The 110894-nt window shown below is 72.4% G+C and carries 111 protein-coding genes, 1 pseudogene and 1 riboswitch (2 of these 113 only partly in view); of the genes and pseudogenes, 54 read left to right on the top strand and 58 right to left on the bottom strand.

From position 1 onward, the window contains the following. The 10 genes from purB to bioB form a co-directional block, all read right to left on the bottom strand. A protein-coding gene (gene purB, locus ACZ56V_RS18140) for an adenylosuccinate lyase (protein ID WP_467381467.1) crosses the window boundary here: on the bottom strand, positions 1-177 show its beginning. The gene continues 1266 nt to the left of window position 1, outside the view; 177 of the gene's 1443 nt are visible here — the first part of the coding sequence; it begins with the start codon at positions 175-177; the stop codon falls past the left edge of the window. 85 nt (positions 178-262) lie between these two features. Beyond that, positions 263-1045: an SGNH/GDSL hydrolase family protein gene (locus tag ACZ56V_RS18135; RefSeq protein ID WP_398912039.1), complete on the bottom strand. Its 783-nt coding sequence runs from the start codon at positions 1043-1045 to the stop codon at positions 263-265. Between the two features lie 85 nt (positions 1046-1130). Then, positions 1131-2144, bottom strand: a complete 1014-nt coding sequence (locus tag ACZ56V_RS18130) for a hemolysin family protein (RefSeq protein WP_398912038.1) — start codon at positions 2142-2144, stop codon at positions 1131-1133. Next, on the bottom strand, positions 2141-3511 hold the full coding sequence (locus tag ACZ56V_RS18125; RefSeq protein ID WP_467381465.1) for a hemolysin family protein: 1371 nt from the start codon (positions 3509-3511) through the stop codon (positions 2141-2143). The genes ACZ56V_RS18130 and ACZ56V_RS18125 overlap by 4 nt, the downstream gene beginning before the upstream one ends. A gap of 82 nt (positions 3512-3593) precedes the next feature. Further along, on the bottom strand, positions 3594-4061 hold the full coding sequence (locus ACZ56V_RS18120) for a GNAT family N-acetyltransferase (RefSeq protein WP_468943510.1): 468 nt from the start codon (positions 4059-4061) through the stop codon (positions 3594-3596). Positions 4062-4095: 34 nt separating this feature from the next. After that, the gene (locus ACZ56V_RS18115; RefSeq protein WP_468943332.1) at positions 4096-4986 is read right to left on the bottom strand and encodes an LLM class F420-dependent oxidoreductase; all 891 of its coding nucleotides are present in this window, start codon (positions 4984-4986) and stop codon (positions 4096-4098) included. 150 nt (positions 4987-5136) lie between these two features. Next, positions 5137-5814, bottom strand: coding sequence for a class I SAM-dependent methyltransferase (locus tag ACZ56V_RS18110; RefSeq protein WP_467381461.1), 678 nt, complete (start codon positions 5812-5814; stop codon positions 5137-5139). A 171-nt stretch (positions 5815-5985) separates the two neighbouring features. After that, positions 5986-6702, bottom strand: a complete 717-nt coding sequence (bioD, locus tag ACZ56V_RS18105) for a dethiobiotin synthase (RefSeq protein WP_468943329.1) — start codon at positions 6700-6702, stop codon at positions 5986-5988. A 1-nt stretch (position 6703) separates the two neighbouring features. Then, positions 6704-7990: an adenosylmethionine--8-amino-7-oxononanoate transaminase gene (locus ACZ56V_RS18100; RefSeq protein WP_468943327.1), complete on the bottom strand. Its 1287-nt coding sequence runs from the start codon at positions 7988-7990 to the stop codon at positions 6704-6706. Next, positions 7983-9185, bottom strand: coding sequence for a biotin synthase BioB (gene bioB / locus ACZ56V_RS18095; RefSeq protein WP_398912032.1), 1203 nt, complete (start codon positions 9183-9185; stop codon positions 7983-7985). The genes ACZ56V_RS18100 and bioB overlap by 8 nt, the downstream gene beginning before the upstream one ends. 150 nt (positions 9186-9335) lie before the next feature. Between bioB and ACZ56V_RS18090 the strand changes: the two genes are divergently transcribed. Next, positions 9336-10463, top strand: a complete 1128-nt coding sequence (locus ACZ56V_RS18090) for an 8-amino-7-oxononanoate synthase (protein WP_468943323.1) — start codon at positions 9336-9338, stop codon at positions 10461-10463. Between the two features lie 42 nt (positions 10464-10505). Here ACZ56V_RS18090 and ACZ56V_RS18085 read toward each other — a convergent pair whose 3' ends face one another. Next, on the bottom strand, positions 10506-10736 hold the full coding sequence (locus ACZ56V_RS18085) for a DUF397 domain-containing protein (protein ID WP_468943507.1): 231 nt from the start codon (positions 10734-10736) through the stop codon (positions 10506-10508). A 21-nt stretch (positions 10737-10757) separates the two neighbouring features. Beyond that, positions 10758-11618, bottom strand: a complete 861-nt coding sequence (locus tag ACZ56V_RS18080) for a helix-turn-helix domain-containing protein (protein ID WP_104634459.1) — start codon at positions 11616-11618, stop codon at positions 10758-10760. 216 nt (positions 11619-11834) lie between these two features. On the opposite strand from ACZ56V_RS18080, the gene ACZ56V_RS18075 reads away from it, so the two are divergent. Further along, positions 11835-12347: an ATP-binding protein gene (locus ACZ56V_RS18075; protein WP_398912029.1), complete on the top strand. Its 513-nt coding sequence runs from the start codon at positions 11835-11837 to the stop codon at positions 12345-12347. Here ACZ56V_RS18075 and ACZ56V_RS18070 read toward each other — a convergent pair. The 3 genes from ACZ56V_RS18070 to ACZ56V_RS18060 form a co-directional block, all read right to left on the bottom strand. Continuing rightward, positions 12318-12791 (bottom strand): C40 family peptidase, encoded by a 474-nt coding sequence (locus ACZ56V_RS18070; RefSeq protein ID WP_398912027.1) that lies wholly within the window; start codon positions 12789-12791, stop codon positions 12318-12320. The two genes, ACZ56V_RS18075 and ACZ56V_RS18070, sit on opposite strands and share 30 nt — an antisense overlap. 3 nt (positions 12792-12794) lie before the next feature. Further along, a riboswitch (cyclic di-AMP (ydaO/yuaA leader) is annotated at positions 12795-12937 on the bottom strand. Positions 12938-13347: 410 nt separating this feature from the next. Then, a complete protein-coding gene (locus ACZ56V_RS18065; RefSeq protein WP_468943319.1) occupies positions 13348-13656 on the bottom strand; it encodes a hypothetical protein in 309 nt (102 codons plus the stop codon). Between the two features lie 7 nt (positions 13657-13663). Next, a complete protein-coding gene (locus ACZ56V_RS18060) occupies positions 13664-14299 on the bottom strand; it encodes an ATP-dependent Clp protease proteolytic subunit (protein ID WP_468943317.1) in 636 nt (211 codons plus the stop codon). 111 nt (positions 14300-14410) lie between these two features. Here ACZ56V_RS18060 and ACZ56V_RS18055 point away from each other — a divergent pair, with 111 nt between their 5' ends. From ACZ56V_RS18055 to ACZ56V_RS18020, 8 genes are all read left to right on the top strand, one after another. Next, entirely contained in the window at positions 14411-14692 is a 282-nt protein-coding gene (locus tag ACZ56V_RS18055; RefSeq protein WP_467381447.1) for a type II toxin-antitoxin system Phd/YefM family antitoxin, read from the top strand. A gap of 242 nt (positions 14693-14934) precedes the next feature. Continuing rightward, on the top strand, positions 14935-15237 hold the full coding sequence (locus ACZ56V_RS18050) for an urease subunit gamma (RefSeq protein WP_467381445.1): 303 nt from the start codon (positions 14935-14937) through the stop codon (positions 15235-15237). Positions 15238-15248: 11 nt separating this feature from the next. Further along, positions 15249-15560: an urease subunit beta gene (locus ACZ56V_RS18045; protein ID WP_052839031.1), complete on the top strand. Its 312-nt coding sequence runs from the start codon at positions 15249-15251 to the stop codon at positions 15558-15560. Next, the gene (locus tag ACZ56V_RS18040; protein WP_468943313.1) at positions 15553-17274 is read left to right on the top strand and encodes an urease subunit alpha; all 1722 of its coding nucleotides are present in this window, start codon (positions 15553-15555) and stop codon (positions 17272-17274) included. Before ACZ56V_RS18045 ends, ACZ56V_RS18040 begins: the two co-directional genes overlap by 8 nt. Before the next feature lie 8 nt (positions 17275-17282). Then, on the top strand, positions 17283-17957 hold the full coding sequence (locus tag ACZ56V_RS18035; RefSeq protein WP_468943310.1) for an urease accessory protein UreF: 675 nt from the start codon (positions 17283-17285) through the stop codon (positions 17955-17957). A 171-nt stretch (positions 17958-18128) separates the two neighbouring features. Then, positions 18129-18806, top strand: coding sequence for an urease accessory protein UreG (ureG, locus tag ACZ56V_RS18030; protein WP_398912020.1), 678 nt, complete (start codon positions 18129-18131; stop codon positions 18804-18806). Beyond that, complete coding sequence (locus ACZ56V_RS18025; protein WP_467381440.1) at positions 18803-19567, top strand: urease accessory protein UreD; 765 nt, start codon at positions 18803-18805, stop codon at positions 19565-19567. Before ureG ends, ACZ56V_RS18025 begins: the two co-directional genes overlap by 4 nt. Before the next feature lie 163 nt (positions 19568-19730). Then, the gene (locus ACZ56V_RS18020; protein ID WP_398912018.1) at positions 19731-21344 is read left to right on the top strand and encodes an alpha/beta hydrolase; all 1614 of its coding nucleotides are present in this window, start codon (positions 19731-19733) and stop codon (positions 21342-21344) included. 65 nt (positions 21345-21409) lie between these two features. Here the strand turns inward: ACZ56V_RS18020 and ACZ56V_RS18015 are convergent, their stop codons facing one another. Further along, positions 21410-22435, bottom strand: coding sequence for an NAD-dependent epimerase/dehydratase family protein (locus ACZ56V_RS18015; protein ID WP_398912017.1), 1026 nt, complete (start codon positions 22433-22435; stop codon positions 21410-21412). A 73-nt stretch (positions 22436-22508) separates the two neighbouring features. Next, positions 22509-23231, bottom strand: coding sequence for a lysophospholipid acyltransferase family protein (locus tag ACZ56V_RS18010; protein WP_356365279.1), 723 nt, complete (start codon positions 23229-23231; stop codon positions 22509-22511). 217 nt (positions 23232-23448) lie between these two features. On the opposite strand from ACZ56V_RS18010, the gene ACZ56V_RS18005 reads away from it, so the two are divergent. Together ACZ56V_RS18005 and ACZ56V_RS18000 are read left to right on the top strand one after the other, a co-directional pair. Continuing rightward, positions 23449-24891, top strand: a complete 1443-nt coding sequence (locus tag ACZ56V_RS18005; RefSeq protein WP_468943305.1) for a helix-turn-helix domain-containing protein — start codon at positions 23449-23451, stop codon at positions 24889-24891. A 254-nt stretch (positions 24892-25145) separates the two neighbouring features. After that, positions 25146-28346 (top strand): M28 family peptidase, encoded by a 3201-nt coding sequence (locus ACZ56V_RS18000; protein ID WP_468943303.1) that lies wholly within the window; start codon positions 25146-25148, stop codon positions 28344-28346. Between the two features lie 73 nt (positions 28347-28419). Here the strand turns inward: ACZ56V_RS18000 and ACZ56V_RS17995 are convergent, their stop codons facing one another. Continuing rightward, entirely contained in the window at positions 28420-29934 is a 1515-nt protein-coding gene (locus ACZ56V_RS17995) for an MFS transporter (protein ID WP_467381433.1), read from the bottom strand. A gap of 141 nt (positions 29935-30075) precedes the next feature. Here ACZ56V_RS17995 and ACZ56V_RS17990 point away from each other — a divergent pair, with 141 nt between their 5' ends. Continuing rightward, positions 30076-30531 (top strand): RpiB/LacA/LacB family sugar-phosphate isomerase, encoded by a 456-nt coding sequence (locus tag ACZ56V_RS17990; RefSeq protein WP_467381432.1) that lies wholly within the window; start codon positions 30076-30078, stop codon positions 30529-30531. A gap of 15 nt (positions 30532-30546) precedes the next feature. Here the strand turns inward: ACZ56V_RS17990 and rocD are convergent, their stop codons facing one another. The 3 genes from rocD to ACZ56V_RS17975 form a co-directional block, all read right to left on the bottom strand. Then, complete coding sequence (gene rocD / locus ACZ56V_RS17985; RefSeq protein WP_468943300.1) at positions 30547-31770, bottom strand: ornithine--oxo-acid transaminase; 1224 nt, start codon at positions 31768-31770, stop codon at positions 30547-30549. After that, on the bottom strand, positions 31767-32642 hold the full coding sequence (gene ddaH, locus ACZ56V_RS17980; RefSeq protein ID WP_468943297.1) for a dimethylargininase: 876 nt from the start codon (positions 32640-32642) through the stop codon (positions 31767-31769). The genes rocD and ddaH overlap by 4 nt, the downstream gene beginning before the upstream one ends. A 125-nt stretch (positions 32643-32767) precedes the next feature. Continuing rightward, positions 32768-33271 carry an Lrp/AsnC family transcriptional regulator gene (locus ACZ56V_RS17975; protein ID WP_104632582.1) on the bottom strand — a complete coding sequence of 168 codons (504 nt, stop codon included), beginning with the start codon at positions 33269-33271 and terminating at the stop codon, positions 32768-32770. A gap of 77 nt (positions 33272-33348) precedes the next feature. Here ACZ56V_RS17975 and ACZ56V_RS17970 point away from each other — a divergent pair, with 77 nt between their 5' ends. The 4 genes from ACZ56V_RS17970 to ACZ56V_RS17955 are packed head-to-tail and all read left to right on the top strand — an operon-like array spanning position 33349 to position 37515. Then, positions 33349-34110 (top strand): LytR/AlgR family response regulator transcription factor, encoded by a 762-nt coding sequence (locus tag ACZ56V_RS17970; protein ID WP_104632583.1) that lies wholly within the window; start codon positions 33349-33351, stop codon positions 34108-34110. A gap of 3 nt (positions 34111-34113) precedes the next feature. After that, positions 34114-34473: a hypothetical protein gene (locus tag ACZ56V_RS17965; RefSeq protein WP_104632584.1), complete on the top strand. Its 360-nt coding sequence runs from the start codon at positions 34114-34116 to the stop codon at positions 34471-34473. Between the two features lie 28 nt (positions 34474-34501). Then, positions 34502-36280, top strand: coding sequence for a sodium/solute symporter (locus ACZ56V_RS17960; RefSeq protein ID WP_468943293.1), 1779 nt, complete (start codon positions 34502-34504; stop codon positions 36278-36280). An 8-nt stretch (positions 36281-36288) separates the two neighbouring features. Next, a complete protein-coding gene (locus ACZ56V_RS17955; RefSeq protein WP_398912143.1) occupies positions 36289-37515 on the top strand; it encodes a sensor histidine kinase in 1227 nt (408 codons plus the stop codon). Here the strand turns inward: ACZ56V_RS17955 and ACZ56V_RS17950 are convergent. The 5 genes from ACZ56V_RS17950 to ACZ56V_RS17930 form a co-directional block, all read right to left on the bottom strand. Beyond that, a complete protein-coding gene (locus tag ACZ56V_RS17950; RefSeq protein ID WP_016325678.1) occupies positions 37481-37651 on the bottom strand; it encodes a hypothetical protein in 171 nt (56 codons plus the stop codon). The genes ACZ56V_RS17955 and ACZ56V_RS17950 overlap by 35 nt on opposite strands. A gap of 92 nt (positions 37652-37743) precedes the next feature. Further along, positions 37744-38694: a cytochrome c oxidase assembly protein gene (locus tag ACZ56V_RS17945; RefSeq protein WP_398912007.1), complete on the bottom strand. Its 951-nt coding sequence runs from the start codon at positions 38692-38694 to the stop codon at positions 37744-37746. A gap of 198 nt (positions 38695-38892) precedes the next feature. Next, on the bottom strand, positions 38893-39918 hold the full coding sequence (locus tag ACZ56V_RS17940; RefSeq protein WP_104632589.1) for a 6-phosphofructokinase: 1026 nt from the start codon (positions 39916-39918) through the stop codon (positions 38893-38895). A gap of 218 nt (positions 39919-40136) precedes the next feature. Next, positions 40137-40865, bottom strand: a complete 729-nt coding sequence (locus tag ACZ56V_RS17935) for a type 1 glutamine amidotransferase (RefSeq protein ID WP_109030302.1) — start codon at positions 40863-40865, stop codon at positions 40137-40139. Positions 40866-40888: 23 nt separating this feature from the next. Beyond that, positions 40889-42127: a MurT ligase domain-containing protein gene (locus ACZ56V_RS17930; RefSeq protein ID WP_398912005.1), complete on the bottom strand. Its 1239-nt coding sequence runs from the start codon at positions 42125-42127 to the stop codon at positions 40889-40891. Between the two features lie 179 nt (positions 42128-42306). Here ACZ56V_RS17930 and def point away from each other — a divergent pair, with 179 nt between their 5' ends. Further along, the gene (def, locus tag ACZ56V_RS17925; RefSeq protein ID WP_468943288.1) at positions 42307-42846 is read left to right on the top strand and encodes a peptide deformylase; all 540 of its coding nucleotides are present in this window, start codon (positions 42307-42309) and stop codon (positions 42844-42846) included. 44 nt (positions 42847-42890) lie between these two features. Here the strand turns inward: def and ACZ56V_RS17920 are convergent, their stop codons facing one another. Then, complete coding sequence (locus ACZ56V_RS17920; protein WP_076973255.1) at positions 42891-43547, bottom strand: TetR/AcrR family transcriptional regulator; 657 nt, start codon at positions 43545-43547, stop codon at positions 42891-42893. 170 nt (positions 43548-43717) lie between these two features. Here ACZ56V_RS17920 and ACZ56V_RS17915 point away from each other — a divergent pair, with 170 nt between their 5' ends. Next, on the top strand, positions 43718-44944 hold the full coding sequence (locus ACZ56V_RS17915) for an acyl-CoA dehydrogenase family protein (protein ID WP_362018782.1): 1227 nt from the start codon (positions 43718-43720) through the stop codon (positions 44942-44944). Here ACZ56V_RS17915 and ACZ56V_RS17910 read toward each other — a convergent pair. The 8 genes and pseudogenes from ACZ56V_RS17910 to ACZ56V_RS17875 all read right to left on the bottom strand — a co-directional run bounded on the left by ACZ56V_RS17910 (position 44941) and on the right by ACZ56V_RS17875 (position 52456). Further along, complete coding sequence (locus tag ACZ56V_RS17910; RefSeq protein ID WP_468943283.1) at positions 44941-45474, bottom strand: cupin domain-containing protein; 534 nt, start codon at positions 45472-45474, stop codon at positions 44941-44943. The genes ACZ56V_RS17915 and ACZ56V_RS17910 overlap by 4 nt on opposite strands. Next, positions 45471-46685 (bottom strand): cytochrome P450, encoded by a 1215-nt coding sequence (locus ACZ56V_RS17905; RefSeq protein WP_468943280.1) that lies wholly within the window; start codon positions 46683-46685, stop codon positions 45471-45473. Before ACZ56V_RS17905 ends, ACZ56V_RS17910 begins: the two co-directional genes overlap by 4 nt. Beyond that, positions 46682-47610, bottom strand: a pseudogene (locus ACZ56V_RS17900) (type III polyketide synthase). The gene ACZ56V_RS17905 and the pseudogene ACZ56V_RS17900 overlap by 4 nt, the downstream one beginning before the upstream one ends. A gap of 33 nt (positions 47611-47643) precedes the next feature. Next, positions 47644-47880 carry a DUF6213 family protein gene (locus ACZ56V_RS17895; protein WP_398912000.1) on the bottom strand — a complete coding sequence of 79 codons (237 nt, stop codon included), beginning with the start codon at positions 47878-47880 and terminating at the stop codon, positions 47644-47646. Between the two features lie 25 nt (positions 47881-47905). Next, positions 47906-49291: an NADP-dependent succinic semialdehyde dehydrogenase gene (locus tag ACZ56V_RS17890; protein WP_398911999.1), complete on the bottom strand. Its 1386-nt coding sequence runs from the start codon at positions 49289-49291 to the stop codon at positions 47906-47908. Positions 49292-49386: 95 nt separating this feature from the next. Next, a complete protein-coding gene (locus tag ACZ56V_RS17885) occupies positions 49387-49848 on the bottom strand; it encodes an NUDIX hydrolase (RefSeq protein WP_398911998.1) in 462 nt (153 codons plus the stop codon). Continuing rightward, a complete protein-coding gene (locus ACZ56V_RS17880; protein WP_468943275.1) occupies positions 49845-51383 on the bottom strand; it encodes an ATP-dependent DNA ligase in 1539 nt (512 codons plus the stop codon). The genes ACZ56V_RS17885 and ACZ56V_RS17880 overlap by 4 nt, the downstream gene beginning before the upstream one ends. 107 nt (positions 51384-51490) lie before the next feature. Next, positions 51491-52456 (bottom strand): NAD(P)/FAD-dependent oxidoreductase, encoded by a 966-nt coding sequence (locus ACZ56V_RS17875; protein WP_398911996.1) that lies wholly within the window; start codon positions 52454-52456, stop codon positions 51491-51493. Between the two features lie 77 nt (positions 52457-52533). On the opposite strand from ACZ56V_RS17875, the gene ACZ56V_RS17870 reads away from it, so the two are divergent. From ACZ56V_RS17870 to ACZ56V_RS17845, 6 genes are all read left to right on the top strand, one after another. Further along, positions 52534-53109, top strand: a complete 576-nt coding sequence (locus ACZ56V_RS17870) for a helix-turn-helix domain-containing protein (RefSeq protein WP_398911995.1) — start codon at positions 52534-52536, stop codon at positions 53107-53109. Positions 53110-53193: 84 nt separating this feature from the next. Then, on the top strand, positions 53194-54174 hold the full coding sequence (locus tag ACZ56V_RS17865) for an NADPH:quinone oxidoreductase family protein (protein ID WP_468943272.1): 981 nt from the start codon (positions 53194-53196) through the stop codon (positions 54172-54174). Then, complete coding sequence (locus ACZ56V_RS17860) at positions 54171-55352, top strand: acyl-CoA dehydrogenase (protein WP_468943269.1); 1182 nt, start codon at positions 54171-54173, stop codon at positions 55350-55352. Before ACZ56V_RS17865 ends, ACZ56V_RS17860 begins: the two co-directional genes overlap by 4 nt. After that, a complete protein-coding gene (locus ACZ56V_RS17855; protein WP_468943267.1) occupies positions 55349-56437 on the top strand; it encodes an acyl-CoA dehydrogenase family protein in 1089 nt (362 codons plus the stop codon). The genes ACZ56V_RS17860 and ACZ56V_RS17855 overlap by 4 nt, the downstream gene beginning before the upstream one ends. 162 nt (positions 56438-56599) lie before the next feature. Further along, entirely contained in the window at positions 56600-57463 is an 864-nt protein-coding gene (locus ACZ56V_RS17850) for a phosphatidylinositol-specific phospholipase C/glycerophosphodiester phosphodiesterase family protein (RefSeq protein WP_468943264.1), read from the top strand. Between the two features lie 115 nt (positions 57464-57578). Next, entirely contained in the window at positions 57579-57773 is a 195-nt protein-coding gene (locus tag ACZ56V_RS17845; RefSeq protein WP_030181846.1) for a hypothetical protein, read from the top strand. Between the two features lie 46 nt (positions 57774-57819). Here the strand turns inward: ACZ56V_RS17845 and ACZ56V_RS17840 are convergent, their stop codons facing one another. Next, entirely contained in the window at positions 57820-58017 is a 198-nt protein-coding gene (locus ACZ56V_RS17840; RefSeq protein ID WP_398911990.1) for a hypothetical protein, read from the bottom strand. Between ACZ56V_RS17840 and ACZ56V_RS17835 the strand changes: the two genes are divergently transcribed. Continuing rightward, positions 57994-58479, top strand: coding sequence for a TetR-like C-terminal domain-containing protein (locus ACZ56V_RS17835; RefSeq protein ID WP_398911989.1), 486 nt, complete (start codon positions 57994-57996; stop codon positions 58477-58479). The two genes, ACZ56V_RS17840 and ACZ56V_RS17835, sit on opposite strands and share 24 nt — an antisense overlap. A gap of 20 nt (positions 58480-58499) precedes the next feature. Here ACZ56V_RS17835 and ACZ56V_RS17830 read toward each other — a convergent pair whose 3' ends face one another. Then, positions 58500-58868: a DUF779 domain-containing protein gene (locus tag ACZ56V_RS17830; protein WP_398911988.1), complete on the bottom strand. Its 369-nt coding sequence runs from the start codon at positions 58866-58868 to the stop codon at positions 58500-58502. A gap of 125 nt (positions 58869-58993) precedes the next feature. Between ACZ56V_RS17830 and ACZ56V_RS17825 the strand changes: the two genes are divergently transcribed. Next, entirely contained in the window at positions 58994-59467 is a 474-nt protein-coding gene (locus ACZ56V_RS17825) for a MarR family winged helix-turn-helix transcriptional regulator (protein ID WP_467381408.1), read from the top strand. 73 nt (positions 59468-59540) lie between these two features. Next, entirely contained in the window at positions 59541-61142 is a 1602-nt protein-coding gene (locus tag ACZ56V_RS17820; protein ID WP_398911986.1) for an MFS transporter, read from the top strand. On the opposite strand, the gene ACZ56V_RS17815 is transcribed toward ACZ56V_RS17820, so the two are convergent. The 5 genes from ACZ56V_RS17815 to ACZ56V_RS17795 all read right to left on the bottom strand — a co-directional run bounded on the left by ACZ56V_RS17815 (position 61105) and on the right by ACZ56V_RS17795 (position 66905). Beyond that, on the bottom strand, positions 61105-61530 hold the full coding sequence (locus ACZ56V_RS17815; RefSeq protein ID WP_467381404.1) for a luciferase domain-containing protein: 426 nt from the start codon (positions 61528-61530) through the stop codon (positions 61105-61107). The two genes, ACZ56V_RS17820 and ACZ56V_RS17815, sit on opposite strands and share 38 nt — an antisense overlap. Positions 61531-61656: 126 nt before the next feature. Further along, entirely contained in the window at positions 61657-62748 is a 1092-nt protein-coding gene (locus tag ACZ56V_RS17810; protein ID WP_468943257.1) for a lytic polysaccharide monooxygenase, read from the bottom strand. A 141-nt stretch (positions 62749-62889) separates the two neighbouring features. Beyond that, the gene (locus ACZ56V_RS17805; RefSeq protein WP_468943255.1) at positions 62890-64044 is read right to left on the bottom strand and encodes a glycoside hydrolase family 12 protein; all 1155 of its coding nucleotides are present in this window, start codon (positions 64042-64044) and stop codon (positions 62890-62892) included. 213 nt (positions 64045-64257) lie between these two features. Next, entirely contained in the window at positions 64258-65283 is a 1026-nt protein-coding gene (locus ACZ56V_RS17800; RefSeq protein ID WP_398911982.1) for a LacI family DNA-binding transcriptional regulator, read from the bottom strand. A 521-nt stretch (positions 65284-65804) separates the two neighbouring features. Further along, positions 65805-66905, bottom strand: a complete 1101-nt coding sequence (locus tag ACZ56V_RS17795; RefSeq protein ID WP_467381399.1) for a DNA polymerase III subunit beta family protein — start codon at positions 66903-66905, stop codon at positions 65805-65807. A gap of 123 nt (positions 66906-67028) precedes the next feature. Between ACZ56V_RS17795 and ACZ56V_RS17790 the strand changes: the two genes are divergently transcribed. Further along, positions 67029-67790, top strand: coding sequence for a YqjF family protein (locus tag ACZ56V_RS17790; protein ID WP_467381397.1), 762 nt, complete (start codon positions 67029-67031; stop codon positions 67788-67790). Positions 67791-68007: 217 nt separating this feature from the next. Here ACZ56V_RS17790 and ACZ56V_RS17785 read toward each other — a convergent pair whose 3' ends face one another. Next, positions 68008-68448: a VOC family protein gene (locus ACZ56V_RS17785; RefSeq protein WP_398911979.1), complete on the bottom strand. Its 441-nt coding sequence runs from the start codon at positions 68446-68448 to the stop codon at positions 68008-68010. A 381-nt stretch (positions 68449-68829) separates the two neighbouring features. Between ACZ56V_RS17785 and ACZ56V_RS17780 the strand changes: the two genes are divergently transcribed. From ACZ56V_RS17780 to ACZ56V_RS17730, 11 genes are all read left to right on the top strand, one after another. Beyond that, positions 68830-69549 carry an IclR family transcriptional regulator gene (locus ACZ56V_RS17780; protein WP_468943250.1) on the top strand — a complete coding sequence of 240 codons (720 nt, stop codon included), beginning with the start codon at positions 68830-68832 and terminating at the stop codon, positions 69547-69549. 380 nt (positions 69550-69929) lie between these two features. After that, entirely contained in the window at positions 69930-71687 is a 1758-nt protein-coding gene (locus ACZ56V_RS17775) for a hypothetical protein (RefSeq protein WP_467381394.1), read from the top strand. Then, positions 71684-72538, top strand: coding sequence for a hypothetical protein (locus ACZ56V_RS17770; protein ID WP_468943247.1), 855 nt, complete (start codon positions 71684-71686; stop codon positions 72536-72538). The genes ACZ56V_RS17775 and ACZ56V_RS17770 overlap by 4 nt, the downstream gene beginning before the upstream one ends. Beyond that, the gene (locus ACZ56V_RS17765) at positions 72535-73539 is read left to right on the top strand and encodes a membrane dipeptidase (protein WP_468943245.1); all 1005 of its coding nucleotides are present in this window, start codon (positions 72535-72537) and stop codon (positions 73537-73539) included. Before ACZ56V_RS17770 ends, ACZ56V_RS17765 begins: the two co-directional genes overlap by 4 nt. Before the next feature lie 166 nt (positions 73540-73705). Beyond that, positions 73706-75334, top strand: coding sequence for an ABC transporter substrate-binding protein (locus ACZ56V_RS17760; RefSeq protein ID WP_468943242.1), 1629 nt, complete (start codon positions 73706-73708; stop codon positions 75332-75334). Between the two features lie 3 nt (positions 75335-75337). After that, positions 75338-76450, top strand: coding sequence for an ABC transporter permease (locus tag ACZ56V_RS17755; protein WP_468943239.1), 1113 nt, complete (start codon positions 75338-75340; stop codon positions 76448-76450). Continuing rightward, on the top strand, positions 76447-77334 hold the full coding sequence (locus ACZ56V_RS17750; protein ID WP_468943237.1) for an ABC transporter permease: 888 nt from the start codon (positions 76447-76449) through the stop codon (positions 77332-77334). Before ACZ56V_RS17755 ends, ACZ56V_RS17750 begins: the two co-directional genes overlap by 4 nt. Beyond that, positions 77334-78491 (top strand): ABC transporter ATP-binding protein, encoded by a 1158-nt coding sequence (locus ACZ56V_RS17745; RefSeq protein WP_468943234.1) that lies wholly within the window; start codon positions 77334-77336, stop codon positions 78489-78491. Before ACZ56V_RS17750 ends, ACZ56V_RS17745 begins: the two co-directional genes overlap by 1 nt. Next, entirely contained in the window at positions 78488-79507 is a 1020-nt protein-coding gene (locus ACZ56V_RS17740) for an ABC transporter ATP-binding protein (RefSeq protein WP_468943232.1), read from the top strand. The genes ACZ56V_RS17745 and ACZ56V_RS17740 overlap by 4 nt, the downstream gene beginning before the upstream one ends. Before the next feature lie 984 nt (positions 79508-80491). Beyond that, positions 80492-80704 (top strand): hypothetical protein, encoded by a 213-nt coding sequence (locus ACZ56V_RS17735; RefSeq protein WP_468943230.1) that lies wholly within the window; start codon positions 80492-80494, stop codon positions 80702-80704. Then, positions 80704-81378: a restriction endonuclease gene (locus tag ACZ56V_RS17730; protein ID WP_467381379.1), complete on the top strand. Its 675-nt coding sequence runs from the start codon at positions 80704-80706 to the stop codon at positions 81376-81378. Before ACZ56V_RS17735 ends, ACZ56V_RS17730 begins: the two co-directional genes overlap by 1 nt. A 326-nt stretch (positions 81379-81704) precedes the next feature. On the opposite strand, the gene ACZ56V_RS17725 is transcribed toward ACZ56V_RS17730, so the two are convergent. Beyond that, positions 81705-82607 carry a LysR family transcriptional regulator gene (locus ACZ56V_RS17725; RefSeq protein ID WP_398911976.1) on the bottom strand — a complete coding sequence of 301 codons (903 nt, stop codon included), beginning with the start codon at positions 82605-82607 and terminating at the stop codon, positions 81705-81707. A 99-nt stretch (positions 82608-82706) separates the two neighbouring features. Between ACZ56V_RS17725 and ACZ56V_RS17720 the strand changes: the two genes are divergently transcribed. Next, positions 82707-83453, top strand: coding sequence for an SDR family oxidoreductase (locus ACZ56V_RS17720; protein ID WP_467381377.1), 747 nt, complete (start codon positions 82707-82709; stop codon positions 83451-83453). A gap of 389 nt (positions 83454-83842) precedes the next feature. On the opposite strand, the gene ACZ56V_RS17715 is transcribed toward ACZ56V_RS17720, so the two are convergent. Beyond that, complete coding sequence (locus ACZ56V_RS17715) at positions 83843-83965, bottom strand: hypothetical protein (protein WP_468943225.1); 123 nt, start codon at positions 83963-83965, stop codon at positions 83843-83845. A 140-nt stretch (positions 83966-84105) separates the two neighbouring features. Here ACZ56V_RS17715 and ACZ56V_RS17710 point away from each other — a divergent pair, with 140 nt between their 5' ends. From ACZ56V_RS17710 to ACZ56V_RS17700, 3 genes are all read left to right on the top strand, one after another. Next, positions 84106-84603 (top strand): winged helix-turn-helix transcriptional regulator, encoded by a 498-nt coding sequence (locus ACZ56V_RS17710; protein WP_468943223.1) that lies wholly within the window; start codon positions 84106-84108, stop codon positions 84601-84603. A gap of 90 nt (positions 84604-84693) precedes the next feature. Further along, positions 84694-85542, top strand: a complete 849-nt coding sequence (locus ACZ56V_RS17705) for an alpha/beta fold hydrolase (RefSeq protein WP_468943220.1) — start codon at positions 84694-84696, stop codon at positions 85540-85542. Positions 85543-85558: 16 nt separating this feature from the next. Beyond that, complete coding sequence (locus ACZ56V_RS17700) at positions 85559-85957, top strand: nuclear transport factor 2 family protein (RefSeq protein ID WP_398911973.1); 399 nt, start codon at positions 85559-85561, stop codon at positions 85955-85957. 99 nt (positions 85958-86056) lie between these two features. On the opposite strand, the gene adh is transcribed toward ACZ56V_RS17700, so the two are convergent. The 5 genes from adh to xylB form a co-directional block, all read right to left on the bottom strand. Beyond that, positions 86057-87580, bottom strand: coding sequence for an aldehyde dehydrogenase (gene adh, locus ACZ56V_RS17695; protein ID WP_467381371.1), 1524 nt, complete (start codon positions 87578-87580; stop codon positions 86057-86059). 139 nt (positions 87581-87719) lie between these two features. Next, positions 87720-88979 carry a GAF domain-containing protein gene (locus tag ACZ56V_RS17690; protein WP_467381530.1) on the bottom strand — a complete coding sequence of 420 codons (1260 nt, stop codon included), beginning with the start codon at positions 88977-88979 and terminating at the stop codon, positions 87720-87722. Between the two features lie 133 nt (positions 88980-89112). After that, the gene (locus tag ACZ56V_RS17685) at positions 89113-89718 is read right to left on the bottom strand and encodes an N-acetylmuramoyl-L-alanine amidase (protein ID WP_398911970.1); all 606 of its coding nucleotides are present in this window, start codon (positions 89716-89718) and stop codon (positions 89113-89115) included. A 338-nt stretch (positions 89719-90056) separates the two neighbouring features. Next, positions 90057-91265 (bottom strand): ROK family protein, encoded by a 1209-nt coding sequence (locus ACZ56V_RS17680; RefSeq protein WP_398911969.1) that lies wholly within the window; start codon positions 91263-91265, stop codon positions 90057-90059. A 202-nt stretch (positions 91266-91467) separates the two neighbouring features. After that, on the bottom strand, positions 91468-92913 hold the full coding sequence (gene xylB, locus ACZ56V_RS17675) for a xylulokinase (RefSeq protein ID WP_468943215.1): 1446 nt from the start codon (positions 92911-92913) through the stop codon (positions 91468-91470). 155 nt (positions 92914-93068) lie between these two features. On the opposite strand from xylB, the gene xylA reads away from it, so the two are divergent. Further along, on the top strand, positions 93069-94232 hold the full coding sequence (gene xylA / locus ACZ56V_RS17670; RefSeq protein ID WP_398911966.1) for a xylose isomerase: 1164 nt from the start codon (positions 93069-93071) through the stop codon (positions 94230-94232). A gap of 160 nt (positions 94233-94392) precedes the next feature. Here xylA and ACZ56V_RS17665 read toward each other — a convergent pair whose 3' ends face one another. Both ACZ56V_RS17665 and ACZ56V_RS17660 read right to left on the bottom strand, forming a co-directional pair. After that, positions 94393-95661, bottom strand: a complete 1269-nt coding sequence (locus tag ACZ56V_RS17665) for an SWF or SNF family helicase (protein WP_467381368.1) — start codon at positions 95659-95661, stop codon at positions 94393-94395. Then, positions 95658-98522: a DEAD/DEAH box helicase gene (locus ACZ56V_RS17660; RefSeq protein WP_468943504.1), complete on the bottom strand. Its 2865-nt coding sequence runs from the start codon at positions 98520-98522 to the stop codon at positions 95658-95660. The genes ACZ56V_RS17665 and ACZ56V_RS17660 overlap by 4 nt, the downstream gene beginning before the upstream one ends. 270 nt (positions 98523-98792) lie before the next feature. On the opposite strand from ACZ56V_RS17660, the gene ACZ56V_RS17655 reads away from it, so the two are divergent. Then, positions 98793-98975: a hypothetical protein gene (locus ACZ56V_RS17655; RefSeq protein ID WP_059297537.1), complete on the top strand. Its 183-nt coding sequence runs from the start codon at positions 98793-98795 to the stop codon at positions 98973-98975. A 4-nt stretch (positions 98976-98979) separates the two neighbouring features. Here ACZ56V_RS17655 and ACZ56V_RS17650 read toward each other — a convergent pair whose 3' ends face one another. From ACZ56V_RS17650 to ACZ56V_RS17640, 3 genes are all read right to left on the bottom strand, one after another. Further along, positions 98980-100371, bottom strand: coding sequence for a tannase/feruloyl esterase family alpha/beta hydrolase (locus ACZ56V_RS17650; protein WP_468943211.1), 1392 nt, complete (start codon positions 100369-100371; stop codon positions 98980-98982). 177 nt (positions 100372-100548) lie between these two features. After that, the gene (locus ACZ56V_RS17645) at positions 100549-101391 is read right to left on the bottom strand and encodes a hypothetical protein (RefSeq protein WP_356365187.1); all 843 of its coding nucleotides are present in this window, start codon (positions 101389-101391) and stop codon (positions 100549-100551) included. 141 nt (positions 101392-101532) lie between these two features. Further along, complete coding sequence (locus ACZ56V_RS17640; RefSeq protein ID WP_468943209.1) at positions 101533-101859, bottom strand: hypothetical protein; 327 nt, start codon at positions 101857-101859, stop codon at positions 101533-101535. Between the two features lie 115 nt (positions 101860-101974). Here ACZ56V_RS17640 and ACZ56V_RS17635 point away from each other — a divergent pair, with 115 nt between their 5' ends. Beyond that, positions 101975-102835, top strand: coding sequence for an oxygenase MpaB family protein (locus tag ACZ56V_RS17635; protein ID WP_468943206.1), 861 nt, complete (start codon positions 101975-101977; stop codon positions 102833-102835). On the opposite strand, the gene ACZ56V_RS17630 is transcribed toward ACZ56V_RS17635, so the two are convergent. Continuing rightward, positions 102821-103345 (bottom strand): PadR family transcriptional regulator, encoded by a 525-nt coding sequence (locus ACZ56V_RS17630; protein WP_468943204.1) that lies wholly within the window; start codon positions 103343-103345, stop codon positions 102821-102823. The two genes, ACZ56V_RS17635 and ACZ56V_RS17630, sit on opposite strands and share 15 nt — an antisense overlap. A 123-nt stretch (positions 103346-103468) precedes the next feature. On the opposite strand from ACZ56V_RS17630, the gene ACZ56V_RS17625 reads away from it, so the two are divergent. Further along, the gene (locus tag ACZ56V_RS17625; protein ID WP_468943201.1) at positions 103469-104224 is read left to right on the top strand and encodes an alpha/beta fold hydrolase; all 756 of its coding nucleotides are present in this window, start codon (positions 103469-103471) and stop codon (positions 104222-104224) included. Between the two features lies 1 nt (position 104225). On the opposite strand, the gene ACZ56V_RS17620 is transcribed toward ACZ56V_RS17625, so the two are convergent. Next, positions 104226-104825, bottom strand: coding sequence for a class I SAM-dependent methyltransferase (locus tag ACZ56V_RS17620; protein WP_398911958.1), 600 nt, complete (start codon positions 104823-104825; stop codon positions 104226-104228). Between the two features lie 152 nt (positions 104826-104977). Between ACZ56V_RS17620 and ACZ56V_RS17615 the strand changes: the two genes are divergently transcribed. The 5 genes from ACZ56V_RS17615 (at position 104978) to ACZ56V_RS17595 (ending at position 109950) form a co-directional block, all read left to right on the top strand. Beyond that, positions 104978-105754: an MHYT domain-containing protein gene (locus ACZ56V_RS17615; RefSeq protein ID WP_398911957.1), complete on the top strand. Its 777-nt coding sequence runs from the start codon at positions 104978-104980 to the stop codon at positions 105752-105754. A 62-nt stretch (positions 105755-105816) separates the two neighbouring features. After that, positions 105817-108417 (top strand): sensor histidine kinase, encoded by a 2601-nt coding sequence (locus ACZ56V_RS17610; RefSeq protein ID WP_468943197.1) that lies wholly within the window; start codon positions 105817-105819, stop codon positions 108415-108417. Beyond that, positions 108414-108851 (top strand): roadblock/LC7 domain-containing protein, encoded by a 438-nt coding sequence (locus ACZ56V_RS17605; protein ID WP_398912140.1) that lies wholly within the window; start codon positions 108414-108416, stop codon positions 108849-108851. The genes ACZ56V_RS17610 and ACZ56V_RS17605 overlap by 4 nt, the downstream gene beginning before the upstream one ends. Positions 108852-108869: 18 nt before the next feature. Then, the gene (locus ACZ56V_RS17600) at positions 108870-109283 is read left to right on the top strand and encodes a DUF742 domain-containing protein (protein WP_398911955.1); all 414 of its coding nucleotides are present in this window, start codon (positions 108870-108872) and stop codon (positions 109281-109283) included. A 61-nt stretch (positions 109284-109344) separates the two neighbouring features. Continuing rightward, positions 109345-109950: a GTP-binding protein gene (locus ACZ56V_RS17595; RefSeq protein WP_398911954.1), complete on the top strand. Its 606-nt coding sequence runs from the start codon at positions 109345-109347 to the stop codon at positions 109948-109950. Between the two features lie 28 nt (positions 109951-109978). On the opposite strand, the gene ACZ56V_RS17590 is transcribed toward ACZ56V_RS17595, so the two are convergent. Further along, complete coding sequence (locus tag ACZ56V_RS17590; protein ID WP_356372708.1) at positions 109979-110407, bottom strand: PPOX class F420-dependent oxidoreductase; 429 nt, start codon at positions 110405-110407, stop codon at positions 109979-109981. Between the two features lie 105 nt (positions 110408-110512). Here ACZ56V_RS17590 and ACZ56V_RS17585 point away from each other — a divergent pair, with 105 nt between their 5' ends. Further along, a protein-coding gene (locus tag ACZ56V_RS17585; RefSeq protein WP_356372706.1) for a roadblock/LC7 domain-containing protein crosses the window boundary here: on the top strand, positions 110513-110894 show its 5' portion. It continues 32 nt past the right edge of the window; the window shows 382 of its 414 coding nt (coding positions 1-382); its start codon is at positions 110513-110515; its stop codon lies beyond the right edge, outside the window.

The following is a 110894-nucleotide window of genomic DNA, read 5'->3' as shown; positions in this document are numbered from 1 at the left end:
GATCGCGGCGTCGGGCACCTCGATGCCCAGGTCCTTCTGGGCCCGCAGTACGGCGAGCCAGAGCTGCCGCTCGAGCCTCACCTTCTGCTCGGGCGACCAGAGGGTGGCGAGCTCGGCGGAGGCGTAGCGTCCGGCGAGGACGTTCGGGATGCGGGGCTTGGCGGGAGCGGAAGTCACGTGTACGGATTCTACTGGCGAATCCTGCAGGCCGGCGCCGCGGGGTTTGTCGTCGGAAGCTACGAGAGGCGCCCGACCTGGACGCTCACGGCGTCAGGTCCTCACAGGGCAGCAGCTCCGGACGCTTCGGGGGCCGCCCGTCGCCGGAGGACCGGCCGGTGAGCCTGCGGCCGATCCAGGGCAGCAGGTGCTGCCGGGCGAACCGCAGGTCGGTGGTGCGGCGCACGACCCAGCCGGGCGGCGGCGTCGGCGGGACGGGCGCGTGCCAGTCGGGGTCCTCCGGCTCGTGGCCGAGGGACTGCCACACGGCCTCGGCGACCCGGCGGTGCCCCTCGGCGGTCAGGTGCAGCCGGTCCACGTCCCACAGCCGGGGGTCGGCCAGCGACTGGGCGCCGTACAGGTCCACGACCACGGCGCCGTGGCGCTCGGACAGATCGTCGATGATCGCGAAGAGCGCCTCCATGCGCGGCCGGAAACGGTCCAGCACCGGGCCCTGGCGGCCGGGGCTGCGCATCAGCACCAACTGCTCGCAGTTGGGGGCGAGCCGCTCCACGGCCTGCGTCAGCAGATCCCGCACCCGCGCCATGTCGCACTTGGGCCGCAGGGTGTCGTTGAGCCCGCCGACCAGCGTGATGACATCGGCTCCCATGGCCGCCGCCACGTCGACCTGCTCGTCGACTATCTGCCCGATCAGCTTTCCGCGCACCGCGAGGTTGGCGTACCGGAAGCCGGGGGAGCGGGCCGCCATCCGCGCGGCGAGCAGGTCGGCCCAGCCCCGGTAGGAGCCGTCGGGCAGCAGGTCCGACATGCCCTCGGTGAAGGAGTCGCCGACGGCGACGAGACTGGTGTACGTGGGGTTCGTCTGCATGGCGACGGAAATGGTATCCCCTGTACATACCCGCCGGTCGGTCGCCCTCCACGGCTCCGTCCCGCGGGCGCCCGGCGCGGCGGGCTCACGCCCGTTGCCCGAACAGCTCCCGCAGTACGTCCTCCATGGTCACCAGACCCGCCAGCCGTCCGTCGGACCCGAGCACCGCCGCCAGGTGCGTACGGCTGCGGCGCATGGCGGTGAGTACGTCGTCCAGCGGGGTCCGCTCGCGCACCCGGGCGATGGGGCGCATGTCCCGCAGGCGGAACGGCAGGTCCCTCGGCGAGGCGTCCAGGGCGTCCTTCACATGCAGGTACCCGACGATCCGCCGCCCGTCGTCCACCACGGGGAAGCGGGAGAACCCCGACTGCGCCGACAGCCGCTCCAACTGCTCCGGGGTGATGCCCACGCGCGCGTGCACGACGCGCTCCAGCGGCAGCACCACGTCCCGCACCGGCCGGCGGCCCAGCTCCAGGGCGTCGTACAGCCGCTCCCTGGCCCGGTCGTCGATCAGCCCGGCCTCACCGGCGTCCTTGACGATCTCCGCCAGCTCCGCGTCCGTGAACGTCGCCGCCACCTCGTTCTTGGCCTCGACCCTGAGCAGCTTGAGCAGCCCGTTGGCGAAGGCGTTGACCGTGAAGATCACCGGACGCAGGGCCCGGGACAGCGCCACCAGCGGCGGCCCGAGGATCAGCGCGCTGCGCACGGGCTCGGCCAGCGCGATGTTCTTCGGCACCATCTCGCCGAGCAGCATGTGCAGATACGTCGCCAGCGCCAGGGCGATCACGAAGGACACCGCGTGCCCGGCGCCCGACGGCACGCCCACCGCGTGGAACACCGGCTCCAGCAGATGGGCGATCGCCGGTTCCGCCACCACACCGAGGACCAGCGTGCACAGCGTGATGCCCAGCTGCGCCGCCGCCAGCAGCGCCGACACGTGTTCAAGGCCCCACAGCACCCGCTTCGCCCGTGCGTCGCCCTCGTCCGCGTACGGCTCCACCTGGCTGCGGCGCACGGAGATCAGCGCGAACTCGGCACCCACGAAGAACGCGTTGACGACCAGGGTCGCCAGACCGATCAGCAGCTGTACGGCGGTCACCGGCCGGCCTCCCCCTCGTCGTCGGTGCCGCGGCCGGGCCCGTCGGCCCCGTCGCCCGCGTCGTTCAGCGGAGCGTGCAGCAGCACCCGGGCGGCCCTGCGGCCCGTGGCGTCCACGACGTCCAGCCGCCAGCCGGCGACCTCGAGGCTGTCGCCGACGGCGGGGATGTGCCCGAGACCGGCCGCGACCAGCCCCGCGAGCGTCTCGTACGGCCCCTCGGGCACCCGCAGCCCCAGCCGCTCGAGCCGGTCCACGCGCGCCGAACCGTCGGCCCAGTACAGGGCGTGTCCCTCCTCGTCCGTGCCGGCCGGGTCGAGGTCGGGTGTCTCGTGCGGGTCGTGCTCGTCGCGCACCTGGCCGACGACCTCCTCGACGATGTCCTCCAGCGTGGCCACGCCCGCCGTACCCCCGTATTCGTCGATCACCACGGCCATCGTGCGCCGCCCGGAGAGCCGGTCCAGGAGCCGGTCCACGGTCAGTGACTCGGGGACGAGCAGCGGCTCGCGCATCAGTTCGGCGACCGGCATCCCGGGCCGCCGCTCGGCGGGCACCGCGAGGACGTCCTTGACGTGCGCCGTCCCGACCACGGCGTCGAGGCTGTCCTGGTAGACCGGGAACCGGGACAGCCCGGTCGCCCGCGTCGCGTTCGCCACGTCCTCGCACGTCGCCCGGGCGTCGAGGGCCACGACCTGGACGCGCGGGGTCATCACCTGCTGCGCCGTCAGGTCGGCCAGGTTCAGGGTGCGCACGAACAGTTCGGCGGTGTCGGGCTCCAGCGCGCCCTCCTTGGCGGAGTGCCGGGCGAGCGCCGCCAGCTCCTGCGGCCCGCGCGCGGACGCCAGCTCCTCGGCGGGCTCCACGCCGAAGCGGCGCACGATGCGGTTGGCGGTGTTGTTCAGGTGGGTGATGAAGGGCCGGAACGCGGCGCTGAACCAGCGCTGCGCGCCGCCCACCCGCTTGGCCACGGCCAGCGGCGAGGAGATCGCCCAGTTCTTCGGGACCAGCTCGCCGACGATCATCAGGAACACCGTCGACAGGGCCGTGCCCAGCACCAGCGCCAGTGAGGACGCCGCCGAACGCGACACCCCCAGGCTCTCCAGCGGCCCCGCGATCAGCGCCGCGACCGACGGCTCGGCGAGCATGCCGACCACCAGGTTGGTGACCGTGATGCCGAGCTGCGCGCCGGAGAGCTGGAAAGTCAGGTTCCGGACGCCCTTGAGGGCGCTGGCCGCGCCCCGCTCACCACGCGCCGCGGCCCGTTCCAGTTCTCCCCGCTCGACGGTGGTCAGCGAGAACTCGGCCGCGACGAAGGCGCCGCACGCGAGCGAGAGCAGGATCGCCACCAGCAGCAGGAGCACTTCGGTCATCGGGTCACCTCGGAATCATGATCGGCCAGGACCCGGAGGTTCGCCCGATGTTCAAGCCTTCAACCTTTCGCTCCGCGGCCGCTCAGTCGGTGAGGTGCTTCACCCAGCGCCGCCACTGCTCCTGCGGCTCGTACCCGGCGGCCCGCCAGGCATGCTGGGCCCGCTCGTTGCGCACCAGCACCATCGCGTCCCCGCGGCGCCCGCCGAGCCGCACGAACCGCTCGTCGGCCGCGGCGAGCAGGGCCGAGCCGATGCCCCGGCGCCGGTGGTCCGGGTGCACCGCCAGCCGGTACAGATGACAGCGCCAGCCGTCGAAACCCGCGATCACCGTGCCCACCAGATGGCCGTCGCGCTCGGCCAGGAGCAGCGCCTCCGGGTCGCGCGCCACCAGGCGCTCCACGCCCTCCCGGTCGTCGCTGATGCTCGTCCCCTCGGCGGCCGTCTTCCAGAAGGCCAGCACGGCGTCCAGGTCCTCGGGCCCGGCGGGCCGTATGCGCAGATCAGTCATGCCGCGATCCCACCACGCGCGCCGGGCCCCCCGTGCGGTGATTCCGGCATGCGGACCGGCGCGGCGCGCGCGGGGCTCAGTCCTCGCGCAGGGCCCGCAGCACCGGCGCGAAGGCCTCCATGAACGGCTCCAGCACCGTCAGATAGGTGAAGCCGTACCGCTCGCGCTGCGCCCGCACCTGCGCGGTGATCTGCTCCAGGGTCCCGGCCAGGAGGATGGGCAGCTCCAGCACCTGGTCCGGGGTGAGGTGCGGAATGCGCTCAAGGTAGGGCCGGACGGCGGACTCACGGTCCTCCGTGACGGCGACCATCTGGATGAGCAGGTTCAGCTCCGCCGGGTCCTCGCGGCCGGCCGCCAGCTTCCGGTACCGGGCGACGCGCTCGTCGAGTTCCTCGGCGGTGATCGGCGCCAGCCGTCCCGTGCTGCTTCCCTGCACGGTGCGCCCGCCGGTGAACGCGGCGATGTCGGCGTGCCGGGCGGTCAGCTCCAGCATCCGGTCGCCGTTCGCGCCGATCAGCAGCGGAACCCCGGGCCGCTGCACGGGCCGGGGCAGGTGCTCCTCGTCGCCCAGTAGCCGCTCCAGCTCCGCCACGGTGCGCCGCAGGTGGTCCACCCGCTCGCCCGGTGAGCCGAAGGCCAGCCCCGCGGTGTCGTGCTCCGCGCGTACGTAGCCGGTGCCGAGCCCGAGTTCCAGCCGCCCGCCGGTCAGGGCGTCGGTGGTCGCCACCTCCCGGGCCAGCAGCGCGGGGTTCCAGAAGCCCGCGTTGAGCACGAAGGTGCCCAGCCGGGGCCGCTCGGTGGCCCGGGCCGCGGCGACCAGGGCCGGGAACGGCGCCGGCATGCCGAGGTGGTCCGGTACCAGGATCACGTCGTAGCCGAGTTCCTCGGCCCGTCGGCACTTGGCGTCCCACTCGTCGGCCGGGGCGGCGCTCATCAGGTTGACGCCGAAGCGGAAGGGACGCGACATGAACTCTCCTCGCTCACGGGGGCTTCCGGTCACGGTGAGTCAATCACTCCCCGGCCGGGGCAGGAAGAGACCGCCCGGTCTCGGCGCTGCCGGCAGGTCACCGGCCGGGGATCACGCGTCGTGGCCGGCGCCCGCCGACCGCGCGGCGGTTCAGGACGGTCGCCAGGCCGTGCCCAGGACGCAGTACGAACTCGGCAGGGCCGGCCCGTTCTCCGGCATCATCACCCGCCGGTACGGCCCGAGCGTGAACCCCGCCTCCCGCAGCGCGGCCACCGGTTCGCGGGAGAGGTGGCAGCCGCCGGACAGGGGAGGCCACAGCGTCCGGTCCAGCGCGCGCTGGGTGAAGGTCATCACCCGCCCGCCGCCCCGGCCGTGCTCGAAGAACCGCACCTGTCCGCCCGGGCGCAGGACCCGCCGCAGCTCCGCGAGCGCCCGTGGCACGTCCCGGACGCTGCACAGCACCAGCGAGACCACGGCCGCGTCGAAGGCCTCGCTCTTGACCGGCAGGGCCTCCGCCGCGCCCGGCGCCACGTCCACCGGGATCTGGGCGCGCAGTGCCGCCTCCACCGCCAACCGCCGCAGCACGCGCTCCGGTTCGATGGCGACGACCTCCGACACGGCGCCCGGATAGTGCGAGAAGTTCAGCCCGTTGCCCGCGCCGACCTCGATCACCCGCCCGGACAGTCCGGCGAGCAGCCGTTCGCGCACCCGGGCCATGCCCATCCGGGTCTCGGCGCCCACACTGACCCGGGCGTAGTAGCGGGCGAACAGCGGATGGTGCACGGCGTCCCGCGGCACCCCGCGTGGACGGGCGGATCGCTGCGGCATGGGACCTCCCTCACGAGGCGGCGCCTCACCGCGATTGTCCCCCGCCCCGCCGCCCCGCACCCACCGCACGACCGACTCTCTCCGAGTCCCCCCGACGAGGGAGCGGCGTGACCCGGGCCACGCGGGTCCACCGCGGTCCGGGGCCGGGGCGGGAGTCGAAGCACGCCCCGGTCAGGGTGCCTCTCGGGCGCCGAAGGCGGCCGCGTCCCAGGTGCCGTCCAGCGGGGGCGCCAGCCAGTGGGGCGCCGCCGAACGGAACGCGGCCGGGGCGAGGGTCCCCGCTCCGGCGGGCACGGCGCCGAGGAGGGGGGCGCCGGCCACGTCCGGGAGGTCCGCGAGGTTGCAGCGGGCGGCGAGGTCCGGGGTTCCGGGCCAGCTGCCGATCACCAGTCCCGGCAGCTCCAGTCCCCGGGACCGCAGCTCGCGCGCCGTCAGCTCCGTGGTGTTCAGCGTGCCCAGCCCCGCCGACGTCACGACCAGCACCGGCGCGCCCAGGAGACCGGCGACGTCGGCCAGGGTCCCGCCGGCCGCGTCGAAGCGCACGAGCAGTCCGCCCGCGCCCTCCACCAGCACCAGGTCGTGCTCGGTGGCCAGTTTGGCCGCCGCCTCGGCGACCTCGCCGGGGTGCACCGGGGGACGCCCGGCCCGGCGCGCGGCCGTGCCCGGCGCCAACGGCTCGGGGAACCGCGCCACTTCGGCGACCGTCACCCCGCCCGCGAGCCGCGCCACCTCCTCGGCGTCCCCGGCCTCGTCCGGAGCCACGCCCGTCTGCGCGGCCTTCAGCACGGCCACCGACCGGCCGCCCGCCAGGGCCGTCGCGGCGACGGCGGCGGTCACGACCGTCTTGCCGACCTCCGTGCCCGTGCCCGTGATCACCAGTACCGGCATGTCATCCCTCCCGTGCCGCCGCGCACACGGCGCGGGCGATGCGTGCCACGTCCGCGTCGCCCGTGACGTACGGCGGCATGGTGTAGATCAGGTCGCGGAACGGACGCAGCCACACGCCCTCGCGCACGGCGGCCTCCGTCGCCGCCCGCATGTCGACGCCATGGTCGAGCTGGACCACCCCGATCGCGCCGAGCACCCGTACGTCGCGCACACCCGGCAGCTCGGCGGCGGGCGCGAGCCCTTCGCCCAAGCCCGTCTCGATGCGTTTGACCTCCGCGCGCCAGTCCTGGCCGAGCAGCAGCCCGATCGACGCGCACGCCACGGCCGCCGCCAGCGGATTGCCCATGAACGTCGGCCCGTGGGCCAGCACCGGCACCTCGCCCCGTGAGATGCCGTCGGCCACCCGCGAGGTGCACAGCGTGGCCGCCATCGTCAGATAACCGCCGGTCAACGCCTTGCCCACACACATCACGTCCGGCGTCACCGCCGCGTGCTCCGCCGCGAACAACGCCCCTGTGCGCCCGAACCCGGTGGCGATCTCGTCGAACACCAGCAGCACGCCGTGCGCGTCGCACGCCTCCCGCAGCACACGCAGATACGCGGGGGAGTGGAAGCGCATCCCGCCCGCGCCCTGCACCACCGGCTCCACGATCACCGCGGCCAGTTCGTCGGCGTGCCGCTCGATCAGCGACCGCAGGTGGTCGGCGTACGTCTCCTCGTACTCCGTCGGCGGCGCGTCCGCGAAGACCTGGCGCGGCAGGACGCCGGACCACAGCTCGTGCATCCCGCCCTCCGGGTCGCACACCGACATGGGCTGCCAGGTGTCGCCGTGGTAGCCGCCGCGCCAGGTGAGCAGGCGGCGCTTGCCGGGGCGGCCGAGGGAACGCCAGTACTGCAGGCACATCTTCACGGCGACCTCGACCGACACCGAGCCGGAGTCGGCGAGGAACACGTGCTCCAGGCCCTCGGGCGACATGTCGACAAGGAGCTTCGCGAGCCGCACGGCGGGCTCGTGGGTGAGCCCGCCGAACATCACGTGGCTCATCCGCTCCAACTGCTCGCGCGCGGCCTCGTTCAGCACCGGGTGGTTGTAGCCGTGGATCGCCGACCACCAGGACGACATCCCGTCGACCAGTTCCCCGGAGCCGTCGGCGGGCCGCAGCCGGACCCCGCTCGCCGACTCCACGACGAGCGGGTCCTGCCGGCCGGGCATCGGCCCGTACGGGTGCCACACGTGCCGCCGGTCCAGCGCCAGCAGCTCGGCGACGTTCAACTCGGGCTCAGGCATTGGGCGCGAGATCCGTCCCGGCGCCCCGACGGCGTACCGCCACCAGGTCCGTACGGGGCTCCTCGGCGAGGCGCGGCGACGCCGGCGCGGCGGCGGGAGCGGGGGCGCACACCCCGCCACCGGCGTGCGAGCCGCAGCCCCCGGCTCCGCTGCCGTCCTCGTGCGAGCCGCAGCCGCCGTCCCGGGCGGCCGCGCGGTGCTCCGGCAGGGTGACCTCCCCGGCGCCCTCCACCTCGAAGCCGGCGTCCGCGATCATCTCCAGGTCGGCGTGGCCCGCCTGCCCCTCGCTGGTGAGGTAGTCGCCGAGGAAGATCGAGTTGGCCAGGTGGAGGGCGAGCGGCTGCATCGTGCGCAGGTGCACCTCGCGTCCGCCGGCGATGCGCACCTCGACGTCCGGGCAGACGAACCGCGTCATCGCCAGGATGCGCAGGCACCGCTGCGGGGTGAGGTGCCACTCCTTGGCGAGCGGCGTGCCCTCCATCGGAATCAGGAAGTTGACCGGCACCGAGTCCGGGTCCAGCTCCCGCAGTGAGAAGACCACGTCGACCAGGTCCTCGTCGCTCTCGCCCATGCCCGCGATGAGACCCGAGCAGGCGGACAGCCCGGCGGCGTGCGCCTTGTGCACCGTGTCCACCCGGTCGGCGTACGTGTGCGTGGTCGTGATGTCGCCGTACGTCGACTCGGAGGTGTTGAGGTTGTGGTTGTAGGCGTCCGCACCGGCCTCCCGCAGCCGCTCCGCCTGGCCGTCGGAGAGCAGCCCCAGGCAGGCGCACACCTCGACCGACTCGTTCTGCTCCTTGATGGCCCTGATGGTGTCCGAGACCCGGTCCACGTCCCGGTCGGTCGGACCGCGTCCGCTGGCCACCAGGCACACCCGCTTGGCGCCCCCGGACACGCCCGCCGCGGCGGCCGCGGAGGCCTGGTCGGGCTTGAGCCAGGTGTACTTGAGGATCTCCGCCTTGGAGCCCAGCCGCTGCGAGCAGTAGGAGCAGTCCTCGGGACACAGGCCCGACTTGAGGTTGACGAGGTAGTTGAGTTTCACCCGTCGGCCGAACCAGTGGCGGCGCACCTTTCCGGCCGCGGCCACCACGTCGAGCACGTCGTCGTCGGAAGTGGCGAGGACGGCGAGCGCCTCCTCGCGGGTCGGCGGCTCGCGCCGAAGCCCCTTGTCCACCAGCGTGTTCAGCAGATCCATGAGAGCCGATCCTGTCCTAAGGGGCCGTTCGCGGCCAAGGAGACTTCGCACAACACTGACAGATCGACGTGTGGGTATTGCCACACCTCGCGGGGGTGGCCGGACCGCTAATGTCTGTTCATTGCCTACAAAACACCGGAGGGCCGCCCCATGGCGTTCGGCTGGATCGACGAGCAGGACCGGGCGCGCCGCGAGGCCGGACTCGTCCGGGTGCTGCGCCCCCGTCCGGCGGTGTCGCCGCTGCTGGACCTGGCGAGCAACGACTACCTGGGGCTGGCCCGGCACCCGGAGGTCGTCGAGGGGGCGGCCGCGGCCGCGCGGACCTGGGGCGGCGGCGCGACCGGCTCGCGGCTGGTGACCGGGACGACCGCGCTGCACACCGAACTCGAACGCGAACTGGCCGAGTTCTGCGGGTTCGAGGCCGCGCTCGTCTTCTCCTCCGGCTACGCGGCCAACCTCGCCGCGGTCACCGCGCTGGCACCGCACGGCAGCCTCGTCGTCTCCGACGCGGGCAACCACGCCTCACTGATCGACGGGTGCCGGCTCGCCCGCGGCACCACCCAGGTCGTGGGGCACGCCGACCCGGACGCCGTGCGCAAGGCACTGGCGACGCACGACGGACCCGCCGTGGCCGTCTCCGACACGGTCTTCTCGGTCGACGGCGACGCCGCGCCCCTGGCCGCACTCGCCGACGCGTGCCGGGCGCACGGGGCCGGACTGGTCGTCGACGACGCCCACGGCCTCGGCGTCCTCGGTGACGGCGGCCGGGGCGCCCCGCAGGGTGCGGGCCTCGCGGGCCGGGACGACGTCGTCGTGACCGTCACGCTGTCCAAGTCGCTCGGTGCGCAGGGCGGCGCCGTGCTGGGCCCCGCCCGGGTGATCGACCACCTGGTCAACGCGGCCCGTACGTTCATCTTCGACACCGGACTCGCCCCCGCCGCGGCGGGGGCGGCCCTGGCGGCGCTCAGGCTGCTCGGCCGCGAGCCGGAGCGGGCCGCGCGGGCCCGCGCCGTCGCCGCCGAACTGCACGCGCGCCTGACCGCCGCGGATCTGGACGCCGTACGTCCGGACGCCGCGGTCGTCTCGGTGCGCGCGCCCTCCCCGGAGGGTGCCGTACGGTGGGCGGCCGACTGCCGGGCGGCCGGCCTGGCCGTGGGCTGCTTCCGCCCTCCTTCGGTGCCCGACGGCATCTCACGGCTCAGGCTGACCGCCCGCGGGGACCTCTCCGGGGAACAGATCGAACGCGCTGTACGGGTGATCGGCGACACGCGGCCATGAGTCGGCGGGACACGGCCGTGCGCCGTCGGGAGTACGCCGGGGTCAGTCCCGGTGGACGCCGGCGGTGAACGCGGTCCAGCTCCCGGGGGAGAAGAGCAGGGCGGGTCCGGCCGGGTTCTTGGAGTCGCGCACGGCGAGCAGCCCGGCCCAGCGGCCGGCCGACGGACGGGTCGTCTCCACACAGTTGTTCGCTCCGGTGCTGTAGCTGCTGCGCAGCCACCGCACACCGGTCATATCGGTGCTGACAGGGATGTTCCGGGGGCGTTCGGACATGAAGCCTGGCATGGTGCCTCCTTACGCGCCTGCCGCGGTCGCGGCGATGAAGTCCAACGAGTCCTCGGGCGAAAGGGCATGGATCAGAAGGGCGTTGAAGGCCTCGGTATAGGCCTCTAGGTCTTCTTTCCGTTCGAGGTGCAGGCTACTCGTCAAGTGGTCGAGAACAACCACGTCCAGATCAGAAGTGCTCGAAAAAGAGAAGATTACGAAAGGGCCGGTCACACCGATGTGCGCCCCGGCGGCAAACGGCAGGACCTGGAGGTGAACATGGGGGAGCCGGGCGGCCTCGACCAGTCTGTCCAGTTGACGGGCCATCACCCCGGGGCCGCCCACCTCCCGGCGCAGCACCGCCTCGTCCAGGACCGCGCTCAGCTCCAGGGGCGGCTCGCCGCGCAGCACGTCCTGGCGGGCCAGCCGGACCTCCACCAGCGTTTCCAGCCGTTCCGCCGGCATGCCGTCCACCGCGGCCCGCGTCACCGCCCGGGCGTACTCCGGCGTCTGGAGCAGGCCGGGCACCACCGTGGTCTCCAAGGTGCGCATCGCGCTGGCCTGCGACTCCAGGCTGATGAAGTCGCGGTAGGTCGGTGGCAGCACCCCGCGGTACGCGTGCCACCAGTGGTTGCGTCCCCCCGCGTCCTCGGAGCGCGCCAGCATCACCAGCAGCCCCCGCAGCTGTTCGTCGTCCACGCCGTAGACGTCCAGCAGTAACCGCACGTCGGCCGGTTTCACCCCGCTCGTCCCCGTCTCGATCCGGCTGACCTTCGACTGGTGCCAGCCCGCGAGCCGGGCCGCCTCGCCGCTGGTGATGCCCGCCGACATGCGCAGGGCGCGCAGTTCCGCGCCCAGCTTCCGGCGGCGCACCACGGGACCGTGCTGCATGGGACAACTCCCTTACTCCTTATGAGCCGCCCAAATACGCTCTGCCGTCGCAGAGTTCACCGCTTCGAGCGACAGATATATGCATATCTTGGTGGATCGCCGCCCTTCGCGGGTCCGGTGATGGCAGTCTGGCGACGAAGCACCAGTCCGGGACCGTACTCGAACCATCCGCTCCGTGTCGGGCCTGCGGTCCCGTGAGAAAGGGACGACGTCGCCATGGCAGACCATCTGGAAGCATCCGTCACTCTGCCGAGCGATCCCGCCTCGGTGGCCGCCGCGCGGACCTATGCGGTCGGCACCCTGGCGGAATGGGGGCTGCCGGGCGACGCGGACTTGTCCGAGACCGTGCGGCTCATCGTCTCCGAACTGGCGACCAACGCGGTCCAGCACACGTTCGGGCAGTCGCCCACCTTCACGGTGGACCTCGTCCTCGACCGCGACGAGCGGCTGCGTCTCGGTGTCACCGACAGCCACCCGCGCTTCCCCAAGCGGCTGCCCGCCGCCGTCCAGCAGGACAACGGGCGGGGCATGGTGATCATCCGCTGGCTGACCGCCGAGTGCGGCGGCAGGCTGCGGGTCCGGCCCACCCGCGAGGGCGGCAAGACCGTCTCCATCGAACTGCCCTGGACACCCCCGAGCGGGCCGGCGGCACCCGCGGGAGTGACGGCGGGGCAGAACGCCGTCACTCCCGCGGGCGGGCTACTTGACCCGGCCGTACCAGACGCTTGAGGTCCAGATCTTCTGCAGCCGCACCACGTCCCCGGTCTTCGGAGCGTGCCAGAGTCTGCCCTTCCCGGCGTAGATGCCCACGTGGTAGACGCTCCGGCCGGAGTGGAAGAACACGAGGTCACCCACCTTGCGACTCCTGGCGGAGATGTGGCGGGTCTTGTTGTACTGCTGCGCCGCGGTGCGTGGCAGCTTCTTGCCGGCCTTCTTGAACGAGTACAGCGTCAGGCCGGAGCAGTCGAACCGGTGGGGGCCGATGGCGCCCCAGCGGTACGGGGAACCCTTCTTGGAAGCGGCGATGTTGAGGGCCTTCGCCGCGTGGCTCGCCGCGGCCGCTTCGGAGGCGACACCGGGGACCACGACGGAGCCGCCCACGGCGGCGAGAGTGAGGGCCGAGGCCGTACCGGCACGAGCCATCAGCGACGGGACACGATTGAGCGCGGACATGCGCAACCCTTCGTCAGCCGCCTGTGAAGGATGACCTGTCGGATTCGGGCTGGCGAAGTTGCCCGGCCGCACGAGTGCGGCTTCACCCCAAGGACCGCTCGGTCCGGCACCTCTCACGGAGGCTGCCGTGCCGGCGACCCGTCGTGCTCGGGTCCTCCACTCCTGCCGATCCACTTCCCTCGCGACCGGTCGTCCGGACGGCGGCAGGACTCGGCGTCCGCCCGGACCGCCCCGCCGCTGCGGCGGGGGCTTGTCGTCAGTCACGGATTCTCGTCCCGTCCGAAGGGAAAATCCCAACGGAACGTGCCCTTTGTGTTGTTACATCCCACTCACCCGTTCGGGTCGCCACCCCGTGTTCGACGTGCTGCCGTGCCCGGCGACGGGCCCGGGACCAGCGGCGGAGGGGCGCGTTGCACCGGCCGGGCGCGGGGGCGCCGCAACTTCGGCCGGTCGGGAATCGGAGGTGTCCCTACGCCGAAAGGGGGTACGCCGTTTGGTCCGTTTCGACCCGGCGCCGAGTCGACCCCGCGCCGAGTCGCAGTCGACGCGGGCCTCCTCAACCCCCGGAGCGCGGCGGAAGGCCGACCCGTGCCGTCCGGCGCTCCCCGTCCAGCACCCGCAGCGCCCGGGCCAGGGTGGCGGCGTGCACCTCCGTCTCGCCGCGCCGGTGCATCAGCGCCAGCGCGTCACGCAGCGCCGCCGCCTTGCCGACCAGCGCCTGGGCGGCCCGCAGTCCGCCGTAGGTGTCGCCGTCCCGCCCGGGGTTGATGCGCCCGAGCAGGTCGACGACGTCCAGATAGCGGTCGATGACCTCGGCCTCGGCGCGGGTCAGGGCCGGCAGCGGGGGCAACTCGGGTGGCAGCACGGGCGGATCACCTCCCGCCGGGCGAGGCGGGGCGGGTCCCGCGGGCGGGCACGATCCGGTCCACCAGGCCGTACGCCACCGCCTGTCGGGCGTCGAGGACCGTTTCCCGCTCGATGTCTTCGGACACCTGCTCGGGGCTGCGGCCCGTGTGCCGTACGAGGATCTCCTCCATGCGGGTGCGGATGCGGACCAATTCGTCGGCGTGGACGGCCAGGTCGCTCGCCTGCCCCTCCACCGGTTCGGTGAGCGCCGGCTGGCGGATCACCACCCGGGCGCCCGGCAGGACGGCGCGCTTGCCGGGGGTGCCCGCCGCCAGCAGCACCGCGGCGGACGGACCGGCCTGCCCGAGGCAGGTCGTCGCCACGTCGCAGGCGACGTAGCGCATCGTGTCGTAGATCGCCGTCATGGCGGTGAAGGAGCCGCCGGGCGAGTTGACGTAGAGCTCGATGTCCCGGTCCGGTGCCTGGTGCTCCAGGTACATGAACTGCGCCATCACGTCGTTCGCGGAAGTCTCGTCGACCGGTGTCCCGAGGAAGACGATCCGCTCCTGGAGCAGCTTGGAGTAGGGGTCCGACGTCCGGGTCCCGGAACTCGTGCGTTCGGTGAACTCGGGCAGGACATGGCGGGCGGACGGTCGGGTCATGACGAACCCCTCCTCGTGGCAGAGCCGTCTTCGGCTGCGCGCTCTCCGTAAAAAATGTACAGGACGTACGCTTCCCGGGAGTGGATTCGGACGGAACCGTAAGCTGGGGTCATGGCCTACGAGATTCCGGTGACGCAAGCCAGGGCTGAGCTCGCCGACCTGATCAACCGGGTGGTGTACGGCGGCGAGCGCGTCGTCGTGACGCGGCACGGCAAGCCTCTCGTCGCCCTCGTCTCCGCCTCCGACCTGGAGCGACTGGAGGAAGTCCGGGAGTTGCCGGACGGTCAGGTGATCACCTCGGTCGCCGCGGTCCACGACCCGGCCGCCGCGACACCCCGCGAGCACCAGCGCTTCGGCATCGCCGCGGAGCACCGGGGGCCGAACCCGTCCTAGGGCGGCCAGGTGTCCGGGCGCGGGCATGCGGGAGGCCGCCGACGGCATCGGTAATCAATCGGTCAAAACCGGGTGACGTGGCCGTAACACTCTAGCCCTAGTCTGCACCCCGATCCACCTGCGGTTTTCCACACACCGGTAGGTGAATTCCAGCCTGTACCGGTGTGTTACATCTAGAGCCGTCGCGGTGGCCGCGGCAGCCGGACCGTCCGGTCCCGGCGTCATGCCCTGTGAGGTGGTAAATGCAACTGACCCCGCACGAGCAGGAGAGACTGCTCATCCATGTGGCGGCGGACGTGGCGGAGAAACGCCGCGCACGAGGCGTCAAGCTCAATCACCCCGAGGTCGTCGCGCTGATCACCGCGCACATCCTCGAAGGCGCCCGGGACGGGCGCAGCGTGGGCGAACTCATGGCCTCCGGACGCAAGCTGATCCAGCGGGACGAGGTCATGGAGGGCATCCCCGAGATGATCCACGACGTGCAGGTCGAAGCCACCTTCCCCGACGGCACCAAGCTGGTCACCGTCCACGACCCGATCGTCTGACGGGGGCGGCAGTGATCCCCGGAGAGATCTTCTTCGCCGACGAGCCGGTCGCCTTCAACGAAGGACGCGAAGCCACCCGCCTGACCGTGCTCAACACCGCCGACCGGCCCGTCCAGGTCGGTTCCCACTACCACTTCGCCGAGGCCAACCCCGGCCTCGAGTTCGACCGCGCCGCAGCGCACGGCAGGCGACTGGACATCGCCGCCGGCACCGCCGTCCGGTTCGAGCCCGGCATCCCCGTCGACGTACGGCTGATCCCCCTCGCGGGCGCCCGTGTCGTCGTCGGTCTGCGCGGCGCGACCGGAGGTGCCCTCGATGCCTGAACTGTCCCGCCCCGCCTACGCCGACCTGTTCGGCCCGACCACCGGCGACCGCGTCCGCCTCGCCGACACCGACCTCCTCGTCGAGATCGAGGAGGACCGCTCCGGCGGGCCCGGCCGCTCCGGCGACGAAGCCGTCTTCGGCGGCGGGAAGGTGCTGCGCGAGTCCATGGGGCAGGCGCGCACCACCCGCGCCGAAGGCGCCCCCGACACCGTGATCACCGGAGCCCTGATCATCGACCACTGGGGCGTCGTCAAGGCAGACATCGGCGTCCGCGACGGACGGATCACCGGCATCGGCAAGTCCGGCAACCCGGACACCATGGACGGCGTCCACTCCGACCTGGTCATCGGCCCCGAGACCGAGGTCATCGCGGGCAACGGCAAGATCGTCACCGCGGGCGGCATCGACACCCACGTCCACTTCATCGCGCCCGACGCCGTCCACGAAGCCCTGGCGTCCGGCATCACCACCCTCATCGGCGGCGGCACCGGTCCGGCCGAGGGCAGCAAGGCGACCACCGTCACGCCCGGCGCCTGGCACCTCGCGCGGATGTTCGCCGCCCTGGAGTCGAGCCCCGTCAACATCGGTTTCCTCGGCAAGGGCAGCACCATGTCGAAGGAGTCCATGCGCGACCAACTGCGCGCCGGCGTCCTCGGCTTCAAGATCCACGAGGACTGGGGCGCGACCCCCGCCGTCATCTCCGCCTGCCTGGACGTGTGCGAGGAGTCCGGTGTCCAGCTCGCCGTCCACTCCGACACCCTCAACGAGGCCGGATTCGTCGGCGACACCTTCGACGCGGTCGCGGGCCGCACCCTGCATGCCTTCCACGTGGAGGGCGCGGGCGGCGGCCACGCACCCGACATGATCACGGCGGTGTCGCTGCCCAACATGCTGCCCGCGTCCACCAATCCGACCCGGCCGCACACCGTCAACACCGTCGAGGAACACCTCGACATGCTGATGGTCTGCCACCACCTCAACCCGGCCGTCCCCGAGGACCTGGCCTTCGCCGAGTCCCGGATCCGGCCCAGCACCATCGCGGCCGAGGACATCCTGCACGACATGGGCGCGATCTCGATCATGTCCTCGGACGCCCAGGCCATGGGCCGCATCGGCGAGGTGATCCTGCGGACCTGGCAGACCGCGCACGTGATGAAGCGCAGGCGCGGCTTCCTGCCCGGCGACTCCCGCGCCGACAACCTGCGCGCCCGTCGCTATGTCGCCAAGTACACCATCAACCCGGCCGTCGCCCAGGGCATCGAGCACGAGGTCGGGTCCGTCGAGACCGGCAAGCTCGCCGACCTCGTGCTCTGGGACCCCCGCTTCTTCGGCGTGAAGCCGCAACTCGTCATCAAGGGCGGCCAGGTCGCGTACGCGCAGATGGGCGACGCGAACGCCTCCATCCCCACGCCGCAGCCCGTCCTGCCGCGCCCGATGTTCGGGGCCCTGGGGACCGCCCCGGCCGGCAACTCGGTCAACTTCGTCTCCGAACAGGCCGTCGCGGACGGGTTGCCGGAACGGCTCGGGCTCGGACGGGAGTTCGTGCCCATCCGGTCCACGCGCGGCCGTACCAAGGCCGACATGCGGCAGAACGACGCGCTGCCCCGGGTGGAGGTGGCCGCGGACTCCTTCGCGGTGACCATCGACGGAGCACTCGTCGAACCCGCCCCCGTCGCCGAACTGCCGCTGGCCCAGCGGTACTTCCTCTTCTGAGCGCCGGGATGAGCCGCGCCGCACTGCTCGTCCTCGCGGACGGCCGCTTCCCCGCCGGAGGGCACGCCCACTCCGGCGGGGCGGAGGCCGCCGTCCGGGCGGGACGCATCACGGATGCCGCGAGCCTGGAGGCGTTCTGCCGGGGGCGGCTGCACACCAGCGGAGTCGTGACGGCGTGCGTCGCGGCGGCCGCCGCCCTCGGCGCCGACCCGGGGGAGCTCGACCGGGCCGCCGACGCCCGCACCCCGTCGCCCGCCCTGCGGGTGGCGGCGCGCAGACTGGGGCGGCAACTGATGCGGGCCGCCCGGACGACCTGGCCGAGTCCTGAACTGGACGCCCTGGCCTCGCTGTTCCCCAAGGGGGCCCATCAGCCCGTCGTGCTGGGACTGGCCGCGCGTGCGGCCGGTCTCGGGGCGCTCGACGCGGCGTACTGCTCCCTCTACGAGGGGGCGAGCGGGCCCGCGACGGCGGTCGTGCGGCTGCTCGGTCTCGATCCGTTCGACGCGACGGGGGTGCTGGCGCGGCTCGCGGGCGAGGTGGACCGGGTGGCCGCGGACGCCGTGGAGGTGGCGCGGCGGGTGGTGGCCGACGGGGTCGATGTGCTGCCCGCCCGCTCGGCGCCGTTGCTGGAGATCGGGGCGGAGGCGCATGCCGGCTGGCCTGTGCGATTGTTCGCCTCGTAGGCGGGTTCAGTTCGCCCCCGCCGCCCCATCCCGTCCCGAAGCCAGGGGCGCTGCCCCTTCGACCCCGTCAGGGGGCTCTGCCCCCTGGGCCCCCGTTCGGCCTGAACGGCCTCGTCCTCAAGCGCCGGACGGGCTGATATTCCCACCCCCAGCTTTGACAGGAGCCGTCGTATGCATCTTGACCATCACCTCGAATCTCCCGCCGCCGTCTCCGCCGACGCGCGTCGGCCCGACGGGACCCGCCGTGCGCTGCGGATCGGGCTCGGTGGGCCCGTCGGATCGGGGAAGACCGCCACCGTCGCCGCGCTGTGCCGGGCGCTGCGGGAGGAGCTTTCCCTCGCCGTGGTGACCAACGACATCTACACCCGGGAGGACGCCGAGTTCCTGCTCCGGGAGGCGGTGCTGCCGCCCGAGCGGATCAGTGCCGTGGAGACCGGCGCCTGCCCGCACACCGCGATCAGGGACGACATCTCCGCCAACCTGGAGGCCGTCGAAGACCTGGAGGACGAGGTCGGGCCGCTCGACCTCGTCCTGGTGGAGTCCGGTGGCGACAACCTCACCGCCACCTTCTCCCGGGGACTCGTCGACGCGCAGGTGTTCGTGATCGACGTGGCGGGCGGCGACGACATCCCGCGCAAGGGCGGGCCCGGCGTCGCCACCGCCGACCTGCTGATCGTCAACAAGACCGACCTCGCGCCGTACGTCGGCTCCGACCTCGCGCGCATGGCCGCCGACGCCAAGGCGGCGCGCGGCGAACTGCCCGTCGTCCTCCAGTCGCTCAGGAGCGAGGGCGGGGTCCGGGAGGTCGCCGACTGGGTGCGGGAGCGGATCGCCTCGTGGACCGCGTGACCACCACCGGGGGCGGCGTCCGGGCGAGCGCCCGCGTGCTCGCCCGCGGGGACGGGCGCGGCGGGACCGTCCTGCCGGTGCTGGAGGGCGAGGGACCGCTCGCCGTGCGGCGCACCCGGGGGAGCGGTGCCGAGGCCCGGGTGATGCTGGTCGGCGCGATGAGCGGGCCCCTCGGTGGCGACCACTTCACGGTGGCGGCCCACGCTGCGGGCGGCGCCCGCCTGAAGGTGGGCTCGGCCGCCGCCACCCTCGCGCTGCCCGGGCAGGACAAGGCCGGGGCCCGCTACGACGTCCGGCTCACCGTCGACGACGATGCCGAACTGAGCTGGCTGCCGGAGCAGTTGATCTCCGCCGGGGGCAGCGACCTGAACGTCACCACCTCCGTCGACCTCGCCGCCGGGGCGCGGCTGCTGCTGCGCGAGGAGCAGGTGCTCGGGCGGGCCGGGGAGGAACCCGGGCGGCTCACCAGCCGTCTGACCGTACGGATCGACGGGCGGTGCGTCCTCGACCAGGAGCTGGCGTGCGGGGCCGGGGCGCCGGGCGGCTGGGACGGCCCCGCCGGGCTGGCGGGACACCGTGCGGTCGGCCAGCTGGTAGTCGTACGGCCCGGGTTCGCCACCGAACCGCCAGCGGCGCGCGCGTTCGAGGAGGGCGCGGCCGTCCTGCCGCTCGCCGGACCGGCCGTGCTGGTGACCGCCGTGGCACCGGACGCGCTGCGGCTGCGGCGGCGGCTGGACAGGGCGCTGGCCTGGCTGGACTGAGGTTCCCGTCGGCGAGTCGGGGGGAGTCGGCCATCGGGTCCGCCGATCGAACGCCTTTCTCCGTTTATCGGATTGGCAAAGAAGTAGCACTGGCTCTGTTCTCAGGAATCCCACAGCCGCGAGGATCCCCGTACTTGTCGCGAACACGTACGGGGAGGGCCACTTGAGCACGAGCAGCATGCGGCGCAGGACGACCGCGTTCGGCACGGCCGGAGCGCTGGTCACCGCCACGCTGATAGCCGGCGCCGTCTCGGCGCCCGCCGCGAGCGCCACCCCGGCCGACGGCCACGGGCACGCCCGGGGCTGGGACCGGGAGGCGCGCGGTGCCGCCATCGCCGCCGCCCGCGCCTCCCGGGCCGGCGTCGACTGGCAGGACTGCGCCGCCGACTGGAACCTGCCGAAGCCCATCCAGTGCGGCTACGTCACGGTGCCGCTGGACTACGCCAAGCCGTTCGGCAAGCAGATCAAGCTCGCCGTCGACCGGATCGGCAACACCGGCACCAAGAGCGAGCGCCAGGGCGCGCTCGTCTACAACCCCGGCGGCCCCGGCGCCTCCGGCCTGCGCTTCCCGGCCCGCGTCACGGGCAAGAACGCGGTGTGGGCCAAGACGGCCAAGGCCTACGACTTCGTCGGCTTCGACCCGCGCGGCGTCGGCCACTCCGCGCCCATCTCCTGCGTCGACCCGCAGGAGTTCGTCAAGGCGCCCAAGGCCGACCCCGTGCCCGGCTCGGAGGCGGACAAGCTCGCCCAGCGCAAGCTCGCCCGCGAGTACGCCGAGGGCTGCCTCGAACGCAGCGGCGACATGCTCCCGCACATGACCACGCCGAACACCGCGCGCGACCTCGACGTCATCCGCGCCGCACTCGGCGAGAAGAAGCTCAACTACCTCGGCGTCTCCTACGGCACCTACCTCGGCGCCGTCTACGGCACCCTCTTCCCGGGCCACGTCCGCCGCATGGTCGTCGACAGCGTCGTCAACCCGTCCCGCGACAAGATCTGGTACCAGGCCAACCTCGACCAGGACGTCGCCTTCGAGGGCCGCTGGAAGGACTGGCAGGACTGGGTGGCCGCGAACGACGCCGCCTACCACCTCGGCGACACCCGCGCCGAGGTCCAGGACCAGTGGCTGAAGCTGCGCGCCACCGCCGCGAAGGAGCCGCTGGGCGGCGTCGTCGGACCGGCCGAGCTGATTTCCTTCTTCCAGAGCGCCCCGTACTACGACTCCGCCTGGGCGCCGACCGCCGAGATCTTCAGCAAGTACGTCGCCGGTGACACCCAGGCCCTCGTCGACGCCGCCGCACCCGACCTGTCCGACACCGCGGGCAACGCCTCCGCGGAGAACGGCAACGCCGTCTACACGGCCGTCGAGTGCACCGACGCCAAGTGGCCCACCGACTGGAACACCTGGGACCGGGACAACACCCGGCTGCACCGCGACCACCCGTTCATGACCTGGGCCAACGCCTGGATGAACCTGCCCTGCGCCACCTGGCCGGTCAAGCAGCAGACCCCGCCGGACGTCAGGACCGGCAAGGGACTCCCGCCGGTGCTGATCGTCCAGTCCGAGCGCGACGCGGCCACCCCGTACGAGGGCGCCGTCGAACTGCATCAGCGGTTCAAGGGCTCTCGGCTCATCACCGAGCGGGACGCCGGTTCGCACGGCGTCACCGGGCTGGTCAACCCGTGCGTGAACGACCGGGTCGACACCTACCTGCTCACCGGCAAGGTGGATGCCCGCGACGTGACCTGCGCGCCGCACGCCACGCCCACGCCGTAACCCGGCGGACGGAGACGGAGGGAGGGGGCGACCGGTCGGACCGGTCGCCCCCTCCCGGCACGCCGTTACCGTCCGTCGGCCCAGGCGTCCTCCGCCGCGTAGTCGAAGAGGTCGCCGTACGCCCGGAACATCTTCGGGTACGCCTCCCGCCAGTCCCGCCCCGCCAGGGACTCCTCGATGAAGGCCACCGTCTCCGGCAGCGTGTCCGCGTACCGGGCCACCGGCCGGTAGCCCAACTCCTCCCGCGCCGCGCTCATGTCACACACCACCGGCGCGGGCACGCTCCACGGGGTGTCGCCCACGCCGTCCACCGGCGGGCCGTCCAGCAGCACGTCCTCGGTCTCGACGCCCATCACCGCGTCGATCGCCGCCGCGATCTCCGCCACCGTCGGGGCGTCGGGGTCCACCGCGTTCAGGACGCGGGTGCCGGGCCGCGGGGCGGCCAGCCGGATCAGCTCCGCGATGTTGCGCACGCCCGCCGGGTGGAAGCGGCTCGCACCGCCGTACGCCAGCACGCGTCGGCGCCTGCCGTCGAGGTTGCGCTTGACGAAGTACAGCTCGCGCGGAGTCCGGCAGTACGGGCCGTGGACCGCGCCCGCACGCAGCAGCGTCACCGGCAACCGGTCGCCCGCCGCGAGGAGTTCCCGTTCCAGCGCCGCCTTGCCGGTGCTGTAGGTGCCGTCGCCCGGGCGGACGGTGCGCTGCGTCTCCGGGAGCGGCACCGGGTACTCGGGGAAGCCGTCGGGCTCGGCCTGCGTGTCGAAGTTGCGGCCCTTGTCGTCCTCGTAGACCGAGACGCTGGAGATCACCACCGCCGAGCCGACCCGCCCGGCGAGCGACACCAACTGCCGCGCGTCCCGCTCCCCGTAGGCCACCATGTCCACCAGGACGTCGCAGCCCTCGCCCACCGCCGCCGACAGCGCCGCGTCGTCCTCCCGGTCGGCCCGCGCCACCCGTACGTCCCGCGGCCACCCCGCGTCCCGGTCGCCGCCCCGCGAGACGGCCGTCACCTCCCAGCCGTCCCGGGCCAGCGCGTCGACCGCCGCCCGTCCGATCTGTCCCGTCGCCCCGATCACCACTGCACGTGTCATACGGCGACCGTAGGCGTCCTGTCACCAGTCGGCGACGCTCTTCTGCCGACGGCAGACGACGGAACCGGGGGGGCTAGCGGTGCGGCAGCCGGGGGAACTTCCGGCCCTGTGCCGCCTTCCTGGCCTCCTCGGCCTTCACGTCGGCCGCGTACCGGTCCACGTACTCCTGACCGGACAAGGACAGGATCGCGTACACGATCTCGTCGGTGACGGCCCGCAGTACGGCCTTCTCGCCCTCCATGCCCGCGTAGCGGGAGAAGTCGAGGGGTTCGCCGAAGCGGATGACCACCGGGTGCAGCTTCGGGATCTTCCGGCCCGGCGGCTGCGCCTCGAAGGTGCCGATCATCGCGCAGGGCACGACCGGCACCCCGGCCCTGAGCGCCATCACCGCGACGCCGACCTTCCCCTTGTAGAGCCGGCCGTCGTGCGAGCGGGTGCCCTCCGGGTAGATGCCGAGCAACTCGCCCCTGTCCAGCACGCCGAGCCCCTCGCGGATCGCGGCCTGCCCCGCCTCCTTGCCGGAGCGGTCCACGGGGATCTGCCCCGCGCTGCGGAAGAAGAACGCGGTCAGCCTGCCCTTGAGGCCCGGCCCGGTGAAGTACTCGGCCTTGGCGAGGAAGGTGATGCGGCGCTTGAGCACCGCGGGCATGAGGAAGTGGTCCGAGAAGGAGAGGTGGTTGCCCGCGATGATGGCCGCCCCCGAACCCGGCACATGGTCCAGGCCCTCGATCCGGGGACGGAAGACGACCCTCAGCAGCGGGCCCAGCAGTACGTACTTGAGCACGTAGTAGAACACGGTGTGTCTCCCAGTTCTCCGGGCTCTCGGCCGGTCGTCCGCGACCGGTGATCGATCGTAGCCCGACCGCGCCGAAACCGGACGGGACCGGTTCGGCCGCTCTTCGGTCAACTTGATTGACGTGACACGCCACCCTCCTCTGTGCTGTCCGGTGGCGGAAGGCGCGAAGCCCGGGTGGCGCACGGCCCGCGGCGGGGCGCGACCGGGGGGAGGGCGGATGACCGGTGGACCGGCACGGGCGGCCGGCCCGGCTCGGGCGGGCGGGGCTCCGTGGGCGGAGTTCGGGCGGCAGTTGCGCGTCCTGCGCCGGGCCGCCGGGCTCACGCAGGTGCAACTCGGCCTGCGGGTGGGCTATCACCACTCCGCCGTGAGCAAACTCGAGGCGGGCCTGCGCCAGCCGCCCGTGGGGCTGGTGCGGAGGCTCGACGCGGTGCTGGAGACGGGCGGGGAGCTGGCCGCGGTCGTCGCCGCGCCGCGCGAGGTGCCGGGGCCGGCGGGGCGGTTCCCGGCCGACCCGGCGCTGTTCGCACCGCTGCCCGGCGCGGACGCCCCGGCGGGGCAGGGCGCGCCGGACGCCCGGCTGTGGCCCGAGCGGCTGCCCGCCGAGGGGCTGGCGTGCCCGCTGCACGGCACCGCGGGGTGCGCGGTGCCCGATCCCGGTGAGTTGCCGGCGCTGCTCGACGGACCTGACCCGGCGGGCGGTCCGGGGCCGGCGTGGGGCACGGGCGGCACGGCGGCGGTCGCCGAGGCGGAGGTGCTGCACGGCCTCACCGCCGTCCTGGCCTGTCTGATCCGCGAGGCGTTCCGGCGCGAGGGCCGGGTGACGGCCGTCGAGGGACTGCTGCGGGCCCTGGCCCGCTGGGCCGGCGAGGTCAACTCCGCCGGGCGGCTGCCGTACGGGCAGTTGCGGCTCGCCGCGCAGTACGCCCAGGTCGCCGGCCGGCTGCGGATGGAGCGCGGGCAGATCGGCGTGGCGATGGCCTGGTTCGGCCACGGACTGCGCTGGGCGGACGCCGTCCGGGACGCCTCGGCCCGCGCGACCCTGCTCAGCGACATGTGCACCCTGGTCCGGCTCGACGGGGACCCCTCGTTGATGCTCGGGTACGCCCAGGGCATCGGCGCGGTGGACGCGAGACGCCGGTGGACGGCCACCCTGTCCGACCTGTACCAGGCGCGCGGCCACGCCCTGGCGGGCGACGCGGCCCAGTGCCGGCGTCACATCTCCCTGGCCCGGCGGGGGTTCGCCCGCCTCGGCCCGCGGGACCACCTGGAGGCGCCCTGGATGGCCGGGGCCGAGGGCGCGATGCGGGTCGACTCGGCGATCGGCGGCGCCCTGCGCGACCTCGCCGTGGTGACCGGGGACCGGGCGGCGGCCCGGCGCGCGGTGGACGCCACCGCACGCTCGCGCGCGCAGGTGCCGCCCCAGATGCGGGGCGCACGGCTGCTGCTCACCCTGCGCCTGGCGGACAGCTGGGCGTGTGCCGGCGATCCCGGCGCCGCCGTCGCCCTCGCCTCGGAGGTCCTGCCGGAGGCGATGCGCTCGCGCGAGTCGATGGTCACCGCCGAACTCCGCGGCCTGCACAGCCGGCTCACCGGTCGGTGGGCCGACCTGCCGGAGGTCAGGGCGTACCGGGAGCGGCTGCTGGACGCGGGGGAGTGAGACGCGGGACTCCGGTTCCACGGAGGCGGCCTCGCTCCCGGGGCGCGCACCCGCACTTGCCGGATTTTGACAGGACCGTACCGCGCCCGCGGAGCCGTTGAATCCTGGGCGGCGGGGTGTGAGGGTTCCGCCAGCCCGCGACATGACATGCAACTGACACCCGAGAGACGCGTCTCCGCACCCCAGGCTGCGCGTCCGGCATGTCACGGCCCGGGCCGGCCCGCAAGGAGCCCCCACTCTCACAAGGAGCCACGATGCTCAGACAGACCGCGGTGGCCGGGACAGTCCTGGCCATGACACTCGCCGGGGTGGTGGTACCGACCTCCCTCGCCTCGGCCTCGGAGCGGTCCGCACCCTCAGCGGCGGAACCCAGCCCCGTCGAGAGGGCCGTCGCCGCCGCCGACCATGCCGTACGCAGCGGCCTCGACGCCCTCGCCGCCGGCGGCCCCGACGAGCAGTACGACCGCCACCAGGTCACCCCCTGGGACAAGGACCTGTTCTCCGTCGCCTACGAGCGCACCTACCACGGTCTGCCGGTGGTCGGCGGCGACGCCGTCGTCCTCGCCGACGGCAACGGCAAGGTCCGCGCCGTCCAGTCCGCCACCGAGGCCGCGATCGCCGTACCCACGAAGGCCGCGGTCGAGGCGGAGCAGGCGGTGCGGACCAGCCGCGAGCGGCTCGCCAAGGTCGCCAAGGTCGACTCCAGGCGGCTGGTGGTCCGGGTCGAGGACGACGTCCAGACCCTCGCCTGGGAGACCGTGCTCGTCGGCACCACCGCGGAACAGGTGCCCAGCAGGCTGCACGTCTTCGTCGACGCCCGCACCGGCAAGGTCGTCGACAGCTACGACGACGTGAAGGCCGGCACCGGCCACAGCGAGTGGAACGGCCCCGACCCGCTGACCATCGACACCTCCCGCTCCGGCAGCCAGTACGCCCTGCGCGACACCACCCGGCCCGGCCTGCAGTGCTCGGACTACAACGGCGGCCTCTTCACCGGACCGGACGACGACTGGGGCACCGGCAACGCCTCCAGTAGGGAGACCGGCTGCGTCGACGTCATGTACGCGGCGCAGAAGGAGTCGGACATGCTCCGCGCCTGGCTCGGCCGCAACGGCCACAACGGCAACGGCGGCAGCTGGCCGGTCCTCGTCGGCCTCAACCAGCTCAACGCCTACTGGGACGGCTCCCGCGTCACCATCGGGCACAACAGCGCCGGCAAGTGGATCGCCGGCATGGACGTGGTGGGCCACGAGTTCGGCCACGGCCTCGACAGCAACACCCCCGGCGGCGCCAACCACGAGAGCGGCCTGGGCGAGGCCACCGGCGACATCATGGGCGCCCTGACCGAGGCCTACGCGAACCAGCCGGCCCCGTACGACACACCCGACTACACCGTCGGCGAGGAGATCGACCTCCAGGGCCGCGGCCCGATCCGCAACATGTACAACCCCCGGCTGGTCAACAACGACCCCGACTGCTACTCCGCCTCCATACCGAACACCGAGGAGCACGCGGCAGCCGGGCCGATGAACCACTGGTTCTACCTCCTCGCCGAGGGCTCCGACCCCGGCGGCGGCAAGCCGTCCAGCCCCACCTGCGACGGCAGCCGGGTGACCGGCATCGGCATCCAGAACGCCGGAAAGATCTTCTACGGCGGGATGCTGCTCAAGACCAGCGGCATGACCTACAAGCGGTACCGCACCGCCACCCTCACCGCGGCCAGGAACCTGGACGCGTCCTGCGACCTGTTCGACGCCACCAAGGCCGCCTGGAACGCGATCGCCATCCCGGCCCAGAGCGGCGACCCGACCTGCACCCGGGAACAGACCGATTTCTCACTGGCCCTGAGCCCGGCGAGCGGCAGCGTCGAGGCCGGCTCCGCGGTCAACGCCACGGTCGACACCACCACGGTCACCGGCGGCGCCCAGCAGGTGTCGCTGACGGCCACCGGCACCCCGCCCGGCGTGAGCGTCACCTTCAGCCCCTCGACCGTGACCTCCGGCGCCGGCTCGACCATGCGGGTCGCCACCACGGCCGGCACCGCCGCGGGCACCTACTCGATCACCGTCAAGGGCACGGCCGGCGGCAAGAGCCACACCGTCCAGTACACCCTCACCGTCGGCGGCGGCACCAACCCCGGCACGCCGCCCGACGTCGACGTCGCCCAGGTGCAGGCCCACCTCGCGCAGTTCGGCTCCATCGCCGCGCAGAACGGCGGCAACCGCCGGTCCACCGGCTCCGGGTACGACGCCTCGCTCGCGTACGTGAAGGGCAGGCTCCAGGCGGCCGGCTACACCGTCACCGAGCAGACCTGCGCCTCCGGCTGCTCCGCCGGCGCGGGCAACAACCTGATCGCCGAGTGGCCGAAGGGCGACGCGAACAGCGTCTACATGTACGGCGCCCACCTCGACGGCGTCTCGGCAGGACCGGGCATCAACGACAACGGCTCCGGTTCCGCCGCGCTCCTTCAGACGGCACTCGCCCTGGCCGAGAAGAACCCGGCCATGAAGAACCGCGTCCGCTTCGCCTGGTGGACCGACGAGGAGCAGGGCCTGAACGGCTCCGACTTCTACGCCCGCACCCTCTCCTCCACCGACCGCGCCAAGATCAAGGCGTACTACAACTTCGACATGGTCGCCTCCGTCAACGGCGGCTACTTCATCAACAACCTGACCTCCTCGGCCTCCGCACCGATGCGGGAGTACTGGACCTCCCTCGGCCTCGCCCCGCAGGAGAACGTCGAGGGCCAGGGCCGCTCCGACGACTACTCGTTCCAGCAGGTCGGCATCCCCACCTCGGGCTACGCCACCGGCGCCTCCGCGGTCAAGTCGTCCACGGAGGCCGCCAAGTGGGGCGGCACCGCGGGCCGCCCCTACGACCCGTGCTACCACTCCGCCTGCGACACCACCTCCAACATCAGCGCCACCGCGCTGAACCGCAGCGCCGACGGCATCGCGTACACGATCTGGAAGACCGCCGTCGGCGACGCGCCGAACCCGCGGGACGACTTCTCGATCTCCGTGAACCCGTCCTCGGGCACGGCCGAGCCGGGCGGCTCCGCGACGGTCACCGTGAACACCGCCACGACCGGCGGCGACGCCCAGACCGTGCGGCTGTCCGCGTCCGGTGCGCCGACCGGCGTGAGCGTCGGCTTCAGCCCGGACCCGGTCACCTCCGGCCAGTCCTCGACCGCCACGGTCCGGGTCGCCGCGGGCACGGCTCCCGGCACCTACACCCTGACCCTCACGGGCACGGGCACCGTCACGCACACCACCACGTACACCCTCACCGTGTCCGGCGACGGCGGCGGCGAGACCACCTGGCAGCTGGGAGCCACCTACGCGGCCGGTGACGTGGTGAGCTACGACGGCGTGAGCTACCGGTGCATCCAGGGCCACACGGCCTACCCCGGCTGGGAGCCGCCCCACGTCCCCGCCCTGTGGCAGCGCCTCTGACATACGGCGCCGAGGGGCGGTGGGGTTCGCACCGAACCCCACCGCCCCTCGGCATGCGCTCACGACGCCGGCGTCAGAACTTCGGTGTCGGCGCCTGCGCCTCGACCAGCTCCGCGGCCTCCTCCTCGGTCCCCACCGACGGCGGGGAGCCCGCGAGCGGCTGCTGGGCCGTCTCCTTCAAGCACGCCACGGCCACCACACCGACGAGCGCGGCGGCCATCGAGTAGTAGGCGGGCATCATGTCGGAGCCGGTCACGCTGATCAGCGCGGTGATCACCAGCGGCGTCGTACCGCCGAAGAGGGACGCCGACAGGTTGTAGCCGACCGACAGGGACCCGTACCGGACATTGGTCGGGAACATCGCCGGCAGCGCCGCCGACATCGTGCCCAGCAGACAGACCAGCGACAGGCCGAGCATCAGCATGCCGCCCGAGACCGCGAGCAGACTGCCCTCCCGCACCAGCACGAAGGCCGGGGCGGACAGCACGAAGAAACCGATCATGCCGGTCATCAGGACGGGCTTGCGGCCGAAGTGGTCGGACAGCCGGCCCACCTGGTTGATGATCAGCATCAGCAGCACCATCGTCGCCACAAGGATCATCAGACCGTGGCTCTCGCTGTAGTCCAGCTCGTCCGACAGATACGTCGGCATGTACGACAGCAGCATGTAGTCGGTGATGTTGTACGCGCCGACCAGCGCGATGCACAGCACCAGCGGCCGCCAGTGAGTGCGGAAGATCTTGGCGAGATCGCCCCGCGCGGTGGTCTCCACCGCGGTCGCCGCGTCCGAGACGTGGACGTTGGAGTCCTCCAGCTTCAGGAAGGCGGGCGTGTCGTCCAGCCGCAGCCGCAGATAGATACCCACGATGCCGAGCGGCGCCGCGACCAGGAACGGGATCCGCCAGCCCCAGGCGTCCATCGTGTCGCTGCCGAGACCCGCCGTCAGCGCGGTGACGAGACTGGCGGCACCCGTGTACCCGGCCAGCGTCCCCAGCTCCAGGAAGCTGCCGAAGAAGCCGCGCCGCTTGTCGGGCGCGTACTCGGCGATGAAGGTGGACGCGCCGCCGTACTCGCCTCCGGTGGAGAAGCCCTGGAGCAGGCGGAACAGGATCAGCAGCAGCGGCGACCAGAAGCCGATCGCGTCGTAACTGGGGATGAACCCGATGGCGGCCGTGCCGATCGCCATGAGGATCATGGTCAGCGCCAGCACCTTCTTGCGGCCGATCCTGTCGCCCATCGGGCCGAAGACCATGCCGCCGATCGGCCGCACCAGGAACGCCACGGCGAACGTGGCGAACGAGGAGAGCAGCTGCGCCGTGTCACTCCCGGAGGGGAAGAACACCCGGCCGATCGTGCCCGCCAGATAGGCGTAGATGCCGAAGTCGAACCATTCCATGGCGTTGCCGAGGGAGGCCGCCTTCACGGCTCTCTTGACCGCGGCCTCGTCCGTCACGGTGATGTCCGACCGGCGCAGTCGGGGGTTCTTCCGACGCTTGATCGCCCGGAACAGGGCGGGGTGGCGGCGGACCGCCGCGACGTCGGTCTCCGGTCCGTTCTCGGTGGGGGACGTGGCGGCCTCCCTTTCCACGCGCAGACACTCCGTGCGGAGCCCTGCTCGGTCGTACGTCTTTCAGCTCGTACCCGTTCCCCCGATCATGCTGGGTATGGTCGTGACTTCGGTCATGTGGTTGAGCCGATGAGGTGACTGGCCGATGAGTACGCTTCGCACATGCGTATCTCCGTCTCCTCCGACATGGACGAACCCGTGGCCCGGCTCCTCGTCGGGGAACTGCGCGCCCGCGGCCACGAGGTGCGCGCGCACGGCGCGCTGAGTCCCGGCGCGGACCCGCGGTGGGCCGCCTGCTCCGAGCAGGCGGCGCGCGAGGTCGCCGAGGGGCGGGCCGACCAGGCCGTCGTGTGCTGCTGGACCGGCACCGGCGCGTCCATCGCCGCCAACAAGGTGCCGGGCGTCCGCGCGGCCCTGTGCGCCGACGCGTACACCGCCGACGGGGCCCGTCGCTGGAACGACGCCAACGTGCTCGCCCTGAGCCTGCGGCTGACGTCCGGGCCGCTGCTGCGGGAGATCCTCGACGCCTGGTTCGCGGGCGGGCCGAGCGAGGACGCCGAGGACCGGGACAACGTCAGGCACGTCGAGCGGCTCGACCGGGGCCGAGCCGCTCGGTGAACCCCGGCCGGCGGGTCAGGAGGTCAGGACCTTCTCCAGCGTCCCGAGGGCGCCCGCCAGCTCCTCGGCCGTGACGGTCAGCGGCGGAGCCAGGCGGATCGTGGAGCCGTGGGTGTCCTTGACGAGGATGCCCTCGCGCATCAGCCGCTCACTGATCTCGCGTCCGCCGCCCAGCGCCGGGTCCACGTCCACGCCCGCCCACAGCCCGCGCGCCCGGAAGCCGACGACGCCCCTGCCGACCAGGGCGGTGAGGCCCTCGCGCAGCACCGTGCCCAGCTCGGCCGCCCGGCGCTGGAACTCGCCGGTCTCCAGCAGCTCCACCACCGCCGTGCCCACCGCGGCGGCCAGCGGATTGCCGCCGAACGTCGAACCGTGCTCGCCCGGGTGCAGCACCCCCAGCACCTCACGGCTGCCGACCACCGCCGACACCGGGACGATGCCGCCGCCCAGGGCCTTGCCGAGCAGCACCACGTCCGGGACCACCGACTCGTGCTCGACGGCCAGGGTACGGCCCGTGCGGCCCAGACCCGACTGGATCTCGTCCGCGACGAACAGACAGCCCCTGCGCCGGGTCAGCTCCCGCACCCCGGCCAGATAGCCGTCGTCCGGGATCAGCACCCCCGCCTCGCCCTGGATCGGCTCGATCAGCACGGCCGCCGTCGTCTCGTCGACCGCCGCCTCCATCGCGGCCAGGTCGTTGTACGGAACGATCCGGAAGCCCGGGGTGAAGGGGCCGAAACCGGAGCGGGCCGTCTCGTCGGTGGAGAAGCTCACGATCGTCGTCGTACGGCCGTGGAAGTTGTCCGCGGCCACCACGATCGTCGCCCGGTCCGCCGGGACGCCCTTGACGTCGTAGGCCCACTTGCGGGCCACCTTGATGCCGCTCTCCACCGCCTCCGCTCCGGTGTTCATGGGCAGCACCATGTCCGTGCCGGTCAGTGCGGCCAGCCGCTCGGCGAAGCCCGCGAGCCGGTCGTTGTGGAAGGCGCGCGAGGTGAGCGTGAGCCGGTCCAGCTGCCGGTGGGCGGCCTCGACCAGCGCGGGGTGGCGATGGCCGAAGTTGAGCGCCGAGTAGCCGGCCAGCATGTCCAGGTAGCGGCGGCCCTCGACGTCCTCGACCCAGGCACCCTCGGCGCGGGCCACCACGACGGGCAGCGGGTGGTAGTTGTGCGCGAGGACGGGCTCCTCCGCGCGGATCAGTTCCTCGGAGCCGCGGTCGGTGCGGGCGGGTGCGGTCATGAGAGGGTCTCCCGGATCTCCTGGGTGCAGCACTTGATACCGCCACCGGCCTTGTGGAACTCGGACAGGTCGACGGGGACCGGTACGTAGCCGAGACCACCGAGTCGCTCGGCCAGCCCCCTTGCCTCGGGAGCGATGAACACGTGCCGTCCGTCGGACACCGAGTTGAGCCCGAACGCCAGCGCGTCCTCGCGGGTGGCGATCACCGCGTCCGGGTAGAGCCGCTCCAGCACCTCGCGGCTGCCCGGCGAGAAGGCGCCGGGGTAGTAGGCGATGTTCCCGCCGTTCCCGCCCTTCCCGCCGTTCCCGCCGTTCCCGCCGTCCGCGGCGGTCCCGTCGTCGAGCACGAACAGCGCCGTGTCCAGGTGGTAGAAGTACGGGTCCACCAAAGTCAGCGAGATCACCGGCACGCCGAAGAACTCCTGCACCTCGCGGTGGGCCGCACGGGTGGTGCGGAACCCCGTGCCGGCCAGGATCCAGCGGCCGGCCGGGACCAGGTCGCCCTCGCCCTCGCAGACCGACTCGGGATGGTGGACCTCGAAGCCCTCCGTCTTGAACCACGCCTCGAAGGGCACGGACTCGGGCCGCCGCTCGGGGGCGTGGAAGAGGGAGCCGAACACCCGGCCCTCGACCACGACCGCGCAGTTCGCGGCGAAGACCATGTCGGGCAGGCCGGGGACGGGTGCCACGGTGTCCACGGTGTGGCCGTGGGCACGGTAGGTGTCGACCAGCGCCTGCCACTGGTCGAGGGCGCGGATGACGTCGACCGGTCGGCCGGTGCTCATCCACGGGTTGATCGCGTACTGCACGGCGAAGTGTCTGGGTTCGCAGACGAGGAAGCGCCGCCGGCGCGGCACACGGGACTCGGTCACAGAGGGGTACCTCCGCTTTTCACGGTGTGTGACGGGGTGTTGACACCACGGTAGGAAGTGTCGCCCGAGCCCGACAAGCGATGAAAGCTGCGTGTTCCCGCAGGATCGCTGCGTTGTCCGCCCGGTCAGCGCACGTCTGCTGCGCCGTCCGGGGCGAGCAGAGCGGCGCCCGCCTCAGGACTCTCCGGGATCAGGTGGGACAGCACCATCACACTGATCGTCTTCCGGATGAACGGCTCCGCACGAATCCGCTCCAGCACCTCCTCGAAGTGCTCCACGTCCCGCGCCCGCACGTGCAGCAGCGCGTCCGCGCCGCCGGTCACCGTCATCGCCGCGGTGATCTCCGGATAGCCCCGCACCACCTCCGCGAGCCGCCGCGGCGGCGCCGCCCCCTCGCAGTACACCTCCACGTACGCCTCCGTGCGCCACCCCAGCGCGGAGGGCCGCACCGTCGCCGTGAAACCGGTGATCACATCGGTCTCGCGCAGCCGGTCCACCCGGCGCTTGACCGCCGTCGAGGACAGTCCGATCTCCGCGCCGATCTCCGCGAAGGACGTCCGGGCGTTCTCCATCAGGGCGGTGACGATCTTCCGGTCGAGTTCGTCGAACGAAGCGGGCCTGCTGTTCATGCGGGCACTGTATCCAGCGGATACCGGCACGTCGCAGGCGTGTGCAGGCGCGCGGATCGCCCCTACACTCCACGTTCATGCTGCGCGCCCTGGCTGTCGACGACGAACGCCCCACGCTCGAGGAACTGGTGTACCTGCTGAACGCCGACCCCCGCATCGGCACGGCGGAGGGAGCGAGCGACTCGACCGAGGCGCTGCGCCGCATCAACCGGGCCCTGGAGTCGGGCCCCGACGGACCGGACGCCATCGACGTCGTCTTCCTCGACATCCAGATGCCCGGCCTCGACGGGCTGGACCTCGCCCGGCTGCTCACCGGCTTCGCCCGGCCGCCGCTGGTCGTGTTCGTCACCGCGCACGAGGACTTCGCCGTCCAGGCCTTCGACCTCGAGGCCGTCGACTACGTGCTCAAACCGGTGCGCAGGGAACGCCTGGCGGAAGCGGTGCGCCGGGCCGCCGAACAGCGCGGCACCGCCGCCGTGCCCGCCCCGCGCATACCCGTGCACGAACCCGACCCCGACCACATCACCGTGGAACTCGGCGGCGTCGCCCGCTTCGTCCCCGTCGACGACATCACCCACGTCGAGGCCCAGGGCGACTACGCCCGCCTGCACACCGAGCGGGGCAGCCACCTCGTCCGCATCCCGCTGTCCACCCTGGAGGAGCGCTGGCGCGCCCGCGGCTTCGTCCGCATCCACCGCCGCCACCTCGTCGCCCTGCGCCACATCGGCGAACTCCGCCTCGACGCCGGCACCGTCAGCGTCCTGGTCGGCACCGAGGAGCTCCAGGTCAGCCGGCGCCACGCCCGCGAACTGCGGGACCTGCTCATGCGGAGGCCGTGAGCCGTGCCCCAGGACCCGACCGAGCGCCGCGTCACCGTCACCGGACCGCCCAGGCGCACCGGTCGCGCCTCCGGGCACTACCGCCCGCGCACCGAGATCGACGAGCAGACCACCCTCGGCCACACCTACGTCCGCTCCCTGATGCGCAGCCAGCTGCGCGCCGGTCTCACCGCCCTCGCGGTCCTCGGCCTGCTCGTCGGACCGCTCCCGCTGCTGTTCGCGGCGATGCCCGACGCCCGCCGTCTGGAGTGGGCCGTCCTCGGCTTCGGCCTGTACGCCCCGCTGGTGCTCCTCGCCCGCTGGTACGTGCGCCGCGCCGAGCGCAACGAGCGGGACTTCGTCCGGCTCGTCGAGGACCGGTGACCATGCCGGACGAGGCCGTGAAGGCGCCATGAACTCCAGCTACGCCATACCCGCCGTCGCCCTCGTCGTCGTGGCCACCGTCCTCGTCGGCGCCTTCGGCCTGCGCATCTCCCGCACCACCTCCGACTTCTACGTCGCCTCCCGCACCGTCGGCCCCCGCCTCAACGCCGCCGCCATCAGCGGCGAGTACCTCTCCGCCGCGTCCTTCCTCGGCATCGCGGGCCTGGTCCTGGTCCAGGGCCCCGACATGCTCTGGTACCCGGTCGGCTACACCGCCGGCTACCTCGTCCTGCTCCTGTTCGTGGCCGCCCCGCTGCGCCGCTCGGGCGCCTACACGCTGCCCGACTTCGCCGAGGCCCGGCTCGCGTCGCAGGGGGTGCGGCGGCTCGCGGGGGCCTTCGTCGTCGGGGTCGGCTGGCTGTACCTGCTGCCCCAGCTCCAGGGCGCCGGGCTGACGCTGAGCGTCCTCAGCGGGGCGCCCGACTGGCTGGGCGGGGTGATCGTCGCCGTCGTCGTCACCGCCATCGTCGCCGCCGGCGGCATGCGCAGCATCACCTTCGTCCAGGCCTTCCAGTTCTGGCTCAAACTCACCGCCCTGCTCGTCCCCGCCTTCTTCCTGGTGCTGGCCTGGCAGGCCGACGGCGCCCCCGGCCGGCCCTTCGACGAACCCACCACCTTCCGCGAGCAGCGCTCCGTCCGGGTCGAGGACAGCCTCACCCTCAAGCTGGAGGAGCCGCTGACCGTCTCCGTCGACGGCACCGTGGACGGCCGCGCCCACGACGGCGACCGCGTCGCGCTGCCCGCCGGCAGCCACCGCATCGAGGCCGGCGCGCGCCTCACCTTCACCGCGGGCACCCCCGTCCCGGCCGCCGGGCACGGCGCCGACGACGCCCTGTCACCGTCCCGGGCCGAGAGCCGCACGGAACGCCCGCTGTACGCCACGTACGGCCTGATCCTGGCCACCTTCCTGGGCACCATGGGCCTGCCGCACGTCGTGGTCCGCTTCTACACCAGCCCGCACGGCGTCGCCGCCCGCCGCACCACCGTGGCCGTGCTCGGCCTGATCGGCGCCTTCTACCTGCTGCCGCCGCTCTACGGCGCCCTCGGCCGCCTCTACGCCCCCGAGCTGACCCTCACCGGCGACGCCGACGCCGCGGTCCTGCTGCTGCCCGACCGGGTGATCGGGGGAGTGGGCGGCGACCTGCTGGGCGCGCTCGTCGCGGGCGGTGCCTTCGCCGCGTTCCTGTCCACCGCATCGGGGCTCACCATGGCCGTGGCCGGCGTCCTCACCCAGGACGTGCTGCCGTCCCGCGCCGTGCCGCACTTCCGGCTCGGCACCCTGCTCGCCATGGCCGTACCGCTGGCGGCGAGCGCGCTCGTCGGCGGGCTGCCGGTGGCCGACGCCGTCGGACTCGCCTTCGCCGTGTCCGCCTCCTCCTTCTGCCCGCTGCTCGTCCTCGGCATCTGGTGGCGGCGGCTGACCCCGCCCGGCGCGGCCGCCGGGATGCTGGTGGGCGGCGGCTCGGCCCTGCTCGCCGTCGCGGCCACCATGGGCGGCTTCCCGGGCGGCGGCGGGTCGCTGCACGCGCTGCTGGCCTGGCCCGCCCTGTGGTCGGTGCCGCTGGGCTTCCTGACCATGGTGCTGGTCTCCCTGGCCACCCCGGGCCGGGTGCCGACCGGGACGGCGGCGATCCTGGCCCGCTTCCACCTGCCGGAGGAGCTGGGCACGGACGCGCTGCGCACGGACGCACCGCGCTCCGACGGCCGGCAGGCGGCGGCCGACGCGCGCAAGGAGACGGCGCGGTGAGCGGCTCCCTGGGCGGTTTCCTGGCGGGCCTGGCCGTCGCCCTGCTCCCCCTGCTGGCCGCCGGTTTCTGGCTGGGGCGGCGCACGGCCCGTCCGCAGCACCTCGGCGGGCTGGGCACCCCGGTCGAGCACGCCACCTTCCAGACCCTGCACACCGCCTCCCTGGCCACGCCCCCGCTGCGGGCGGGGCTGACCGAGGAGACCGCCGGGAAGTCGGCCCGCAAGCTGCGCTCCCTGCTGGGCACGGACGCGCTGTGCCTGACCGACCTCAAGAAGGTCCTGGTCTGGGACGGCGTGGGCGCCCATCATCGCGCCGAGATCATGGAACGGATCGCCGGACCGCTGGAGACCGGCCGCGGGGAGGCCTTCCGGCTCACCTGCGACACCCCGGACTGCACGGTGCGCTGGGCCGTCGTCGCCCCGCTGACCGTGGACGACCGGGTGCACGGCGCCCTCGTCGCCTGCGCCCCCCGCGAGTCCGCCGTCCTGGTCCGGGCCGCCGGGGAGGTGGCCCGCTGGGTCTCCGTCCAGCTGGAGCTGGCCGACCTCGACCACTCCCGCACCCGGCTCATCGAGGCCGAGATCAAGGCACTGCGCGCCCAGATCTCCCCGCACTTCATCTTCAACTCGCTCGCGGTGATCGCGTCCTTCGTGCGCACCGACCCCGAGCGCGCCCGCGAGCTGCTCCTGGAGTTCGCCGACTTCACCCGCTACTCGTTCCGCAGGCACGGCGACTTCACCACCCTCGCCGACGAGCTGCACGCCATCGACCACTACCTGGCGCTGGTGCGGGCCCGCTTCGGCGACCGCCTCGCCGTCACCCTCCAGGTCGCCCCGGAGGTGCTGCCGGTCGCCCTGCCCTTCCTCTGCCTCCAGCCGCTCGTCGAGAACGCCGTCAAGCACGGCCTGGAGGGCAAGGCCGACCGGTGCCGCATCCAGATCACCGCCCAGGACGCGGGCGCCGAGGCCCTGGTCGTCATCGAGGACGACGGCGCCGGCATGGACCCGGAGCTGCTGCGCCGCATCCTCGCGCGCGAGGTGAGCCCGTCGGGCGGCATCGGGCTGTCCAACGTCGACGACCGCCTCCGCCAGGTCTACGGAGACGACCACGGCCTCGTCATCGAGACGGCCGTCGGCGCGGGCATGAAGATCACGGTCCGGCTGCCGAAGTACCAGCCGGGCGTGCACTCGGCGGGCCGGCTCAGGCGCTCCGCGTGGCCACCAGCCCCAGGGTGATCAGACCCAGCACGACCCAGCCGAACCACAGCCAGCCGTTGCTGCCGAGCGCCACCGTGTAGGCCGTCACCGCGACGAGGCCGCCGATGGTCAGCGCCCCCATCGTCTTCGTCGAACTGTCCGTGGAACCGGGCATCGCAACACCCTCCTCGTGGTTCGCTCCCCCCTATGGTGCCCCGGTTCCGGCTCCGGAGGGGTGCGGACGACGAGATGCGTGCCCGTTCGCGTTCAGCCGCCGCGTGTGTTCAGCGAGGCCAGGTAGGCGTTGTACGCCGCGAGCTCCTTGTCGCCGTCGCGGTCGGCGGCCCGGTCGCTGCGCCGGGCCTGGCGCTCCTCCGAGGCGTACCACTGGAAGAGCAGCGCGAGCAGCACCAGCACGGAGGGGACCTCGCTGAAGGCCCAGGCGATGCCGCCGGCCGCGTTCTGGTCGGAGAGCGCGTCGATGCCGAGCGAGGCGGGCGGGTTCTTGAACGTCTCGACCATCGGGGAGGACGCCATCATCAACGCGATGCCGAAGAACGCGTGGAACGGCATGCCGGCGAACAGCTCCAGCATCCGCATCAGGTAACCCGGCCGGTGCGGTCCCGGGTCCACGCCCATGATCGGCCAGAAGAACACCACACCGACGGCGAGGAAGTGCACCATCATGGCGATGTGCCCGGCCTGGGAGCCCATCAGCGTGTCGAAGAGCGGGGTGAAGTACAGCGCGTAGAGGCTCGCGATGAACAGCGGGATGGTGAACGCCGGATGCGTGATGATCCGCATGTAGCGGCTGTGCAGCAGCATCAGCAGCAGCTCGCGGGGCCCCTTGCGGCCGCGGGCCGCCGGGGGCAGCGCGCGCAGGGCCAGCGTGATCGGGGCGCCGAGCAGCAGCAGGATCGGCGACACCATGCTGATCACCATGTGCTGGACCATGTGCACGCTGAACATGACCATGCCGTAGTCGTTCAGCTTGGTGCACATCATCAGGGCGACGCTCAGCACACCGGCGACGTAGGCGACGGTCCGGCCGACGGGCCACTTGTCGCCGCGCCTCACCAGGCGGACGACGCCCCAGCCGTACAGCGCCAGTCCCAGGAGGCAGGCGATCAGGAAGAAGGGATCCGCCGACCAGGCGAGACCCCGCCCCAGCGTGAACGGCGGCAGATCCATCGTCATGCCGTGCCCGCTGTGATCCATCCGCCCGCTCCTGTTTCGTGGGGGTTGAGCGCGTTTGAACGCCGCTTGTCCGAAGCAAGACTAGAACCGCCCCCGGCGACTTCTGTCACCGGGGGCGGTGCGGCGCCCCGTCAGGGGCGCGGGCTGTATCGATGTGCGGCTCCGCCGCGTGGGCGCGAGCAACCACGAATCACCCGCGGACGGAGTACTGCGGCAACCTCAAAGAACACACTCCGCCTCCGCGTACCGCGCATCCGGCACCGTCTTCAAGGACTCCACCGCCTCGGCGAGCGACACCATCTCGATGTCGGTCCCCCGCAGAGCGGTCATCATCCCGAACTCCCCGCGATGCACCGCCTCCACCGCGTGCCACCCGAACCGCGTCGCCAGCACCCGGTCGTACGCCGTCGGCGTCCCACCGCGCTGGACGTGCCCGAGTATCACCGGCCGGGCCTCCTTGCCGAGCCGTTCCTCCAGCTCGATCGAGAGCTGGCGGGCGATCCCGGCGAAGCGCTCGTGACCGTAGACGTCCTTGCCGCCCTCGTCGAAGTCCATGCTCCCGGCCTTCGGCTTGGCACCCTCCGCGGCCACCACGATCGCGAACCGCTTGCCCGCCGAGAAGCGCTCGCCGACCTTCGCGGCCAGCTCGTCGATGTCGAAGGGCCGCTCCGGGACGACGACCGCGTGCGCGCCGGCCGCCATGCCCGAGTGCAGCGCGATCCAGCCGGTGTGCCGGCCCATGACCTCGACGATCAGTACTCGCTGGTGGGACTCGGCGGTGGTCTTCAGCCGGTCCAGGGCCTCGGTGGCGACGGTCACGGCGGTGTCGAAGCCGAAGGTGACGTCGGTGACCGCTATGTCGTTGTCGATGGTCTTCGGCACGCCCACGATCGGCAGGCCGTTGTCGGACAGCAGCCGGGCCGCCTTCAGGGTGCCCTCGCCGCCGATCGGGATGATCGCGTCCAGGCCGAGTTCCTCGACGTGGCCGCGGGCCCGCTCGACGCCGTCCCGCAGGTGCTCGGGACGGACCCGGGAGGAGCCGAGGATGGTGCCGCCGCGCGCCAGGATGCCGCTGACCGCGTCCAGGTCGAGCTTGAGGTAGTCGCACTCCAGGAGGCCCTTCCAGCCGTCCCGGAAACCGATGACCTCGTCGCCGTGGTCGACGACGGCACGGTGCACGACGGACCGGATGACGGCGTTCAGGCCGGGGCAGTCGCCGCCGGACGTGAGGACACCAATGCGCATAGCCCGAGTTACCTTCTCAACGTGGCACGGGTCCGGACCGCGCTGTCCGGCTCGATCCCCGCCACCCTAGCGGCATCGGGGGGCGGGACCGAACCGTGCGTCCGCCTACTGGACGAGCCCGCTCACCTGTGCGGACACGCCATCAGACGGGCCGGGGCCCAGGGGCTCGGGCGGGCTGCCGCGCAGGTGTGTTCACGCAGGCTGCTGCGCAGCTGTGTTCACGCAGGCTGCTGCGCAGCCGCGATGCGCTCGTTGCGGAGCGCCTCGTACCAGCGGTCGTCGGTCGGCGGCAGCGCGTTCACGTCGAGGGCCAGCTTGAGCAGCAGGTCCGCGATCTGCGGGTTGCGCGCCAGCACGGGGCCGTGCATGTACGTGCCGAAGACCGTGTCGTTGTACGCGCCCTCGGTGCCGTCCCCCGTGCCGTTGCCGTTGCCGAAGCGGACCTGGGCGAGCGGACGGGCGTTGGGCCCGACGTGGGTGACGCCCTGGTGGTTCTCGAAGCCGGTCAGCGGGGGCAGGCCGAGGCGCGGGTCGATGTCGCCGAGGACGTCGCCGACGCACCGCGCGCCCTCGCCGCGGGTGGAGACCACGTCGAGCAGGCCGAGGCCCGGCTCGCGCTGGCCGAGGTCGTTGATGAACTCGTGGCCCAGGATCTGGTAGCCGGCGCAGACCGAGAAGACGATCGCGCCGTTCTCCACCGCCCGGTACAGGCCGCCGTCGCGGCGCAGCCGCTCGGCCGCGAGCCGCTGCGGCCGGTCCTCGCCGCCGCCGACGAGGTAGATGTCGCCGGAGGTCGGGATCGGCTGGTCGCTGCGCACGTCGAGCCGGGCCACGTCGAGGCCGCGCTGGCGGGCCCGGCGCTCCACGACCAGGGCGTTGCCCTGGTCGCCGTAGGTGCTGAGCAGGTCCGGGTAGATCCAGACGATCCGCAGTTGGTTGTCGCTCACGAAAATCCCCTGAAGTCTCGCGGTCAGTTGCCGACGCGGCGGCGCAGGTCCTGGAAGGCGGTGTAGTTCGCGATGACCTCGATGCGTCCCGGCGGGCACAGCTGCACCGCCTGGTCGAGGTCCTCGCACACCTGGAACTGCTGGTTCGCGACCTCCAGGCGCACCGCGAGGTCCAGCTTCCGGTCGCCGATCACGCAGATCGGGTGTCCGGACAGCCGGGTGTAGTCCACGTCCCACAGCCAGGAGGTGTCGGTGCCGTCGGCGCCGCGCGCGTTCACCGAGAGGATCACCGGAGCCGGCGGCGGGTCGATCAGGGAGAAGGTCTCCAGCCAGCCCGCCGGGTTCTTGGCGAGCAGCAGCCGCAGGTCACGCCCCTGGAACTGGACGACGTCGTAGCGCCCGGCGACCGCCTGCACCTGGTACATGCGTTCCAGGGCGACCTGGGGCGGCACCCCGAAGACGGCGGCGACGGCGGCCGAGGAGGCGGCGTTGGCCTTGTTGGCGCGGCCCGGCAGCTGGAGGTGGATGGGCCAGGCGGAGCCGTGCGGGTCCAGGACGTGGTCGCCGGACAGGGCCCAGCTCGGCGTCGGACGCCGGAAGCCGCACTCGCCGCAGAACCAGTCGTCGCCGGGGCGCTGCATCACGCCGCCGCAGGACGGGCAGGACCAGGCGTCGTCCTTCCACATCTGGCCCGCGGCGACCCAGATCACGTTGGGGGAGGAGGAGGCGGCCCACACCACGAGCGGGTCGTCGGCGTTGGCGACGACCACGGCCTTCGAGCCGGCCAGGCCCTCGCGCCAGTTCTCGGCGAGCATCCGGGTCTCGGCGGCGCGGTCGAGCTGGTCGCGGGAGAGGTTGAGCAGCGCGATGCACTTCGGTTCGGTGGCCTGGGCGACGCCAACGAGGTACTTCTCGTCGACCTCGATGACCCCGTAGCGGGAGTCCGCGCCGCCCGCGAGCGCCGAGGTGATGCCGGCCGGCATGTTGGCGCCGAGCGCGTTGGAGACGACCGGTCCGGCCGCCTTGAGCGCCTCGGCGATGAGCCGGGTGGTGGTGGTCTTGCCGTTGGTCGCCGAGACCAGGGTCACGTCCAGGTGCTGGGCGAGCCGGTGGAGGAGGTCGGGGTCGAGTTTCAGCGCCACCCGGCCGCCGATCACCGAACCGCTGCCGCGCCCCGCGGCGCGCGATGCCGCCGCGACCGCCTTGCCCGCGGTCACGGCGATCTTGGCCCGCGGCGTGAGCGGGTCCGAGTTGCCTGCCATCAGTTCTCGATCCTCCTTGCCGTACGCGCCGCGCCTGAAGCCTGTGAAGCCTGACGGCCACGTGGTGTGGACCTCAGCCTATCGAGATCCATTCGCACTCCCGAATCGCGGCACCGGCCACCGGGTTCCGGCGGTGGGCGCGTGCCGCCGGGGGACACTGGGACCTTACTCTGGCCGCCATGCGACACGGCTCCATCCCGGGCGCCCACGGGCGCGTCCGTTCCCTCGGTCTCCTCGGCGACCCCGTCCTGCACGCCCCCTGCGCGGAGGTGACGGACTTCGGTCCGGAACTCGCGGTGCTCGTGGAGGACTTGTTCGCGACCATGTACGCCGCCCACGGCGTGGGCCTGGCCGCGAACCAGATCGGCGAGGCGCTGCGCGTCTTCGTGTACGACTGCCCGGACGACGAGGAGCAGCGGCACCTCGGGCACGTGGTGAACCCCCGGCTGGTGGAGACCGGCGGGGTGGTGGTGCGGGGGCCGGAGGGGTGTCTGTCGCTGCCGGGTCTGGAGGCGGGGACCGAGCGGCACGACGAGGCGGTGGTGACCGGCTTCATGGTGACCGGGGAGCCCGTCACCGTACGCGGCACGGGGTTCTTCGCCCGGTGCCTCCAGCACGAGTGCGACCATCTGGAGGGGCGGGTCTACGCCGATCGCCTGACCGGCCGGCGCCACCGGAAGCTGATGCGCCAGGTGGCGCGGGCGTCCTGGCAGCGCTGAGCGTCCTCACCGAGGAGAAGCCGGGGTGCGCGGCGACCGGGGGCTCAGAATCCGGGGCCGCCCGCCTTGTCGCCGGCCTCGGCGAGACGGCCCCACAGCAGGTCGGCCAGGGTGCGGACCAATTCCTCCCGCGGACAGGGCCGTTCGCCCAGCCACCAGTCCCCGGCGGCGTGCATCATGCCGACGATCCCGTGCCCCCACACCCGGGCCAGCTGCTGGGTGCCCGGCCCGACGTCGAGCCGTTCCTCGATGACCTGGGCCAGCTCCTCGCCCATGCGGCGCAGCAGCGGCGCCGAGTGCTTGCCGACGTCGAAGCCCTGCTCGGACTGGTCGCCCGGGGCGCCGGCACTCTCCGCCGGATGCATCAGGAACCGGTACACCTGCGGGCGTGCCTCGATGGCCGCCAGATAGGTGTCCAGGGTGGCCTCGACGCGCTGCCGCCGCTCCGCCGGAGCGTCCAGGGCGGCCCGCAGCGAGGCGAGGAGGGCGTCCGTGTGCCGGACGGCGAGGGCGGCGTAGAGTCCGCCCTTGTCGCCGAAGTGGCGGTACAGGATCGGCTTGGTGATGCCCGCCTCGGCGGCGATGGCGTTCATCGAGGCGTGCGGACCGTCGCGCAGCACCACCCGGTCGGCGGCCTCGAGCAGCTCGCGCCGTCTGCGGTCGGCGGATGTCTGCTGGTCGGTCCGCTGCGTGGTGTTCATGTGCTCTCCCCACCCGTGCTGTTTCGGTGACGCCTGCGCAAACTAACACTCAGGGGACGTGGGCCATCGAACGGGAGGGCGAGGGTGCCCCGGGAGTTGACTTTTCCTACCCGTGGGTAACACACTCGGTGTTACCGCAAGTAACATGCACGGGCGTCACTGGAGGGGACATGGCCGAGTTCACCATGGAGCTGAGCGACGAACAGAAGGAGGTCCGGGACTGGCTGCACGGCTTCGCGGCCGACGTCATCCGCCCCGCGGCCGCCGAATGGGACGAGCGCGAGGAGACTCCCTGGCCGGTCATCCAGGAGGCCGCCAAGGTCGGCATCTACTCCCTGGACTTCTACGCCCAGCAGTACTTCGACTCCACCGGCCTCGGCATCCCGATGGCCATGGAGGAGCTGTTCTGGGGTGACGCGGGCATCGCCCTGTCGATCGTCGGCACCGGCCTCGCCGCCGTCGGCGTGCTCGCCAACGGCACCGAGGAGCAGATCGGCACCTGGATCCCCCAGATGTACGGCGACGCCAACGACGTCAAGGTCGCCGCCTTCTGCTCCTCCGAGCCCGACGCCGGCTCCGACGTCGCCTCCATGCGCACCCGCGCGGTGTACGACGAGGCCAAGGACGAGTGGGTGCTCAACGGCACCAAGACCTGGGCGACCAACGGCGGCATCGCCAACGTCCACGTGGTCGTCGCGGTCGTCGACCCGGACCTGGGCTCCAAGGGCCACGCCTCCTTCATCGTGCCGCCGAACACGCCGGGGCTGTCCCAGGGCCAGAAGTTCAAGAAGCACGGCATCCGCGCCTCGCACACCGCCGAGGTCGTCCTCGACAACGTGCGCGTGCCCGGCTCCTGCCTGCTCGGCGGCAAGGAGAAGCTGGACGCCCGCCTCGCCCGCGCCCGGGAGAAGGCCAAGAAGGGCGGCGAGCGCGTGAAGAACGCGGCGATGGCCACCTTCGAGGCGTCCCGCCCGGCGGTCGGCGCGATGGCGGTGGGCACCGCCCGTGCCGCGTACGAGGTGGCGCTGGAGTACGCGCAGACCCGGGAGCAGTTCGGGCGCCCCATCATCGACAACCAGGGCGTCGCCTTCCAGCTCGCCGACATGCGGACGTCCATCGACGCGGCCCGGCTGCTGGTGTGGCGGGCCTCCTGGATGGCGATCAACGGCAAGCCGTTCACGGCGGCCGAGGGCTCGATGTCCAAGCTCTTCGCGAGCGAGACAGCGAAGAAGGTGACCGCCCAGGCGGTCCAGATCCTGGGCGGCAACGGCTACACGCGGGAGTACCCGGTGGAGCGGATGCACCGCGACTCCGCGATCTACACGATCTTCGAGGGCACGAGTGAGATCCAGCGGCTGGTGATCGCGCGGACGCTCGCGGGGATGCCGATCCGCTAACCGTGTCGCAGCGGCGTGAGCTGCTCGATGTCGTACTTCGCCCTCAGGGCCTCGATGGCCTCGTGGTCCGGTGGGCCTCCGTCGCCGAGGATCTCCAGCAGTTCCTCGAAGTAGCGTTCGTGATCCGGGGGCGGGCTGGCCTGGAAGAACATCTTGGCCGGCTCGCCCGTCGGGTTGGCGAAGGCGTGCGGGCAGCCGGGGGGTACGACGATGACCGTGCCGGGGGTGGCGCGCACCACCCGGTTGCCCGAACTCGACTCCCACGTCCGCCAGCTGTCCGGCGTACGGATCCTCGGCTCGAAGGCGAGCACGTCCAGCTCGCCCTCCAGCACGTAGAGCAGCTCCTCGCTGTAGGTGTGCACATGGGCGCCGACGTCGAACCCCGGAGGCACGATCACCTCGAAGGTGGACGCCGTGCGCGAGTGCGAACCGGTCACCTTGAAGGTCACGTGCTGGGCCGGTGCCTGCACCACCCTGCCCTGGCCGGGCGGCACCAGCAGGCCCTCGGCCGCTGCCACCAGGCCGCTCACCAGGTCACCGGAAGGGCCTCGGGCCCGCGGATCAGCGCACCCTTCTTGAAGGGCACGTCCTCGGGCGCCACCGCCAGCTTCAGCCCGGGCACCCGGTCCAGGACCGCGTCGACGAGCAGCTCCGACTCCAGCCGGGCCAGCATGCCCCCGGGGCAGTAGTGCGGGCCGAAGCCGAAGGACACGTGCGGGTTGGGGAAGCGGTCGAAGTCGATCGTGTCCGGGTCGGGGAAGACCTCCGGGTCGCGGTTGGCCGCCAGGTACGACACGTGGACCGCGTCGCCCGCCCGGATCCGCACGCCCTTGATCTCCACGTCCTCCAGGGCGATCCGGGACAGCCCCACGGCGTTGCGGTGGGGGATCCAGCGCAGCAGTTCGTCGATGGCCCGGGGCCGGAGCGCCGGTTCGGAGCGCAGACGTTCGGCCAGTTCCGGGCGGGTCAGCAGCAGGTGGAACATCTGCCCGCTGTTGTTGGTGACCGCCTCGCCGCCGATCTGGAGCAGCACCGCGAGCCCGACGGCCTCCGTCAGCGTGATCTCGTCCCGCCCCACGGCGGCACCCAGCAGCGAGGTGACGTCCTCGCCGGTGCTGTCCGACCGGAGCCCGATGAGATCCGAGAAGTAGGCGTTCATCTCGTTCTTGGCCCGCTCGCTGACCTCGGCGCCGTGCGAGGAGGACAGGATCAGCTGGGTCCAGGTGTGCATGGCGTGCCGGTCGGTGGCCGGCACACCCAGCAGCTCGCAGATCACCGCGATGGGGAAGGGACCCAGCACCGCCTCGGTGAGGTCGGCGGGCGGCCCGGCCCTCAGCATCGCGTCGACCAGTTCGTCCAGCATGCCGCGGGACCGCTCGCGCACCCGCTCCACGCCCCGCGCGGTGAAGGCCGCGGCCACCGAGCGGCGCAGCCGGGTGTGGTCGGGCGGGTCCAGGAAGCCGACCGCGCCGCGCGCCGGGATGAAGTGCGGGGCCAGCCGGGTGACCTGCCGGTCCATCCCGGCCTCGCGGCCGAACCGGGGATCGTTGGTGACCAGGCGGACGTCGTCGTGGCGGGTCACCAGCCAGGCCCAGCCCTCGCCGTTGGGCAGCGAGATCCGGGTGACGGGGCCCTCGCGCATCAACTCGGTCAGCACCGGGTCGAAGTCGCTGCCGGGCAGATCGACGGCCGGCCACTCCCGGACGGGCGGTACGGTCTGGGACATCGTTTCTTCACTCATGTCTGCCTCACACTCCGCGACACGCCCCGTGCCGCGGTCCGCGTCACGTCCTGCCGTACGCCCCGCCGCACGTCCGCGGTCTGCCAGCAGCCCAGGCCATCTCCGCGGTGATCCCGGGGCCGAAACCTGCCAGCAGCCCGCGCGCCCCGTCGGCGACGCCGCCCTCGTCGAAGAGCCGGCGCAGCGCGTCCAGGACGACGGCGCTGGCGATGTTGCCGTACTCGGTGAGCGTCGCCCGGCTGAAGCGGAACGCGTGCGGGTCCACCTGAAGGAACGTGCTGAGGTCGTCGAGGATCCGGGGGCCGCCCGCGTGCACGATGTAGAAGTCCAGGTCGCAGGCGTCCCAACCGTGTTCGCGCGCCAGGTCCTTGAGGGCCGGCGCGAGCGGCTCCATGGTGGCCGGCACCCGCTTGTCCAGCAGGAAGTGGAAACCGGTCGCCTTCACGTCGTACATGATCCACTCTTCGGTCTTGGGGATCAGGTACGAGCCGTTGCGCTCCAGGTGCACTCCGGTGCCGCCCTGTCCACGGACCACCGCGGCGGCGATGCCGTCGCCGAAGAGGCCGTTGGAGAGCAGGGACCCCACACCGAGGTCGGTGGGCTGGTAGCACAGCGAGCAGAACGCGCAGGCCACGATGAGCGCGTTGGCCTCGGGATAGGCCTCGATGTCGGTGGTGAGCAGTTCCGCGTCGTCCAGGGCCCGCTGGACGACGGCCGGGACACGGGACTTCGCCTCCCGCTCGTAGACCTTGTTGCGGTCCTCGAAGCCGGGGTGCCTCAGCGTCTCCTCGATGGGCTGCACGATGTGCCGGGTGCGGACCCCGGTGTTCTCTATCAGCCGGAGCGCGAGCGGCAGTTGAGGATGGCCGGTGTGACGCCTGCCGGGGCGGTGATCTCTCGCCGGGTTACTCCGTCCCGGGGGCAGCGGGAGCGGCGTCGGCAGCGGGGACCGGCGTGGTCAGCAGGAGCGGTCGCTGCTGTGGGCGATGCACGCCACGTCGATCCGGTCGGCCAGCTTGGCCAGCTCGATGGTGAGGGCCGCGACGGTGTCCTCGTCCAGGCTCTCCTCGCCGGTCTCCACCAGCCGCAGCCACCGTCCGCCGACCGTGCGCAGCAGCTTGCTCACGTCGGACGCGGCGACCTGGAGCGTGCCGCGGTCGTCGACGATCAGAGGCAGGGTCACTTCGCGGTTCACAAAGGGGATCGTAGTCGCGGAAGGCTCACGCTCCGTGCCATACGGTGGTGATGTTGCAGAACTCCCGGATTCCGTGCCCGGACAGCTCACGCCCGTAGCCCGACCGCTTGACCCCGCCGAACGGGAACGCCGGGTGGGACGCCGTCATCCCGTTGACGTACACGCCGCCCGCCTCCAGATCCCGGACGAAACGGTCCACGTCCGCGTCGTCGCGCGTCCACACGTTCGAACTGAGCCCGAAGTCGGTGTCGTTGGCGATCAGCACCGCCTCGTCCAGGTCGGCCGCCCGGTAGAGCGTGGCGACCGGTCCGAACGCCTCCTCGCGATGGATGCGCATCTCGCGGGTCACGCCCGCCAGGACGGTCGGCGGGTAGTACCAGCCGGGACCGTCCGGGCGTTCGCCGCCGCACAGCACGCTCGCGCCGCCGCGCACCGCGTCGTCGACCAGCTCCACCAGGTCGTTCAGGCCCTGCTCGCTGGAGAGGGGGCCGACCTCGGTCTCCTCCTCCATCGGATCGCCGACCTTCAGCGCCTTCATACCTTCGGTGAAGCGCTCGGCGAACGTCTCGTACACGTCCGTGTGCACGATGAACCGCTTGGCGGCGATGCACGACTGCCCGGCGTTCTGGGTGCGCGCGGTCACCGCCACCTCGGCGGCCCGCTCCACGTCGGCGGACGGCATGACGACGAACGGGTCGCTGCCGCCCAGCTCGAGCACCGTCTTCTTGATCATCTCCCCGGCGGTGGAGGCCACCGCGCGGCCCGCGGGCTCGCTGCCGGTGAGGGTGGCGGCCCGCACCCGCTCGTCGCGCAGGATGTCGTCGACCTGGGCGGAGCCGATCAGCAGGGTCTGGAAGCAGCCCTCGGGGAACCCCGCCCGGTGGAACAGGTCCTCCAGATACAGGGCGGTCTGCGGCACGTTCGAGGCGTGTTTGAGCAGCCCGACGTTGCCCGCCATCAGCGCGGGCGCCGCGAACCTGATCACCTGCCACAGCGGGAAGTTCCACGGCATCACCGCGAGCACCGGACCGAGCGGCCGGTAGCGGACCAGGGCCCGGGAGGCGCCGGAGTCCTTCACGTCGGCCTCGGCGGGCTCCTCGTCGGCCAGCAGCTCAGCCGCGTGGTCGGCGTACCAGCGCATCGCCTTGGCGCACTTGGCCGCCTCCGCGCGGGCCTGCTTGACCGGCTTGCCCATCTCCGTGGTGATGACCTTGCCGATCTCCTTCTGGTCCGCCTCCAGGAGGTCGGCGGCCCGGCGCATCAGCCCGGCCCGCTCGTAGAACCCCGTGGTCCGGTAGGTGCGGAAGGTGGCCTCCGCGAGCTCGATCCGGCGCTCGATCTCCTCCTCGCCCATGGCCTCGTACGTCCTGAGCGTCTCGCCGTTCGCCGGGTTCACCGTTGCGATGGGCATGGCCGACCTCCCTGGGTGCATGCGTGCTTCGACCTTGGCGCGCGGCGCGGGGTGCCGCAACGCGGACGGGTCGCGTCGTTCCTCGTGGCGTCTCGTCAGTGCGAGTGCTCAGCCAGCCGGTCGAGAAACGCGGACTGCGCCTTCACGATCACCTCGCGCGCCGCCTCCAGCGCGAACCACGCCACCCGGTCCAGCTCGGGGAACTCCTCGGTCCGCCCCGACCTGGGCGGCCACTCCATGCGGAAGGTGCCGGGGACGACCGTGGCCGGATCGAGGTCGGCGGCCACGGCCCAGACCGTGACGACCTTCCCGCCCGCCTGCCGCACCTCGCCGAGCGGGACCGCCTCGCCGCCGGGCGGCGGCAGCCCCAGCTCCTCCTCGAACTCGCGCCGGGCCGCCTCCCACGCGGGTTCCGCCGGGTCGTACTCGCCCTTGGGGACGGTCCACGCCCCGGCGTCCCGCCGGGTGTAGAACGGGCCGCCCATGTGGCCGAGGAGCACCTGCAGCTCCCCGCCCGGTCCGCGCCGGTACAGCAGCAGACCCGCGCTGCGCCTCACGGGGCCACCCCGGGGTGGGCGGCGAGCAGGGTGTCCACGGTGTCCGCGTCCTCGGGGCGCTTGTCCTCGCGGTAGCGGACCACGCGGGCGAAGCGGAGGGTGACGCCGGCCGGGTAGCGGGTGGAGCGCTGCAGGCCGTCGTAGGCGATCTCGACGACGAGTTCGGGCCGTACGGTCACCCCCCAGCCGTGCTCCTCGACGGCCAGCTCCGTCAAACGCTCGGTCTGCCAGGCCAGCAGCGCGTCGGTCATGCCCTTGAAGGTCTTGCCGAGCATCGCGAAGGAGCCGTCGGCGGTGCGGGCGCCCAGGTGGAGGTTGGAGAGCTTGCCGGTGCGGCGGCCGTGACCCCACTCGGCGGCCAGCACCACCAGGTCGAGCGTGTGGACGGGCTTGACCTTCAGCCAGGACGCGCCGCGCCGTCCCGCGCTGTAGGCGGCGTCGAGCCCCTTGACGACGACGCCCTCGTGCCCGCGCCCCAGCGACTCGGCGAGGAACTCCTCCGCGGTCCCGGTCTCCTCGGGGCCGCGCACCAGCGTGCGCCGCACCCGCAGCGGTTCGGGGACCAGCCGGGACAGCTCCGCGTGCCGTTCGGTCAGCGGCAGGTCGAGCAGGTCGCGGCCGTCCACCGACAGCGCGTCGAAGAACACCACCGAGACGGGGACCGCCCGCGCCGCCGTGGCCACGTCGGTGCGGGAGCCCACCCGGCCCGCGGTCTCCTGGAAGGAGCGGGGGCGCCCGCTCGCGTCGAGGGCGATGGCCTCGCCGTCCAGGACGAACCGCTCGCCGGGCAGCGCCAGCGCCGCCTCGGTGACCTCGGGAAGCCGGTCGGTGATGTCGTCCAGGGTGCGGGTGTAGAGCCGTACGGTGCCGCCGTCCCGGTGCACCTGGACGCGGATGCCGTCCAGTTTCTCCTCCACGGCCGCGGCGCCCAGCTTGCCGACCGCCTCGGCGACCGAGGACGCGCTGTGCGCCAGCATCGGCAGCACGGGCCGTCCGACGGTGAGCCGGAACCGGTCCAGGGCGCCGGGCCCGTCGGCCAGCAGAGCCTGAGCCACCGTCTGGAGCGACCCCGCGAGCATCACCGCGCGCCGTACGTCCGCCGGGGGAGCGTCCGTCGCCGCGGCCAGTCCCTCGACGGCGGCCGCGTCCAGCGCGCCCTGGCGGACCTCCCCGGTGAGCAGCCCGACCAGGAAGCGCTGCTCCTCCTCCGTGGCCGCGCCCATCAGCTCGCCGACCAGCCGGGCCCGCTCGGCCTGCGAACCGGCGCCGGAGACCGCGCCGAGCCGGGTGAGCCGGGCGTCCACGTCCCGCACCGTCAGGCTCGGCGCGTCGGCCGGCGGGACCCGGCGGCTGAGCACCTTCCACCCGACGCCGATCCGGCCCTGCGGGAGCCGACCCGCCAGGTACGGGATGACGACCGGTACGTCCGCCGCCTCCGCCTCGCGGAACAGCTCCGCGAGCAGGACGGTCTTCCGGGACCGCGCCGACGTGGCGGCGACCTCCCGGGACACCTGGGCCAACCGGGCAAGCAGCATGCAGTCATGGTGCACCGGAGCGGCCCGGCGCACACCCCGCGGCGGCCGCGCGTTCCCGCGGGCGCCGCGTACCGGCGCGCGCCCGGTCCGGGTGCTCCGGGGTGCCCTCACCCGGCGACGGCCGCGTCCAGGTCCGACATGATCAGGTCGCCGACGACCGCCGCCGCCGCGCGGTAGCCGCCGCTCGCCGCGTGGACGACCTGCTCGGCGAAGCCCATCGCGTTGCCGGCCGTCCACACGCCCGGCACGCTGGTCCGGCCCGTCGGGTCCACCACGGGGTAGGCGCCGAACGGCGTCTCCTGCAGCTCCGCCCCCAGCCGCTCCATCAGGCCGGTCTGCGGGACCGCCTTCGGGGCGACGAAGACCACCGTGCGGTCGTGCGCCGTGCCGTCCGCCAGCCGTACCCCGGTGAGCCGGTCGTCCTCGACCCGCAGGGCGGCGACCTCGCCGGGCACCACCTTGACCCCGGCCGCGGCGAGCCGCCGCAGGTCGTCGTCGGACAACTCCCGCTCGGCGACCGTGTGCAGGAAGAGCGTCACGTCGTCCGACCAACCGGACACCATCAGGGCCTGGTGCACGCTGAGCGGGCCGGCGGCCAGGACGCCGAAGCGTTCGTCCCGCACCTCCCAGCCGTGGCAGAACGGGCAGTGCAGCACGTCCCGTCCGTACCGCTCGGCGACCCCGGGCACGTCCGGCAGCTCGTCCCTGAGCCCGGTGGTGACGATCAGCCGCCGGGCGTGCACGGTCTCCCCGCCGGCCAGCCGTACCGCGAAGTCCCCGTCCCGGGACACGTCCACGGCACGGTCGCGGACCAGCTCCACCCCGTAGCGCGCGATCTCCTCCCGGCCGAGCGCCAGGAACTCGGCGGGGGACATGCCGTCCCGGGTCAGGTAGCCCTGCATGTGGTCCGACGGCGCGTTGCGCGGCTCCCCGGCGTCGACCACCAGGGTGCGCCGCCGCGAGCGGCCCAGGACCAGCGCGGCGGAGAGCCCGGCCGCGCCGCCGCCGACGACCACCACGTCGTACGTTCCGGCCGGGTCCTTCAGATCCTTCGGGTTCGTGTTCTGGGTCATGGTGACCACCTCCACGTAGAAGGTCGCTCGGATCCTCCGGTATTGACAAATATGTTTGCCGGAACTGCAATAAACGCATGACGACCCCAGACGACGTCCTCGCCGGTGTCGGGCCGAGGCTCCGCCAGCTGCGCAAGGAGCGCGAGGTGACCCTGACGGCGCTGTCCGAGTCGACAGGGATCTCGGTGAGCACCCTGTCGCGGCTGGAGTCGGGTCTGCGCAAGCCGAGCCTCGAACTGCTGCTGCCGATCGCCCAGGCCCACCAGGTCCCGCTGGACGAACTGGTCGGCGCGCCACCGGTCGGTGACCCCCGGGTGCGCGCCAGGCCCATCGTGCGGCACGGCCGCACGCACTGGCCGCTCACCCGCCAGGCGGGCGGCCTCCAGGCGTTCAAGGTGCTGGAGCCCCAGCGCCGGGAGGAGCCGGACCCGCGCACCCACGAGGGGTACGAGTGGCTGTACGTCCTCTCCGGACGGCTGCGGCTCGTGCTGGGCGAGCACGACGTGGTGCTGTCGGCGGGGGAGGCCGCGGAGTTCGACACCCGGGTGCCGCACTGGTTCGGGTCGACGGGGGAGGGGCCGGCCGAGTTCCTCAGCCTCTTCGGTCCGCAGGGGGAGCGGATGCACGTACGGGCGCGGCCCTCGCAGGCGTGACGCCCCACCCTGTTCCCTGATCGGCAAGCGACCGCTTAGTATGCGGGTGACCCGGTCGGACGACGCAGTCGGTGGAGGCCCCGCATGCAGGCATGGCAGGTGCACGAGAACGGCGAGCCGGGCGAGGTGATGCGCCTCGCGGACGTGCCGCCGCCGACACCGGGCGAGGGCCAGGTCCTGCTGCGGGTCCGCGCCGCGAACATCAACTTCCCCGACGCCCTGCTCTGCCGGGGCCAGTACCAGGTCCGGCCGCCGCTGCCGTTCACACCGGGCGTGGAGATCTGCGGCGAGACCGAGGACGGGCGCCGCGTCATCGCCAACCCGGCACTGCCGCACGGCGGCTTCGCCGAGTACGCCCTCGCGGACGCGCGTGCCCTGCTGCCCGCGCCGGACGCCCTGGACGACGCCGAGGCCGCCGCCCTGCACATCGGGTACCAGACCGGCTGGTTCGGCCTGCACCGCCGGGCCCGGCTGGAAGCAGGCGAGACGCTGCTGGTCCACGCCGCCGCGGGCGGCGTCGGGAGCGCCGCCGTACAGCTCGGAAAGGCGGCCGGTGCCACCGTCGTCGGCGTCGTCAGTGGCCCCCAGAAGGCGGTCGTCGCCCGCGAGCTGGGCTGCGACGTGGTCGTCGACCGGCACGCCGAGGACGTCGTCGCCGCCGTGAAGGAGGCCACCGGCGGCCGGGGCGCCGACGTGGTCTACGACCCCGTCGGCGGGCAGGCGTACGCCCAGTCCGCCAAGGTCGTCGCCTTCGAGGGCCGGATCGTTGTCGTCGGCTTCGCGAGCGGCACGATCCCCAGTCCCGCGCTGAACCACGCGCTGGTGAAGAACTACGCGATCCTCGGCCTGCACTGGGGCCTGTACAACACCAAGGACCCCGAGCTGGTCCGGCACTGCCACGAACAGCTCACCGAGCTGGCCGCGCGGGGCGCGATCAAGCCGCTGGTGAGCGAGCGGGTGCCGCTCGCCGGCGCCGCCGACGCCGTACAGCGCGTCGCCGACGGCAGGACGACCGGCCGCCTGGCCGTCGTACCGGAGAACCTGGACAAGGGAGCCGCCGCATGACCGACGCAGCGGAACTGCGCCACCGCACGCGCGGGTTGCTCGCCGCGTATCCACCGGCCACCACGGACCGCCTGGACTTCCTCCGGGCCCGCTTCGACGCCGGACTCGCCTGGGTGCACTACCCGGAGGGGCTCGGCGGTCTCGGTGCCCCGCGCGCCCTCCAGGCCGTCGTGGACGCCGAGTTGGCGGCCGCGGACGCCCCCGACAACGACCCCCGGCGCATCGGCATCGGCCTCGGCATGGCCGCCCCGACCATCCTCCAGTACGGCACCGAGGAGCAGAAGCGCCGGCTGCTGCGTCCGCTGTGGACCGGGGAGGAGGTCTGGTGCCAGCTCTTCAGCGAGCCGGGCGCCGGGTCCGACCTGGCCGCCCTCGGCACGCGGGCCGTCCGGGACGGCGAGGACTGGGTCGTGAACGGTCAGAAGGTGTGGACCTCCAGCGCCCACCTCGCCCGCTGGGCCATCCTCATCGCCCGCACCGACCCGGACGTGCCCAAGCACCGGGGCATCACCTACTTCGTGTGCGACATGACCGACCCCGGTGTCGAGGTGCGGCCGCTGCGCCAGATCACCGGCGAGGCCGAGTTCAACGAGGTGTTCCTCACCGACGTCCGCATCCCCGACTCCCGCCGCCTCGGCGGCATCGGCGACGGCTGGCGGGTCGCCCAGACCACGCTGAACAACGAACGCGTCGCCATCGGCGGCACGCCGATCCCCCGCGAGGGCGGCATGATCGGCAAGATCGCCGCGACCTGGCGGGACCGTCCCGACCTGCGCACCCACGACCTGCACCAGCGGCTGCTCGGCCTGTGGGTCGAGGCCGAGGTCGCCCGCCTCACCGGCGTGCGCCTGCGCCAGCAACTGGCGGCCGGCCAGCCCGGTCCGGAGGGCGCCGGGATGAAGCTGAACTTCGCCCGGCTCAACCAGGAGATCAGCGGCCTGGAGGTCGAACTCCTCGGCGCGGAGGGCCTGCTCTACGACGACTGGACCATGCGCCGCCCCGAGCTGGTCGACTTCACCGGCCGCGACGCCGGATACCGCTACCTGCGGTCCAAGGGCAACAGCATCGAGGGCGGGACCAGCGAGGTCCTGCTGAACATCGTCGCCGAGCGCGTCCTCGGCCTGCCCGCTGAACCGCGCACCGACAAGGACGTCGCATGGAAGGACCTGGCCCGATGAGCGCACAGCCGGAACCCGCCCTGCTCCACTCGGAGGAGGAAGAGGCGCTGCGCGCCGCCGTCCGGGACCTGCTCACCGACCACTGCGACCCGGCGGGCGTCATCACCCGCACCGAGACGGCCGCCCCGCACGACGTGTCGCTGTGGAAGTCCCTCGCCGACTCGATGGGCCTCGCGGGCCTGCTGATCCCGGAGGAACTGGGCGGCCAGGGCGCCACCCACCGGGAGGCCGCCGTCGTCCTGGAGGAGTTGGGACGCGCGGTCGCACCGGTGCCGTACCTGACGAGCGCTGTGGTCGCCACCGAGGCGCTGCTGGCCTGCCGGGCCGACGACCTGCTCGGCGAGCTGGCGTCCGCCACGACCGTCGCGGTACTGGCCGTCGGGCTGCACGTCGCAGCGGGCGGCGCGGTTCCGGGCGTGCGGCTGGAGAACGGGTCCCTGCACGGTGAGCTGACCGGCATCGCGGACGCCGCCGTCGCCGACGTGCTGCTGGTGCCCGGCGACAACGGGGGCCTGTACGCGGTCCGTGCCGCCGACACGACGGTGACCCCACAGGTCTCGCTCGACCCCACCCGGCCGCTTGCGCGCGTGACCCTCGACGGCGCCCCGGGGCGCCGCCTCGGTGACGCGGAGCCCGCCGTGCGCCAGGCCCTGCGGGCCGGTGCCGGACTGCTCGCCTCCGAACAACTGGGCCTCGCCGACTGGCTGTTGACCGAGACGGTCCGCTACCTCAAGGAACGCAAGCAGTTCAACCGCCAGGTCGGCGGCTTCCAGGCGCTCAAGCACCGGCTCGCCCGGTTGTGGCTGGAGGTGGCGGGCCTGCGCGCCGCCGCCCGCAACGCGGCCGACGCCCTGGCGACCGGCACGGACACCGAGGTGGCCGTCGCCGTGGCCCAGGCGTACGCGGCCCAGGTCGCCGTCCACGCCGCAGAGGAGGCACTGCAACTGCACGGCGGCATCGGCATGACGTGGGAGCACCCGGTCCACCTGTACCTCAAGCGGGCCAAGGCCGACTCGATCGCCTACGGTGCGGCGGGCACCCACCGCGCGGCGCTGGCCGAACTGGTCGACCTGCGGGCACCCTGACGTACCCGCTCGCGCCCGCGCCCGCGTCCGGTCCGGGAACCGCGCCCGTGAAGTGAACGACCGGCGGCGGTCCGGCCAACTCTCCGCACGGCTCTGCTCCCTGAGGGCCACGGGCCCCCATACTCACTGGGGTCCCGTACGGCACCTCCAGGGAGGCAGAGCATGGCCCTCACCACCCGACGCAGAGCCCTCACCACCCTCGGCGCCGCCCTCGCGGGCGCGGTCGCCCTGCCCGCCGGCACCGCGCTGGCGGCCGAAGGCAGGCACGGACCGCGCCCGCTGTGGCGCGCGCACGCCCACAACGACTACGAGCACCCCCGCCCCCTCCTCGACGCCCTCGACCACCGCTTCGGCAGCGTCGAGGCCGACATCTACCTGGTCGGCGGCCAACTCCTGGTCGCCCACGCCCCCGAGGACCTGGACCCGTCCCGCACCCTGGAGTCGCTCTACCTCGACCCGCTCGCCGCCCGGGTCCGCGCGGGCCACGGCCGGGTCTACCGGCGGGACCGCGGCTCCCTGCAACTCCTGATCGACATCAAGACCGAGGGCGAGGCGACGTACCTCGAACTCGACCGCCGACTGCGCCGCTACCAGCACCTGTTCACCTCCTACGCCCACGGACGGGTGTTCCCGGGCGCGGTCACCGCGGTGGTCTCCGGCGACCGGGCCGCCCGCGCGCCCATGGCGGCCCAGGGCACCCGCCGGGCCTTCTACGACGGCCGCCTCACCGACCTCGGCACCACCGCGCCGGCCTCGTTCGTCCCGCTGATCAGCGACAACTGGACGCTCAACTTCACCTGGCAGGGCGTGGGCACCTTCCCGGTGGCCGAGCGGCGCAGACTGCGGGACATCGTGGGCGCGGCCCACGCCCGCGGGCAGCGGGTGCGCTTCTGGGCCACGCCCGACGTGGCGGGGCCCGCGCGGGACGCCGTCTGGGCCGAACTGCTCGCCGCCGGGGTCGACCATCTCAACACCGACGACCTCGCGGGCCTCGAGGCGTTCCTCGACGACCACCGGGACGCGTAGGGCAGCGCCGGAACACCACTCGTTCGGAGGACAGGTCAGCCGCCCGGACGAACCCTCCGCTACGCCACACTTACGGCCGAACGCCGCGAAGTGGACGTGGCGGAGGAGGTTGACGATGGCCGTTTCCATCTCTGTGGTGCTCTTGCTGTCCATCCTGGCGGTGCTCTTCCTGCGCAACGGCGGACTGAAGGTCTCGCACGCCCTGGTGTGCCTGCTGCTCGGCTTCTACCTGGCGAGCACGAGCATCGCCCCGACCATCAACAGCGGACTGACCGCGACGGCGGACATCGTGAGCAGCCTCAGACCGTAGGACGGCGGAGAGGCCGCCGCCGAGGCGGACCTCGGCGCGGCGACGGTCAGGCCTCGACCGCCGTGCCGGTCCGCGTCTTCTCGGCGGAGGGCCGGGGGCCGGGCCGGCCGGGCAGGAGCAGGCAGAGCGGGACGGCGAGGGCGGTGAGGGCCACCGACCACCAGAACGCCCGGTCGAACGCGTCGGCCAGGGCGCTCGCTCCGTGGGCGCCGAGGGAGGCGTGCTGCAGGACGACGGCGAGCACGGCGATCCCCGCCGACCCGCCGACCCGCCGACCTGCTGGGCGATGCGGGTGAGGACACCGGCGTCGGGGATCTCCTGGTGCCCCCTGGAGGAGGCGCGCGTCGACACCCCGGACACGGGCAGCCTGCGGGGGGACGTCCTCGCCCTCATGCGGGAGATCGGCACCGCCAACGCCCGGCTCGTCATCCTCATGTACGCGCACCTGGCCGGGTACTACCAGGAGACCGGCACCAACCCGGGCGACCTGCTCGACGAGACGCGCGGGAAGTCCGCGGACGCGCTCGCGGAGGTCTACGGCCGGGCCGTCGCCCGCGGCGAGGCCAGGCCGGAACGGCTCACCGAGCGCGTCAGGTCCCTCCCCTTCGACCTGCTGCGCCAGGAAATCCTCGTGACCCTCGCGCCGGTCCCCGATGACGTCGTCGAAGAGATCGTCGACACGATCTTCCTGCCCCTGGTGCGCTGACGGCCGAGGCGGGGGCTGGGCTAGGCGTCCACGAGCCGGGAGCGGATGAGGAAGCGCACCCCCTCGGGCGCCTCCAGCGAGAAACCGCTGCCCCGGCCCGGGACGACGTCCACGATCAGCCGGGTGTGGCTCCACGCCTCGTACTGACTCCGCGACATCCAGAACTCCACCGGCTCCTCCACGCCGTCCACGGCCAGCTCGCCGAGCAGCACGTCCGAGGCGCCGGTGCGGAACTCGCCGGCCGGGTAGCACATGGGGGCGCTGCCGTCGCAGCACCCGCCGGACTGGTGGAACATCAGCGGGCCGTGCGCCTCGCGGAGCCGCCGCAGCAGTACGGACGCCTCGTCGGTCAGCTCGACGCGCGGGGTCTCCTCGTATGTGTCGCCCATGCCGTGCATGCCACCACGGCGAAGGTTGCGAGTGCGTTGCGCGGCTCCGGTGGCGAGGTTCCGCGGGCTGCCTTCCCGGGGTACCTCCTTTGACATACCTATGTACTCATATCTATTGTTCCCGGGTGACCGACTCCAGCACCCCCCGCCGGGACACCGACCGCCTGGCCTCCGGGCTCGCGGCGTGCCTTCCCGCGCTGCACAGGGCGCTGGACCGACAGGTCACCGCCCGGTACCCGCACCCCAAGCCCCCCGAGGGGCAGCTCGCCCTGCTGCGGTTCGTCGCGCAGCACGAGGGCGCCACGGTGCGCGAGGCCGCCGAGGCCCTGCTGATGAAGCCGAACAATGTCAGCGCCCTGGTCTCCCAGCTCACCGAGCAGGGCGACCTGGAGCGCCGGCAGGACAGCGCCGACAAGCGCGTCGCCCACCTCCACCTCACGGCCACGGCCCGTGAACGGGTGTCCGAGGTGCGGGAACTGGAGACCGCGTTCATCCGCCACGCCCTGGGAGCCCTCACCGAGGGCCAGCAGGGCGCGCTCGGCTCCGCCCTGGGAGCCCTCGAAGCGTTGACGCGGCACCTCCACCCCGGCGTCCGCTGACGCACGTGCCCGCCCTCTCGGCGCGCCGTTCCCTTCCCGCACCACCCCTGAATCCGGAAGAGAAGACTCCGCCATGCCCTCCACGTCCGTGGATCACTCCGCCATGCCCGCGGCCGAGACCGCCCCCGTCCCACGGGCGGCACGCCGCCTGCGGTCCAACCCGTGGCTGACCCTCCTCGCCGTCGCGTTCGGCCTGTTCATGGTCCAGCTCGACGGGTCCGTCGTCGCCATCGCCAACCCCGAGATCGGCAGCGACCTGCACGCGTCCACCGCCCAGCTCCAGTGGGTGACCAACGCCTACCTGCTCGCCCTCGCCGCCACCCTCATCCTGGGCGGCAAGCTCGGCGACCGCTTCGGCCGCCGCACCTACTACCTGGTGGGTGTCGCCGGCTTCACCCTCGCCTCCGTCGCCATCGGCCTGTCCGGTTCGATCGAGGGGGTCGTCGCCTTCCGCGCCCTCCAAGGTGCCTTCGGCGGACTGCTGGTGCCCAACACCCTCGGACTGCTCCGCTCCGTCTTCCCGCCCAGGAAGTTCGGCATGGCCGTCGGTATCTGGGCCATGATCTCCGCCGTCGCCACGGCCCTCGGCCCCATCGTCGGCGGACTCCTCGTGGAGCACGTCGACTGGGAGTCCGTCTTCTACGTCAACGCCCCCATCGGTGTCCTCGCCATCGTCTTCGGCGCCCTCGTCCTCCCGGAGAGCCGCAACGCCGGGGGCCGCGAGCGCTTCGACATACCCGGCCTCGTCCTGCTCGCCCTCGGCCTCCTGGCCGTCGTCTTCGGCGTCGTCAAGGGCGAGACCTGGGGCTGGACCTCCGCCGGCACCCTCGGTGCCATCGCCGCCGGCCTCGTACTCCTGCTCGTGTTCGGCCGGTACGAGACCCGCGTGGAGCACCCGCTGCTGCCGATGCGCCTGTTCCGCAGCCGCGCGCTGACCATCGGCGCGGTCGTCACCGCGCTGAACTTCTTCGTGATGCTCGGCGTGATCTTCTTCGTCATGCTGTATCTGCAGAACGTGCGCGGCTTCACGCCGGTCGAGGCGGGCGTGCGGACGCTCCCGCTCAGCCTCGCCTCGCTGGTCGCCTCGCCCCTGGGCGCGGCCCTGACCCAGCGCTTCGGGCCCCGGCTGACCATGCCGCTGGGCATGCTGCTCCAGGCGGCCTCCTGCTTCGGCATGCTCACCTGGCAGACCGACTCCGCCTACGCCACGATGTGGCCGCCGTTCATCGCGCTCGGCCTCGGCGTCGGCATGGTGATGTCCGCCTCCTCCGACGCCGTCGTGGGCAACGCCCCCGTCCGGGACGGCGGCGTGGCGGGCGGTCTCCAGGCGACGACCCTGCAGATCGGCGGCGCGCTCGGCACCTCCGTGCTGGTCTCCCTGATCAGCGCCCAGGTGCGCGGGACCCTCACCGGTGAGCTGACCGGCGCGGGCGTGCCCCCGGCCGTGGCCAACGGTCTCCAGGAGGCCGAGGACGCGGTGGCGATGGGCGTGGCGCCCGTCTCCGGCGACATGCCGGCCGGGCTGCGGGCCGCCGTGGTGGAGGGCAGCGGGCAGGCGTTCATGAACGGCGTCCACGTGGCCGTGGTCGTCACGGGCGCCCTCTGCGTGCTGGGCGCGGCCCTCGCGGCGGCCGGACTCAGGCCTCCCCGGCCGCGGCGCGCGGAAGCACCGTGACCCGGCGGAAGTTGCACCCGTGGGAGACCGCGAGAGCCGTCGGCCCCGACGGACCCGGGGCGCGGTCGGCCGGCGGCCGGGACTGATGGGCCTTGAGCGCGATGCTCACCAGGCTCAGCAGCAGGTCGACGTCCGCGTCGCAGTCCAGGTGCACGGTCACCCAACGGGAGCCGGGCACCAGGCGGATGGCGGTGGAGCCGCCGAGGTCGTACTGGAAGCGCTGGATGGCCCGGTGGGTGAGGTGGAGGTCCACGTCCCGGTCCGAGTGGAAGTGGACGATCTCGTCGCGGACGGAGCACAGTGCCCGTCCGGTTCCGCAACTGGCCCGGCCCGCCGAGAGGTCGGGCCAGGCTTGCAGCCGCTCAAAGGCGCGCTGGGCCGGAGTCATGGCCCTATCGTCGCCCGATCATCGCTTCGCAACCAGGGGTTGAGCGATTCGTAACCGGCACGTGAGGTCGGCGGGAGCCTGCCGGGGCCCCGCCGACCGTGGTGCCCGACACGAGTCGGGCGTGTGTCAGGACGTCACGCAGCCGATCGAGTCGACCGGGAAGTCATGGCCCGTCGACGTGGCGGTGAAGCCGAAGGTCACGCTCCCGTCCGGTGGTACGACGCGGTTGTGGTCCACGTTCCGGACCGTGACCGTACCGTCGGAACCCTTGGACAGCGATCCGTTCCACACCCCGCCGAGTGTGGTCCCGCTGCCCGGCTTCCACTGCACGGCCCAGCCGTTGAGCGGCTCGGTGCCGTGGTTCATCACCTCGACCGAGCCCTGGAATCCACCGCTCCAGGAGTTCTCCACGGAGTACACGGCCATGCAGGAACCGGTGTGTGTGGGCGGCGGTGTGGTCGGGTCCGTCGGGGTCGGCGTCGGGTCCGGGGTGCTGCCGGAACCGCGGATGCCGGTGACCTCTCCGTTGCCGCCGTCGAAGACGACGTCCGAGCAGGAGAAGAAGTTCTCCTGGCTGTCCGAACGCACCCACTGCATGAAGATCAGCGCGTCACCCGAGCGGCCCGAGGGCAGCGCGAGATCCCAGTAGTAGTGGCCCCCGTCGGTGCCCGGCGAGCCCTGCTGGGACGGGTTGGTCACCGTCTGGATCAGCTCCAGGTCGTCCCAGCCCAGCTCGGAGGTGGGCGACCAGCCCGGCTTGGTCAGGTACACCCGGAAGTCACCCGGGTGGGCGGCCCAGTTGCTGTACTGCACCGGGATCGTCGCACCCGACGTCAGATGCGTGCGGGGCCAGTCCGAGCGGGCGGCGTTGTAGGCGGAGAAGTCGTACGGGGAACGGTCACCGGCGCTGCACAGGGTGCCGTCCGGCACGTAACCGGCGCCGCGGCCGCCCGCGTTGGAGTCCAGCACGGCGAACCAGTTGTACAGGGCCGTCGCGCCGCTCTGGTCGAGCGCGGCCCGACACGCCGGGTTGGTCGGGTCGAGGGCGCCGGTGCCGGTCTTGGCGTCCAGCTGGCACAGGTAGGTGCGGGAGCCGGGCATCATCGCCACGCCGTGCGCCTCGGCCCGCCCCTGCCCGAGCAGGAGGGTCACGCCGAGCGAGCCGAGCAGGGTGGCCAGTACCGCCGCCAGGGATAGGAATCTGGTGCGTCGAACCATAGGGGTCTCCTGGTTCCGGTCCGTAGGTGAGCTGTGAGTCGTGAGCTGATGAATGATCCGTTCATGACAAGATCGGGGATGGAACCCCCGCCCGTCCGGGGCGGGCGCTTCGACCGGACGGGCGGGGAGGCGGTGGGGGTGTTACGTCGTGGTGCAGGCGGTGTCGTTCAGCCGGAAACCGGCCGGCTCGGCGAACGCGCCGCCGTAGGTGCCCTGGAAGCCGAACGACAGGCTGCCGCCGGGTGCGATCCGGGCGTTGTGGCTCGCGCCGGTCGCCGTGACGGCGCCCGTGGACGGCGTCACGGAGGCGTTCCAGGCGTTGGTGATCCGCTGGCCGGAGGGCAGGGTGAAGGCCAGCCGCCAGCCGTCGACGGGAGCCGTACCGGTGTTGGTGACGGTGACGTCCGCGGTGAAGCCGTCCTGCCAGACGCTGGTGCCGTACGACACCGCGCACGCCGACGCGTCACCCGGGTCGCCGGGACCGGGGTCCGGGCCGCCCGGGGTGCCGCCGGTCTCGACGGTGGAGGAGAAGGAGTTCACGGCCAGTCCGGCGCCGTTCTGCCAGGGCTCGAACCCGGCCTGAACACTCGTCAGGTACCAGTCGTCCTCGGCGAGCCCGCGCGCGACGGTCGCCCGGACGAAGTCCATGACGTCGAAGCTCCAGCCGGTGATCGCCGACGGTGCCACGAACGACAGCACGTCGTTGGAGCCGTTGCCGCCGCTCCAGACCTCCCAGCTCCGTCCGCCGACGGTGGCCGTGCCCACCGGTGAGCCGATGGGCTGGATCGGACCCACCCTGTTGAACCAGATCATGATCTCGGTCCGGTTGACCCCGTCGGTGCGGGCCGTCGGGTCCAGCCAGATGTCGTACGAGGCGTTGTAGACGGCGCCGTCGACGAATCCGTACGAGATGCTGGACGGCGCCCGGGAGACGGTGTCGAGCCGGGCGGGGAGGTTGGTGCCCGGCGAACAGGTCGTGTAATGGCAGCCGTTGAAGACCGACGGGTACGACTTCGGTGCCCCGTTGGTCGGCACCGAGCCGTCGGCCCGCGTGACCCGGAAGCCGGTGTCGGTGGCGGTGACGCACTGGGTGGCGCTGGAACCCCAGCGGTTGTTCTGGACGACGTACCGTCCCTGGATCGTCGTCGTCCCGAACGGTTCGCACAGGGTGGTGTCCGCCTGGGCCGGCGCCGCGGCGGTCACGAGTGACGCGACGAGGGTGAAGATCGACAAGGCCGCGCCCAGGGCGCCTAAGAGGCCGCGAGGGGTGCGGGCTTGGGGCCGTAGCGTTCGCATGGGGGCCTCTCCGGGAGGGGTGGGGGGAAGGAGGGGCCGGTGCGGGAGCGCTCCCAACTCCCCACTGATGGGAGCGCTCCCACTTACCGGTTGATGGGACTGTAGAAGCGGTTCATGTTCCTGACAAGACTGTGCGCGCCAGAGTTGTCGAATGAATCTCGAAGCCGCAGGTGGGACGGGCCCCGCCGGGAGCGCTCCCGACGGCCACCTCGCTCAGGCGGAGTCCCGGAGCACCAGTTCCGTACGGAGGATGACGTGTCGCCAGGCGGCGGCGGAGTCGTCCATCTCCTCCCGCAGCAGCCGCACCATCGTCCGGCCGATCTCCTCCAGCGGCTGTCGGACCGTCGTCAGCGGCGGGTCCGTGGGACGGGCCGGGTGGAAGTCGTCGAAGCCGATCACGGCGACGTCCCGCGGCACCCGCCGGCCCGCGGCGCGCAGCGCGTTGAGCGCCCCGGCGGCCAGCGTGTCCGAGGCGGCGAAGACCGCGTCCAGGTCAGGGTGCCGGGCGAGCAGCTCGGTCATCGCCCGCTGCCCGCTCTCCTCGGTGAAGTCGCCCCCCTCGACGACCAGCGACGCCCCGGCCGCCGCGCCCGCCAGCTCCAGGGCCTCCCGGTACCCGCGCAGGCGGCACTGGGCGACGTACATGTCGAGCGGTCCGCTGATCGCCCCGATCGTGCGGCGCCCGGTGTCCAGCAGATGCGTGACCGCGCCGCGCGCTCCGCCCGTGTTGTCGGCGTCGACGTAGGTGACGCTCTCCTCGCCGGAACGCCGCCCCAGCATGACGGTGGGCAGGCCCGCCTTGGCGAGCATGTCCGGCAGCGGGTCCTCGGCGTGCACGGACATCAGCAGCACCCCGTCGACCCGGCCACCGCGCGCGTACTCCACGAAGCGCCGCCGCTCGGTGTCCGTGCGGACCAGGGTGAGCAGCAGCTGCAACGAGGTGTCGGTGAGGGCGTCGCCGACGGCGTGGACGATCTCGGTGAAGAACGGCTCTCCGAACAGCCGCCAGTCCGGCTCCGTCATCACCAGCGCGACGGCGTCGGCACGGTGTCCCGCGAGGGAACGGGCCGCCAGATTCGGCACGTACCCCAGCTCGGCGATGGCCCGCTGCACGGCCCGGCGCGTCGAGTCCCGCACACCGGTGGCGTTGTTGATCACCCTCGAGACGGTGCCGCGGCCCACGCCTGCGAGGGCGGCCACCTCCTCCAGCGTCGGCGTACCGGGACGCTGCCTGCCCATGTCGGCCCGCCTTCCCCCACGAGATCATCCCGAATACTACGGCGAGCCGTCCGGGCTCGACGGGCCGATCGCGAGGGAGCGGCCGGCCGAGCGGTCCGTCCCCCGGCGATCGCGGGAACGGCGAGGCCGCCGGGACGTGAAGTCGCGGGACTCGCGCCCCACGCGGCTGCGCACAGGGCGCGGTCGGCCTCTTCCGCGTAGACGGGCGGTGAGCAGCTCACCGGCGGGGCCGAGAGGGTGCCGACCAGGTCGAGGTCGGGGGGCGATGCGCACCGCACCGCCGTCGATGTCGACGAGGTCGAGGCCGCGGGCGGGGGCGGCGTCCGCAGGGAGCCTGCGACCTAGCCGTCGGCACCGTTGGCCACGGGGTGACGCAGGGCGGACCGCCAGGCCGGGTCGGGCCATACCCGGGTGAGCACGGCGAGGGGCACGGGCAGCGGCCGCACCGTCCACCGCCCCAGGAGACCGAGCGCGCAGGACGGGCCGCGGGAAGGACTCTCGGTGGAAGGTCCTCGCTCCCGTCAGTCGTCCAGGCGGACCGGCATCAGCAGCGAGAACGTGTCCTCGTCGTCCGTCCGTCGGATCGCCAGCGGTGCCGTCGGGGCGGCGCCGAACTCCAGCACGAGCCGGTCCCGGCCCGCGGCGGCGAGCGCGTCCAGCAGGAACCCGCGGTCGACGCCGACCCTGTCCGCGCTCCCGTCGACGTCCCCGTCGCCGTCCCCGCAGACGATCACAGTGCCGTCGTCGCCCGTCGCCAGCACACTGACGTCTCTCGCGGACCGGCCGGGTTCGCGCTCCTCGGCAGGCCGGACGGGACCGGACTCCAACGCCCTCCGGAACGCGGGCACGTCGACGACGACTCGCCGCCCGGGCGGCAGCTGGACGAGACGGCGGTAGTCGGGGAAGTCGTGGGCCAGGCGCTGTCCCGAAGCCTGGCGCTCGCCTGCCTCCAGCGTCACGCGGTCACCCTCCACGGCGAAGCGGGCGGGGTCGTCGTCGGCCAGCAGCGCGCGCATCGCGTCGACGAGCGGCGCGGGCACGACGACGTGTTCGCGCGAGCCCTCGTGCCCGACGGCATCCATGCGGGCGACGGCCATCCGGTACCGGTCGGTCGCCACGACCTGGAGCCCATCGCCCTCGACGTCGAACAGCACCCCGCCGAGCATCGGAAGCTCCGGGTCCTTGCCGGCGGCGAACCGGACCGCGTCGAGCGCGGCCGCCAGGGCGGAGGCGGGCAGGGACAGGTGGACGGTGCCGGTCCGCGGTGAGGCGGTCATGGGGTTCTCCCGGTGATCGAGTAGGGCTCGGAGCGTGGAGAACTCGCCGCGGGCCTCGTCCAGCCCCAGTTCGAGACGGCGCAAGTGCGCCCGGAGAAGCCTCCGCACCAGGCCCGTGTCCGCTCCGGACCAGCCGGCCAGTACCAGCCGGATGTCCGCCAACGGCATGCCGGCCCGCCGCAGCCGGACCAGCAGCCTGGCCTCGTCGAGCTGCTCGGGGGCGTACCAGCGGTAGCCACTGGCCGGATCGACCCAGGCGGGGACCAGCACACCGGCCCGGTCGTAGAACCGCAGGGCGCTCACGCCCAGTCCGCTGTCGCGGGCCATCTCCCCGATGCTGCGCATCTCGCTCTCCACGTCCCGCACTCTGATCCCTCGACCAGGTCGAGGGTCAACCACGGGACGATTCCCGAGGTAGCCGACCGGCCGGCCGTCCGGCACGGCCCGTCCGTCTGCCATTCTTGCGCCGTGCAGAAGCCCAGCGCCGTCACCCCGGACGCCCCCACACCGATACGGCTGCCGCTGCTCACCCAGGAGTGGCTCGACCTCGCCTTCATCCACTGGGCCGTCGAGCCCGGCGCCGTGGCGGGGCTGATGCCGCGCGGCACCGTCCCCGACACGCACGACGGGCTCACGTACGTCGGGCTCGTCGCGTTCCGCATGCACCGGGTCGGCTGGTTCCGGCTGCCCGGGGTCCCCTACTTCGGCTCGTTCCCGGAGACCAACGTGCGTCTGTACAGCGTGGACGCCCACGGGCGGCGCGGCGTGGTCTTCCGGTCGATGGACGCCTCGCGGCTGGTGCCGGTGCTGATGGGGCGGGTGGGTTTCCGGCTGCCCTACCTGTGGTCCCGCATGACCGTCCGCTCCGTGGGCGACACCGTCACCTACACCAGCTCACGCCGCTGGCCGGGACCGCGCGGCGCCCACAGCCGCATCACCCTGCGGACCGCCGAGCGCATCCAGGAGCCCACGCCCCTGGAGCACTTCCTCACCGCCCGCTGGGGCATGCACAACATGTTCTTCGGCGGTGCGGCGTATCTGCCCAACCACCACCCCCGCTGGCCCCTGCACCGGGCCCGGCTCCTCTCCTGCGACGAGGACCTGGTCGCGAGTGCCGGGGTACCCGCCCCGACAGCCGACCCGGTCAGCGTCCTCTACTCACCCGGGGTCCGGGTCCGCCTCGGCCGCCCCGCCGGGCCGGTCACCGCCGTACCCGTGCCAGCACCATAACAAGACGAACCGTCTCGCCTCAATCCTGTGTGATCCGAGGTCCGCGGCCCGCGGTGCGCGATCTCGATGCACGGCTGGGTGGCCGGGGCACGGACCGGGAGGCGGACCGCCTCATGGGGTTGTGAGCCGCTCCGCCCCCGGTGCCGACGCTCGCCGTGTCGCAGACGATCCAGATGCGCCACAGGCGTTCAAGCCGGACCGGCTCCCATGCCGGGCTTCAACCGAGTTGCTCGGCCAGTCCGACGATGACGCCCTCGGGGCCGCGGATGTAGCAGAGCCGGTAGCTGTCCTCGTACTGTGCCAACTCGCCGACGAGTTCGGCGCCGTGCCCGCGCAGGCGGGCAACGGTGTCCTCGATGTCGTCGACGGCGAACATGACGCGATGCGTACCCAGGACGTTGTGCGGCTGATTGCGCGGCCCGGCGCTGATCGCCGCCGGGCTGCGGTACTTCGCCAGTTCGAGTCGGCTGTGACCGTCCGGGGTCCGGAGCATCGCGATGTCACAGCGCACGCCCTCGAGTCCGGTGCACTGGTCGGCGACGAGACCCCCCACTTCCGCCCGGCCCTCCAACTCCATACCGAGTTCCACGAAGAACGCGACGGCGGCATCCATGTCCTCGACCACGATGCCGACGTTGTCCATCCGCTGAATCGCCATGTTGGCTTCTCCTTCTCTCTCATGCCGCTGTGGGCGCTGGTACCTCTGGGACGTAGCCGGTTGCGCCTTCTCGACATCCTCGGTCGCGATCGGTCCGTCGATCGGGGTGCGGAGCCGCCGGCCCGGTCCGCGGCCGCCTTTCGAAGTTCACCCGTCTCCCTATGGAAGACGAATGGGGGACCCCTCACCACACCAGTGGATCCTTACTTTCCTAGGCCAGGCATGCTCATTGAGGTCAAATCCAAGGTGAACGCAGGGAGGCGCGGCGACTGATGGTGTGTCTGATGTTTCCCTCCCGGTGACCATTGACGGCCCGGCCGGTGCGGTGTTTAAGTGACGCATCTCAATCGGAGACAGTGTCCTCTTATAGGAGACAGTGCAGTGGTCACTCAGATCCTCACCTCGTCGCTCAAGACGCTGGAGGTCCTCGCCGCCCTGGCCGACGAGCCGCAGGGTGTGGGCGTCTCCGAGCTCGCCCGTCGTACCGGCGGCAACCGGGGCTATGTGCACCGGCAGTTGGTGACACTGTGCGCCGGGGGCTGGGCCGAGCAGGCGGAGGACGGGACCTACCGGCTCAGTCTCCGCGTCTCCAGGCTCTCCGACGCCGCGTTCGCCCAGGCCGGGCTCGGCCACCGGGCCACCGCGGCGATGGAGGAACTGGCCGCCCTGGTCGACGAGACGGTGTCCCTGGCCGTCCTCGACGGCGACTCCGCCCGGATAGTGCAGCGGGTCGAAGTGGACCGGCTGCTGCGCGTCGACTCCCGGATCGAGGCGCGGATGCCGATCTCCGACACGGCCTCCGGCCGGGTGCTCACCGCATGGGCGCTGCCGCACGATCTGGCAGCGCTGCGGGACGCGGGCGTCCCCACCGCCCGTGACGAGGAGCTGGAGCACATTCGGCACCTCGGTTACGCGATCTCGCTGCCGAACCGGCTGGAACCGACGATCGCCGTGGCGGCCCCGGTCTTCGACGCCAGGCGCCGGGTGATGGCCGCCCTGTCCGTGGTCGGCCCGATGGTCCGCTTCGACGCCGAGGCCGCGGCGGGCGACGCCATGGCCTGCGCGGCCCGCGTCACCAAGATCGTCTCCGGGAGCAGGTGACCGCCACCGTCCGACTCCCCGCCACCGGGCCCTGACCCGGACTCCGCCTCCACCCGCAAGGTGCCGGCCCTCGTCAGCCCGGACACGGTCCCCACGCGGCATCCTGGCGCCGCCGCCCCTGACCGGGGCGTGCCCCGCCACCCCTGACCGGGGCGTGCCCCGCCACCCCGACGCACCACCTCGCGACCGGCCCGCACCCCCTGTCGGCGTCACCCCGTTCACACCCTCCGCATGCCTGGCCGCGGGCTGTCCTCTGCCCTGCTGCCCGCCCGCACCCGCCTTGCCGCTCCACACGCGCCGGATCGCCGGCTCCGTCGGCGACGGCCGCCGCTCGACCGTGGCGGCACCCCACCGCGTGACCTGTACGAAAGGAACCATCCGTGGCACCACAGCCCAGCCCGGCCGGGCCCACCGGCCGGCCGGCCGCCGAGCTCATGACCCCGACCGCCCTCTCCTCCCTGCAGGCCGGGCGCCTGTCGTCGGCCCGTTCCCTGGTCAACCGGATGCTTCGCGAGGACTGGCGCGTCGAGCGGCGCTCGCTGACCGTCGAGGCGGACGGCAGCGGCGAGGCCGTCTACCGCATCCACACGGCGGACCGGGTGATGGACTTCGTCGCCTTCGCCTTCCCGCCCTCGTCCCAGGAGCGCACGCTGCGCATCTTCGACCTGGGCTGGGACATGATGGGCGCCCTCCTCGACGGGCCCGCCACGACCGAGGACATCGAGCACACCCGCAACGAGATGCCTCGCCTCTACCACGGCCGGGCCACGGCGCACACACTCACCTGGTGCCGCGCCAACCGTTCGCTGCGCGTCTTCGAGCACGTCGTGGAGGCGCTGGCCGCGGGACGGCAACCCGACACCGTCGCGCTCGCCCGTGTCGGCTACCTCATGCGCAACATCGGTCTCGACGGAAACGGCACTTTCGGCACCCGGACGTTCGTGGCGTACGGCGAGGACCACCCGCTGTCGGTGCCGTACCACGCGCAGTTGCTGTCCGCCTACATGATGCGGGAGCTGAGCGCGGACCTGGTCGAGGCACTGGCCGCCCGCCGTTCGGACACCGCGGTGGCCCTCGATCCGCAGGTCCGCCGTTTCCTCGGGGTCGGCAACAGCTCCGCGCTCGGACTGGTCCTCTGGGTCGGCAACCACCCGGTGCTGGTGGACCGCTGGATCTCGCTGCGCGAGCAGGCCCTGTGCCATGCCCGCGGCCTCGGGGCGGCGCCCGGCAGCGCCGTCAGTGACACCCTGGTCGCCCTGCTGGAGCGGGCCGCGCTGTACCACAGCGAAGACGTCAACGAGTACACCTGTTTCACCCCCGCCGAGCGGATCGTCGCCGACCTGCGCCGCGTACTCGCCGCGATCCCCCAACGTGCCGCGACGGCCGCGGCGGACGGCCGGGTGCCGACGGTGGCCGAACTGGTCGACGGCGTCGAGGGCGTCTGCGACGAGGCCGCCGAGGTGGTCAACTCGGTGCTCACCGAACTCGACCCCGAGGAGTCGGACCGGCTCGCGGCGGGACTCACGGTTGACGAAACGTTTCGCCGGGACGGTTCGACGGCCGTCGGAGAGCTTCGCGCGCTGCTCGCCGAACGGTACGCCTGGGCCCTCGCCGTCGACCGGACCGCACCCGGCGCGGTCGCCAACACCTGGTACAAGTCCCGCTCCGCCGAGGAGCCCAGGTGCGGCGCCACCTCCGAACTGCCCGAGGGCACCGTCGACCTCACCGTGGACGTGCCCGGCATGGTCCAGCACCTCGACGGCGTACTCGCCGCCGAGGACCCGGCGCTGCCCGTCGGACGCCTCCTCGCACGCCGTCCCGAGCTGCGGGGAGCCGTCGAACGCCTCCAGTCCCTCGCCGGCCACGCGTACGCCGTCCCGCACGCCAACATCCGCGACGCCGCCTTCGTGCCCGCGCGGATCATCCGCCTGGCGAACGCGGCCCTCTACGGACTGGAACGCACCAAGGACTACCTGGGCCGCGACCTGCGTGGCGTGATCTTCCAGGGCGCGCCCACCGCGGCCGACCTGGGCGCCGGCGCCGCGGGCCCGTGGTTCTGGCCGGCCGTACCGCGCCCCGCCGACACCCTCGTCCTCGAAGCCCCCGTACCCGCCCCCTCGAACGGAGCCGCCCGATGACCTCCGCCACGCTCACCAGCGCCCCCGGGAGCGACGGCACCGCCGACCGCCTGGGCCGCACCTGGCAGAACGCCTCCGACGCCGAGACGCTCCGGCTGTCACTGCGCGAACTGCGGCTGATCAGCGAGCGGCTGCTCCAGGCCCAGGGCCTCGCCCTCGGCGCCGTACCCGCCGTGCGGGACCTGGTGCTGCACGCCCAGGCGGCCGGGCTGCCCGCCCTCCAGTTCCTCTCCGAGGGGCTCAGCGCTGCCGACCGCGCCGACTCCGGCCGGGTGGAGATCGCCGCCGAAGCGCCGGGCGCGCTCGTGGTCGACTGTCTCGGCCAGAGCGCCCTCGTCGTCGCCCCCGCGTTGCTCGACCTGCTCCAGGCCGAACCCGGGGAACGGGTCACCCTGTGGGCCGGGCGCGTCGAGCACGCCGGCCTCGCCGCCGTACTGGAGCACCAGGGCACCGACCGCGGTGTGGTCCTCACGATGAAGCCCGCCCCCTCGGCCGACGCACCGGCCACCGGTCTGCCCCCGGTGCCCGACCGCCTGGCCGGGGACGGCGTACTCCTCGCCATGGAACGCCGGGTGCCCGAACTGCCCGACGACCCCGAGCTGCTGCGCCTCCTGCCGCTCGTCGGCTCGCTGCCCGCCGCCCGCGCGGCACGCACCGGGGTGGAGACCTCCGCGGCCCTGTGGTGGTCGCTGTTCGAGGACTCCGCACGCGCGCTGTCCACCGAGTCGGTGACCTCCCTCAAGCACGCCGGCGCGACCGCCGTCGACGAGAACGGCGTGATCGAACCCGACCTCACCGACGACGTGGACTTCGCCGGCGGCACGGCCAAGAAGGAGCAGGAGCAGCGATGAACATCGACGGACTCGAGTGCGGCATCTTCAACCGGACGGTCTTCGAGGAACTGCGCGCCGGGGGCGTGGACTGCGTGACGAACACCATCGCGTTCTGGGAGAACGCGGCGGAGACCATGCAGGCCCTCGCCGACTGGTACGGCATGGAACGCGACAACGCCGACCTCGTACGGATCGCGTACTCCACGGCGGACATCGAGGCGGCGGCCGCCGAAGGCCGGACCGCCGTCCTCATGGGGACCCAGAACGCGTCCCCGATCGAGGACCGGCTCGACTACATCGAGCTGTTCGCCCGCATGGGACTGCGGGTCATGCAGCTCACCTACAACATCCAGAACACCCTGGGCGCGAGCTGCTACGAGACCACCGACGCGGGCCTGACCCGCTTCGGCCGCAACGCCGTCGAGGAGATGAACCGCTGCGGCATCGTCGTCGACTGCTCGCACGTGGGCGACCGGACCTCCTACGACGCCATCCACGCCTCGGCCGTTCCGGTGGCGATCAACCACGCCAATCCGCGCGAGTTCTTCGACCACGCCCGCAACAAACGGCCCGAGGTCATCGACGCGCTCGCCGAGCGCGGTGGGGTGCTCGGCCTGACGATGTACCCGAACATCGCCGGCGAGTGGTGCGAGACCGTCGAGAGCTGGTGCGAGCTCGTCGCCCGCACCGTGGAGCGGATCGGCGTCGACCACGTCGGCGTCGGTTCCGACCTCGGGCGCTTCCTCACCGAGGAGCACATGGTGGAGATGCGCAAGGGGCACTGGACGCGCGGCCCCGAGTACGGGGCGGGCAAGCCCGGGCAGTCGCCGGTCGTGCCGGACCCGGAGTGGTTCGAGACGGCGGCCCAGTTCGGCAACATCCCCGCCGGGCTGGCCAAGGCCGGCTTCTCCGAGGCCGAGATCGAGAAGCTGTGCGGCGGCAACTGGCTGCGCCTGTACCGGCAGACCATCGACGTGGATCTGCAGGGCGGCCGGACGGCCGTACCCGTGGCCGCGTAGGCGCGCGCGGGCCCGGCGGGGGAGACCCCCCGGGCCCGCGGACCGGCCGCTCCGGTACCGCACCCGCCGCCCGCCGTACGCACCCGGCGCCTGCCCGGCCCCGGACGCCACCAGGAGTGACTTCCCCCGACTCCTCCCTGCCCGTCTCTCCGAGTGGAGACCCCCGATGCCCCACCGCCCCCCGCCGCCCGAGTCCCGGCGGCGTACCCTCGCCGCCCTCGCCCTGGCCTCCGCCCTGACGGCTTCGCTCACCTCCTGCGCGACCGCCGGGGTGTCCGCCGAGGCAGCGCGCCGCACCCTGGTCGTCGACACGGCGTTCAACGCCAAGTCCATCGACCCGGCGCGGGTCTACCAGCCGACCGACTACCTCGTCGACCACGCCCTGTACGAGACGCTGACCACCTACGCCGGCAAAGACCTGCGCACGCCCGTGCCCGGTCTGGCCACCTCGTGGTCCAACTCCGAGGACGGGCAGTCCTGGACGTTCGACCTCCGCGACGACGCCCGCTTCTCCGACGGCAGCCCCGTGGAGGCGAGCGACGTCGTCTTCTCCCTCGACCGGCTGCGCCACGTCGACGCCAGCCCGGCCTATCTGATGGCCGGGATCACCGCCGAGGCCGAGGACGCGCGGACCGTCGTCCTCACCACCGAGTCCCCCCGCGCCGACGTGCCCGCGATGCTCGCCACCCCCCAGTTCGGAGTGGTCAACGCCGACGCGGTGCGCGCCCACGGCGGCACCGACGCGAAGGACGCGGTCACCGAGGACAAGGCCGAGACCTGGCTGAACACTCAGTCCGCGGGCTCGGGGCCGTACCGGCTGAAGAGCTACAGCAACTCCTCGCAGATCGTCCTGGAGGCCAACCCGGAGTACGCCGGTGACGCACCGGCATATCCCCGGGTGATCATCCGGAACGTGCCGTCCGCGCAACAGCAGTTGCTCGGGGTGCAGTCCGGCGACTCGCAGATCGCCCTCGACATCTCGGCGCTGCAGACCAAGGGCCTGCACGGCGACGACCTCGTGGTCGACGACAGCCGGGCGGCCGAGGTGCTCTACCTCGCGGTCAGCCGCGCGAAGAACCTCCCCACCGCCTCCGCCGACGTGCAGAAGGCGATCCGGCTCGGCATCGACTACGAGGGCCTCGTCGAGATCGCCGGCCCCGGCTCCGACCAGGCCACAGGCATCCTGCCGACCGTCTTCACCGGGGGCCTCGGCAAGGCGGACGCCGCCGCCTACGACCCCGGGGCGGCCCGTGCCCTCGTCGAGAAGGCCGAGAGGGAACAGGGCTTGAGGAAGATCGAGCTGACCCTCGACTACGCCAGTGACTACCACCGGCTGGCCGGCCTCGACTACGGCGTACTGGCCCAGCGCATCCAGAGCGACCTGGGGAAGATCGGCATCACCGTCACGCTCCGGCCCTCGCCGACGTCGACCTCCCTCCAGCGGTACGTGGACGGCGAGACGCAACTCGCCCTGTGGTCCTACCCGCCGGACTACCTCGACCCCCAGAACGTCCTCGGCTTCGCGCCCGGCGACTTCCTCTCGAAGCGGGTGCACTGGCCCGCGCAGGACGCCCCCGGACTCGGCGCCCTCACGAAGACGGCGTACGGCTCGGTCGACGAGCAGGACCGGCTCACCGCCTACACGGCCTGGAACCGTGCCATGAACGAGGACGGCCCCTTCGTCCCGCTGCTGGAGCCGAACTTCGTCACCGTCGCCTCGCCCGAGGTCACGGGACTGGTACGCAACCCGCTCTACTACCTCGACCTGGCCGCGCTCGGCCGCTCGGAGGGGTGACCCGTGACCGAGACCGCCCCCGGCCCCGCCCTCGCCGGACCGGCCCCCGCACCGGCGGACCCGCCGGCCCCCGCCAAGGACACCCGCCGCAGGATGCCGCCCCTGCTGGGGTACGCACTGCGCCGCGTCGCCTCCTCGGTGCTGATCGTCTTCGGCGTCACCCTGGTGACCTTCCTGCTCAGCTCCGTCGTCCCGGCGGACCCGGCCACCGCCAACCTCGGCCAGCGCGCCCTGGACGACCCCGGGATCGTCGCCCGCTACCGCGCCGAGCAGGGCCTCGACCGGTCGCTGCCGGTTCAGTACGCCTCCTACCTCGGCAACCTCCTCACCGGGGACCTGGGCACCTCGCAGCAGACCCAGCGCCCGGTCCTCGACGACCTCGCGGAGAAACTCCCCGCCACCCTCGAGCTGGTCGTCGTCGCCACCGTGATGGCCCTGGTCGTCGGTGTGCTGTTCGGTGTGCTCGCCGCGAAGGGACGCGACGGACGCCTCGACCGGACAGCCCGCACCCTGTCACTCACCGGGGTCTCCCTGCCGACCTTCTGGATCGGCATGGTCGCCGCCGTGCTCTTCGTCAAGAACCTCGGCGTCCTGCCCGGCTCCGGGCGGCTCGCCCCCGCCCTCGACCCACCGGACCAGATCACCGGCTTCTACACGGCCGACGCCCTCCTGGCAGGCGATCTCGACGCCTTCGCGTCGGCAGCCGCCCATCTCGTCCTGCCCGCCTCGGTCCTCGCCCTGTCCGTCGTCGGCATGGTGCTGCGTTTCACCCGCAGCGCGGTGCTGGAGGCGCTGTCGTCCGACTTCGTCAAGGCCGGGCGCGCCAAGGGACTGCGGGGGCGCGGCGTCCTGTGGGGCTACGCGGTGCGCTCGGCGTCCGGCCAGCTGATCACCGCCACCACCCTCTCCTTCAGCCTGCTGCTCGCCGCGACCGTCTACATCGAGCAGCAGTTCTCCTGGAACGGCATCGGTCAGTACGCCTTCCGCAGCTCGACCAATCTCGACCTGCCCGCCGTGATGGGCGTGTCCATCCTCATCGCCCTGGTCTTCGTCGTGGTCAACCTGGTCGCCGACCTGCTGTACGCCGCCTTCGACCCGAGGATCCGCCTCTCATGACCGCTACTCACGCCCCGGTCACCGCACCGGGCCACCGCACGGGACGGGTGGCCGGCGCCTGGCGCTGGGCACGCCGCAACCCCGCGCAAGGCGCCGCCGTCGGCGTGCTGCTCCTGTGGGCGGTCGTCATCGTCCTCGCACCCGCATTCGCACCGTACGACCCGCTCGACCAGAGCGCCGTGCCCCTGGAGGGCGCCTCGTCCGCGCACTGGCTGGGCACCGACCCCGCCGGGCGCGACGTGCTCTCCCGTGTCCTGTACGGCGCCAGGCTGTCCGTACCGGTGGGTCTGCTGCTCATCACGGTGACCGCCGTGATCGGCACGGTCGTCGGTCTCGTCGCGGGCTTCTTCGGCGGCTGGGTCGACGAGGTCCTGATGCGCGTCACCGACGTCGTCTTCGCCTTCCCGGTCATCATCCTGGCGATGGCCGTTGCCGCCTCGCTCGGCCCCTCCCTGCCCAACTCCGTGCTCGCGGGCGCCCTCGTCTGGTGGCCCGGCTACGCACGCACCGTGCGCTCCGCCGTGCTCTCCCTGCGCGAGACGGACTACGTGCACGCCAACCGGCTCGCCGGGGTCGGCTCGGTCCGCTCCATCCTCGTGGACCTGGTCCCCGGCATCGCCGGTTCGCTCCTGGTCCTGGCCATGCTCGACGTCGGCGGCGCGATCCTGCTGCTCGCCGGGCTGTCCTTCCTCGGGCTCGGCGCCAGGCCACCGGCCGCCGAGTGGGGATCGATGATCTCCGAGGCGTCGCAGTACTTCAACCAGTGGTGGCTCGCGGTCGTCCCCGGGCTCGCCATCGTCACGGTCGTGGTCGCCTTCAACGTCCTCGGCGACGCCCTGCGCGACCGGCTCGACCCCAAGCTCTCGACGGCTGGAGAACGATGATGAGTGGGGACCGGACCCTCGACACGCGCACCCCGCTGGACACCCGTGCCGGTACGGGCACGGCGCGCACCGGTACGACGGGGCCCGGTACGGCCGTCGAGCCCCTGCTGCGCGTACGGGACCTGACGGTCACCCTGTCCCGGGCCGGGCGCGATGTCCGGCTCGTCGACGGAGTCGGCCTGGAGGTCCGCCCCGGCGAGGTGCTGGGCATCGCCGGGGAATCCGGCAGCGGCAAGACCGTGACCGGCATGACCCTGGTGGGCCTCGGACCCGACCGGGCCACTGTCACCGGGTCGGTCCGCTTCGACGGCCGGGAACTGGTCGGACTCCCCGACAAGGAGTGGGGGCAGGTGCGCGGACGGGACATCGCGGTCGTCTTCCAGGACCCGTCCTCCGCCCTGCACCCGATGCTCACCGTCGGCCGGCAGCTCACCGACCACGTCCGCCGCCACCAGGGCGTCAGCCGCAAGCACGCGGCCGCCCGCGCGGCCGAACTGCTCGACCTGGTGCGGATCCCCGGTGGCGTCTCGGCCGCCGCCCGCTACCCGCACCAGTTCTCCGGCGGCATGCGCCAGCGCATCGCCATCGCCTCCGCCCTGGCCTGCGGCCCGCGCCTGCTCATCGCCGACGAGCCGACCACCGCCCTCGACGTCACCGTCCAGGCCGGAATCGTCGAACTCCTCGACGAACTGCGGCGCGAGACGGGCATGGCCGTCGTCATGGTCACCCACGACCTCGGCGTCCTGTCCTCCGTCGCCGACCGGATCGCCGTCTTCTACTCCGGCCGCGTCATCGAGACCGGCACCGTCTCCGAAGTCATCGGCACGCCTCAACACCCCTACACACGAGGCCTGTTGCAGGCCCTGCCGCACGCCTCGCTCGGCAAACGGTCCGCCGTCGGACACGCCGTGCCGCTGCGTCCCATCCCCGGCTCGGCCCCCGCCGCCGACGCACCGGTGCCCGGCTGTCCCTTCCACCCGCGCTGCTCGTCGGCGATCGACGGCTGCGACCGCACCCGTCCGGTGCCGGTCACGATCGGCCCCGCCCGTACGGTCGCCTGCGTACTCGCCGAGCCCGGCGTCGTCCGCCCCGCCGACGCCCCACCGACTCCCGGCCCCCTCCCCGCGGCCGACACCCCCGCCAGGAGGAAGGCATGAGCGTGCCCGCAGCCCACCGGACCGCACCGCTGCTCAGCGTCGAGGACGTGGTCGTCGAATACCCGCGCAAGGGGCTGCCGCCGATGCGCGCCCTGGCAGGCGTCGGCCTGGAGATCATGCCCGGCGAAGTCGTGGGCATCGTCGGGGAGTCCGGCTGCGGCAAGTCCACCCTGGCCCGGGCCATCACCGGTCTCGCACCGGTGCGGGCGGGCGCCGTCGCCTTCGACGGCACGCCGGTCGGGCCCATGGGGCGTCGGCGCCGCGCCGCCGACCTGTTGCCGTTGCAGATGGTGTTCCAGGACCCGAACGCCTCGCTCAACCCCCGGCGCACCATCGGCGCGCAGATCCAGGAAGTCGTGGCCGCCCGCGAACGCGCGCAGGGCACCGGACGCGGCCGACGCGACCCGGAGACCGCCCGCGAGGCCGTCGAGGCGCTGCGGCGGGTCGGCCTTCCGGACGGAGCGGCGCACAAGTACCCGCACGAGTTCTCCGGCGGGCAGCGGCAGCGGGCCGCCATCGCCCGGGCGCTCGCCTCCCGTCCGAAGATGATCGTCGCGGACGAGCCGGTGTCGGCCCTCGACGCCTCCGCGCAGGCGGCGGTGGCGAATCTCCTGCGCGACCTGTCGCGTGAGGAGGGCATCGCCCTCGCGTTCATCTCGCACGACCTGGCGGTGGTCGGCGCGCTCGCCGACCGGGTGGTCGTCATGTACCTCGGCCGTGTCGTCGAGACGGGCACCGTCGAACAGATCTTCAACGCGCCGCGGCACCCTTACACCCGGGCCCTGCTGGCTGCCGTGCCCGTACCGGACGGCACCGGGTCCCGCCCGCGGGCGCTGACCGGTGAGGTGCCCGACCCGGGCAGCCCCCCGCCCGGCTGCCGTTTCCACCCGCGCTGCCCGCTGTCCGTCTGCCGTTGCCACACGGACGAGCCCGTGCTGCTGGGGGCGCCGGGCACGACGGTGCACTCCGAGGTGGCCTGCTGGGTCGCGCAGGCGCAGGCACCGGCGACGGTCTGAATGCGCGGCCCCCCACCGAGGGCCCGCACGCCCGTGTAGGGCCCTCGGTGGCCGCGCGGGACGGGCGGGCCGCGAGAAGCCGGGAGGCTCGGCGTGGTCACCGGTCGGGACGGTGCAGCGGGGCCGACCGGCGGAGCAAGGTCGCTTGCCGCCTTCGCTGCCCCGAGGGCGCGGCAGGGGCGCTTGCCGCACCTTGCCTGGTGAGGCGGCCCTTCTGGGTCTCTAGAAAAGCAGCTCCGCTCGCCACAAACTGTGGGCGGTTGGTCCGGGTATGGTCCGGATCTTGGTTCGACGTATTCGTGGTGATGAGCGCTGCTCGCATGTTGCGCTGGTACGACGATGACGGCCTCGGCACTGCTTCGAGAACCGACGACGGGTCGTGGAGGATTGCCCTGACCGATCCGCACGAAGGCTGGTTCCGGCGCCGGCGCGGCTATTCGGCCCTGCCCTACAACCGTGGCGCCGTCCTCGCAGGACCGCGACGACACGGCGTTGAGAATTCGTCCCGTGGGGGCTCGGCCGGCCGACGCGTCGCGGCGGCGGGTTGATCATCAGTGCCTACCAGTGCCTCCCGACTCTGTGACGCCCCCGGGTCGTGGTCGCAGAATCACGGTTCGAAGGGGCGGCGCCGGCGCACTACGGCTGTGAGTGCGCTTCCGCTGCTTTTCGCCATTCGTCGGCAGAATTCCGCTGGGCGTGACCGGGGCTGTTTTCGCAGGTGAGAGGCGGACGGGCACGCGCCGTGTGAAAACTGGCGGAAGGCCATGGTGAACCGCTCGGGAGCTGAGAAGGGCATGCGCCCTGCTGAGCCGCCTCAGGCTCGCTGCCCCGTGAATTGGCCCGACGGCGCGGACCCTCCTGGCCGGATGGCGACTCGACCGGGGCGTAGCGCCGTGATGACCCATCAGCTGCTGTCAGTGCCCACTGCTACACCCTTTGTTGGGATGAGCCGCGCTCCGCGGCCCACCGACGGGAGGGGGAAACATGTCGAAGGTGCCGGACGGGTTCCACCGGGTGCGTGGACACATCCGTCGCAATCCGAAGCCCAGGAGCGCCAGGCGCATGAGCGGTTGGATGATGGCCGGCCTATTGGCCGGCGTGTGGCTGTGGGGGCAGGTGATCGGGTTCAGTGAGTCCACCGCCACGACACCGCCGACGAATCCGAAGCCGGCGGCCAGCGCGACGGCCGACCGCTGATGGGACGGATGCGTCCGCGGCGCCCTCGCGGTGCCGCGGAACTGGTCGCAGCGGCTGTGGTCGCCCTGGCTGTGCTCGTCCTGGTGGCACGGACGGCGGCCACCGCGGTCGGCACACTGAAGGCGGCCTGGCCTGCCCTGCTGGCTCTCGCCCTGCTCACGGGAGCCGTCGCGGCGTGGCGGATCAGGCAGGCGACCACGATGCGGCGTCGGGAGAGGGAGCGGCTGGCCACGCTGCGGATCACGCTCGCGGAGTTCGACACCATGGACGACCGTCGCTTCGAGTACGTCCTGCGGGATCTGCTGGTCCGCGACGGCTGGCCGGCCCGCAGAGTGGGGGGCGGTGGCGACCAGGCCGCCGACGTCATCGGTGACCATCCGCAGCGCGGCCGGATCGTGGTGCAGGCCAAGCACACCCGCGTCGGCGGGAAAGTGGGCTCAGCTGTGATGTACGCGGTGAAGGGGACCGCCGGGCCGGTCCACAAAGCCGATCACGCTGTCGTCGTCACCAACGGAGCCTTCACCCGCGATGCCATGGTGTGGGGCGACAGACACGGCGTCCACTGGATCGACCGGGAAAGGCTTCGGCGCTGGGCCGAGGACGGTGCCGCTCTGCACGAGCTCCTGGGATCGTCCGCACGGTCCCGCCCGAGCCGATTCAGGCGTGCGGCATGACTGGCAAAGAGCGTGATCGCTACCCAAGACGTCTGGAGGTGCCAGGCGAGCGGCCGGTCCGGGACGAAGGCGATGAACCGTCACCCTGCGCCCTCCCCGCTCTTGCCCGGGTCGGCATCCCAGCGAGTGATGGCCCTGCCCAGGTCTCCGCCCTTGGCTTGGCAGTTGCGCGGGATGTCGAACAGGATCCAGAAACCGCTGACCGTCCAGGCCACGGAACCGTGGGCTGAAGTTGCAGCCGAGGATCTTGAACAGGCCGAACACCATGCCGGAGATCGCCGTGCGGTTCGGCTCCGCCCTGTGAGCACCTCGCAGAGGCAAGGAGCTCAGCGGGTCGGCAGTTCGTTGTGCTCCCGGCGGGAGGCTGTGCCGAGCACTGTACGCGCAACATCTTCGAGTGATCCGAGCAGCGGGTTGGGGTCATCAGCGCGCGTGACGAGCATGACTTCGCAGGGATCGATGTCGATGACCGGTACCAGGGCGATGTCCTCACGTACAGCGGCGCGTCGATCGCTGGAAGGGAAGATCGCGACACAGTGGCCGGTGGCGATGAGTTCCAGCTTGTCCTCGTAGCTGTCGTCGATCGCGGGCGGGGGTGGTGCCGGTCGGTCGCCGACCGGCTTGGGCGTGCTCCAGACGACCGGAGTACTGACGCAGGCCACCAGTCCCTCGTCCGACAGGGCCCGCAGGCTGACGGGTTTCCCGTTCGCCAGATGATGGCTCGCCGACGTGACGAGCACCCGCGGCTCCTCATGGAGCTTGGTCACCCGGAGGCCGTCCGCGGCGAAGGGCAGGGCGTTGTATGCGACGAGGGCGTCGACCCGCCGCTCGGCGAGGGCGTGCGTGTCCTGCCAGTCGAGGTGCCGGGTGCGGACCTGGCTGTCGGGGTGCCGACGGCGCAGTTCCTGCACACAGGCGGTGATGACGAGTCCTTCGGCGCAGCCGACGGTGATGGTACGGGGCTGGGCGGCGGCTCTGGCCGTGCGGGCGGCCTGCTCGGCCTCGTGGAGCAGTGTCCGGGCTCTGGGAAGGAAGGCCCGACCGGCATCGGTGAGGCTGCTGCCCTGCGGCGAGCGGTCGAAAAGCCGGACACCGAGCTGAGCTTCCAGTCGCTGAATCTGGCGGCTCAGCGACGGCTGTGCCAGGTGCAGCTTGGTGGCGGCCCGGCCGAAGTTGCCGTACTCCGCCACGACCGTGAAATAGCGCACGAGCCGCAGATCGACGTCCATTCGCTCAGGGTACGTCGCGCGCCGTCATACGCCTGTGGCATGACGACATACGGAACAGGTCTTGGACAGGGTGTGCGGGTGGGTATTTGGCTTGAGGGCATGACCACCTATGACGGCAAGAAGATCGTGATCACGGGCGGAAGCAGCGGTATAGGCCTGGCTGCGGCCCAACTGTTCACGGACGGTGGGGCGCACGTACTGATCACAGGCCGCACCCACTCATCCCTGGACACCGCGTTGGAACAGCTGGGGAACAAGGCGATCGCCGTCCGTAGCGACGCCGCGTCCTTGAAGGACATCAAGGCGCTGGCCGACACGGTCCAGGAGCGGTTCGGCGCGGTGGACGCGCTGTTCGTCAACGCCGGCGTCACTGCGGCCGCGCCGTTCGACTCGACGACGGAGGAGATGTACGACGAGCTGTTCGGCATCAACACCAAGGGCCCGTACTTCACGGTGCAGGCGCTGGCGCCGCTGATGCGCGAGGGAAGCGGCGTGGTGCTCACCACATCGGTGGTGAACGTCCTGGGCCTCGACACCCTCAGCGTCTACTCGGCGAGCAAGGCGGCCCTGCGGTCGATGACGCGTACCCTGGCCCGCGAACTGCTGCCACGCAAGGTGCGCGTCAATGCCGTGAGCCCCGGCCCGATCGACTCGGGCATCCTGGACCGCTCCTCGCTGCCCGCCGATGTCGTCGAGGCGACGAAGGACACCTACCGGAGCACCATCCCGATGCAGCGGCTGGGGTCGTCCGAAGAGGTGGCTGCCGCGGTGGCGTACTTGGCGTTCGGTGCGACCTTCTCGACGGGAACGGAGTTCCCCGTCGACGGCGGGGCTTCGCAACTCTAGGTGCTGTGACCGGGAAGGTTCGCCGGGTTCGGACATCGAGGCCGGCCTGGCCTTCTACCGCCTGCTGGCACTCGGGATCCGCTACGAACGTCTGCGGGAGCGGTTTGCCTACTCGAACTCAACGGTGGGAGCCGAGGGGCGAGCAGCCGTCGGACGGGGACCGTCCCACCGGGCCCCCGTGCCCGTCGGCGCGGACGTTGTTCATCTCGTGGCAGCGTCCCGCAGGGACAGGCACCGAGCCGACGCCCGCGTGGATCCGGGTCGGCAAGATCGTCGTCGGGCGTGCGGGCGCGGATGCGGCCTTGAGGTTGCTCCCCGATGTCCACCCCCGGGAGCAACCTCAGCTCTGACCTCCACCTGCATGGCAGGCCCCCTAGACGCTCAACGGTTCAGTGGGGTGGGTCGAGGATGACCCCGCCGGAGAACTCGGATGCTTCCGCCAGGAGGGACTTCGGGATCTCGAAGCCATCGGGGCGCGGGGTGGTGAGGTCGCGTCCGGCCTGGCGAAACATGCCCTCCATGCCGCCGGGCGTTGCGATCACCAAAAGGTCGGCGCGGTCGGAGGTAGTGCCCGACCGGACGTCACGGGTAGTAGCATCGCGAGACTACTTTCAGCTTGAAACCTTATGAGGACCACCGAAGAGGAGAAGTCGTGCCCGACCGTGGGAGCCGCGTCACCTTCCAGTATGGGCAGGAGTTCCTGGCCGCGATCTCCGAGCGCTGGAACTACCAGATCCTGCGGGAGGTGTTCTTCGGTGTGGGCCGCTTCGGCGAGCTCAAGCGGGCCCTGGGTATCTCGGCGAACATCCTCACCGCGCGGCTCAACAGCCTGACCGAGCTGGGACTCCTCACCAAACGCGCCTACCGATCCGACAAGCCCTGGTACGAGTACGAGCTCACCGACAGCGCCCGCGAACTCGTCGTCCCGGCCATCGCGGCCGTCACGCGCTGGGCCGAGACCCATGCGACCGACACCGACGTCACGCGCCACCCGCTGATGCACACGACGTGCGGCAATCCGACCAATCCGTACCTCGCGTGCAGCAGTTGCCATCAGCCGGTCGAGGCCTCGACTCTGCGGCCGACGGCCGCAGAGGAGGGTGGTGCCGGCCGGCGGGGGGGATCGGCTCCCGCGGCGCCGGGCGACTGATCTCCTCACCCTGATCAAAGTAGTAGCGTTTTGAAACTAGTAGCGTTACGATACTAGTTCGAACGTCTTTTGGTCACGAGAGGACCGATCATGACCGTGAACTGGCTCGAAGGGGTTACCGAGAAGCTGATCCCCACCTCACTGGGCCTGATCAACGTGCGCGTCGGCGGCCGTTCCGCCGGCCCCGCCATGGTGTGCTGGCCGAGCCTGATGATGGACGGCACCATGTGGCAGTACCAGTACGAGCACTTCGCTCCGACCCACCGCGTCGTGCTCATCGACAGCCCCGGACACGGCAGGTCCGACGCGCTGCGCAAGATCATCGACCTCAAGGACTGCTCCGACGCGCTCGTCGACATCCTCGACGCGCTCGACATCGACAAGTGTGTTCTGGTCGGCAACAGTTGGGGCGGCATGCTCGCCGGCGTCTTCCCGGCCTACCACCCGGAGCGGACCGCGGCGGCGATCGGCATCAACTGCACCGCCTCCCTGCCCACGACGGTCGAGAGCATCTGGGCCACCGCGCTGTCCACGTTCCTCTCGCTTCACTCGAAGATGCCGCCGCTGGCCGCCAAGGCCGCCCGCGCCGCCTTCGCCGGTCCCACCGCCGAGGTCACCAACCCGGAGTTCACGGAGTTCACCAAGTTCGTGCTGCAGGACGACCCGAAGTCGGTCGCGTGGGCGCTGCGCAGCATCCTCATAGGCCGCAAGGACGAGCACCGCCGCCTGAGCACCATCAGGAACGTGCCCGTCCTGATCATCGCCGGTGAGGAGGACAGCCAGTTCCCGGTGCACGTGGTGCGGAAGATGGCGGACGCCATCGCGGGCAGTACCTTCCGTGTACTCCAGCACACCGCGCACCTCGCCGCCCGCGAGAACCCCGAAGGCGTCAACGCCGAGATCGACGCCTTCCTCGCCACCGTGCCCGCCACAGTCTGATCCGGAGACCGACACCATGGCAGACACCGCACACGCCACGGCCGTACCCGACTGGGTGCTGAAGTTCATGGACGCCATCGACACCCTGGAGTTCGGCGAGGGCTTCGCGCCGCTGACCGAGGACACCGACATGTTCTTCGGTACCGAGCACATCCGCGGCGTCGAGGCCATCAAGGCGTTCTTCGTCAAGATCGATGAGCCGCTGAACATCACCCACGAGGTCCTGGAGTTCTGGACGGCGGGCGACGGCGTCCGTCTGCTGCGCGGCGAGGCCACCATGGCCAAGAAGAGCGCGCCGAACCAGGTGGTGCGCGCCCCGTTCACGCACATCTTCTACCTCGACCAGGAAGAGCCCGCCCGCGTCCGGACGCTCCGCGTCACCGCGGGCCCGCTTCAGACCGACGCCGTGATGTGACCCGACTCCGGGGTACGCCGCGAGCGCTTGGGGCCCCGCGGGTCGTGGTGAGGGCGCCTGACCGGCAAAGAAGCGGGTCAGACGCCTTCTTTCGTGCCTCTAGAAGAAGCCCAGCCTCTTCGGCGAGTACGACACCAGCAGATTCTTGGTCTGCTGGTAGTGCTCCAGCATCATCTTGTGGTTCTCCCGGCCGATGCCCGACTGCTTGTAGCCGCCGAAGGCGGCGTGCGCCGGGTAGGCGTGGTAGCAGTTCGTCCATACGCGTCCCGCCTGGATCGCGCGGCCGGCGCGGTAGGCGGTGTTCATGTCGCGGGTCCACACACCGGCGCCGAGGCCGTACAGGGTGTCGTTGGCCGTCTTGATCGCGTCGTCGAAGTCGTCGAAGGACGTCACCGACACGACCGGGCCGAAGATCTCCTCCTGGAAGATCCGCATGCGGTTGTGGCCCTCGAAGATCGTCGGCTGGACGTAGTAGCCGCCCTTCAACTCGCCCTCGTGCTCGACCCGCTCACCGCCGGTGAGTACCTTGGCGCCTTCCTGGCGGCCGATGTCCAGGTAGGAGAGGATCTTCTCCAGCTGGTCGTTGGAGGCCTGCGCGCCGATCATCGTGTCGGTGTCCAGCGGATGGCCCGGTTTGATCAGCTCGGTGCGGGCGACGGCGGCCTCCATGAACTCGGCGTAGCTGCCGCGCTGGACGAGCGCCCGGGACGGGCAGGTGCAGACCTCGCCCTGGTTGAGCGCGAACATCGTGAAGCCCTCGAGCGCCTTGTCGCGGAAGTCGTCGTCCCGCGCCCAGACGTCGTCGAAGAAGATGTTCGGCGACTTGCCGCCCAGCTCCAGCGTGACCGGTTTGATGTTCTCCGAGGCGTACTGCATGATCAGCCGCCCGGTGGTGGTCTCCCCGGTGAACGCCACCTTCGCCACCCGGGGGCTCGACGCCAGGGGTTTGCCCGCCTCCACGCCGAAGCCGTTGACGACGTTCAGGACGCCGGGCGGCAGCAGGTCCGCGACCAGGCTCAGCCAGTAGTGGATCGAGGCCGGGGTCTGCTCCGCGGGCTTCAGGACCACCGCGTTCCCGGCGGCGAGGGCGGGCGCGAGCTTCCAGGCCGCCATCAGGATCGGGAAGTTCCACGGGATGATCTGGGCGACGACTCCCAGGGGCTCGTGGAAGTGGTAGGCCACGGTGTCGTCGTCGATCTCGCCGAGAGAGCCCTCCTGGGCGCGGATCGCGCCCGCGAAGTAGCGGAAGTGGTCGATGGCGAGCGGGATGTCCGCCGCCAGCGTCTCGCGCACCGGCTTGCCGTTCTCCCAGCTCTCGGCGACCGCCAGGCGCTCCAGATTCGCCTCCATACGGTCGGCGATCTTCAGCAGGATGTCGGAACGCTCGGTCACCGATGTACGGCCCCAGCCCGGAGCCGCCTCGTGCGCGGCGTCGAGCGCCAGCTCCACGTCGTCCGCCGTGCCGCGCGCGATCTCGGTGAACGGCAGGCCATTCACCGGGGAAGGGTTCTCGAAGTACTGTCCGCGCGCCGGCGGCACGTACTCGCCGCCGATGAAGTGGTCGTAGCGCGACTGATAGGAGACGATCGCGCCCTCGGTGCCGGGCGCCGCGTAACGGGTCATCCTCTGTGCCTCCCTCATCGAGCGCTGCCCGCCGTTGGACAGCTCTGCGCGTGAGGCTAGGAAGCGGGACGTTGCAGCGACGTTGCGCGCGCCGCCTGCCGACGCGTGCGCTTGCCGAGGGCCACTGACCGGCGGGCGCTCATCTCGCGTTCGGTGCCGCCAGCTCCGACTCCAGCGCCGCGAGCCGGGAACGCGTCGACGCCGTGGGCCGGACCGCCGCGAGTGCGCGCCACACGTCGAGGTCGTCCTCCCCCCACGGTGCGTGGGCCCAGTCGGCCAGCAGGTCCGGATCACCGCAGGTGATCAGCGCTGCGCGCAGACCGTCGGCGAGCCGGCGCCTGAGCCGTACGACCGCCGGGGCCTGGGACCCGGGCAGCAGCGGACCCGCGTACCTCGTCGCCGCCGCCGTCACCGCCCCGGCCCGCAGACGACGTTCGACGACACCCGCGTCGGAGTCGACGGGCAGCGTGAGCCGGTACGGCCGGGACGCCAGCCGGCCGGGCCCCAGGATGCCGCGCAGGCGTGCCAGTTCCGCCCGCAGCGTCACCGGGGGCACCGTCTCGTCCTCGTACAGCGCGCAGAGCAACTCGTCGCCCGTCAGACCCTCCGGATGGTGGGCCAGCAGCACCACGATCTCGCTGTGCCGCCGGCTCAGCCGGACCCTGCGGCCGTCCGCGCTCAGCAGGGCCTCGTCACGGCCCAGCGCGGTCAGCTCGGCCGCCTCGGGACCGGACCGCTCGGGCGTGAGCAGCGCCAGCTGCGACTCCGCGGCACGCGCCACCGCCTGTACGAAGCCCAGACTGTGCGGATGCGCCAGACCGTCCCCGCCCGTGATGTCCACGGCACCGAGCACCCGGCCGGTACGGGGATCGTGCACCGGAGCGGCGGCGCAGGTCCAGGGCTGGACCCGGCGTATGAAGTGCTCGGCCGCGAAGACCTGCACCGGACGGCCGACGGCCACCGCCGTGCCCGGCGCGTTCGTCCCGACGGCCGACTCCGACCAGCGGGCCCCCGGCACGAAGTTCATCCGTCCCGCCCGGCGCCGGGTGGCCGCGTCCCCCTCGACCCACAGCAGCCTGCCGTGCGCGTCGCACACGGCGAGCAGATGCTCGCCGTCGGAGGCGAACGTCCCCAGCAGCTCCCGGACCAGCGGCATCACCCGCGACAGGGGGTGTTCCGCCCGATAGGCGCCGAGGTCACCGTCCATCAGCTCCACGCTCGCGGTGCCGTCCGGGCCGACACCCGCCCGGACCGACCGCCGCCACGACTCCGCCACCACGGTGCGCACGGGCCGCGCCACCGTCCCCGCTGCGGTGAAGGTCTCGTGGGCCCGGCGCAGGGTCCGCGCGCGCTCGGCGGGGTCGGCTCCCGGTTCCAGAGCCAGCCATGAATCAGTCAACTCGGCCTCCCCGGACGGTGTGGCGGTGTGGGACATCGTGACTCCGCTGCTCCGCGCGGACAACCACTTCGACCAGCCGGATCACCCGAAGGTGGCGTTCCGAGAGGACCGGGTGAAGAGGCCGGGGGAGCGGTCAGGAGAGGTTGACCAGTCTGATGTAGCGGGTCCAGTCCCAGAAGGGCCCCGGGTCCGTGTGGTCGCTGCCGGGCACCTCGTGGTGCGCGATGATGTGCGTGCGGTCCATGGGAATTCCGTAGGAGGTGCAGACCGCCGCGGTGAGCCGGGCCGACTGCTCGTAGAGGGCGTCGGTGAAGTACTCGGGCCGGTCCACCCACCCCTCGTGTTCGATCCCGATGCTGCGGGTGTTGTAGTCCCAGTTGCCCGCGTGCCAGGCGATGTCCGTCTCCCGGACACACTGTGCGACGTGCCCGTCGGAGGACCGGACGACGTAGTGCGCGGACACCTGCCTCTCGGGATCGCGGAAGATGGACAGGGTGTCGGCGTACGTCTCCTGCGTGACGTGGACGACCACATAGTCGACGGGGTAGGCCGTGGGGCGGCTCGACCGGCTGTAGTTCGACGTGTTCGCCGGCAGCCACTCCGCGGAGGGGTAGTCGACGGCACGGGCCCGCGCGGTGGCCTGTGTACCGGAGAGCAGGGTGTACGGGACGGTGGCCAGCGCGGCGCCCTGGAGGAGCCGCCGCCTGGTCGGAGCGGGTGCTGTCCTTTCCCTTTCCATGGGATTGCCCTTTCGTCGGAGGGGCCCTGGGCCCGGTGAGGGGTGGCTGCTCGGCCGTGCGGCACGAGGGAACGACATGCCGCACCGACTTGCCGCACCGACAGGTCGCAGCGACATGACGGAGCGGCATGAACCGCGCAGCAGAACGCCGACGCGGACGTCCGACCGCCCCGGGGCGAGGTGCGTCCGCGTGAATCACCGTACGGGGGGCGGGGGTTGCGCAGTAGAGCGCCGCGCCGTTCCGTGGACAGCCACCGCCTTGTGGACACACCGCTCACTCGATCGAGTGAATCGGAGCGACGGGCCAGGCCGTCGGCGGACCCTCCGCCGGGCAGGCGTCAGGCCCGCTCCGCCAGGGCGCCCGGGTCGTCCAGGACGGCCCGCACCACGGAGTGCGCGGCGCCGAGCAGCGGTCCCTGCGGACCCAGCTCCGAGACCGCGACCGGGCAGGCGGGGCCGGCCGTGCGCCGGGCCAGTTCGTCACGCAGCGACGGCAGCAGCCAGGGCGCGAGACCGGCCAGGGCGCCGCCCAGCACCACGCCCTCGGGGTCCAGCAGGTTCACCGCCCCGGTCAGGGCGATGCCGAGTGCCGTGCCCGCCTCGCGCAGAGCACGCCGTACGTCCTCGTCGCCCTCCGCCGCACGTCCGGCGAGCAGCCCGACGCGGTCTTCCCCGGGTTCCACTCCCGCCGCACGCAGTACCGCCTTCTCGCCGGCGTACTGCTCCAGGCACCCGCGCCCGCCGCAGGCGCACTCGGGCCCGTCGGGATGGACCGGCACATGCCCCAGCTCACCGGCGAACCCGCGGGTACCGCGCAGCAGCCGGCCGTCGAACACCACGGCCGCACCGATGCCGATCTCGGCCGAGACGTGCAGGAAGTCCCGGGGCGTGCCGTCACCGAGCCAGAGTTCGGCGAGCGCGCCGAAGTTGGCCTCGTTGTCCACCGCCGGTGGCAGGTCCGCGGGCAGCAGCGCGCCGAGGTCGGCGTCGTGCCAGTCCAGGTTCGGGGCGCGTACGACGGTCCGGCCGTCCCGGGCCACGAGACCCGGCACGGCCACCGCGAGCCCCGCCGGCCACAGTCCCTCGGCCTCCGCCTCCGACACGACCTGCCGTACCAGCGCGGTGAGCTGCGCGAGCACCGGCTCCGGAGAACGGCCTCGATTGCTGCCGTACCGCACGGCACGCGCGCGTACCCGGCCGCGCAGGTCGACCGCGCAGACCGCGAGATGGTCGACGCCGACCTCCGCGCCGATGCCGGCCGGGCCCTGCGCGCTGACAGCGAGCGCCGACCCGGGCCGGCCCACGCGGCCGGGGCGCTCGGGACCCAGCTCCTCCAGCAGGCCCGAGCGGACGAGTTCGTCCACGAGGCTAGACACCGCCGCTCGCGTCAGCCCGATCCGTGAGGCGACCGCGGCCCGGGACAGTGGGCCCTCGGCGCTGACGGTGTGCATCACCCGCGCGAGATTGCGGCGGCGCATTCCCTGCTGGGTGTCCGGCAGCGCGCGTCCGGGACGGGGTGGGTGGGCTTCGTGCGGCGGTGCGGTCATGCCTCCGTCAGTCCTCGTTCCGTCGTCGCTCGATCCGGCCTCCGGCCGGTGACCGCTGGTCGCGGTGCACGGTGTGCCGTCCGATGCCGGACACGCCGGGCGGGGTGGCTACGCACGTCAGGTCCGGCTGCGCCCCCCTGCGGCGCACCCGCGACCGTTGGCGTACCGTCCGCCGGCGGCAGGGCCCGCGCGGGGCACGTCCTCAGCGGGCGGTCGCGTCCCGTTCCAGCAGCGGTGCCGCGTCGGAGAGTACCCCGGTGATCCTGTTCAGCGTCGCCCGGTCCCGTTCCACGGCGTCGAGCACCGGTCCTGCGGCCGTGTTCCAACGCCGGGCCACGGCGGCCGCGTCCTCGCCGGTCAGCAGGCCGGCCGCCTGTGCCGCGGCGCCGAGCGCGACCAGCTCCTTGGCCTCCGGGATCTGGACCGGGCGTCCCGACAGCCGCCGTACCGTCTGCTGCCAGGCCGTGCCCCGGGCGCCGCCGCCGATCAGCAGCAGTGGCGCGGACGGGTCCGCGTCGGCGTCCAGGACGAGGTCGAGCGCGCCGAGCAGCGAGTGGACGGCGCCGTCGTACGCGGCCTGGAGCAGCTGGCCGGCGGTCGTGTCGTGCCGCAGCCCGTACAGGAGACCGGAGGAGTGCGGGAGGTTCGGTGTGCGCTCGCCGTCCAGGAAGGGCAGGAACGTGGCGTCGGTGCCCGGCTCGACGGCTTCCCGGTCCAGGCCCAGCAGGGCCGCGACGCGGTCGACGGCGAGCGTGCAGTTGAGGGTGCAGGCCAGCGGAAGCCAGTCACCGCGCGCGTCGGCGAAGCCCGCCACCGTGCCGGTCGGGTCGGCGGGCCGGCGCTGCGACACGGCGTACACCGTGCCCGACGTGCCGAGGCTCATCACCGGGACGCCGGGGCGCAGGCCGAGGCCCAGCGCGGCGGCCGCGTTGTCGCCGGTGCCGGCGGCGACCAGGGTGCCCTTGGAGAACGGCAGGCCGTGGCCGTCGCGCACCGTGCCGGCCACCTCGCCGGGCCGGACGACCCGGGGCAGCAACGCCGGATCGAGTCCCACGCGCGCGAGGATGCCCTCGTCGTACGCCTCCGTGCCCGACGCCCACCAGCCGGTGCCGGACGCGTCGCCGCGGTCGGTGGTCCCTTCGCCGGTGAGGCGCTCGGTGAGGTAGTCGTGGGGGAGCCGTACGGCCTTCACCGCGCGGACCGCGTCCGGCTCCTGCTCGGCCAGCCACGCCCACTTGGTGACCGTGAAGGAGGCGCTGGGGACGCTCCCCGTGCGCTCCGCCCAGGCCTTGGCCCCGCCCAGCTCGTCGATCAGTCGGCGGGCCTGCGGGGCCGAGCGCACGTCGTTCCACAGCAGGGCGGGGCGCACCGGCTCGCCCCGCGCGTCCAGCGTGACCAGGCCGTGCTGCTGCCCGCCGATGGAGACCGCGGCGGCCTCGCGGGCGGCGTCGCCGCACTGGGCCAGGGCCTCGCCCAGCGCTTCCCACCACTGGCGGGGATCGCTCTCGCGGCCGGCCCCGGAGGACACGGTGTGGGGCGCCTGGCCGCTCGCGACGACCTGGCCGGTGGCCGCGTCGACGACCAGTGCCTTGGTGGACTGGGTGGACGTGTCCACGCCGACGACGAGCGGACCCTCGGCTGCTGACATCGGGCTTCTCCCTCTTCCGCGGGTGCTGGGACCCGGCCTTCACTCCTCGGCGGACACCTTGTGCCTTCCCAGGACCGTGTGTGCATACTAATTTGTAAAGCGCCATGACGAAATAGTCGGCAGCGATTGACCGGCAGCGAGTGAGGAGCCGCGGAATGAACTACCAGCCCACTCCCGAGGACAGGTTCACGTTCGGTTTGTGGACGGTCGGCTGGCAGGGCCGTGACCCGTTCGGTGAGGCCACCCGGCGGGCCCTGGACCCGGCGGAGTCCGTGCGGCGTCTGTCGGAGCTGGGCGCGTACGGCGTCACGTTCCACGACGACGACCTGATTCCGTTCGGGTCGAGCGACACCGAGCGCGAGTCGCACATCAAGCGGTTCCGGCAGGCCCTGGACGCGACCGGCATGAAGGTGCCGATGGCGACGACGAACCTGTTCACGCACCCCGTCTTCAAGGACGGCGCCTTCACGGCCAACGACCGGGACGTGCGCCGTTACGCGCTGCGCAAGACGATCCGCAACATCGACCTCGCGGTCGAGCTGGGCGCGAGCGTCTACGTGGCCTGGGGCGGCCGGGAGGGCGCGGAGTCCGGCGCGGCCAAGGACGTGCGGGACGCCCTGGACCGGATGAAGGAGGCCTTCGACCTGCTGGGCGAGTACGTCACCGAGCAGGGCTACGACCTGAAGTTCGCGATCGAGCCGAAGCCGAACGAGCCGCGCGGTGACATCCTGCTCCCGACGGTCGGGCACGCGCTGGCCTTCATCGAGCGCCTCGAACGTCCGGAGCTGTACGGCGTGAACCCGGAGGTCGGCCACGAGCAGATGGCCGGTCTGAACTTCCCCCACGGGATCGCCCAGGCGCTGTGGGCGGGCAAGCTCTTCCACATCGACCTCAACGGCCAGTCGGGCATCAAGTACGACCAGGACCTGCGGTTCGGGGCGGGCGACCTGCGGGCCGCGTTCTGGCTCGTCGACCTGCTGGAGCGGGCCGGGTACGCGGGTCCGCGGCACTTCGACTTCAAGCCGCCGCGGACCGAGGACCTCGACGGCGTGTGGGCGTCGGCGGCCGGCTGCATGCGCAACTACCTGATCCTGAAGGACCGGGCCGCGGCCTTCCGCGCCGACCCGCAGGTGCAGGAGGCGCTGGCCGCGGCCCGGCTGGACGAGCTGGCCCGTCCGACCGCCGAGGACGGTCTCGCCGCGCTGCTGGCCGACCGGAGCGCCTACGACACCTTCGACGTGGACGCGGCCGCCGCGCGCGGCATGGCCTTCGAGCACCTCGACCAGCTCGCCATGGACCACCTCCTCGGCGCCCGCTGACCGCTCCGGCCCCCGTGTGCGTGCTCCGGCCCCCTCCCTCGCGGACGGGGCCGGAGCCCGTCCGGATCGCCGACAGCCCGAATCCACGCGCCCCGGACGGGACGGCGAAGAGAAAGCGCAGGGCCGGGCCAGGCGGCGCTGAACCGGGCCGGGCCCGGTGTCAGGGCTCGTCCCCCGTCGCGAGGGCCGCCGCGGACAGGGCCGTCGCCGGGTCCTGGGCGGCCCCGCCCACGGGGACCCATCGGCCGTGCTCTCCGCGGTACGGCCACCAACGCCCCTCGCGGTCCAGCCGGAGCTGGTGCGGCGCGCCGACGACGGTCCACCGGTTGGCCCGCGCCCGCAACGCCGGCCGCTCGTCCTCCTCCCATGCCGACTCCAGTGCCGCACGCGCGCGTGCGAGCGTGTCACCCTCCACCGCCCACTCCTCCTCGAGCACGGACAGGGCTGCCTCACCCCCGAGCCGCCAGGCGTGTACGGCCACGGCCATTGCCTCTCGCGTGCGCCCCGAACCCGCACCGAGGCGGTCCAGCACATCCGGTCCGGGATCCCCCGCGGCCAAGCGCACCGCGTCCTGCGCCACGGTCGGCTCCGCGGCCATGGCCCGTCGGTCGTGCCCGCCGCGCAGGGCCTCGGCGAGCAGGCGGTGGGCCTCCGCCGCCGTCCGGCAGGCCAGGAAGAACAGGCCGGACGGGTCGACGCCCGGCGGGGAGCCCGCCTCCGTGTCCAGGGACGGAGGCAGCCCCGGGCCGTCCCCGAGGCCGGGCGGCGCGGGCAGGGGAGGCAGCACCTGCCCCGCCGCGTACGCCTCGGCTGCGTCCACACCCTCCGGTCCGGAAGCGACCTCCTGAGCGGGTGCCGAGCCGTGGCTCTGGAGCGCTTCCAGTACGGCGCCCTCCGCGCGGCCCCGCATCAGCAACAGGACGAAGGGATCCTGGTCCAGCAGCCTGGCCACCTGGTAGCAGAGCGCCGCGGTGTGCCCGCAGTGGTCCCAGGCATCGCAGTCGCACTCCGGTTCCAGGTCGCCCATGCCCGGCAGCAGGTCGATGCCGGCCGCCGCGGCGTCCTCCACGAGGTGCGGCGGCATGTCGCGGTCCAGCAGCGCCGCGACATGCCCGGAACGCTCGATCGCCATGTCGACGAAGCGGTCCCACTGCGCGTCGGAGAGTTGCTCCAGAAGAACGTCGGCCCGATGCGCCGTGCGGTCCCGGTCCTGGACGACCGCGGTGATGCGTCCCGGCCGCACCGAGACCGCGCCGACCGCTCCCGCACGCGCGAGCCTGCGCCCCGTCTTCACCTGCGCCGCGTCCATCGCCGCGTCCTCCAGCGACTTCAGCCAGGCGCGACCCCACCAGGTCTGCGCGAAGCCCTGCCCCTGCGCGGGCGGCAGCGCGACGAACGTCCGTTCCGCCTCGTCGTCGTACCGAGTCATCGCGTACCCCCTCGCAGTTCGACCAGGTCGGCCAGTTCCGCGTCCGTCAGTTCCGTGAGCGCCGCGTCGCCCGAGCCCAGAACGGCGTCGGCGAGTTCCCTCTTGCGGTTCAGCAGGGCGGCGATGCGGTCCTCGATGGTCCCCTCCGTGATCAGCCGGTGCACCTGCACGGGGCGGGTCTGACCGATGCGGTAGGCACGGTCGGTGGCCTGCGCCTCGACGGCCGGGTTCCACCAGCGGTCGTAGTGCACGACGTGCTCCGCGCGCGTGAGGTTCAGTCCCGTGCCCGCCGCCTTCAGCGACAGCAGGAAGACCGGGACCTCGCCGTCCTGGAACCGCCGCACCAGCGACTCCCGCGCGGTGACGGACGTGCCGCCGTGCAGGAACATCGACGACACGCCCCGCGCGGCCAGGTGCTGTTCCAGGAGCCGTGCCATCTGCACGTACTGCGTGAAGACCAGCACGCTCGCCTCCTCGGCGAGGATCGTGTCGAGCAGCTCGTCCAGCAGTTCCAGCTTCCCGGAGCGACCGGTGATCTTCGGCCGGTCCTCCTTGAGGAACTGTGCCGGGTGGTTGCAGATCTGCTTGAGGCTCGTCAGCAGCTTCACGATCAGGCCGCGCCGTGCCATGTGGTCCGCCCCGGCGATCTCCGCGAGCGCCTCGCGCACCACCGCCTCGTACAGGCCCGTCTGTTCCGCCGTCAGCGACACGGGATGGTCCGTCTCGGTCTTCGGCGGCAGCTCCGGTGCGATCCCGGGGTCCGATTTGCGGCGCCGCAGCAGGAAGGGCCTGACGAGCCGGGCCAGTCGCTCCGCCGCCACCGGGTCGTGTCCGCCCTCGACGGCCTGGGCGTAGTGCCGGCGGAAGCCGCCGAGCCGGCCCAGCAGCCCGGGTGTGGCCCAGTCGAGGACGGCCCACAGTTCCGAGAGGTTGTTCTCCACCGGGGTGCCGGTGAGCGCCACGCGCGCGCGGGCGCCGATGGAGCGCAGTCGCCGCGCGGTCTCGGAGTAGGGGTTCTTCACGTGCTGCGCCTCGTCCGCCACGACCATGCCCCACGGCACGGCGGAGAGCCGGTCGGTGTCCAGGCGCATGGTGCCGTAGGTCGTCAGCACGAACTCGCCGTCCGCGAGGTCGTCGAGGTCGCGGCGGGTGCCGTGGAAGCGGCGTACGGGCGTGCCGGGCGCGAACCGCTCGATCTCCCGCTGCCAGTTGCCCATCAGGGAGGTCGGGCAGACCACCAGGGTGGGACCGGCGGCGTCCGCGTCCGTCTGCCGGTGCAGATGCAGGGCGATCAGGGTGATGGTCTTCCCGAGCCCCATGTCGTCGGCGAGACAGCAGCCGAGGCCCAACGACGTCATGCGGACCAGCCAGTTGAGGCCTCGTCGCTGGTAGTCGCGCAGCGTGGCCTCCAGGGCGGCGGGCTGCGCCACGGCCTCCTGGGTCTCGGGGTCGGCGAGGCGCTCCCGCAGGGTCGCCAGCCACCCCGTGGGACGCACCTCCACACGGCGCCCGTCGACCTCCGTCGAGCCCGTCAGGGCGGCGGCGAGCGCGTCGACCGGCGTGACCTTGCGGTCCTGCCGGGCACGGGCCCGGCGGGCCTCCTCGGGGGCGACGAGCACCCACTGGTCGCGCAGGCGCACGACCGGGCGATTGGCCTCGGCGAGCAGGTCAAGCTCCTCGCGCGTGAGGCCCTCGCCGCCCAGGGCGAACGTCCAGTTGAAGGCGAGCAGCGCGTCGGCGGACAGGAACGACGCGCCGGCCTCGGACGCAGCGGTACGCGGCTCGGGATCGCCGTCGGGTGGTCCCACCTCGGCGCGCTCGGTCAGGTCGCGGGCCAGCTCCCTCGGCCAGTGCACGTCCACTCCGGCGCCGGCGAGCGCACGGGAGCCGGGTCCGAGCAGCTCGGCGACCTCCTCGTCGGTGAGCTCGACCGCGTCCGGTACGGCCGCCGACAGCAGGGGCGTGAGCGAGGGCCAGGCCCGTGCCGCCCGGCGCAGGGCGAGCAGGGCGTCCATCCGCGCGCGCGTGCCGAACGCGGCGCCCACGGTGCCGGCCCACACCTGAGCGGTGTCGGCGACGAGCGCGGGATCACTGACGCTGTGCACCTGGGGCACAGCCCGGAACGCCGGCCGGGCGTCCTGGGGAGCCGCGGCCGACAGCCCCCGCACCTCGATACGCAGTGACAGCCGTACGCCCGTGTCGTGCCCCGCGGCGACGTCCAGGGCCCATTCGCGCAGCTCGGGCGAGAGCCGGGGCTCCCTCGAGGCGTAGGCGGGCCCGGCCGTCAGGAGTTCGGCGGCGGGGGAACGGGGCAGCGTGTCCGCGACGGCGTCCAGGAAGGAACGCACCAGATGTTCCGGATCGGGCAGGCGCGGGGGACCCGTGTCGTCGACCGGGACCGCGTGCGCCTCGGGCGGCATGGCCGCGGCGAGATGGCGGACCCGCTCGGTCTCCTCCGCGCCCAGCGGGCCCGCGCGCCAGGCGTCGTGCCCGCCCGCGGACAGGCCGGGCAGCAGCAGCCCCCGGGCCACGAGATGCAGGGCCTCGACCGCGACCACTCCCCAGAACACCGACGCCCGATGTCCGTCCGCACGGGCACGCGCGCGTGTGAGCACCGGCAGGGCGGCCCGCACCGGGAGCAGCACCGCCGGCACGCTCACCGCTTCCACGCCTTCGTCGTCGGGCAGTACGACCGTCAGGCATCCCGCGGTCCCCGAGGGGACGGTGCCGGGCGCTTCGCCGTCGGGCCGCCAGAAGGCGACTGTGCCGGTGCGTGCTGGATCGCCGGGCAGGAAGACGGCGCAGCAGTCGACGAGTGCGGTGATCTCGGAGGGGGTCGGAAGAGCGTTCTGCGCAGCGATGACGTATTCCTCAAATTTGACTAGCCGGGGCGCGGCGGCCGAGTATATGCGATCACTGAACTCTTGGGCTGCGATTGGTTTGTGGCATGGCTCACTCTTCGGATGGGGAGGTGTCTCCCGGAGCCCCCGGACTCAGTCGGGACGACGAGCTCTCAGGGGCGTCTAAGGGTCGGTCCTCAGGGAGTTCTCAGGGTCGCGCCGCGGAACCGGCGGGAGCGCGGGTCCGTTTTCAGGACAGAGAGCGGCAGTGGCCGCGAAGGAGGCGACATCATGTCGAAGAACGCCAAGGTCGCAGCGGGGGGTGTGGCGGTCGGGCTCATCCTGCTGATCTGGCTGCCCTGGTGGGCCGCCCTGCTGATAGTTCTGGGAGTCCCGGCCGCCGCTTACCTCACCCTCGACCCGTCACAGCGGCGCAGGCTGCGCCGTGTCTCGCGCAAGGAGATAGGCCGCTGAGGCGCTAACGCCGCGTCGTGGCCGGCTCGGTCAGGGCGCAGGAGTTCAGCACGTCGCCGTTCGAGGGTTCACCGACCGTGTGGTCCACCGGTGGCGGAGTGCCCCGCTCCACCCACCCGGTCAGCACGTCGAACGCGGAACGGAAACAGGGGAGGATCGGCCGCAGCCTGTCGGGATACGTGTCGTACAGTCCGTCGACGTGGGTCCCGCCCCCGACCGTGTAGTAGCGGTGCAGCCGGCCGCGCCCGCTCGCGTCGACCATCCGTGCGTACACGTCGGAGTCGGCGGCCTTCGGAAGCAGCGCGTCCAGATCGCCGTGCAGTGTGATCAGCGGCTTCCCGATGCGTCCGGTCAATGCCACCCGTGCCACCGCGCGGTGGACGGAGGCAGGACGGGTCGCGTAGTCGTACGTCGCGTCGGACGGGCAAGGCGCCAGTATCTCCTCGGCGGAGGACCCGGCGGTGGGCCCGGGGCAGTAGGGGTCGTAGGCCGGGTCGAACTCGGCTCGGTAGATCTTCTGCGTCACGCCCCAGTAGGCCTTCTCGTGGTACGGCCACAGAAACTCCGAACCGCGCGCGAACCCCACCGCGTACAGGTCCTCGTCCCGGGCCGTGCCCAGCGTCCGGGCCACCGTCGCCGGAAGAGAGGTGAGCAGTCCGGGGCCGTCCTCGGCCCACAGCGCCCCCTCCCAGTCCACGCCGCCGTCGTAGAGCTCGGGGTGGTTCTCCAACTGCCAGCGGGTGAGATAGCCGCCGTTGGAGATGCCGGCGACGTACGTGCGCCGCGGGGCGTGCCCGTAGCGCCGGGCGGCGGCCTGCCGGGCGGCCCGGGTGAGCTGGGTGGTCCGTGCGTTCCACTCCGCGACCGCGTCTCCGGGCCGCTTGCCGTCCCGGTAGAAGTCCGTTCCGCTGTTGCCCTTGTCGGTCGCGGCGTACGCGTACCCCTGCGCCAGTACGCGGTCGGAGATCGCCTTGTCCGTGGCGTACTGCTTGCGGGTGCCCGGCGCCCCCGTCACGACCAGGCCGCCGTTCCAGTGGTCCGGCAGCCGGATCACGAACTGGGCGTCGTGCCGCCAGCCGTGCGTGGTGTTGAAGCGCGAGGAGTCCGGGAAGTACCCGTCGACCTGGATGCCGGGAACCCCGGACGGTGTCCGTGTCCCCCTCGCCGTCAGCCCGGCCTGGTCCGCGAGGTCGGTGTACGGGGTGCCCGCCAGTCCCGTGGTCGTCAGGTCGGCCAGGCAGGTGCTGCGCTGCACAGCCGCGCCCGGCACCCGCACGCGCTCCTTCCGGGCGCAGTGTGCGCCGGTGTCGGCGGCCGTGGCGGTGGGAGACGGCCCGGTGAGCGAGACGGCGGTCAGGACGGCGGCGAGGAACGGGACACCACGGGGCAGACGCATCAGGTCCTCCGAGCGATGGGGGAGTGGAGCCGAGGGCTGCCCCATCGTGCGGGTCCGCCACGACCTGCTCCATGGGCTGGAGCCACATCTGTGGAGCGTGGGTCATGGCGGTTGAAGACAGTCGGGGACGCCTGCTTCCCCTGGGCCGAGGGGTGGGGGCGCCTTCCGTGTCCCGGGTCAGCTCGGCCGTACGGCCATCTTGTCGAGGGCTTCCAGGAGTCCGGGCAGCGACGGTCCCCGCCCCACCGGCAAAACCTCACCGGGCTCCTCGTCGAGCAGGACGAACGCGATGTCGTCGGTCCTGGCGACGAGCGACCAGCCGGGGCCGTCCGCACGCAGCGTCCGCGCGTCTCCCGGCGCGAACGAGGACCGGACCCGGCCGAGCGGCGGCGGTGTGCCGATGTAGCCGCGGGCCTCCGCGAGGACCCGTCGGACACCCTCGTGCCGGAAGGTTTCGGCGCCGGTCGGGTCGTCCACGGCGACGGCCTCGTCCACGGTGTCGCCGCCCGGCGTCGGGAACTCCGCGTCGTCGATCTGCTCCCGCCACTGGGCCCACTGCAGGGCGATCTCGTCGGCCCCCAGACGGCGCTGCGCCGGACCCCAGACAGTGGTGTCCGGCGGGCACAGCGCGGGCTGGTCGGTGGACTCGGGTCCCGGGTCGTGCGGTTCGGGCACACCGGGTGCCGCCACGGCGACCGCGAGGGGCCAGCCGGGCAGCGCCGTGACGACCGTTCGCTCGTCCGGGGACAGGTCGTACTCCATGCCGCAGTCCCAGGACGCCACGGCGACCGCGACCAGGGAGACGTCGTCGATGACGACGGTCCACCGGGCGCCGTCGCCGTCCTGGCCGAGCACCAGGCCGTAGCCGTCGGCCAGCGGTGGGAGACCGAGCGCGGCGCACGCCTCCGGGTAGTCGTCGCCCAGCACACTCGGGAACTTCGCCGGCGTCAGCAGCACCGCCGTGAGCACGTAGAGCGCATCGTCCGCGGCGGCGACGGCGTCCTCGTCCGTCCCAGCCATCCCATCCTCCCCATCGGTTCGTCCAATGGCGGGCACCCTAGTGCTCCCGGGAAGCCCTTGTCACGATTCCCGGACGCACCCGAGCTGCAGCTTTCCGGTTGGACGGGGGCGAATCGCCACACGGCACCCGGGGTGCGACGCTCAGCTCGCGGGCAGACCGAGGAGCGCGCGAGCCACGTCCCGCGGGGGCTCGTCCCGTTCCCGCGCGAGGGCGATCACGGCCCGGCACGCCAGTTCGTTGACCCCGAACGACAGGGCCTCCGGCGACACGCGGCCCGCCGCCTCGTCGATCCGGTCCTGATCGTCGTCCACACACGCCGAGACATAAGCGGCCGCGGCCTCGAAGAGGTTGTGCGAGCGGGGACCGCCTCCCGCGTTCCCCTCCTTGTTCTGCTCCGTGCGCCGAGCGGTGCGGGATCTGTCCCAAGCCTCGCGAATCCTGCCGAACAAGCGGACCACCCTCCCCATGCGATCATCCTGACCGACCGTGCATCTCTCGCTGCTCAACGTAGAGTTGAAGCCTCGACGACAGAAGGGGGCGGTCAGGGTGCGGCGGTTCGAACTACTGGCACGGATCCGGCGCATGGATCCCTACGAGGACGCCTCGGAGATCTATCGGCTCTCCTCGGCCTACGAGTTCCCCTGGGACTTCGCCCGCGCCCTGGAGCTGGCGCTCTACCGCACCTACGCCGTGCCGAGCATCGGCCGGCTGCTCGCCGAGACGGCGGAGTTCACCGACCGGCCCCAGAAGCGGTACGACGACACGGCGCTGCTGCTCGACGCCGTGGTCGAGCACGGAGTCGACAGCGAGCAGGGTCGCACGGCCATCCGGCGCATCAACCGGATGCACCGCAGCTACGACATCACCAACGACGACATGCGGTACGTCCTGTGCACGTTCGTCGTGATCCCCAAACGCTGGATCGACACCTACGGGTGGCGCAGGATGTCGCGCCACGAGACCGTCGCCTCCGCCGTCCACTACCGCACGCTGGGACGGCACATGGGTATCAGGGACATTCCCGGTTCCTACGAGGAGTTCGAAGCCTGTCTCGACGCCTACGAGGAGGCCCACTTCGCCTGGGACGAGGGCGCGCGCCGCGTCTCCGACGCCACGCTCGACCTCATGGCGTCCTGGTATCCCCGCCCTCTCGCGCCGATCCTGCGCACCGGGACCCTCGCCCTGCTCGACGAGCCCCTGCTGCGGGCCTTCGGCTACACCCCGCCGCGCCCCGCCGCTCGCGCGGCCGTGCGCCACGCCGTCAGACTGCGCGGACGCGTGGTCCGTCTGCTGCCGCCGAGGCGTGCCCCGCACCACGCCCGTCAGAACCGGGAGATCAAGGGCTACCCGAACGGCTACCGGCTGGCCGATCTGGGCACCCGTCCGGTTCCCGGCGTCCGGGGCTGCCCGGTCCGCCACATCGGCGCGTCAGCCGCCGAGTGAAGCGATCGTCTCCTCCAGCCAGCTGAGTTCGGCCCGCGAGGTGGCCCTCGCGACGATCAGTACGCCACGCCGGAAGGGGTCGTCCAACTCCTCCGCGCCCAGCGGGCGGTCACCGTCGTAGAAGAAGCTCGCGGGCTCCTCCAGGAAGGCGAGCCGTCGGCGCAGTACAGCGGCCTGGGCGGGGGCGTCCTCCAGATGCCGGAGGAAGGCGAGCACCGTGAACCAGCGGTTCTCGTCGGTGATGTCGCGCTGAACGGGTTCGGCGAGCCGTCGGCGCAGCTCCCGTCGCCCCTCCTCGGTCAGGCTCAGCACATGACGCGGCGCGGCCACGGAGCCGGGCTGTGTGGTGCGCGCCAGGAGGCCCGCCTTCTCCAGACGCTTGATCGCGGGGTAGAGCGTGCTCTCGGCGACCGGCCGCACGTGTCCCGTCAATGCGGTGATGCGCTTGCGCAGCTCGTAGCCGTGCAGTGGGGAGTCGTAGAGGAAACCGAGGACGGCGAGCTCCAGCATGCCCGCATTATCTCCCACTGCGCTCGCGGCTTCCGTCTCGGTGTACATCGGTCGCGCTATACATCGGTAGCGATGTATCCTCAGAAGAAGCAAGGGAAGCGTGGCACTCCACAGGGGGACGGTTTGAACGAGGCACGGTTCGACGACAAGGGGAGTCGCATTCGCTGGACGGAGACGCCCGGCGAGGGACCCGCGCGCGTGTACGTGCACGGGCTCGGCTCGGTCTCCTCCGTGTACCACGCCCACATCGCGGCGCGTGCGGAACTGGCGGGGCGGCGCAGCCTCTTCGTCGATCTGCCGGGCCACGGCATCAGCGACCGCCCGGAGCACTTCGGGTACACACTGGTCGACCACGCCGACGCGCTGGCCGCCGTTCTGGACGAGGCGGGACTGGCCGGAGCCGAACTGGTCGCGCACAGCATGGGTGGTGCCGTGGCCGTCGTCCTCGCCCACCGGAGGCCGGAACTGGTCTCCCGCCTGGTCCTCACGGAGGCCAACCTCGACGCTGCCCCGCCGCCGACCGCGGGCAGCAGCATCATCGCCTCCTACGAGGAGGACGATTTCGTCCACGGCGGCCACGCGCGCGTGCTGGAGGCCGTCGGCCCCCAGTGGGCGGCGACGATGAGGCTGACGGATCCACGCGCCCTGCACCGCTCCGCGGTCGGGCTGTGCCGGGGATCGGATCCCGTAATGCGCACCCTTCTCGAAGGGCTCACGGTCGAGCGCGTGTACCTCCAGGGAGGACTCAGCGGCGAACTGGAGGGCCGGGAGTCCCTGGAGGCCGCGGGCGTGCGGGTGACGACCGTGCCGGGAGCCGGGCACAACGTCATGCTCGACCGCCCCGACGCGTTCGTGGCGGCGGTCGCCGGACGGGGCTGACTCAGCCCGCGCGGGTCGCCAGGGCCAGGAACCGGGCGTCCTCGTCGACGTACGCCGTCATGTCCCATCCGGAACCGGCCAGCAGCGGACGGAGGTTGCGCTCGGCGCGCAGATCGTCCGGCGTGAGTTGCCGTCCCTGCCGGGCCGCGAGCGCCGCCCGGCCGATCGGGTGGAACAGCGCCAGCACACCACCGGGACGCACGACGCGCGCCAACTCCCGCAGATTCCCGGCGGGGTCGGGCAGGTGCGCGACGAGACCCGCCGCGAACACCGCGTCCAGCACCCGGGAACGCAGGGGCAGCGCGGCCACGTCGGTCAGCAGCAGGCGCCCGTCACGGTCCCTGCCGGCCCGTACGGCGGCCTGGAGCATGGCAGGAGTCAGATCGGCCCCGACGACCAGCCCCGCCGGCCCCACGGCTGTACGCAACGGGGGCAGGGCCCGGCCGGTGCCGCACCCCGCGTCCAGTACGCGATCGCCTTCGCGCAGCCCCAGCTCGGCGACCGCGGCCGTGTAGGCCGGACCGTCGTCGGGGAACCGCCGGTCCCAGTCGGCGGCCCGGGAGCCGAAGAACTCCTGTACGTGCGTGTGGTCGTCGCTCATGCCTCGCATGATGTCTCAAGAGCACGGAAGATGCCGCAGCGCACATGTTCGAGCGTGACGCGATCGTTCCAGCGCCTCTCTGCGTCAGATAGCAGCACCTTTCGAAATGCGCCCCCGTTGTGCGCCCCGTTCGGGACTAGCGTCCCTGGGCCATGGGACACCTGGACCACGCCGCCCTGGGCTGGCTGACACCCGCGCTGTCGTACGCGATGGCCTGTACCGGCGCGGCCCTCGGACTGCGCTGCACCGTGCGCGCGCTGGCCGCCACCGGGCGCACACGCCGCAACTGGCTGCTGACCGCGGCCTCGGCGATCGGCACGGGCATCTGGACGATGCACTTCGTCGCCATGCTCGGCTTCCGGGTCAGCGGCACCGACATCCGGTACGACGTACCGCTCACCCTCGTGAGTCTGCTCGTCGCCGTGCTCGTCGTCTGCGCGGGCGTCTTCGCCGTCGGCTACGGCCGCAACCGGGTGCGAGCACTGCTGCTCGGCGGACTCACCACGGGGTTCGGTGTCGCGAGCATGCACTATCTCGGCATGGCGGCCATGCGCCTGCACGGCGAGGTGAACTACGACCCGGTACGTGTAGGACTCTCCGTGCTCATAGCCGTCGCAGCCGCCACCGCGGCCCTGTGGGCGGCGCTCAACACCGAGTCGCCCCTCGCGGTCACCCTCGCCTCGCTGATCATGGGGGCGGCGGTGAGCAGCATGCACTACACCGGCATGTTCGCGGTGAGCGTGCGCGTCACGCCCTCCGGCGAGCCACTGCCCGGGGCCACGGCGATGCAGTTCATCTTCCCCCTCGCCGTCGGCCTCGGGTCCTACCTCTTCCTGACGTCGGCCTTCGTCGCGCTGTCGCCGACGGCCGGGGAGGGCGGGGCGTCCACCTCGGCCAGGCAGCAACCCGCTGGGAGCGCCGCCCCGTAACGGCGGACCCGGGCCGCAGGGCCCGGCGACAACGCACCGACCCCGTCCCGAGCGAGGAGGCCATGCGCCCGCCCCGAGCCACCCCCGTACCTCCCACGCCCGAAGCAGGCGTCGGGACGCCGCCCCAGACTCCCCAGCCCTCCGTTCGCGGCCGACGCGCGCATGCCGGAGCACCCGCCGACGAGGGTCCGGCCGAGCCCCCCGGCGAGGCGGGCGGCCCGTCCACCACGCGCGCGTGGCCCGGGCGCCTGCAGCCCCGCACCGTGCGCGCCAGGATCGTCTGCCTCCTGATGGTGCCCGTCGTCTCCCTCCTCGCCCTGTGGGCGTACGCCACCGTCACCACCGCCCAGGACATCTCCCGGCTACGGCAGGTCCAGCGCGTGGACGCCCGGGTCCGGGTCCCCGTGAGCGCCACCGTCGCCGCCCTGCAGACCGAGCGGCTCGCGGCCGTCCGTCACGCCACCGACCCGTCGTCGGTACCGGGTGCCGACTTCCGGGAACTGACCGCGCGCACCGACCGCGCGGTGGGAAAGCTGCGGCTCGGCGACCACCACACCGTGGCCGACAGCGAGGAACTGCCCGCCGGAGTGGCCCGGCGGCTCGAGGCGTTCGTCGCCGGGGCCGAAGGACTGGGGTCGCTGCGCACCGCCGTCCTCGACCGCCGCGCGGACTGGGAAGAGGCCTACCGCCGCTATACGGCAGCCATCTCGACGGCCTTCCACGTGGGCGGCGCGCTGAGCGGTGTTCAGAACACCGATCCGGGCTCCGACGCGCGCGTCCTGGTCGAGTTCGCGCGCGCGGGCGAGGCACTGGCCCAGGAGGACGCCCTGCTGGCCGGTGCCCGCCTGGCCGACGGACTCGCCGGTGCGCGACTGCGTCTGTTCACCGGCGCAGTCGACACCCGCCGGACGCTGACCGAGTCCGCCGTCGCCGATCTGCGCGGCGACGAACGCGCGGCCTGGCGGGACCTTGCCCACAGCGATGCCTACCTGGCCGTGGGCGCCACGGAGGACCGGCTGCTCGACAGCGGTTCGCGGGGAGGCACCGTCGAGGCGACGGCACCCCGGTCCGCCTGGGAAGAGGCGCACCCGCGCATACGGGACGGCATGCGGGCCATCGAGCGGGACGCCGGGCGTTCGGTCGCCGACCGGACCGACCCGTTCACCCGCGGTGTGCTCACTCCGGCCGGGGCCGCGGTCCTCTTCGGCCTCCTCGCCGTCGCCGCGTCGCTCGTCATCTCCGTCCGCATCGGCCGTGGCCTGGTGGTGGAACTGGTGAGCCTGCGCGACAGCGCCCTGGAGATAGCCCGGCACAAACTCCCCGAGGCGATGCGCAGGCTGCGCGCGGGGGACGAGATGGACATCCGGTCCGAGGCACCGCCCCGGCCTCCTGCCGAGGACGAGGCGGGGCAGGTCGCCGAGGCCCTGGCCAGCGTGCACCGGGCAGCCCTGCGCGCCGCGGTGGAACGTGCCGAACTCGCCGGCGGCATCGCCGGGGTCTTCGTCAACCTCGCCCGCCGCAGCCAGATCCTCGTCCACCGTCAACTGAGCCTTCTGGACAGCATGGAACGTCGTTCCGACGACCCGAACGAACTCAGCGACCTCTTCCGGCTCGACCACCTCACCACCCGCATGCGGCGCCACGCCGAGAGCCTGATCATCCTCTCCGGTGCGGCACCAGGCCGCGCCTGGCGGATACCGGTCTCTCTGACCGACGTGGTCCGTGCCGCCGTCTCCGAAATCGAGGACTACGCGCGCGTGGAGGTACGACAGCTCCCCGAGGCGTCCGTCAAGGGCGCCGCCGTCGCCGACGTCACCCACCTCCTGGCCGAGATCATCGAGAATGCCGCCCAGTTCTCGCCACCCCACACGCGTGTGCGGGTCACGGGCGAACCCGTGGGCAACGGCTACGCGATCGAGGTCGAGGACCGCGGTCTCGGCATGGGCAAGGACGCCCTCGCCGAGGCCAACCACCGCATCGCACGGTCCGAGACGCTCGACTTGTTCGACAGCGACCGGCTCGGCCTGTTCGTCGTCAGCCGACTCGCCGCGCGGCAGGACATCAAGGTGCACCTCAAGACTTCCCCCTACGGCGGTACCACCGCAGTCGTCCTCCTGCCCACCGCCCTTCTGCACGGCGAAACGGCGGCAACTCCTCCGGAGGCGGCACAGGAGGCGGCCCGGCCCGAGGAGCACCTGTACGCGCGTGTCCCCGGTGCTGCCGGGGGGCAGGGCCCCGTAACCGCGCCGGTCGACCGGCCGGCACTGGCATCCGCGGCACCGACGGGGACGCGCACCACCACAGCCGGCCGGCCTCCGGGAGCGCCCGCGCTGCGACTGCACCGGTCCTCCGACGACCCCGATGCCTCCCGAGCCCCCGCGAAGAGCGGCGGCTCACGCCCACCGCAGCCGACCGGGGAGGCCGACGACCTTCCCCGCCGGGTCCGGCAGGCCAGTCTCGCCCCCCAACTGCGCGACGGGGGCCCCGTGGGCCCTGCGCGGCCCGGCCCCGCGCGCGGCGACGAGGAGCGCACCCCCGAGGCCGTGCGGGACCGCATGGCCGCCTACCGCGACGGCTGGTCGCGCGGCGGTGGCCGTCGCCCCGGCCGCCCGGCACCGCCGGAGCCGCCGACCGGCGACCGTACCGAAGGAGACCCCGCATGATCCAGAATCCCGGCACGGGAACCGCCCGGCGGACCCGCGAACTCGACTGGCTCCTGGACGACCTCGTCGGACACGTGCACGAGGTGCGGCACGCCGTGGTGCTGTCGAACGACGGGCTCGCCGTGGGCGCGTCGAACGACCTGGGCCGCGAGGACGCCGAGCACCTCGCCGCCGTCGCCTCCGGCTTCCACAGCCTGGCCAAGGGGGCGGGCCGCCACTTCGGCGCCGGGGGCGTGCACCAGACCATGGTCGAGATGGACGACGGGTTCCTGTTCGTGGCCGCGGCGGGAGACGGCTCCTGCCTCGCCGTCCTCACCGCCGTGACCGTGGACATCGGTCTCGTGGCCTACGAGATGGCACGGCTGGTGAGACGCGTCGGCGAGCACCTGCACACCGCGCCACGTGCCGCCGCCCGACCACCCTTCGGCGCATGACCGGGAAGGGCCCCGAGGATGACCGACGAGATCACGGGCGGCGACCGGGAAGGCCGGGGCAGCCAGTGGTACGACAAGGAGGCCGGACCCCTCGTCCGCCCCTACGCGATGACCGGCGGCCGCACCCGGCCGGGCCCCTCGGGAGTGCGGTTCGACCTGATCGCCCTCGTCACGCGCGCGGTCGGCGCACCGGACGTCGACACCACCGTGCTCGGACCGGAACACCGCACCCTGATCGGCCTGTGCCGCACGGAGACCCAGTCGGTCGCCGAGCTCGCCGCCGACGCGGATCTGCCCGTGGGTGTCGTCAGGGTGCTCCTCGGCGACCTGGTGGAACTGGGGTGCGTGACGGTCAGCCGCCCCGTGCCGCCGGCGCAGTTGCCCGACGAACGGATCCTGCGCGAAGTGATCGACGGACTGCGCGCACTGTAGAGAAGCCCGAAGGACCACGACCGGCACCCACGTGCACCACCCGCACCGAGAGAAGTGATCGATGGTCTCCGAACGCTTTGACGCCACGGACGGCGACACGACCGCGCTGGCGCTGAAGATCCTGGTCGCCGGAGGGTTCGGCGTGGGCAAGACCACCCTGGTGGGCGCCGTCAGTGAGATCAGGCCGCTGCGCACGGAGGAACTGCTCAGCGAGGCCGGACGGCTGGTGGACGACACGGACGGCGTCGACCGGAAGGTCACCACGACCGTCGCCATGGATTTCGGCCGCATCACCATCCGTTCCGGCCTCTCCCTCTACCTCTTCGGCACGCCGGGACAGGACCGGTTCTGGTTCCTCTGGGACGAACTGGCGCAGGGCGCGCTCGGCGCCGTCGTCCTCGCGGACACCCGGCGCCTGGCGGACTGCTTCCCCGCGGTGGACTACTTCGAACACCGGCACATCCCGTTCGTGGTGGCCGTGAACTGCTTCACGGGAGCACGCCGCCACGACGAGCACAGCGTCCTGCGGGCTCTCGACCTCGACCCGGGAACGCCCGTGGTGCTGTGTGACGCCCGGGACCGCGACTCGGGGAAGGAGGTGCTGATCCGGCTCGTCGAGTACGCCGGGCGGATGCACACCGCCCGGCTCCTCGACTCCGTTCGCTGACCGGGCCGGCGCCAGGACAGGGAGGCCGTCAGTCCGCCACCGACTTCTGGGCCAGGACCTTGTCCACGGTGACACGGACGAGGAGTTCGCCCGGGACGCCGTTGCGCGCCCCGAACTCCTCGGCCCGTTCCTCGCCCATGTAGCGGGCGGCGATGCGGGCGGCCCAGTGCCGCAGTTCGCCGAGGTCCTCCGAGATCCGCGCACGCCCCTGCAGCACGACGAAGTCGAAGGGCGGCCGGTCGTCGTCCACGCACAGGGCGACACGGCCGTCACGGACCAGATTGCGCCCCTTCACGGTGTCCTTGCCGGTGTTGAACACCAGGTCGTCCCCCTCCAGCAGGAACCAGATCGGCGCCACGTGCGGGCTGCCGTCGGCCCGAACGGTCGAGAGCTTTCCGGTGCGGGTGCCGTCCGAGACGAACGCCCGCCATTCCTCATCGGTCATCTTCTGTGCCATGCCCCCATCCTCCTTGCCCGGAGCACGGGCGTGGTGAAGGCTGGCGGACGGATCCCCCGGCCAGGGGGAGGCAACGCGTACGGGGAGACACGGGGAGATCCGATCATGGTGCAGAACCAGGGACTGGGCTGGTTGCTCGACGACCTGACCACGCGCGTCGAACACGTACGGCACGCGTTGGTCCTGTCCAACGACGGACTGGTGACCGGTGCGAGTACGGGCCTGCGACGCGAGGACGCCGAGCATCTCGCCGCCGTCTCGTCCGGACTGCACAGCCTGGCCAAGGGCTCGGGCCGTCACTTCGGCGCCGGTCAGGTACGGCAGACGATGGTCGAGTTCGACGAGGCCGTGCTGTTCGTCACCGCCGCGGGTTCGGGCAGTTGCCTGTGCGTGCTCAGCGGGGCGGAGGCCGACATCGGGCAGATCGCGTACGAGATGACACTGCTCGTGAACCGGGTGGGCGAGCACCTCGACGTCGACGCGCGGC

It is taken from the genome of Streptomyces sp. NPDC034099 (genome assembly GCF_055575415.1).
The sequence above is the reverse complement of the archived record's forward strand: the minus strand, read 5'-3'. Positions and strand labels throughout refer to the sequence as shown.

Coding starts and splice junctions, on each gene's coding strand:
- ACZ56V_RS18100 (WP_468943327.1), bottom strand. CDS start 7,990: ATGCCTGAGCCCGAGTTGAACGTCGCCGAGCTGCTGGCGCTGGACCGG.
- ACZ56V_RS17610 (WP_468943197.1), top strand. CDS start 105,817: ATGCGCCCGCCCCGAGCCACCCCCGTACCTCCCACGCCCGAAGCAGGC.
- ACZ56V_RS18060 (WP_468943317.1), bottom strand. CDS start 14,299: ATGACCCGACCGTCCGCCCGCCATGTCCTGCCCGAGTTCACCGAACGC.
- ACZ56V_RS17880 (WP_468943275.1), bottom strand. CDS start 51,383: ATGCTGCTTGCCCGGTTGGCCCAGGTGTCCCGGGAGGTCGCCGCCACG.
- ACZ56V_RS18075 (WP_398912029.1), top strand. CDS start 11,835: ATGGCAGACCATCTGGAAGCATCCGTCACTCTGCCGAGCGATCCCGCC.
- ACZ56V_RS18115 (WP_468943332.1), bottom strand. CDS start 4,986: ATGTCGCGTCCCTTCCGCTTCGGCGTCAACCTGATGAGCGCCGCCCCG.
- ACZ56V_RS17845 (WP_030181846.1), top strand. CDS start 57,579: ATGGCCGTTTCCATCTCTGTGGTGCTCTTGCTGTCCATCCTGGCGGTG.
- ACZ56V_RS17635 (WP_468943206.1), top strand. CDS start 101,975: ATGGATCCCTACGAGGACGCCTCGGAGATCTATCGGCTCTCCTCGGCC.
- ACZ56V_RS17605 (WP_398912140.1), top strand. CDS start 108,414: ATGATCCAGAATCCCGGCACGGGAACCGCCCGGCGGACCCGCGAACTC.
- ACZ56V_RS17800 (WP_398911982.1), bottom strand. CDS start 65,283: ATGGGCAGGCAGCGTCCCGGTACGCCGACGCTGGAGGAGGTGGCCGCC.
- ACZ56V_RS17750 (WP_468943237.1), top strand. CDS start 76,447: ATGACCGCTACTCACGCCCCGGTCACCGCACCGGGCCACCGCACGGGA.
- ACZ56V_RS17735 (WP_468943230.1), top strand. CDS start 80,492: ATGTCGAAGGTGCCGGACGGGTTCCACCGGGTGCGTGGACACATCCGT.
- ACZ56V_RS18005 (WP_468943305.1), top strand. CDS start 23,449: ATGACCGGTGGACCGGCACGGGCGGCCGGCCCGGCTCGGGCGGGCGGG.
- ACZ56V_RS17760 (WP_468943242.1), top strand. CDS start 73,706: ATGCCCCACCGCCCCCCGCCGCCCGAGTCCCGGCGGCGTACCCTCGCC.
- ACZ56V_RS17765 (WP_468943245.1), top strand. CDS start 72,535: ATGAACATCGACGGACTCGAGTGCGGCATCTTCAACCGGACGGTCTTC.
- ACZ56V_RS18000 (WP_468943303.1), top strand. CDS start 25,146: ATGCTCAGACAGACCGCGGTGGCCGGGACAGTCCTGGCCATGACACTC.
- ACZ56V_RS17970 (WP_104632583.1), top strand. CDS start 33,349: ATGCTGCGCGCCCTGGCTGTCGACGACGAACGCCCCACGCTCGAGGAA.
- ACZ56V_RS17655 (WP_059297537.1), top strand. CDS start 98,793: ATGTCGAAGAACGCCAAGGTCGCAGCGGGGGGTGTGGCGGTCGGGCTC.
- ACZ56V_RS17820 (WP_398911986.1), top strand. CDS start 59,541: ATGCCCTCCACGTCCGTGGATCACTCCGCCATGCCCGCGGCCGAGACC.
- ureG (WP_398912020.1), top strand. CDS start 18,129: ATGCATCTTGACCATCACCTCGAATCTCCCGCCGCCGTCTCCGCCGAC.
- ACZ56V_RS17785 (WP_398911979.1), bottom strand. CDS start 68,448: ATGGCGATTCAGCGGATGGACAACGTCGGCATCGTGGTCGAGGACATG.
- ACZ56V_RS17930 (WP_398912005.1), bottom strand. CDS start 42,127: ATGGCAGGCAACTCGGACCCGCTCACGCCGCGGGCCAAGATCGCCGTG.
- xylA (WP_398911966.1), top strand. CDS start 93,069: ATGAACTACCAGCCCACTCCCGAGGACAGGTTCACGTTCGGTTTGTGG.
- ACZ56V_RS17720 (WP_467381377.1), top strand. CDS start 82,707: ATGACCACCTATGACGGCAAGAAGATCGTGATCACGGGCGGAAGCAGC.
- ACZ56V_RS17590 (WP_356372708.1), bottom strand. CDS start 110,407: ATGGCACAGAAGATGACCGATGAGGAATGGCGGGCGTTCGTCTCGGAC.
- ACZ56V_RS17615 (WP_398911957.1), top strand. CDS start 104,978: ATGGGACACCTGGACCACGCCGCCCTGGGCTGGCTGACACCCGCGCTG.
- ACZ56V_RS17725 (WP_398911976.1), bottom strand. CDS start 82,607: ATGGACGTCGATCTGCGGCTCGTGCGCTATTTCACGGTCGTGGCGGAG.
- bioD (WP_468943329.1), bottom strand. CDS start 6,702: ATGCCGGTACTGGTGATCACGGGCACGGGCACGGAGGTCGGCAAGACG.
- ACZ56V_RS17920 (WP_076973255.1), bottom strand. CDS start 43,547: ATGAACACCACGCAGCGGACCGACCAGCAGACATCCGCCGACCGCAGA.
- ACZ56V_RS18110 (WP_467381461.1), bottom strand. CDS start 5,814: ATGCCGCAGCGATCCGCCCGTCCACGCGGGGTGCCGCGGGACGCCGTG.
- ACZ56V_RS17715 (WP_468943225.1), bottom strand. CDS start 83,965: ATGTTTCGCCAGGCCGGACGCGACCTCACCACCCCGCGCCCCGATGGC.
- ACZ56V_RS17665 (WP_467381368.1), bottom strand. CDS start 95,661: ATGACTCGGTACGACGACGAGGCGGAACGGACGTTCGTCGCGCTGCCG.
- ACZ56V_RS17620 (WP_398911958.1), bottom strand. CDS start 104,825: ATGAGCGACGACCACACGCACGTACAGGAGTTCTTCGGCTCCCGGGCC.
- bioB (WP_398912032.1), bottom strand. CDS start 9,185: ATGGATCTGCTGAACACGCTGGTGGACAAGGGGCTTCGGCGCGAGCCG.
- ACZ56V_RS17810 (WP_468943257.1), bottom strand. CDS start 62,748: ATGGTTCGACGCACCAGATTCCTATCCCTGGCGGCGGTACTGGCCACC.
- ACZ56V_RS17600 (WP_398911955.1), top strand. CDS start 108,870: ATGACCGACGAGATCACGGGCGGCGACCGGGAAGGCCGGGGCAGCCAG.
- ACZ56V_RS18125 (WP_467381465.1), bottom strand. CDS start 3,511: ATGACCGAAGTGCTCCTGCTGCTGGTGGCGATCCTGCTCTCGCTCGCG.
- ACZ56V_RS17990 (WP_467381432.1), top strand. CDS start 30,076: ATGCGTATCTCCGTCTCCTCCGACATGGACGAACCCGTGGCCCGGCTC.
- ACZ56V_RS17650 (WP_468943211.1), bottom strand. CDS start 100,371: ATGCGTCTGCCCCGTGGTGTCCCGTTCCTCGCCGCCGTCCTGACCGCC.
- def (WP_468943288.1), top strand. CDS start 42,307: ATGCGACACGGCTCCATCCCGGGCGCCCACGGGCGCGTCCGTTCCCTC.
- ACZ56V_RS17730 (WP_467381379.1), top strand. CDS start 80,704: ATGGGACGGATGCGTCCGCGGCGCCCTCGCGGTGCCGCGGAACTGGTC.
- ACZ56V_RS17795 (WP_467381399.1), bottom strand. CDS start 66,905: ATGCGCAGCATCGGGGAGATGGCCCGCGACAGCGGACTGGGCGTGAGC.
- ACZ56V_RS17905 (WP_468943280.1), bottom strand. CDS start 46,685: ATGAGTGAAGAAACGATGTCCCAGACCGTACCGCCCGTCCGGGAGTGG.
- ACZ56V_RS17770 (WP_468943247.1), top strand. CDS start 71,684: ATGACCTCCGCCACGCTCACCAGCGCCCCCGGGAGCGACGGCACCGCC.
- ACZ56V_RS17875 (WP_398911996.1), bottom strand. CDS start 52,456: ATGACCCAGAACACGAACCCGAAGGATCTGAAGGACCCGGCCGGAACG.
- ACZ56V_RS18040 (WP_468943313.1), top strand. CDS start 15,553: ATGCCTGAACTGTCCCGCCCCGCCTACGCCGACCTGTTCGGCCCGACC.
- ACZ56V_RS17945 (WP_398912007.1), bottom strand. CDS start 38,694: ATGGATCACAGCGGGCACGGCATGACGATGGATCTGCCGCCGTTCACG.
- ACZ56V_RS17815 (WP_467381404.1), bottom strand. CDS start 61,530: ATGACTCCGGCCCAGCGCGCCTTTGAGCGGCTGCAAGCCTGGCCCGAC.
- ACZ56V_RS17950 (WP_016325678.1), bottom strand. CDS start 37,651: ATGCCCGGTTCCACGGACAGTTCGACGAAGACGATGGGGGCGCTGACC.
- ACZ56V_RS17700 (WP_398911973.1), top strand. CDS start 85,559: ATGGCAGACACCGCACACGCCACGGCCGTACCCGACTGGGTGCTGAAG.
- ACZ56V_RS17830 (WP_398911988.1), bottom strand. CDS start 58,868: ATGGGCGACACATACGAGGAGACCCCGCGCGTCGAGCTGACCGACGAG.
- ACZ56V_RS18085 (WP_468943507.1), bottom strand. CDS start 10,736: ATGTCCGAACGCCCCCGGAACATCCCTGTCAGCACCGATATGACCGGT.
- ACZ56V_RS17870 (WP_398911995.1), top strand. CDS start 52,534: ATGACGACCCCAGACGACGTCCTCGCCGGTGTCGGGCCGAGGCTCCGC.
- ACZ56V_RS18090 (WP_468943323.1), top strand. CDS start 9,336: ATGGCGTTCGGCTGGATCGACGAGCAGGACCGGGCGCGCCGCGAGGCC.
- adh (WP_467381371.1), bottom strand. CDS start 87,580: ATGACCCGTTACGCGGCGCCCGGCACCGAGGGCGCGATCGTCTCCTAT.
- ACZ56V_RS17805 (WP_468943255.1), bottom strand. CDS start 64,044: ATGCGAACGCTACGGCCCCAAGCCCGCACCCCTCGCGGCCTCTTAGGC.
- ACZ56V_RS17640 (WP_468943209.1), bottom strand. CDS start 101,859: ATGGGGAGGGTGGTCCGCTTGTTCGGCAGGATTCGCGAGGCTTGGGAC.
- ACZ56V_RS17860 (WP_468943269.1), top strand. CDS start 54,171: ATGACCGACGCAGCGGAACTGCGCCACCGCACGCGCGGGTTGCTCGCC.
- ACZ56V_RS17855 (WP_468943267.1), top strand. CDS start 55,349: ATGAGCGCACAGCCGGAACCCGCCCTGCTCCACTCGGAGGAGGAAGAG.
- ACZ56V_RS17745 (WP_468943234.1), top strand. CDS start 77,334: ATGAGTGGGGACCGGACCCTCGACACGCGCACCCCGCTGGACACCCGT.
- ACZ56V_RS17595 (WP_398911954.1), top strand. CDS start 109,345: ATGGTCTCCGAACGCTTTGACGCCACGGACGGCGACACGACCGCGCTG.
- ACZ56V_RS17645 (WP_356365187.1), bottom strand. CDS start 101,391: ATGGCTGGGACGGACGAGGACGCCGTCGCCGCCGCGGACGATGCGCTC.
- ACZ56V_RS18055 (WP_467381447.1), top strand. CDS start 14,411: ATGGCCTACGAGATTCCGGTGACGCAAGCCAGGGCTGAGCTCGCCGAC.
- ACZ56V_RS17685 (WP_398911970.1), bottom strand. CDS start 89,718: ATGGAAAGGGAAAGGACAGCACCCGCTCCGACCAGGCGGCGGCTCCTC.
- ACZ56V_RS17975 (WP_104632582.1), bottom strand. CDS start 33,271: ATGAACAGCAGGCCCGCTTCGTTCGACGAACTCGACCGGAAGATCGTC.
- ACZ56V_RS18135 (WP_398912039.1), bottom strand. CDS start 1,045: ATGCAGACGAACCCCACGTACACCAGTCTCGTCGCCGTCGGCGACTCC.
- ACZ56V_RS17865 (WP_468943272.1), top strand. CDS start 53,194: ATGCAGGCATGGCAGGTGCACGAGAACGGCGAGCCGGGCGAGGTGATG.
- ACZ56V_RS18035 (WP_468943310.1), top strand. CDS start 17,283: ATGAGCCGCGCCGCACTGCTCGTCCTCGCGGACGGCCGCTTCCCCGCC.
- ACZ56V_RS17960 (WP_468943293.1), top strand. CDS start 34,502: ATGAACTCCAGCTACGCCATACCCGCCGTCGCCCTCGTCGTCGTGGCC.
- ACZ56V_RS17705 (WP_468943220.1), top strand. CDS start 84,694: ATGACCGTGAACTGGCTCGAAGGGGTTACCGAGAAGCTGATCCCCACC.
- ACZ56V_RS17940 (WP_104632589.1), bottom strand. CDS start 39,918: ATGCGCATTGGTGTCCTCACGTCCGGCGGCGACTGCCCCGGCCTGAAC.
- rocD (WP_468943300.1), bottom strand. CDS start 31,770: ATGACCGCACCCGCCCGCACCGACCGCGGCTCCGAGGAACTGATCCGC.
- ACZ56V_RS17630 (WP_468943204.1), bottom strand. CDS start 103,345: ATGCTGGAGCTCGCCGTCCTCGGTTTCCTCTACGACTCCCCACTGCAC.
- ACZ56V_RS18080 (WP_104634459.1), bottom strand. CDS start 11,618: ATGCAGCACGGTCCCGTGGTGCGCCGCCGGAAGCTGGGCGCGGAACTG.
- ACZ56V_RS17850 (WP_468943264.1), top strand. CDS start 56,600: ATGGCCCTCACCACCCGACGCAGAGCCCTCACCACCCTCGGCGCCGCC.
- ACZ56V_RS17890 (WP_398911999.1), bottom strand. CDS start 49,291: ATGCCCATCGCAACGGTGAACCCGGCGAACGGCGAGACGCTCAGGACG.
- ACZ56V_RS18050 (WP_467381445.1), top strand. CDS start 14,935: ATGCAACTGACCCCGCACGAGCAGGAGAGACTGCTCATCCATGTGGCG.
- ACZ56V_RS17915 (WP_362018782.1), top strand. CDS start 43,718: ATGGCCGAGTTCACCATGGAGCTGAGCGACGAACAGAAGGAGGTCCGG.
- xylB (WP_468943215.1), bottom strand. CDS start 92,913: ATGTCAGCAGCCGAGGGTCCGCTCGTCGTCGGCGTGGACACGTCCACC.
- ACZ56V_RS17740 (WP_468943232.1), top strand. CDS start 78,488: ATGAGCGTGCCCGCAGCCCACCGGACCGCACCGCTGCTCAGCGTCGAG.
- ACZ56V_RS18015 (WP_398912017.1), bottom strand. CDS start 22,435: ATGACACGTGCAGTGGTGATCGGGGCGACGGGACAGATCGGACGGGCG.
- ACZ56V_RS17680 (WP_398911969.1), bottom strand. CDS start 91,265: ATGACCGCACCGCCGCACGAAGCCCACCCACCCCGTCCCGGACGCGCG.
- ACZ56V_RS18070 (WP_398912027.1), bottom strand. CDS start 12,791: ATGTCCGCGCTCAATCGTGTCCCGTCGCTGATGGCTCGTGCCGGTACG.